Source organism: Hyphococcus sp., assembly GCF_965228385.1.
Lineage (GTDB): Bacteria > Pseudomonadota > Alphaproteobacteria > Caulobacterales > Parvularculaceae > Hyphococcus.
Window position 1 is genome coordinate 3,537,133 of sequence record NZ_OZ245810.1, and the last position, 110,623, is coordinate 3,647,755.

At 56.4% G+C, this 110,623-nt stretch carries 113 protein-coding genes, 1 tRNA gene and 1 riboswitch (2 of these 115 running past the window's edge); of the genes, 77 read left to right on the forward strand and 37 right to left on the reverse strand.

What is annotated here, in order from left to right:
* Together cysS and ACQK2Q_RS16635 are read left to right on the forward strand one after the other, a co-directional pair.
* Positions 1–494, forward strand: the end of a protein-coding gene (gene cysS, locus ACQK2Q_RS16630) for a cysteine--tRNA ligase (RefSeq protein WP_425410866.1). The gene continues 880 nt to the left of window position 1, outside the view; only the last 494 of its 1,374 coding nucleotides appear in the window; the start codon falls outside the window, past its left edge; the stop codon is at positions 492–494.
* Positions 495–501: 7 nt separating this feature from the next.
* Positions 502–1,539, forward strand: a complete 1,038-nt coding sequence (locus ACQK2Q_RS16635; RefSeq protein WP_425410867.1) for a TIGR00341 family protein — start codon at positions 502–504, stop codon at positions 1,537–1,539.
* 64 nt (positions 1,540–1,603) lie between these two features.
* Here ACQK2Q_RS16635 and ACQK2Q_RS16640 read toward each other — a convergent pair whose 3' ends face one another.
* Complete coding sequence (locus ACQK2Q_RS16640) at positions 1,604–2,146, reverse strand: hypothetical protein (RefSeq protein WP_425410868.1); 543 nt, start codon at positions 2,144–2,146, stop codon at positions 1,604–1,606.
* Positions 2,147–2,493: 347 nt separating this feature from the next.
* On the opposite strand from ACQK2Q_RS16640, the gene ACQK2Q_RS16645 reads away from it, so the two are divergent.
* A complete protein-coding gene (locus ACQK2Q_RS16645; protein ID WP_425410869.1) occupies positions 2,494–3,192 on the forward strand; it encodes a pirin family protein in 699 nt (232 codons plus the stop codon).
* A 20-nt stretch (positions 3,193–3,212) separates the two neighbouring features.
* Complete coding sequence (locus ACQK2Q_RS16650) at positions 3,213–3,656, forward strand: iron-sulfur cluster assembly scaffold protein (protein ID WP_425410870.1); 444 nt, start codon at positions 3,213–3,215, stop codon at positions 3,654–3,656.
* A gap of 194 nt (positions 3,657–3,850) precedes the next feature.
* Here the strand turns inward: ACQK2Q_RS16650 and gcvA are convergent, their stop codons facing one another.
* Entirely contained in the window at positions 3,851–4,786 is a 936-nt protein-coding gene (gene gcvA, locus ACQK2Q_RS16655; RefSeq protein ID WP_425410871.1) for a transcriptional regulator GcvA, read from the reverse strand.
* Between the two features lie 269 nt (positions 4,787–5,055).
* Between gcvA and cysG the strand changes: the two genes are divergently transcribed.
* The 5 genes from cysG to ACQK2Q_RS16680 are packed head-to-tail and all read left to right on the forward strand — an operon-like array spanning position 5,056 to position 9,599.
* A complete protein-coding gene (gene cysG / locus ACQK2Q_RS16660) occupies positions 5,056–6,459 on the forward strand; it encodes a siroheme synthase CysG (RefSeq protein WP_425410872.1) in 1,404 nt (467 codons plus the stop codon).
* Positions 6,456–6,746 carry a DUF2849 domain-containing protein gene (locus ACQK2Q_RS16665; RefSeq protein ID WP_425410873.1) on the forward strand — a complete coding sequence of 97 codons (291 nt, stop codon included), beginning with the start codon at positions 6,456–6,458 and terminating at the stop codon, positions 6,744–6,746. Before cysG ends, ACQK2Q_RS16665 begins: the two co-directional genes overlap by 4 nt.
* Entirely contained in the window at positions 6,739–8,394 is a 1,656-nt protein-coding gene (locus ACQK2Q_RS16670; RefSeq protein WP_425410874.1) for a nitrite/sulfite reductase, read from the forward strand. Before ACQK2Q_RS16665 ends, ACQK2Q_RS16670 begins: the two co-directional genes overlap by 8 nt.
* The gene (locus ACQK2Q_RS16675; protein ID WP_425410875.1) at positions 8,381–8,845 is read left to right on the forward strand and encodes a DUF934 domain-containing protein; all 465 of its coding nucleotides are present in this window, start codon (positions 8,381–8,383) and stop codon (positions 8,843–8,845) included. The genes ACQK2Q_RS16670 and ACQK2Q_RS16675 overlap by 14 nt, the downstream gene beginning before the upstream one ends.
* A 58-nt stretch (positions 8,846–8,903) precedes the next feature.
* Positions 8,904–9,599: a phosphoadenylyl-sulfate reductase gene (locus tag ACQK2Q_RS16680; RefSeq protein WP_425411184.1), complete on the forward strand. Its 696-nt coding sequence runs from the start codon at positions 8,904–8,906 to the stop codon at positions 9,597–9,599.
* Positions 9,600–9,611: 12 nt separating this feature from the next.
* On the opposite strand, the gene ACQK2Q_RS16685 is transcribed toward ACQK2Q_RS16680, so the two are convergent.
* Entirely contained in the window at positions 9,612–10,466 is an 855-nt protein-coding gene (locus ACQK2Q_RS16685) for an alpha/beta fold hydrolase (protein ID WP_425410876.1), read from the reverse strand.
* Positions 10,467–11,130: 664 nt separating this feature from the next.
* On the opposite strand from ACQK2Q_RS16685, the gene ACQK2Q_RS16690 reads away from it, so the two are divergent.
* From ACQK2Q_RS16690 to ACQK2Q_RS16700, 3 genes are all read left to right on the forward strand, one after another.
* Positions 11,131–14,178, forward strand: a complete 3,048-nt coding sequence (locus ACQK2Q_RS16690) for a TonB-dependent receptor domain-containing protein (RefSeq protein WP_425410877.1) — start codon at positions 11,131–11,133, stop codon at positions 14,176–14,178.
* A gap of 181 nt (positions 14,179–14,359) precedes the next feature.
* Positions 14,360–14,908, forward strand: a complete 549-nt coding sequence (locus tag ACQK2Q_RS16695) for a hypothetical protein (RefSeq protein WP_425410878.1) — start codon at positions 14,360–14,362, stop codon at positions 14,906–14,908.
* Between the two features lie 176 nt (positions 14,909–15,084).
* Positions 15,085–16,059, forward strand: coding sequence for a class I SAM-dependent methyltransferase (locus tag ACQK2Q_RS16700; RefSeq protein ID WP_425410879.1), 975 nt, complete (start codon positions 15,085–15,087; stop codon positions 16,057–16,059).
* Positions 16,060–16,122: 63 nt separating this feature from the next.
* On the opposite strand, the gene ACQK2Q_RS16705 is transcribed toward ACQK2Q_RS16700, so the two are convergent.
* Both ACQK2Q_RS16705 and ACQK2Q_RS16710 read right to left on the reverse strand, forming a co-directional pair.
* Entirely contained in the window at positions 16,123–16,653 is a 531-nt protein-coding gene (locus ACQK2Q_RS16705; RefSeq protein WP_425410880.1) for a carboxymuconolactone decarboxylase family protein, read from the reverse strand.
* An 89-nt stretch (positions 16,654–16,742) separates the two neighbouring features.
* The gene (locus ACQK2Q_RS16710; RefSeq protein ID WP_425410881.1) at positions 16,743–17,288 is read right to left on the reverse strand and encodes a peroxiredoxin; all 546 of its coding nucleotides are present in this window, start codon (positions 17,286–17,288) and stop codon (positions 16,743–16,745) included.
* Between the two features lie 139 nt (positions 17,289–17,427).
* Between ACQK2Q_RS16710 and ACQK2Q_RS16715 the strand changes: the two genes are divergently transcribed.
* Positions 17,428–18,324, forward strand: a complete 897-nt coding sequence (locus tag ACQK2Q_RS16715) for a hydrogen peroxide-inducible genes activator (protein WP_425410882.1) — start codon at positions 17,428–17,430, stop codon at positions 18,322–18,324.
* Here the strand turns inward: ACQK2Q_RS16715 and ACQK2Q_RS16720 are convergent.
* A complete protein-coding gene (locus ACQK2Q_RS16720; protein WP_425410883.1) occupies positions 18,321–19,511 on the reverse strand; it encodes an AI-2E family transporter in 1,191 nt (396 codons plus the stop codon). The genes ACQK2Q_RS16715 and ACQK2Q_RS16720 overlap by 4 nt on opposite strands.
* A 113-nt stretch (positions 19,512–19,624) precedes the next feature.
* Between ACQK2Q_RS16720 and ACQK2Q_RS16725 the strand changes: the two genes are divergently transcribed.
* On the forward strand, positions 19,625–20,803 hold the full coding sequence (locus tag ACQK2Q_RS16725) for a hypothetical protein (RefSeq protein WP_425410884.1): 1,179 nt from the start codon (positions 19,625–19,627) through the stop codon (positions 20,801–20,803).
* Here the strand turns inward: ACQK2Q_RS16725 and ACQK2Q_RS16730 are convergent.
* Entirely contained in the window at positions 20,800–21,255 is a 456-nt protein-coding gene (locus tag ACQK2Q_RS16730) for a pilus assembly protein N-terminal domain-containing protein (protein ID WP_425410885.1), read from the reverse strand. The two genes, ACQK2Q_RS16725 and ACQK2Q_RS16730, sit on opposite strands and share 4 nt — an antisense overlap.
* A 166-nt stretch (positions 21,256–21,421) precedes the next feature.
* Between ACQK2Q_RS16730 and ACQK2Q_RS16735 the strand changes: the two genes are divergently transcribed.
* The 11 genes from ACQK2Q_RS16735 to ACQK2Q_RS16785 all read left to right on the forward strand — a co-directional run bounded on the left by ACQK2Q_RS16735 (position 21,422) and on the right by ACQK2Q_RS16785 (position 32,268).
* On the forward strand, positions 21,422–22,144 hold the full coding sequence (locus ACQK2Q_RS16735) for a Crp/Fnr family transcriptional regulator (RefSeq protein ID WP_425410886.1): 723 nt from the start codon (positions 21,422–21,424) through the stop codon (positions 22,142–22,144).
* Between the two features lie 147 nt (positions 22,145–22,291).
* On the forward strand, positions 22,292–22,459 hold the full coding sequence (locus tag ACQK2Q_RS16740; RefSeq protein ID WP_425410887.1) for a Flp family type IVb pilin: 168 nt from the start codon (positions 22,292–22,294) through the stop codon (positions 22,457–22,459).
* A 139-nt stretch (positions 22,460–22,598) separates the two neighbouring features.
* On the forward strand, positions 22,599–23,105 hold the full coding sequence (locus ACQK2Q_RS16745; protein WP_425410888.1) for an A24 family peptidase: 507 nt from the start codon (positions 22,599–22,601) through the stop codon (positions 23,103–23,105).
* 90 nt (positions 23,106–23,195) lie between these two features.
* On the forward strand, positions 23,196–23,951 hold the full coding sequence (cpaB, locus tag ACQK2Q_RS16750) for a Flp pilus assembly protein CpaB (RefSeq protein WP_425410889.1): 756 nt from the start codon (positions 23,196–23,198) through the stop codon (positions 23,949–23,951).
* Between the two features lie 25 nt (positions 23,952–23,976).
* Entirely contained in the window at positions 23,977–25,437 is a 1,461-nt protein-coding gene (locus ACQK2Q_RS16755; RefSeq protein ID WP_425410890.1) for a type II and III secretion system protein family protein, read from the forward strand.
* A 13-nt stretch (positions 25,438–25,450) separates the two neighbouring features.
* Positions 25,451–26,131: a CpaD family pilus assembly protein gene (locus ACQK2Q_RS16760; protein ID WP_425410891.1), complete on the forward strand. Its 681-nt coding sequence runs from the start codon at positions 25,451–25,453 to the stop codon at positions 26,129–26,131.
* 40 nt (positions 26,132–26,171) lie between these two features.
* A complete protein-coding gene (locus ACQK2Q_RS16765; protein ID WP_425410892.1) occupies positions 26,172–28,007 on the forward strand; it encodes an AAA family ATPase in 1,836 nt (611 codons plus the stop codon).
* Positions 28,008–28,015: 8 nt separating this feature from the next.
* The gene (locus ACQK2Q_RS16770) at positions 28,016–29,503 is read left to right on the forward strand and encodes a CpaF family protein (RefSeq protein ID WP_425410893.1); all 1,488 of its coding nucleotides are present in this window, start codon (positions 28,016–28,018) and stop codon (positions 29,501–29,503) included.
* A gap of 6 nt (positions 29,504–29,509) precedes the next feature.
* Positions 29,510–30,496, forward strand: coding sequence for a type II secretion system F family protein (locus tag ACQK2Q_RS16775; protein WP_425410894.1), 987 nt, complete (start codon positions 29,510–29,512; stop codon positions 30,494–30,496).
* A gap of 10 nt (positions 30,497–30,506) precedes the next feature.
* A complete protein-coding gene (locus tag ACQK2Q_RS16780) occupies positions 30,507–31,481 on the forward strand; it encodes a type II secretion system F family protein (protein ID WP_425410895.1) in 975 nt (324 codons plus the stop codon).
* 73 nt (positions 31,482–31,554) lie between these two features.
* Positions 31,555–32,268, forward strand: a complete 714-nt coding sequence (locus ACQK2Q_RS16785) for a ZIP family metal transporter (protein ID WP_425410896.1) — start codon at positions 31,555–31,557, stop codon at positions 32,266–32,268.
* 12 nt (positions 32,269–32,280) lie between these two features.
* Here the strand turns inward: ACQK2Q_RS16785 and ACQK2Q_RS16790 are convergent, their stop codons facing one another.
* From ACQK2Q_RS16790 to ACQK2Q_RS16805, 4 genes are all read right to left on the reverse strand, one after another.
* On the reverse strand, positions 32,281–34,356 hold the full coding sequence (locus tag ACQK2Q_RS16790; protein WP_425411185.1) for a prolyl oligopeptidase family serine peptidase: 2,076 nt from the start codon (positions 34,354–34,356) through the stop codon (positions 32,281–32,283).
* 114 nt (positions 34,357–34,470) lie between these two features.
* Positions 34,471–36,222, reverse strand: coding sequence for a lytic transglycosylase domain-containing protein (locus tag ACQK2Q_RS16795; protein WP_425410897.1), 1,752 nt, complete (start codon positions 36,220–36,222; stop codon positions 34,471–34,473).
* A gap of 122 nt (positions 36,223–36,344) precedes the next feature.
* Positions 36,345–37,160 (reverse strand): uracil-DNA glycosylase, encoded by an 816-nt coding sequence (locus ACQK2Q_RS16800; protein WP_425410898.1) that lies wholly within the window; start codon positions 37,158–37,160, stop codon positions 36,345–36,347.
* Positions 37,161–37,170: 10 nt separating this feature from the next.
* Positions 37,171–37,824, reverse strand: coding sequence for a lysoplasmalogenase (locus tag ACQK2Q_RS16805; protein ID WP_425410899.1), 654 nt, complete (start codon positions 37,822–37,824; stop codon positions 37,171–37,173).
* A gap of 129 nt (positions 37,825–37,953) precedes the next feature.
* Here ACQK2Q_RS16805 and ACQK2Q_RS16810 point away from each other — a divergent pair, with 129 nt between their 5' ends.
* Genes ACQK2Q_RS16810 through ACQK2Q_RS16825 form a run of 4 tightly spaced genes read left to right on the forward strand, consistent with a single transcriptional unit; the run spans position 37,954 to position 43,414 of the window.
* Positions 37,954–39,636: an electron transfer flavoprotein-ubiquinone oxidoreductase gene (locus ACQK2Q_RS16810; protein WP_425410900.1), complete on the forward strand. Its 1,683-nt coding sequence runs from the start codon at positions 37,954–37,956 to the stop codon at positions 39,634–39,636.
* A gap of 48 nt (positions 39,637–39,684) precedes the next feature.
* The gene (locus tag ACQK2Q_RS16815) at positions 39,685–41,382 is read left to right on the forward strand and encodes a tetratricopeptide repeat protein (RefSeq protein WP_425410901.1); all 1,698 of its coding nucleotides are present in this window, start codon (positions 39,685–39,687) and stop codon (positions 41,380–41,382) included.
* Positions 41,379–42,245: a 4-(cytidine 5'-diphospho)-2-C-methyl-D-erythritol kinase gene (locus ACQK2Q_RS16820; RefSeq protein WP_425410902.1), complete on the forward strand. Its 867-nt coding sequence runs from the start codon at positions 41,379–41,381 to the stop codon at positions 42,243–42,245. Before ACQK2Q_RS16815 ends, ACQK2Q_RS16820 begins: the two co-directional genes overlap by 4 nt.
* 29 nt (positions 42,246–42,274) lie before the next feature.
* Positions 42,275–43,414, forward strand: coding sequence for a glycosyltransferase family 4 protein (locus ACQK2Q_RS16825; protein WP_425410903.1), 1,140 nt, complete (start codon positions 42,275–42,277; stop codon positions 43,412–43,414).
* A gap of 4 nt (positions 43,415–43,418) precedes the next feature.
* Here the strand turns inward: ACQK2Q_RS16825 and ACQK2Q_RS16830 are convergent, their stop codons facing one another.
* Positions 43,419–44,468 carry a polyprenyl synthetase family protein gene (locus ACQK2Q_RS16830; RefSeq protein ID WP_425411186.1) on the reverse strand — a complete coding sequence of 350 codons (1,050 nt, stop codon included), beginning with the start codon at positions 44,466–44,468 and terminating at the stop codon, positions 43,419–43,421.
* Between the two features lie 172 nt (positions 44,469–44,640).
* On the opposite strand from ACQK2Q_RS16830, the gene ACQK2Q_RS16835 reads away from it, so the two are divergent.
* Entirely contained in the window at positions 44,641–45,528 is an 888-nt protein-coding gene (locus ACQK2Q_RS16835; protein ID WP_425410904.1) for a S49 family peptidase, read from the forward strand.
* A gap of 42 nt (positions 45,529–45,570) precedes the next feature.
* Positions 45,571–45,783 (forward strand): hypothetical protein, encoded by a 213-nt coding sequence (locus ACQK2Q_RS16840; RefSeq protein ID WP_425410905.1) that lies wholly within the window; start codon positions 45,571–45,573, stop codon positions 45,781–45,783.
* On the opposite strand, the gene ACQK2Q_RS16845 is transcribed toward ACQK2Q_RS16840, so the two are convergent.
* Positions 45,780–46,190: a secondary thiamine-phosphate synthase enzyme YjbQ gene (locus tag ACQK2Q_RS16845; protein WP_425410906.1), complete on the reverse strand. Its 411-nt coding sequence runs from the start codon at positions 46,188–46,190 to the stop codon at positions 45,780–45,782. The genes ACQK2Q_RS16840 and ACQK2Q_RS16845 overlap by 4 nt on opposite strands.
* Positions 46,191–46,297: 107 nt before the next feature.
* On the opposite strand from ACQK2Q_RS16845, the gene ACQK2Q_RS16850 reads away from it, so the two are divergent.
* From ACQK2Q_RS16850 to ACQK2Q_RS16865, 4 genes are all read left to right on the forward strand, one after another.
* Positions 46,298–46,789 carry a hypothetical protein gene (locus tag ACQK2Q_RS16850; RefSeq protein ID WP_425410907.1) on the forward strand — a complete coding sequence of 164 codons (492 nt, stop codon included), beginning with the start codon at positions 46,298–46,300 and terminating at the stop codon, positions 46,787–46,789.
* 6 nt (positions 46,790–46,795) lie between these two features.
* Positions 46,796–47,695, forward strand: coding sequence for an alpha/beta hydrolase (locus tag ACQK2Q_RS16855; RefSeq protein WP_425410908.1), 900 nt, complete (start codon positions 46,796–46,798; stop codon positions 47,693–47,695).
* A gap of 141 nt (positions 47,696–47,836) precedes the next feature.
* Positions 47,837–48,631, forward strand: a complete 795-nt coding sequence (locus ACQK2Q_RS16860; RefSeq protein WP_425410909.1) for a SapC family protein — start codon at positions 47,837–47,839, stop codon at positions 48,629–48,631.
* A 146-nt stretch (positions 48,632–48,777) separates the two neighbouring features.
* A complete protein-coding gene (locus ACQK2Q_RS16865) occupies positions 48,778–50,874 on the forward strand; it encodes a protein-disulfide reductase DsbD family protein (RefSeq protein ID WP_425410910.1) in 2,097 nt (698 codons plus the stop codon).
* Here the strand turns inward: ACQK2Q_RS16865 and ACQK2Q_RS16870 are convergent.
* Positions 50,857–51,039 carry a hypothetical protein gene (locus tag ACQK2Q_RS16870; RefSeq protein ID WP_425410911.1) on the reverse strand — a complete coding sequence of 61 codons (183 nt, stop codon included), beginning with the start codon at positions 51,037–51,039 and terminating at the stop codon, positions 50,857–50,859. The genes ACQK2Q_RS16865 and ACQK2Q_RS16870 overlap by 18 nt on opposite strands.
* 104 nt (positions 51,040–51,143) lie before the next feature.
* Here ACQK2Q_RS16870 and pgi point away from each other — a divergent pair, with 104 nt between their 5' ends.
* From pgi to hisS, 4 genes are all read left to right on the forward strand, one after another.
* Positions 51,144–52,823, forward strand: coding sequence for a glucose-6-phosphate isomerase (pgi, locus tag ACQK2Q_RS16875; protein WP_425410912.1), 1,680 nt, complete (start codon positions 51,144–51,146; stop codon positions 52,821–52,823).
* Positions 52,816–52,977: a hypothetical protein gene (locus ACQK2Q_RS16880; RefSeq protein WP_425410913.1), complete on the forward strand. Its 162-nt coding sequence runs from the start codon at positions 52,816–52,818 to the stop codon at positions 52,975–52,977. The genes pgi and ACQK2Q_RS16880 overlap by 8 nt, the downstream gene beginning before the upstream one ends.
* A 1-nt stretch (position 52,978) precedes the next feature.
* Positions 52,979–53,557 (forward strand): peptidylprolyl isomerase, encoded by a 579-nt coding sequence (locus ACQK2Q_RS16885; RefSeq protein ID WP_425410914.1) that lies wholly within the window; start codon positions 52,979–52,981, stop codon positions 53,555–53,557.
* Between the two features lie 113 nt (positions 53,558–53,670).
* Entirely contained in the window at positions 53,671–55,182 is a 1,512-nt protein-coding gene (gene hisS / locus ACQK2Q_RS16890; RefSeq protein WP_425410915.1) for a histidine--tRNA ligase, read from the forward strand.
* On the opposite strand, the gene ACQK2Q_RS16895 is transcribed toward hisS, so the two are convergent.
* The 3 genes from ACQK2Q_RS16895 to ACQK2Q_RS16905 all read right to left on the reverse strand — a co-directional run bounded on the left by ACQK2Q_RS16895 (position 55,123) and on the right by ACQK2Q_RS16905 (position 57,114).
* Positions 55,123–55,611 carry a hypothetical protein gene (locus ACQK2Q_RS16895; protein WP_425410916.1) on the reverse strand — a complete coding sequence of 163 codons (489 nt, stop codon included), beginning with the start codon at positions 55,609–55,611 and terminating at the stop codon, positions 55,123–55,125. The genes hisS and ACQK2Q_RS16895 overlap by 60 nt on opposite strands.
* Positions 55,612–55,625: 14 nt before the next feature.
* Entirely contained in the window at positions 55,626–56,120 is a 495-nt protein-coding gene (locus tag ACQK2Q_RS16900) for a nuclear transport factor 2 family protein (RefSeq protein ID WP_425410917.1), read from the reverse strand.
* Between the two features lie 61 nt (positions 56,121–56,181).
* Complete coding sequence (locus ACQK2Q_RS16905; RefSeq protein ID WP_425410918.1) at positions 56,182–57,114, reverse strand: AEC family transporter; 933 nt, start codon at positions 57,112–57,114, stop codon at positions 56,182–56,184.
* Between the two features lie 312 nt (positions 57,115–57,426).
* Between ACQK2Q_RS16905 and ACQK2Q_RS16910 the strand changes: the two genes are divergently transcribed.
* Positions 57,427–57,768 carry a DUF2794 domain-containing protein gene (locus ACQK2Q_RS16910; RefSeq protein WP_425410919.1) on the forward strand — a complete coding sequence of 114 codons (342 nt, stop codon included), beginning with the start codon at positions 57,427–57,429 and terminating at the stop codon, positions 57,766–57,768.
* A gap of 10 nt (positions 57,769–57,778) precedes the next feature.
* On the opposite strand, the gene ACQK2Q_RS16915 is transcribed toward ACQK2Q_RS16910, so the two are convergent.
* From ACQK2Q_RS16915 to ACQK2Q_RS16925, 3 genes are all read right to left on the reverse strand, one after another.
* Positions 57,779–59,014, reverse strand: a complete 1,236-nt coding sequence (locus tag ACQK2Q_RS16915) for a tetratricopeptide repeat protein (protein WP_425410920.1) — start codon at positions 59,012–59,014, stop codon at positions 57,779–57,781.
* A gap of 198 nt (positions 59,015–59,212) precedes the next feature.
* Positions 59,213–59,938, reverse strand: a complete 726-nt coding sequence (locus ACQK2Q_RS16920) for a Bax inhibitor-1/YccA family protein (protein ID WP_425410921.1) — start codon at positions 59,936–59,938, stop codon at positions 59,213–59,215.
* A 188-nt stretch (positions 59,939–60,126) separates the two neighbouring features.
* Positions 60,127–61,461, reverse strand: a complete 1,335-nt coding sequence (locus ACQK2Q_RS16925) for an RsmB/NOP family class I SAM-dependent RNA methyltransferase (protein ID WP_425410922.1) — start codon at positions 61,459–61,461, stop codon at positions 60,127–60,129.
* A gap of 168 nt (positions 61,462–61,629) precedes the next feature.
* Between ACQK2Q_RS16925 and ACQK2Q_RS16930 the strand changes: the two genes are divergently transcribed.
* The 3 genes from ACQK2Q_RS16930 to ACQK2Q_RS16940 all read left to right on the forward strand — a co-directional run bounded on the left by ACQK2Q_RS16930 (position 61,630) and on the right by ACQK2Q_RS16940 (position 63,695).
* Positions 61,630–62,388: a YbjN domain-containing protein gene (locus ACQK2Q_RS16930; RefSeq protein ID WP_425410923.1), complete on the forward strand. Its 759-nt coding sequence runs from the start codon at positions 61,630–61,632 to the stop codon at positions 62,386–62,388.
* 181 nt (positions 62,389–62,569) lie between these two features.
* Entirely contained in the window at positions 62,570–63,127 is a 558-nt protein-coding gene (locus tag ACQK2Q_RS16935) for a TadE/TadG family type IV pilus assembly protein (RefSeq protein ID WP_425410924.1), read from the forward strand.
* On the forward strand, positions 63,120–63,695 hold the full coding sequence (locus ACQK2Q_RS16940; RefSeq protein WP_425410925.1) for a TadE/TadG family type IV pilus assembly protein: 576 nt from the start codon (positions 63,120–63,122) through the stop codon (positions 63,693–63,695). Before ACQK2Q_RS16935 ends, ACQK2Q_RS16940 begins: the two co-directional genes overlap by 8 nt.
* Before the next feature lie 55 nt (positions 63,696–63,750).
* On the opposite strand, the gene ACQK2Q_RS16945 is transcribed toward ACQK2Q_RS16940, so the two are convergent.
* Complete coding sequence (locus ACQK2Q_RS16945) at positions 63,751–64,338, reverse strand: hypothetical protein (protein ID WP_425410926.1); 588 nt, start codon at positions 64,336–64,338, stop codon at positions 63,751–63,753.
* A 135-nt stretch (positions 64,339–64,473) separates the two neighbouring features.
* Between ACQK2Q_RS16945 and ACQK2Q_RS16950 the strand changes: the two genes are divergently transcribed.
* Positions 64,474–65,799 (forward strand): winged helix-turn-helix domain-containing protein, encoded by a 1,326-nt coding sequence (locus ACQK2Q_RS16950; protein WP_425410927.1) that lies wholly within the window; start codon positions 64,474–64,476, stop codon positions 65,797–65,799.
* Between the two features lie 69 nt (positions 65,800–65,868).
* Here the strand turns inward: ACQK2Q_RS16950 and ACQK2Q_RS16955 are convergent.
* Positions 65,869–65,943 (reverse strand) — tRNA-Val (locus tag ACQK2Q_RS16955).
* Positions 65,944–66,040: 97 nt separating this feature from the next.
* Positions 66,041–66,400 (reverse strand): cell cycle two-component system response regulator CpdR, encoded by a 360-nt coding sequence (cpdR, locus tag ACQK2Q_RS16960; protein WP_425410928.1) that lies wholly within the window; start codon positions 66,398–66,400, stop codon positions 66,041–66,043.
* A gap of 322 nt (positions 66,401–66,722) precedes the next feature.
* On the opposite strand from cpdR, the gene ACQK2Q_RS16965 reads away from it, so the two are divergent.
* The 4 genes from ACQK2Q_RS16965 (at position 66,723) to ACQK2Q_RS16980 (ending at position 70,588) form a co-directional block, all read left to right on the forward strand.
* A complete protein-coding gene (locus tag ACQK2Q_RS16965) occupies positions 66,723–67,643 on the forward strand; it encodes an N-formylglutamate amidohydrolase (protein WP_425410929.1) in 921 nt (306 codons plus the stop codon).
* A 288-nt stretch (positions 67,644–67,931) separates the two neighbouring features.
* Positions 67,932–69,116: a glycosyltransferase family 4 protein gene (locus ACQK2Q_RS16970; protein WP_425410930.1), complete on the forward strand. Its 1,185-nt coding sequence runs from the start codon at positions 67,932–67,934 to the stop codon at positions 69,114–69,116.
* A gap of 201 nt (positions 69,117–69,317) precedes the next feature.
* Entirely contained in the window at positions 69,318–69,716 is a 399-nt protein-coding gene (locus ACQK2Q_RS16975) for a helix-turn-helix domain-containing protein (protein WP_425410931.1), read from the forward strand.
* A gap of 50 nt (positions 69,717–69,766) precedes the next feature.
* On the forward strand, positions 69,767–70,588 hold the full coding sequence (locus tag ACQK2Q_RS16980; protein ID WP_425410932.1) for an inositol monophosphatase family protein: 822 nt from the start codon (positions 69,767–69,769) through the stop codon (positions 70,586–70,588).
* A gap of 14 nt (positions 70,589–70,602) precedes the next feature.
* On the opposite strand, the gene ACQK2Q_RS16985 is transcribed toward ACQK2Q_RS16980, so the two are convergent.
* Genes ACQK2Q_RS16985 through ACQK2Q_RS16995 form a run of 3 tightly spaced genes read right to left on the reverse strand, consistent with a single transcriptional unit; the run spans position 70,603 to position 72,779 of the window.
* The gene (locus tag ACQK2Q_RS16985; protein ID WP_425410933.1) at positions 70,603–71,541 is read right to left on the reverse strand and encodes an alpha/beta hydrolase; all 939 of its coding nucleotides are present in this window, start codon (positions 71,539–71,541) and stop codon (positions 70,603–70,605) included.
* On the reverse strand, positions 71,538–71,852 hold the full coding sequence (locus ACQK2Q_RS16990) for a hypothetical protein (protein WP_425410934.1): 315 nt from the start codon (positions 71,850–71,852) through the stop codon (positions 71,538–71,540). The genes ACQK2Q_RS16985 and ACQK2Q_RS16990 overlap by 4 nt, the downstream gene beginning before the upstream one ends.
* A 3-nt stretch (positions 71,853–71,855) precedes the next feature.
* Positions 71,856–72,779 (reverse strand): class I SAM-dependent methyltransferase, encoded by a 924-nt coding sequence (locus ACQK2Q_RS16995; RefSeq protein WP_425410935.1) that lies wholly within the window; start codon positions 72,777–72,779, stop codon positions 71,856–71,858.
* 228 nt (positions 72,780–73,007) lie between these two features.
* On the opposite strand from ACQK2Q_RS16995, the gene ACQK2Q_RS17000 reads away from it, so the two are divergent.
* From ACQK2Q_RS17000 to ribD, 4 genes are all read left to right on the forward strand, one after another.
* Positions 73,008–73,469, forward strand: a complete 462-nt coding sequence (locus ACQK2Q_RS17000; RefSeq protein ID WP_425410936.1) for an Hsp20 family protein — start codon at positions 73,008–73,010, stop codon at positions 73,467–73,469.
* A 194-nt stretch (positions 73,470–73,663) separates the two neighbouring features.
* Positions 73,664–73,921: a hypothetical protein gene (locus tag ACQK2Q_RS17005; protein ID WP_425410937.1), complete on the forward strand. Its 258-nt coding sequence runs from the start codon at positions 73,664–73,666 to the stop codon at positions 73,919–73,921.
* A gap of 197 nt (positions 73,922–74,118) precedes the next feature.
* The gene (locus tag ACQK2Q_RS17010) at positions 74,119–74,820 is read left to right on the forward strand and encodes a flavodoxin family protein (RefSeq protein WP_425410938.1); all 702 of its coding nucleotides are present in this window, start codon (positions 74,119–74,121) and stop codon (positions 74,818–74,820) included.
* Positions 74,821–74,848: 28 nt separating this feature from the next.
* Positions 74,849–75,973, forward strand: coding sequence for a bifunctional diaminohydroxyphosphoribosylaminopyrimidine deaminase/5-amino-6-(5-phosphoribosylamino)uracil reductase RibD (gene ribD / locus ACQK2Q_RS17015; protein WP_425410939.1), 1,125 nt, complete (start codon positions 74,849–74,851; stop codon positions 75,971–75,973).
* A 3-nt stretch (positions 75,974–75,976) separates the two neighbouring features.
* Here ribD and ACQK2Q_RS17020 read toward each other — a convergent pair whose 3' ends face one another.
* Positions 75,977–76,780: an inositol monophosphatase family protein gene (locus ACQK2Q_RS17020; RefSeq protein WP_425410940.1), complete on the reverse strand. Its 804-nt coding sequence runs from the start codon at positions 76,778–76,780 to the stop codon at positions 75,977–75,979.
* Between the two features lie 130 nt (positions 76,781–76,910).
* Here ACQK2Q_RS17020 and ACQK2Q_RS17025 point away from each other — a divergent pair, with 130 nt between their 5' ends.
* From ACQK2Q_RS17025 to ACQK2Q_RS17080, 12 genes are all read left to right on the forward strand, one after another.
* Positions 76,911–78,419, forward strand: a complete 1,509-nt coding sequence (locus ACQK2Q_RS17025) for a lipopolysaccharide biosynthesis protein (protein ID WP_425410941.1) — start codon at positions 76,911–76,913, stop codon at positions 78,417–78,419.
* Between the two features lie 92 nt (positions 78,420–78,511).
* Positions 78,512–80,233 (forward strand): class I adenylate-forming enzyme family protein, encoded by a 1,722-nt coding sequence (locus tag ACQK2Q_RS17030; protein ID WP_425410942.1) that lies wholly within the window; start codon positions 78,512–78,514, stop codon positions 80,231–80,233.
* Between the two features lie 11 nt (positions 80,234–80,244).
* Positions 80,245–81,453: an acyl-CoA dehydrogenase family protein gene (locus ACQK2Q_RS17035; protein ID WP_425410943.1), complete on the forward strand. Its 1,209-nt coding sequence runs from the start codon at positions 80,245–80,247 to the stop codon at positions 81,451–81,453.
* A gap of 34 nt (positions 81,454–81,487) precedes the next feature.
* A complete protein-coding gene (locus tag ACQK2Q_RS17040; protein WP_425410944.1) occupies positions 81,488–81,877 on the forward strand; it encodes a YybH family protein in 390 nt (129 codons plus the stop codon).
* 15 nt (positions 81,878–81,892) lie between these two features.
* Complete coding sequence (locus tag ACQK2Q_RS17045; RefSeq protein ID WP_425410945.1) at positions 81,893–83,032, forward strand: acyl-CoA dehydrogenase family protein; 1,140 nt, start codon at positions 81,893–81,895, stop codon at positions 83,030–83,032.
* An 11-nt stretch (positions 83,033–83,043) separates the two neighbouring features.
* Positions 83,044–83,499 carry a MaoC family dehydratase gene (locus ACQK2Q_RS17050; RefSeq protein WP_425410946.1) on the forward strand — a complete coding sequence of 152 codons (456 nt, stop codon included), beginning with the start codon at positions 83,044–83,046 and terminating at the stop codon, positions 83,497–83,499.
* A 13-nt stretch (positions 83,500–83,512) separates the two neighbouring features.
* Positions 83,513–83,956 carry an OsmC family protein gene (locus tag ACQK2Q_RS17055; RefSeq protein WP_425410947.1) on the forward strand — a complete coding sequence of 148 codons (444 nt, stop codon included), beginning with the start codon at positions 83,513–83,515 and terminating at the stop codon, positions 83,954–83,956.
* Between the two features lie 16 nt (positions 83,957–83,972).
* Complete coding sequence (locus ACQK2Q_RS17060) at positions 83,973–84,878, forward strand: SDR family NAD(P)-dependent oxidoreductase (RefSeq protein ID WP_425410948.1); 906 nt, start codon at positions 83,973–83,975, stop codon at positions 84,876–84,878.
* Between the two features lie 19 nt (positions 84,879–84,897).
* Entirely contained in the window at positions 84,898–86,094 is a 1,197-nt protein-coding gene (locus ACQK2Q_RS17065; RefSeq protein ID WP_425410949.1) for an acetyl-CoA C-acyltransferase, read from the forward strand.
* Entirely contained in the window at positions 86,094–86,402 is a 309-nt protein-coding gene (locus ACQK2Q_RS17070) for a hypothetical protein (protein ID WP_425410950.1), read from the forward strand. Before ACQK2Q_RS17065 ends, ACQK2Q_RS17070 begins: the two co-directional genes overlap by 1 nt.
* Positions 86,403–86,470: 68 nt before the next feature.
* The gene (locus ACQK2Q_RS17075; protein WP_425410951.1) at positions 86,471–86,908 is read left to right on the forward strand and encodes a hypothetical protein; all 438 of its coding nucleotides are present in this window, start codon (positions 86,471–86,473) and stop codon (positions 86,906–86,908) included.
* Positions 86,909–86,929: 21 nt separating this feature from the next.
* Entirely contained in the window at positions 86,930–87,295 is a 366-nt protein-coding gene (locus ACQK2Q_RS17080) for an MGMT family protein (RefSeq protein WP_425410952.1), read from the forward strand.
* A gap of 358 nt (positions 87,296–87,653) precedes the next feature.
* Here ACQK2Q_RS17080 and ACQK2Q_RS17085 read toward each other — a convergent pair whose 3' ends face one another.
* From ACQK2Q_RS17085 to ACQK2Q_RS17100, 4 genes are all read right to left on the reverse strand, one after another.
* Positions 87,654–88,670, reverse strand: coding sequence for an adenosine deaminase (locus ACQK2Q_RS17085; RefSeq protein ID WP_425410953.1), 1,017 nt, complete (start codon positions 88,668–88,670; stop codon positions 87,654–87,656).
* Positions 88,671–88,677: 7 nt separating this feature from the next.
* Positions 88,678–89,871, reverse strand: a complete 1,194-nt coding sequence (locus tag ACQK2Q_RS17090; protein WP_425410954.1) for a DUF418 domain-containing protein — start codon at positions 89,869–89,871, stop codon at positions 88,678–88,680.
* Between the two features lie 106 nt (positions 89,872–89,977).
* A complete protein-coding gene (locus tag ACQK2Q_RS17095) occupies positions 89,978–90,535 on the reverse strand; it encodes a hypothetical protein (protein WP_425410955.1) in 558 nt (185 codons plus the stop codon).
* A gap of 2 nt (positions 90,536–90,537) precedes the next feature.
* The gene (locus ACQK2Q_RS17100; protein ID WP_425410956.1) at positions 90,538–92,268 is read right to left on the reverse strand and encodes an alkaline phosphatase D family protein; all 1,731 of its coding nucleotides are present in this window, start codon (positions 92,266–92,268) and stop codon (positions 90,538–90,540) included.
* Positions 92,269–92,401: 133 nt separating this feature from the next.
* Here ACQK2Q_RS17100 and ACQK2Q_RS17105 point away from each other — a divergent pair, with 133 nt between their 5' ends.
* Positions 92,402–93,934, forward strand: coding sequence for an amidohydrolase (locus tag ACQK2Q_RS17105; RefSeq protein WP_425410957.1), 1,533 nt, complete (start codon positions 92,402–92,404; stop codon positions 93,932–93,934).
* 8 nt (positions 93,935–93,942) lie between these two features.
* Positions 93,943–95,220 (forward strand): amidohydrolase family protein, encoded by a 1,278-nt coding sequence (locus ACQK2Q_RS17110; protein WP_425410958.1) that lies wholly within the window; start codon positions 93,943–93,945, stop codon positions 95,218–95,220.
* 2 nt (positions 95,221–95,222) lie between these two features.
* On the opposite strand, the gene ACQK2Q_RS17115 is transcribed toward ACQK2Q_RS17110, so the two are convergent.
* Entirely contained in the window at positions 95,223–96,896 is a 1,674-nt protein-coding gene (locus ACQK2Q_RS17115) for an ABC transporter permease (protein WP_425410959.1), read from the reverse strand.
* 102 nt (positions 96,897–96,998) lie between these two features.
* Between ACQK2Q_RS17115 and ACQK2Q_RS17120 the strand changes: the two genes are divergently transcribed.
* From ACQK2Q_RS17120 to ACQK2Q_RS17170, 11 genes are all read left to right on the forward strand, one after another.
* Positions 96,999–98,012, forward strand: a complete 1,014-nt coding sequence (locus tag ACQK2Q_RS17120) for an ABC transporter ATP-binding protein (RefSeq protein ID WP_425410960.1) — start codon at positions 96,999–97,001, stop codon at positions 98,010–98,012.
* 107 nt (positions 98,013–98,119) lie between these two features.
* A complete protein-coding gene (locus tag ACQK2Q_RS17125) occupies positions 98,120–99,196 on the forward strand; it encodes an extracellular solute-binding protein (RefSeq protein ID WP_425410961.1) in 1,077 nt (358 codons plus the stop codon).
* A gap of 146 nt (positions 99,197–99,342) precedes the next feature.
* Entirely contained in the window at positions 99,343–99,789 is a 447-nt protein-coding gene (locus ACQK2Q_RS17130) for a Fur family transcriptional regulator (protein ID WP_425410962.1), read from the forward strand.
* 86 nt (positions 99,790–99,875) lie between these two features.
* Positions 99,876–99,972, forward strand: a riboswitch (glycine riboswitch).
* Positions 99,973–100,113: 141 nt separating this feature from the next.
* On the forward strand, positions 100,114–101,238 hold the full coding sequence (gene gcvT, locus ACQK2Q_RS17135; RefSeq protein ID WP_425410963.1) for a glycine cleavage system aminomethyltransferase GcvT: 1,125 nt from the start codon (positions 100,114–100,116) through the stop codon (positions 101,236–101,238).
* 11 nt (positions 101,239–101,249) lie between these two features.
* Positions 101,250–101,621: a glycine cleavage system protein GcvH gene (gcvH, locus tag ACQK2Q_RS17140; RefSeq protein ID WP_425410964.1), complete on the forward strand. Its 372-nt coding sequence runs from the start codon at positions 101,250–101,252 to the stop codon at positions 101,619–101,621.
* Between the two features lie 122 nt (positions 101,622–101,743).
* Positions 101,744–103,087 carry an aminomethyl-transferring glycine dehydrogenase subunit GcvPA gene (gcvPA, locus tag ACQK2Q_RS17145; protein WP_425410965.1) on the forward strand — a complete coding sequence of 448 codons (1,344 nt, stop codon included), beginning with the start codon at positions 101,744–101,746 and terminating at the stop codon, positions 103,085–103,087.
* Between the two features lie 11 nt (positions 103,088–103,098).
* Positions 103,099–103,602 carry a hypothetical protein gene (locus tag ACQK2Q_RS17150; protein ID WP_425410966.1) on the forward strand — a complete coding sequence of 168 codons (504 nt, stop codon included), beginning with the start codon at positions 103,099–103,101 and terminating at the stop codon, positions 103,600–103,602.
* Complete coding sequence (gene gcvPB, locus ACQK2Q_RS17155; RefSeq protein ID WP_425410967.1) at positions 103,599–105,176, forward strand: aminomethyl-transferring glycine dehydrogenase subunit GcvPB; 1,578 nt, start codon at positions 103,599–103,601, stop codon at positions 105,174–105,176. The genes ACQK2Q_RS17150 and gcvPB overlap by 4 nt, the downstream gene beginning before the upstream one ends.
* 53 nt (positions 105,177–105,229) lie before the next feature.
* A complete protein-coding gene (locus ACQK2Q_RS17160) occupies positions 105,230–105,727 on the forward strand; it encodes a VOC family protein (protein WP_425410968.1) in 498 nt (165 codons plus the stop codon).
* A 109-nt stretch (positions 105,728–105,836) separates the two neighbouring features.
* The gene (locus ACQK2Q_RS17165) at positions 105,837–107,363 is read left to right on the forward strand and encodes an FMN-binding glutamate synthase family protein (RefSeq protein ID WP_425410969.1); all 1,527 of its coding nucleotides are present in this window, start codon (positions 105,837–105,839) and stop codon (positions 107,361–107,363) included.
* A 38-nt stretch (positions 107,364–107,401) separates the two neighbouring features.
* Complete coding sequence (locus ACQK2Q_RS17170) at positions 107,402–107,893, forward strand: flavodoxin family protein (RefSeq protein WP_425410970.1); 492 nt, start codon at positions 107,402–107,404, stop codon at positions 107,891–107,893.
* 222 nt (positions 107,894–108,115) lie between these two features.
* Here ACQK2Q_RS17170 and ACQK2Q_RS17175 read toward each other — a convergent pair whose 3' ends face one another.
* The 5 genes from ACQK2Q_RS17175 to ACQK2Q_RS17195 all read right to left on the reverse strand — a co-directional run.
* A complete protein-coding gene (locus ACQK2Q_RS17175) occupies positions 108,116–108,691 on the reverse strand; it encodes a DUF924 family protein (protein WP_425410971.1) in 576 nt (191 codons plus the stop codon).
* Positions 108,691–109,242 carry a F0F1 ATP synthase subunit B gene (atpF, locus tag ACQK2Q_RS17180; protein ID WP_425410972.1) on the reverse strand — a complete coding sequence of 184 codons (552 nt, stop codon included), beginning with the start codon at positions 109,240–109,242 and terminating at the stop codon, positions 108,691–108,693. Before atpF ends, ACQK2Q_RS17175 begins: the two co-directional genes overlap by 1 nt.
* Before the next feature lie 24 nt (positions 109,243–109,266).
* A complete protein-coding gene (locus tag ACQK2Q_RS17185; RefSeq protein WP_425410973.1) occupies positions 109,267–109,830 on the reverse strand; it encodes a F0F1 ATP synthase subunit B in 564 nt (187 codons plus the stop codon).
* Positions 109,831–109,863: 33 nt separating this feature from the next.
* Entirely contained in the window at positions 109,864–110,091 is a 228-nt protein-coding gene (locus ACQK2Q_RS17190) for a F0F1 ATP synthase subunit C (RefSeq protein ID WP_274494216.1), read from the reverse strand.
* Between the two features lie 97 nt (positions 110,092–110,188).
* Positions 110,189–110,623, reverse strand: the 3' portion of a protein-coding gene (locus tag ACQK2Q_RS17195; protein ID WP_425410974.1) for a F0F1 ATP synthase subunit A. The gene runs 369 nt beyond the window's last position; only the last 435 of its 804 coding nucleotides appear in the window; the start codon falls outside the window, past its right edge; the stop codon is at positions 110,189–110,191.

Sequence of the window (110,623 nt, forward strand, 5' to 3'; positions counted from 1 at the left end):
GGGCGCTATTGTCCGCTCATTATCGCCAGCCGTTGGAGTGGACTGACGCACTGTTACAGCAATCGAAAAAACAGCTTGATCGGTTTTATCGCTTGCTCGATGAAATCGAATTCTCCGACCAGATGGACCCGCCGCCGGACAGCATCGTGCTGGCGCTTTGCGACGACCTTAATACGCCTGAGGCGTATGCAGGGCTGCACGAATTGCGCGATATCGCCGGCCAGATGGAAGGGCGCGCGCGTATCGCTGCCATCGCCAAATTGCGCAACGCTGGCCGGCTCATGGGATTTTTTCACGCAAAGCCATCGCAATGGTTTAGGGGCGCCGATTCTGATGCGATTGATGAAGCGGTAATTGACGCGTTACTGAAAGAGCGCAGTGACGCGCGCAACTCAAAAAACTTCGCGCGCGCCGATGAAATCCGGGATCAATTGGCTGCGCAAGGGATCATTATTGAGGATGGCCCTCAAGGCGCATCCTGGCGGCGGGAGTAATTTTTTCATGCGCTTAATAGAGGCTGTATTTCCCGCCGACAAAGAAGACGCCGCGCGCAAAGCCGTCGAGGAGAGCGACCCAACCCACTATCGTTTCTCTGAAAGAGACGATGGCGACTGCATGGTGTTGCGTGCTTTTTTTATTCGCCATGGCGCACAGGACCTGGTGGATAAACTTCAGGAAATTTGTGAGTCCGGTAAGGATTGGCGCATCCTGGTGCTTCCCGTTGAAGCGACAGCCCCGCAGCCGGAGGACGAAGAAGAAGAACAGGAAGAAGCAAAGCGGCAGGAAAAGCGGGCGTTGCGCGAAGAAATTTATGACGACGTAGCAAAGGGTGCTGGATTAAGTTCTGATTTTTTTGTCCTGACCGCCGCCTCAAGCGTCGTGGCGGCGCTTGGTCTCCATGCTGATAATGTGGCGGCTGTGATCGGTGCGATGGTCATCGCGCCGCTGCTGGGGCCAATATTGGCGATATCCCTGGGCGTGGCGTTGGGGGATTATAAACTCTTATTGCGCGCAAGCCGCAACGCCGCCGCCGGTCTGGCGCTGGGTTTTGCGACCGCAGCGGCTATGGGACTTTTATTGGGCGTAAACACAGATAGTTATGAACTCATGAGCCGTACAGTCGCTGGCCTTGATTCAGTGGTGCTCGCCCTGGCGGCGGGTGTCGCCGCAGCGTTGTCGATTGTTGCAGGAATCTCAGCGGCGCTCGTCGGCGTTATGGTGGCGGTTGCGCTATTGCCGCCAGCGGCCGCCGCAGGAATTTTTCTCGGCGCAGGAGAATTCAGTTACCTTGCACGCGCTCTTTTGCTACTCACCGTTAATGTCGTTTGTATCATGATCGCCGCGCAGGGCGTTTATTTTTACAAGGGCGTTCGTCCGCGCACATGGTTTGAGAAAAAGCAGGCGGGAAGAGCGCAGAAAATAAACGTTGCGGTATTGCTGACGCTTTTAATGATGCTGGTAGGCGTTATCATTTTCGCACCGGTCGGCACTATGCCGGAAGTGGAAGACTTGATCAGCGGTGAATTACCCGCTGAATGAAGTATCTGAAGCAGCCAGCCGATAAGTCACCGGCCGGCAGCAACAAAAACGCATTTCGTTTATTTTATGCGTTCAAGGCAGCGATAAGGTCGCCAAGCGCGTCTTCGAATGCGCTGAGTTCCGCGCGCAAAAAAGATATCACTTCCTGTGTTTCGGAATATTCTTCCGGGCTTATGCTTGACCGCATGCCTGTTAGTTCTTCCTGCGCGCGGTTCAATTCGGCCCGCACTTGCGCGAATGCGCTTTCCGCGGTTTCCGATACAGAATTACCTGCTTCGCTGAGCGCAACCGCGAGAATGCTGCTCGCCTGATCAGATTTTTCCGCCTCGGCGCGGGCGTCCGCGATTTCAGTAATCGCATCGCGGATATCGTCGCGGGCGTCGGCAAACTCTTTGCTCATTTCCGCAATATCGTCCGCATCCATTTCAATCAGAGCTTGCAGAAAATCTTCGTCGCCGAAATCGAGATTGACGCTGTCGACGACGATACTATTTAGGTCGCCGGCCATGGCTGCAGGCGCGGCGGACAAAGCGGCGATGGCGCCGCTGGCGATCAGCGCGACTTTGAGCTTTTTTAACAAGCCGGTTGTATTGTTGTAGATTGTCATTTTGTTCCCTTTTCTTTTTCACTTTTTATCCTCGACAGAAGTCAGTGGTGCGAGGATTTGGGCCGCGGTATGCCTCTATTGTCGGCTTTTCTGTGTTGATGGCGCCGCAACGTTGTGCGGATGAGAGTGTCGCCTGCGTCGCTCGGAAACAAGCGGACTTGCGGCGAAGCGTTTTTCAAAGTCGGTGAATGATCGCGCTTTCGTGAACCGCGCGCTTATCAGGGCGTCCTTTAATGTGCCGGATGCGCGCTTACCTGAAACGCAATCATGTACAATAGAGCGCTCGCTGTGGCGGGCTAAAACGCCCGGGCGGCATCGTGGGGTATCGTCTGGCAAGGAGGATAATAATGATAACAATCCGGAAAAACATTGATCGCGGCCAGGCTAATCATGGCTGGCTGGATGCGCGCCATACATTCTCTTTCGCAAATTATTACCATCCTGACCATATGGGTTTCCGGTCGCTGCGCGTCATGAATGAGGATCGCATTAATCCGGGCGCGGGGTTTCCGACCCATCCGCACGATAATATGGAGATCATCACTTACGTAATTGAGGGATCGCTGGCGCATAAGGATTCTACAGGCGGCGGCGGCGTTATCACGCCCGGCGTGGTTCAATACATGTCCGCCGGTTCGGGCGTTACGCATTCTGAAGTGAATGCGTCGGCAACTGAGCCTTTGCACCTCTATCAGATCTGGATCACGCCGAACGTGCGCGGCGGCGCGCCGCGTTACGAGGAGCGCAAGATCTCCAATGCCGCCGATGGCGAATTGGCGTTGATTGCATCGAGCGACGGGCGTGACGGTTCGTTTCAAATCAGGCAGGATGCGGATCTCTTTGCCGCGCGCGTTAAAGAGGGTGACAATGTACGCCACACATTTGCGCCCGGGCGCGCCGGGTGGCTGCAAATCGCGCGGGGCGGCGTTGAGTTGCCAGAAGGATCGATCATGCAGGCGGGCGACGGCGCCAAAATCGAGAATATGAGCGCAATTTCACTCAAAGCGCTTTCAGACGCGGAAATATTGCTGTTTGATTTAGCCTGAAAAGGCGCCAAATAGCTTTCATGTTAAGTGACTTATATACTGATGGCGTTCTGGACGCGGCGGCGGCGATCCCGCCGGCGCGTCGTCTTGACGCGCCGCAGGCAAGCGCGACAAAAGTCAGCCGTGTATGCGGTTCTGAGGTTACTGTCGATCTTTCGTTGGACGAGGGCGCGGTTAGCGAATTCGCGATGGAAGCGAAAGCCTGCGCCTTGGGCCAAGCTTCAGCCTCTATTCTCGCGCGAAACATTTTCGGCGCACAGGCTGATGACCTGTTCACATTGCGTGATGAGATGCGCGCAATGTTAAAAGATGGCGGAACACCGCCAGGGGGGGAGCGATGGCGCGATCTTGCTATGCTGGCGCCGATACGCGAATTTCCGCAACGTCATGCGTCTACACTGCTCGTATTTGAAGCTGTCTGCGCTTGCCTCAATGAAATTAGAAGCGCTTCGGACAACGCCTGACAATTCGCCGCATCGGCGCGACATCCCACAAACGTAACGCGATTGTCATCTTCTGATGGCTTGAGAAACGCGGTTGGATCGCCATTTTCAAAGGGACGAAGCGGCCCGGTTTCTCTCTCCCCCGCCTCATGGGCCGCTTTCAGCGCCTCGTGCTCTTTCCCCCAGAGTGCGGGGCGCATTTATTGGAGACGCGCTTAAGCCGCTGCTTCCTGTGCGTCTGAGGCGTCGGCGCTTTCGTTAGCTTCGCGCTGAACCCATTCTTTGAAAGCTTTAACAGTCGCAGAAGATGACTTGGAGGGTGGGTGCACTACGTAATAGGAAAACTCCGTAGGCGTCGTAAGGTCGAATGGAATGACGAGCCGCGCCGCCTCCAGGTCGGCCAGCGCCAGCGCGGATTTTGCCAGCGCGACGCCCTTGCCGGCGACCGCGGCTTCGATGACCAGGCTTGACTGGTTGAACTTCAGGCCGCGTTCGCCCTCTTTATGGCAGACGCCGGCCGCCTTCAGCCACATCGGCCAGGTCGGACATCCCGGGTCTTTTTCGGAGCTGGAATCGTGCAAAAGCGTGTGCTGTTTCAAATCGTCCGGTTTTTTCAGTGGATTGTCCCCGGTCAGCAACTGGGGACTGCATACGGGAACAATTTTCTCCGCCATTAAATGCTCGGTTACAAGCCCGCTATAATTCCCAGCCCCATAGCGAATGGCGATGTCTACATCATCAACAGCGAAATCAACGACATTCATGTCCGCTGAGACCCAAACATCGATTTCCGGGTGCAATTCCTGAAACCGATCAAGGCGCGGCACCAGCCATTTCGATGCGAATGAGGGGGCGACGGATACGGTCAAACGTCCGGCGTCGCCTTTTTTCGCGAGAATTTGGCCGGCTTCCGCCAGTTTGTCGAAACCCTCGCGCAGAATGGGCAGGCTGGCCTGGGCTTCATCCGTCAGGAGAAGCGCCCTTTTGTGGCGGCGGAATACCGGCGTTTGCAGGAAATCCTCCAAAGCCTTGATCTGCTGGCTGACGGCGCCGGGCGTCACATGCAATTCATCTGCAGCTTTAGTGAAACTTAAATGCCTTGCAGCGGCTTCAAAGACGCGTAATGCGTTGAGTGGCGGTATTTGCTTCATTTTCTCAAACCAAAATCATCAGCGTGACCTGTATACAGATAGATTTGCTAAATGCGCAAGCGCGCATGGAAATCACCATGACGTGATTAATATGATGAGATCTTCTAAATAATAGAATTTTCGCGGAAATTGCTGCAACGCCAAGAAATACTAATAAATCGCTCAGAAATAATCGATTGAGCTGAAATTCCAGCCTCACTAGGTTCCGATACGTAAAAACCTTTAAGACGCACTAAGCGCATATCTTATTATTGCTTTAGAAAAACTAAATGAAAAGATTTCCAGTACATATCAGCCTGCAACAACGGCGCGTCGTGATTATCGGCGGCGGCGCCGAGGCGCTGGCGAAGGCGCGTCTTATGTTGGCCGCGGAAGCGGACCTTACGCTCATTGCGCCCAAAATTGCACCGGCGACGCGCGCGGCGCTTGAGGGGAGCGTTCGCCTGATTGAACGCGAGCCAGCTTACGGCGACTTTCGCTCAGCGGTGATTGTATTCATCGCGGGTCTAGACCGTGAGGCGGCCCGGCGCTGGGTTGATGCAGCGCGTGCAGCGAGCGCATTGGTCAATGTTGTGGATGAACCCTCCCTGTGCCAGTTCACCACGCCGTCTATTGTCGATCGCGGCCGTGTGACGATCTCGATCTCTACAGATGGCGCTGCGCCAGTACTCGGCAGAAAACTGCGCGCCGACATCGAAGCCCTGGCGCCCCCGAGGCTCGGGGCGCTGGCTGAATTCGCCGACCTTTACCGTCCATCTGTCAAGGCGTGTATTCCGGCTGACCGTCGCCGTACATTCTGGGAGCGATTCTTTGATGGCCCCATCGCGGCCCGCGTGCTTGCTGGCGATGAAACGGGAACGCACGAAGAGATGATCGCTTTGCTCAACCGTCCGCAAACGAATGAAACAAAGGGCGTTGTTCACATTGTTGGTGCTGGGCCAGGTGATCCCGATTTGCTTACAGTCAAGGCATTGCGTCTGCTGCAGCAGGCTGACGTTATTCTTTATGACCGCCTCGTCAGTGAAGAAATTCTGTCGCTCGCTCGCCGTGACGCCGAGCGATTTTATGTTGGCAAAGCGAAATCCAATCACGCTGTGCCGCAGGAGGAAATTGAATCGCGCATGATTGACCATGCGCGTCAGGGAAAAATGGTTGTTCGCCTGAAAGGCGGCGACCCGTTCATATTCGGTCGCGGGGGTGAGGAGCTTGAAGCGCTCCAAAACGCTAACATCCCCGTTTTCGCTACGCCCGGCGTCACCGCTGCGACCGGATGCGCCGCCGCCGCCAATATGGCGCTCACTCATCGCGATTTCGCCCAGGCCGTCACTTTTGTGACCGGTCACGCGAAGGGAGAGGCCGACCCCGCCCTGGATTGGTCGGCGCTGGCGGCGCTCAAAAATACGCTCGTCGTTTATATGGGTGTGACAAAGGCCGGAAAAATTGCCCGAAACCTTATCGCGCATGGGCGAGCGCCCTCTACGCCGGTAGCCGTAATTGAAAATGGCAGCCGCGCAAATCAGAAAATCTTGAAAGGCGCGCTCAGCGAACTTCCGGCGCTGATTGATGCGGGCGGAATTCAAGGACCGGCGCTGCTCGTCATTGGCGAAGTCGCAGCGCTTGCCGATGGCGAAACGCTGCTCTCCATTGCAGACAGAAAAGGACTTGCGGCATGAAAATTGTCACCGCAAACAGGCTTGACGACGGCGCCGTCGTTTATCTCAGCGAAGAAAATATCTGGACAGTTTCACAATCCGGCGCTGCGAAGTTCGCCATTGAGCAGACAGCGGACGCCCTTGCTACGGCGCAGTCTCGCGTCACGGAAATCGCTGACGCGTATCTCGTTTCAGTCGATCCAGCGACTGGCGCTCTGACCGGACGTGAAACATTGCGCGAAACAATTCGCCGCGACGGTCCGACTATCCGGAGGGATCTAAACAGTATTGAGCCCGCACATGTATAGATATGATGAATTCGACGCAACGATGGTCGCCGAACGTGTTGTGCAGTTTCGGGGACAGGTGGCGCGCCGGCTATCCGGAGAGTTGAACGAAGACCAGTTCAAACCGCTGCGCCTCATGAACGGGCTATATCTGCAACTGCACGCTTACATGCTGCGCGTAGCAATTCCGTACGGCACGTTGTCGTCAACACAAATGCGCAAGCTTGCTCATGTGGCGCGCAAATATGACAAAGGTTACGGTCATTTTACGACGCGCCAGAATATTCAGTATAACTGGCCTGCGTTGGTTGATGTGCCGGATATTCTCGACGATCTGGCGGATGCAGAAATGCATGCCATCCAGACGTCTGGCAATTGCATTCGAAACGTTACATCTGACCAATATGCCGGTGCGGCTGCTGATGAGACGGAGGACCCCCGCCCCTATGCGGAAATGATTCGTCAGTGGTCGACATTTCATCCGGAATTTTCATTTCTGCCGCGCAAGTTCAAGATCGCTGTAACAGCGGCGGATAATGACCGCGCCGCGGTGAAAGTGCATGATATTGGTCTGCGATTGTACAAAAATGAAAATGGCGAAACAGGTTTTGAGGTTGTCGTCGGCGGCGGGCTTGGCCGCACGCCCTATGTTGGTCATACAATCCGTAAATTTCTGCCGAAATCATATCTGCTGTCATATCTTGAAGCGATATTGCGGGTTTATAACCTGCAAGGGCGCAGGGATAATCTTTATAAGGCGCGCATTAAAATTCTCGTCAATTCCGAAGGGGTCGAAAACTTTGCGCGCCTCGTTGAAGATGAATGGGCGCAGATTAAAGACAGCGAGATTGATCTTCCCGGCGAGGAAATGAAACGCATATACGCATATTTTTCGCCGCCCGCTTTTGAAAAGCTGCCGGCGGAAAGCCAGGTGTTGGAACGCCGGAAAAAAGAAGATCCTGATTTTGCAAGGTGGGTGCGCATCAATGTCGCGCCCCACAAGACGCCAGGATATGCGATCGTCAATATTTCACTGAAGCCCATCGGCGGCGTACCCGGTGACATCACCGATGCGCAGATGGAAGCGGTCGCCGACATCGCCGATGAATTTTCTTTCGATGAAATTCGCGCCACGCATGAACAAAACCTTGTTCTGCCGCATGTAAAACAGGACGATCTGTTCGCCGTATGGCGAGCCTTAAACGAAGCCAATCTCGGTACCGCCAATATCGGACTGGTAAGCGACATTATAGCTTGCCCGGGACTCGATTACTGCGCGCTCGCCAATACGCGCTCGATCCCGATCGCGCAACGGATCGCGGAGCGCTTTTCCGACATCGATAGCCAGGAAGAGCTGGGCGAGTTAAAAATCAAGATTTCCGGCTGCATCAACGCCTGCGGTCACCATCATGTGGGCCATATCGGCATTCTTGGCGTCGATAAGAAAGGCGAAGAGTTTTACCAGGTGACGCTTGGCGGCTCCGGCGCAGAAGACGCATCGCTCGGCGAAATCGCGGGGCGGGGTCTTTCATCCGACGAAGTCGTCGACGCCGTTGAAAAACTCATCGGCGTTTATCGAAATAAACGTCAGGACAATGAACGATTTCTCGATACCTATCGCCGCCTTGGCGCGGAACCTTTTAAGGAGGCTCTTTATGACGCTGCTTAAACTCAATCGCGACCGGTTGACGCCGTCTCTTGAAGAGCCGCTGGTTGAAGTCTCGCTTGAGGACTGGCGTGATAATCCGCAAATTCATGCGGATGCGACAGCCTTGATTATCGGCAACGATGCGCCGCTCAGCGACATAAAGTGTGATCTGAACGGCTTCGGCGTGATCATTCTCAATTTTCCGGGGTTCAAAGACGGGCGCGCCTACACACAAGCGCGACTGTTGCGGGAGCGTTACAAATATACAGGCGAAATCCGCGCGCGCGGTGAAATTCTGCGCGATCAACTTTTATTCATGGTTCGCTGCGGCGTAAACGCGTTTGAATTTGCAAGCGAAGATGTCGCTGGCGCTAACGGCGCCTTACGCGAATTGTCTTTCGCCTACCAGCCTGCGGCGGATAACGCTGCGCCGGTCTGGCGCAGACGGCTGGCGCGCGCGGCGGCTGCGTAAGGAGAATGTCGTGAGCATCTCCGCTGCAGCCAGCAAACATGCAACGACGCCGCAATCGATCGCCAATGACGATCGGGAATTGCGGGCGCGGCGGCTTGCCATGAAACATTCCGGCGAGGACGCGCTGGAAATCTTGCGGATCGCAATCAAGGATGAGTTTCTCGGCCGTATCGCGCTCGTCTCATCATTCGGCGCGGAGTCGGCGGCGCTGCTGCATCTTGTGGCCGCGATAGATAAATCAACGCCCGTGATTTTTCTGGAAACCGGCAAGCACTTTGCGCAGACGCTGAGTTATCGCAAGAAGTTGGCCGAGCGGCTTGGACTGAGCGATGTGCGCGACATCCGGCCTGACGAGACTTCGCTAAACGCGCGCGATCCCTCGGGCGATCTGTGGAAACGCGATGCCGACGCCTGCTGCACAATGCGCAAAGTAGAACCTTTAATGTCGGCGCTTGGCGGTTTCGACGCCTGGATAACGGGCCGCAAACAATTTCACGGCGGCGGACGTATTAACTTGCCTGCATTCGAAGCGGCGCCGGCGCATATCAAAGTGAATCCGCTCATTCGCTGGACAAAATCGGATATAGAGTCGTTTTACGCGGAGCACGATCTGCCGGCGCATCCGTTGACGGCGCAAGGATACCCCTCAATCGGCTGCTGGCCTTGTACCCACCCGGCCGCATCGGGCGATGATATTCGCGCGGGGCGCTGGCGCGGCGCGGCTAAAACCGAATGCGGCATACATGGGCGGTAGCATCATCGGTCTTTAGGCGGCCTTTTGCAGAAATTTCTGAATCGCACGCCACGCAGCCGGTTCCGTCAGCATCGGCGCGTGGCCGACATTCGGTACTTCCGTATATTCAAACGACGGGTGGACGGCGCGCATTTTCTCGATGATTTCAGGCGATAAGAGATCACTGATCTCACCGCGAACAACCAGCGTGGGTGTGCCGTTCAGGCTTTCCCATGCCGGCCAAAGATCCGGCGCCGGGCCGACTTCCGTCAGCGCCCTGCCGATGTTCGGGTCGTAATCCAGCACCCAACGCCCATCGTCTTTTTTGCGGTAAGTGCGTTTGGCGAACGCGATCCAGAATGCGTCATCCATGCCTGGAAAGGCGACTTCATTGATTTCTTTTATGCGCGCGGCCGCTTCCTCGAGAGTTGCCGCAGGGCGATTGTCGCCGCCTACATATCCGCCTATGCGCGATAACCCTTCCGGCGCTAATTCAGGACCTACATCATTAATCACGGCGGCGCTTACGCGCGCTTGAGCGATGGCGTTCACAAGCATGGTCACGATCCCGCCCAGCGATGTGCCGAGAAATATGGCCTGTTCCAGGTTAATCGTATCGAGAACATGCAATATGTCGTCGCGATAGGTAAGCGGGTGATAATTGAGATAATCCGCATCATAGTCGGAATCAGCGCGTCCGCGTAAGGTGACGGCGATAACATCGCGGCCTGTTTTTGCGATCTTCGGCGCCAGATCTTCAAAATCGCGCGCGTTCCGGGTCAGGCCTGGTATACAAAGCACGGGTGTTTTCGAACCGCCGGCGTAGCGCCGGGCCCGCAAGACGATTTTGTCCGGCGCTGAAGTCTCAATTAAATCGAACGAGGTCATTTACAAAATTCGGTCAGGTGTTCGGGGATAACTTCAATAGACGGCTGGCTGACATTTGGCGAGCGGGTCTGCGGCGCCGACCCGCCGATGAAAGCGGCATTGACGCTGGTTTTTCAGCCTACAAGAAGATGGGGACTGCGTCTTTCGAAATGGTCACACTAGCTCACCCATGTTGCGGATTGCTAAGTCTGATGGGAATTGAAATAAACTTCTATTGGTGTGGTTTGCTAAACTTTCGTATTTTTCCACGACTTTCTGCTAATTATGTAAATAATTTAGCATAAAATAGTCAAACCCTATTGGGCAAATTACTCGCGACGCAAGCTTTTATCGGAATGTCGGAGATAGAGGGCGCGATACGAACGCGCACCCTATAGCGCGGGTCGACCCAACCAACACCCGCCACCATCCTTTGTAAACGCAATATTTACCAGTCTTAACAAAGAGTAAACTAAGCAAATTCAGCATGTTGCTAATATGCTACGCTCCCGAAACCAAAATACTTCGCAGTGTCTTCCTTTATTGACCATAAACCAAGCCGGAAGATAAGAAACCGGTAATGCAAGGCGTAAAATTGCGCCTTCAGGCCGCCCTAGCAGGGCGGGACTGCGCGCCCGAAAAAAAAGGGGGGGCGTCGTCGTTAGTTTAAAAACCGGAGGGTTAGATGCATAAAAAAATACGTTCTCGCGCCATGATGGGCGCAGCTGCGGTGGCGATAGCCCCCGCCGCCTTTTTGGCGACGGCGGCTCCCGCAGCAGCTCAAGATGACGCCGCCGATGACGTGGTTATCGTTACCGGTACGCGTCTTATGACAAATCCGAACTTGTCTTCGGCGCAACCGGTTCTCAGCGTCACGGACGAGGAAGTTGATATCCGCGGCGCCGTCCGAATTGAGGATTTCATCAACGTTCTGCCGCAATTGTCGGCTGGGCAAACAACAGAGGTTTCGAACGGCGCATCGGGTACGGCGCAACTTGACCTTCGCGGCATCGGTCCGATCCGTACGCTGGTGCTGATCGACGGACGCCGGCTGCCATACGGCGACTCTGCGACTTCAGCGCCAAACGTCGACCTTATCCCAACGCAATTGGTTGAGCGTGTCGACATTCTGACCGGCGGCGCGTCGGCTGTTTACGGCTCAGACGCTGTTGCTGGTGTTGCGAACTTCATCCTGAAAAGAGACTTTGAAGGTATTGAGCTCGATGTTCTTGGCGGTATCAATCAGGCTGGCAATGGCATTGAGTTCCTTGACAACATTGCTTTGGCTGGCGGCCAGCCTGTTGCGCCTGGCAGCTGGGACGGCGAATCGCTGAACCTTGCCCTGACGATGGGTGCGAATACGTCTGATGGTCGCGGCAACGTCACCCTTTTCACCTCCTATGAGACTGTTGAAGCGATTACGCAGGACAACCGTTCGGTTTCCGCATGTGCAATGGGCACAGGCACGGGCGCAGGAACGTTCTCGGGCTTTGGTTGCGTTGGTTCCGGCAACTTCCGTCTCTTTGGCGGCACTGGCGGCGACGCTTTTCAGCAGGAAGACGGTACAATTACGACCTACCAGGGCGGCCCGGCCGAAACCTACAACTTCGGTCCGCTGAATTACTTCCAGCGTCCTTCCGAGCGCTTCCAGGTTTATGCACGCGGCCATTACGAGCTGGCTGACAATCTCGAGGCTTTCGCCGATTTCGGCTACGTTCAGAACAACTCTGACGCGCAGATTGCGCCATCCGCGACTTTCGGCGGCTGGTCGATCAATTGCGACAATCCCTTGCTGCAAACGCCGGGACTTAATCTCGCAACAGATATTTACGAATGTTCGGCGGCGGATATCGCCAACGGCACCATTATCGGCGATTTGATGGACGAGATGGGCAACTTCGACGGAGACGACGCGCCTGTCACAGCGTCTCACCGGAACGTTGAAGGCGGACCGCGTAATTCCGAACTGGACAATGACGCATTGCGGATTGTCACCGGTCTTCGCGGCGATCTTGGCGGCTGGGCTTGGGAAGCTTTCTTCCAGTATTCCAAGACCTCAGATGTTGATATTTCAACTAACGACTTCCTTATTGACCAGGCGCAAAACGCACTCTTGGTTGAATCGGACGGTATGGGCGGCGTTCAGTGTATCAGCGCAGCGGCGCGGGCTAACGGATGCGTTCCCTACAACATCTGGCAGCGCGGCCCGAATGGCGAAAGCCTCGTTAGCCAAGCGGCGTTGAATTACATTCAGGGTGTCGGCATTACTACGGGTGAAACGCAGCAAATCGTCACCGGCGGTAACATACAGACCGACCTTGGCGAATATGGCTGGACTATGCCCTGGACGGATGCTGGCGTTGGCTTCCTGGCGGGTATCGAATGGCGCAAAGATAGCTTGAACGCACAGCCGGACCAGATCAGCCAGCGTGCAGATGGCGGCTTCACCGGCGTTGGGGGCCCAACCTTGCCGGTCGCAGGCTCGCTTGAAGCGCTTGAACTCTATACCGAGTTGCAGGTACCGCTTATCACCGAGCGGCCGCTTTTCGAAGAGTTGACCTTCAGCGGCCAGTACCGTTTCTCGGATTACAAGGCCGCCGGGAATAACACGACGAACAGCTTCAACACACATGCTTTCGGTCTCATGCTGAACTGGGTGCCTGTTGAAGACATCAGGCTTCGCGGCCAGTTCCAGCGCGCCGTGCGTGCGCCGAACGTCATCGAGTTGTACACCGGCATCGCAACCGGGCTGCCGGATCTCGATCCTGCTGGCACGAACACGAACGGCATTCAGTTGTTTGACCCGTGCTCTTCCGATGCGCCGATTCGCAGCCTCGCTGATTGTATGAACACAGGCGTGACGTCTGGGCAATACGGATCGATTTCCGACGTGCTGGCGGGTCAGACCCAGTCCATCACGGGCGGCAATACAGCTCTTAGCCCGGAAACATCAGACACGTGGACTGGCGGCGTGCTCTTTACGCCAAGCACCGTTCCGGGTCTTTCGGTCAGTATCGACTACTTCAACATTTCTGTTGACGATTACATCAGCCCAGGTATTGCAGCCCAGACTATTCTGAATAACTGTCTGGATTCTGGCGATCCGACCTTCTGTGATCTGATCATGCGCGGTCCTGGCGGCACGTTGCGTGCTGGTATCGTTACGACTTCTGGTTTTGACGCACGTAACCTCAACATTGCGTCGCTAAAAACCTCAGGCGTTGACTTCCAGGCCCGTTACTCAATGGATCTTGCTGATGTGGGCGTTGGCGAGATGGGCTCTCTCGGCTTTGATTACGCTTCGACATATCTCATTTCGAAGGATTTCACGCCGTTCCCTGGCGGTAATCCGATTGAGTGTGCGGGAAATGTCGGCAACGACTGTAAGGGCACTACCGTTGCTGTTAATCCGACATACAGCCATCGTCTCCTGACTACATGGAGAACGCCGGCGAACATCGATCTGAGCGTGACCTGGCGCTATATGACGTCCGTAGATAATACGGCCGCTTCAGCTGTTGAGCCTGGCTTCGCCTCTTATAGCTATATCGACCTTGCAGCGAATATGCAGGTGACGGAGAGCGTCAATCTCCGCGCTGGCGTGAACAACGTTCTGGATAGTGATCCTCCGCTGTTTACAGCTGCTGGTACGGGCACAGGTAACGGCAACACCTTCCCTGGCACGTATGATATCGGCCGCTTCCTTTTCCTTGGCGCGAACTTCCGCTTCTAAGCAGAACGCCATTAAGGAAAGTATTAGCTGCGGGCCCTTCGGGGCCCGCAGTTTTTTTTAAATATTATCGTGCGTCAGCCTTCATGATTTTCGGAACGCTTCGAGATAGGCGTTTACGCTATTTGACAATTATTGTTGAATAGGGCTCGGTAGGTTTCGAAGTCATATTGGGATAAACGCGATGGGCGTGAAGATAATAACGGCGCTGATTGGGCTGGCGTGGGCGACGAGCGTGTTTGGCGTAAGTGATAGCGCGCAAGCTCAAAATCTGAACGAAATTCTTGAGTGCCGCTCGATCCCTATGGAATCGGAGCGATTGAGTTGTTTTGATAAAACAACAGATGCAGCGGCCCAAGCAATCGCATCTTCTGCGGCGGAAAACGATGGCGGGAGTCAAGCGCCCGCGCGCATGGCCTCTAATGGTGCGCTGACACCTGAAAAGTCGTTCGGCGCCGAGGATATGGTTCAGCAGCGTGCGGAAGAGGAGCAAACGCCCAAATCGCTGCGCGCGCGGCTTGTCGGGCTGGGGTTTACGCAAGCCGGCCGATACATCATCACATTGGATAACGGACAGGTTTGGCGGCAGATCGCAGGTGATACGGATAATCTTCGCCTTCCAAACGCTACCGGCGACGGCGTTCCGATCATAATCAGGAAGGGCATGTTTGGTTCGCATCTGCTGCGGCCGGCATCGTCTAAAAGAACAATCCGGGTAGAGCGGATAAAGTAGCCCTGAATTTTACGTAGACTTGTTTGTCCATCCGCAATGGTGTGATGGAGTTGCTGTACTGTGGCGTTCAGCTCCAAAGCAACTGTGAATCCAGAATTTCATAGAGAGCCTGTTAAGATTCGCCGTTATTGATTTCGCCTTGCTGGGGGTTTGGCGGATCGATAACGTGATAAGCAATGGTCGATAAAATAACTAGAAATGATGCGGAAAGCTGGAGTGCTTATTGGGCCGGCGCTGAAGCCGCGAATCAGTCTCTGTCTGGCGGCGTCAGGGGCGAGGCTCTCGATCGTTTCTGGGCGTCGTTTTTCACCAACCGCCTGAAAGACGGGCCTCGTACAATGATTGAGCTCGCCTGCGGGGCTGCGCCGGTCTCGGCAAACGCCTTGAAAATAACTAAAGCTTCAGGCTTTGCGCTCACTATTCATTGTACTGACTACTCGCCGGCGGCAGTTCGCGGCGTGAGCGTCATTGCAAATATTTCAGGGTTTGTCGCTGACGCTTGCACTCTCCCTCTGCCTTCTGAGGTCTATGACTTCGCCGTCACTCAATTTGGCCTGGAATACGCCGGCTTCGCTGCATTTGACGAAGTCGCCCGGATTTTACGGCCAGAAGGCGTATTTGCAGCTGTCATTCATTTAAAAGGCGGCGGCATTGAGGACGAATGCGCCGCCAATCTCAATATTATTTTGAAAACGCAGAAGATCGGCTTGTTGCCTCGCGCGAGAGAGGTTTTTAAGACTGGTTTTGCCGTGTTAGCCGGTCGCGCGCCGCGGGAAAAGCTATTGGAAGCTGATAAAGCCTTTGCGCCAACCGTCCAAGCAGCAAAATCCCTTATTGCTGAAAGCCCCGCCAGTAGCGCACGCGCCTTTCTGCTACGGCTCTATTCCGATCTTGGTCATATGTATCGGCGCATAGGGGCATACGCGCCAGACGATATCGAGGCGTGGATCGGGAGCGGTGAGTTTGAATTAAAAGCCTACGAACACCGCATGTCGTCCATGATATCGGCAGCCCAGTCAGAAGACGATATGAAGGCGCTTATCGATCGTTTGCGCGCCGCGGGCCTGAACGTGACCGCACCGGAAATTCTGCATCTTGGCGTGCCTTTAAAACCTGCAGCATGGGCTTTAATTGCGGAAAAGCCAGCTTAAGGCGTAAAAATGAGTCGCGCTAAAATCGCTCTAATGCGTCAACCGGCGCGAAGAAGAGAAGCGCTAGTTTAGCGCCTCTTCACCTGTTAATACGGCCGCCGCGGCATGAACAGTTGCTGCAATGCGTAGCGCCGATTGCACCTGTTCGGCGGATAGCCCGCCTTTGCGCACGACTTTTTCATGGGCATCAAGGCACATGCCGCATCCGTTAATAGCAGAAACGGCAAGAGACCAGAGTTCAAAATCGACCTTATCGACCCCGGGGTTGCCAATGACGTTCATGCGCAACTTGGCCGGCATGGAGGCGTAATCTTTTGCGGACATCAAATGCGTAGAGCGATAATAAACGTTGTTCATGCCCATGATGGCGGCGGCGGCCTTGGCCGCTGTGACAGCTTCAGGCGAAAGCTTTCCGTCTATTTCAGCTGCCATGGCTTTGATTACGGCTGCGTTGCCGGAAGCGAGCGCGGACGCTAAAAACGCGCCCCATTTTTGCTGATCGCTGAGGCTGGTTTCAGAAGCCAGCGTGCCAAGGTTCAGCCGTATGTCTTTGGCGTAGTCGGGAATTTGATCACGAAGCGCGTCAATACTCATAATTAGCTCCTTTCATCAATTTATATAGGGATAAAAAAAGAGCGCGACGATTCTATCATGACCGCGCGCGCTCTCCATCATAGATTGCCTTACAGCGTGTCGCCGCCAACCGGACGGTTGCAAGGGCATAGTTCATCCGTTTGCAGACCGTCAAGAATGCGCAGGGTTTCCTGCGGATTGCGGCCGACATTCAATCCATTTACAGCCACATGTTGTATAACGCCATGCGGATCAACAAGGTAGGTTGCGCGCAAAGCAACGCCTTCCGGCGCACGTATGCCAAGCCCGTCAATTAACGAGCCTGTCGTATCAGCGAACTGCCAGGCGGGGTGCTTGTCAAGATCGGGATGATCGCGACGCCACGCCAGTTTACAGAACTCATTGTCCGAGCTGCCGCCCAACACGATAGCATCACGATCTTCGAATTCCTTGGCGAGACGGCCAAACTCAGCAATTTCTGTAGGGCAAACGAAGGTAAAATCCTTCGGATAAAAATAGATGACTTTCCATTTGCCGGAAAAACTGTCTTGCGTGATTTCCTCGAAAGCAGATTCGCCACTTTCCTCATGGGCGTTGAAGCCGGGTTTGACGCCTACAACGGAAAATTCGGGAAGTTTATCACCGACGCCTAACATGCATTTTCTCCTTTAAATCTATATGTGCGTTTGTCTAACCCATCGGGTGTGACGCATACATAGCGCTCTTGGAAAATTAATCAAATAGATTATATTTCTAAAAAATATCGAATATTTCGATCTTAAAAGGTGGTTAAATATGACGCCCTTGCCGACTTTGCGCCAGCTACAGTTCTTTATGGCCCTTGTGCGCCGGGAATCTTTCTCAAAGGCGGCCGAGGACTGCTTGGTGTCGCAATCGACGCTGTCCTCAGCAATAAAGGAAATGGAAGGGCTGATGGATCAGCAGCTTGTTGATCGCTCCACCCGGGCGTTTGCACTGACGCCGGCGGGGGAGGAGGTCGCATCGCGCGCGCCGGCCCTGCTTGCCGGCGCAGAAGACCTTGTACGCGCCGCCAGTTGCAGAAACCTGCTGGAGGGCGCTTTTACCCTCGGGGTTATTCCAACAATTGCGCCTTTCATGTTGCCCCGGATTGCAAAGGCGCTAAACAAGGCTTTTCCCAAACTGCGGTTATATTTGCGTGAAGACCTTACTGCGACACTTGCGGAAAGGCTGGCCGCAGGTTTGATAGACGCCGCTATTCTCGCCTTTCCTTATGATCTGCCGGGCATTGATTCCATCGAAATCGGTGACGATCAGTTCTGGTTTGCTTGCGCCGCCAGTCATCCGCTCGCGCACAAGAAGAGTTTAAAGCGCGGTGATATCAGGGGGTGTGAATTGCTGTTGCTTGAAGATGGGCATTGTCTGCGTGAACACGCCATTGATGCTTGCGAATTGCGCGACCGGGATGCAACGGCCTCCTTTGGCGGCACAAGTCTGTTTACATTGGCGGAGATGACGAAATCGGGTCTGGGGGCAACCCTGCTGCCAGATATGGCGGTAAAGGCCGGCTTGGCGACGCGAGCGGGGTTGAAAGTAATACCCTTCGCAAAGCCAGTCCCTTCACGCAAGATTGGCGTCGCATGGCGCAGAGGCTCGGGGCGCCGGGAAGAGGCGATCTCGCTTGCTGAAACGATCAAAAGCGCGGTCTATTAACGCGTTTCTACTGTCGTTTGGTGTGAATCTGACGCTTTGTCGGCGTTCTTGATGGCGGCAATTTCGCCATTATCAGACATCATGATTGCGATAGGGCGGGTTGTGCGGAATTGCGACAATACAATCATTACCGAAACTGTGATCGGAACACTCAGCAACAGGCCGGCAAAACCCCATAGCGATCCCCAAACTCCAAGTGAAAACAAAACAACCAGCGGGCTCAAATTTAATGTGCGGCCCACAATGCGGGGCTCAACACCGTTTGACATTATCTGTTCAGCGCCGATCAGGCTGACAGCGGCGATGGCGGCCATTCTGACGCCCCCGCCGTCTGGTTGCACCAGGCTAAGCAGGACCGGAAGGGTTATCGCTGACGCGGCCCCAAAAATAGGAATGTAGTTTAAGACGAAAATCAGCAATGCCCAGAAGCCGGCGAACTGAACCCCGATAATCAGCATAATGATGTAACTGATGCTTGCCGTGACGAGGTTGGACATGGTTTTCACGGTAATATATTGGCGGACCATAACGCCAATATCGTTTATCGTTTCATTGATAGCGGCCCGTTGACCAGCATCTGAGCCAAGAAGGCTTATCTTTTTAAAGATGCGGCTGCGCTCGATCAGCATGAATATCAAATATAGAAAAACGGTGATAAAAGTTAGAAAGTTAGAGGTGATTGAGCGCAAACTGCCCGCTGCCTGGGACAAGAGCGGACGGATCAGGTCCAGCGCAGATTGTTGGATCTGATTAACGCCGCCGAGTAGTTCTGGCGGCACAAAATCAATTGTTCTGAAAAATGAAATCGCATCATTAGCGAGTCCGCGCAGGCGTTGCTCATAGCTCGGCCATGCCTCAAGTAAGGTTTCAACATTTGACCGTATGATCTCAACGAAAAGAACGAGCCCGGCGCCAATTAACAGAAATGCGAACAGGTAGCCTAGCCAGTCCGGCATATATCGGCCGACAACCGGTATTCGCCGGACATTTTCCTTGAGGGTAAAAATCAGAAAACATAAAAAAACCGCGACGATAAAAGGAATTAGTACGCCGCGGCCGATATAAGCGATGAAGCCAATGAGCACGGCAACGGCGAGACCGTAGAATGTCTTGGCCATACCGTGCCTTTCCGCCCTTGTCATCGGTTTCTCCTTTAAACCTTCGCATAGGCCGATTTGCGATTTCACGCCAGCGCTGGAAAAACCGCCGCCGTAAAGTTTTATCCGATTTGCGTACTGCTTTCGCCATGCAATCGCTCTATATGTGTATCTTTCGCATGAGTGGATAAGCGGGTCAGGTAGTGAAATCCTTTTCGTTCACCGGAGAGCAAATTGCGCGCATCATCGGCGCTGCGGCGGCGGATGAGCTTTCTGTTCGATTTAATCGGCATATTGATTTCCTGACGGCCGCCAGCTGGGTGTGGGGCAAGCCGTTGGGCCGGGACGGCATGGCGTTGAATGAGGAGGAAAGGCGGGCCTGCGCTCGTCGCGCCGCATCACTTTTCGGGTTGCCTGATGATTTTCTGAATAACGCGCCTGCAGGAGGGCTCGATGACTGGGCGCGAGCGATTGAGAGCGGAATTTCGGAAAAACTGACACATCTTTCTTTCAAACCCGCCACGCGTAAAAAAGACGACGCGCTTTCTCACAATGCGGATTTGATTTTTCAGGATGCGGCGGCAGCGGCTAATATCCTTTACGGGCGCCGCCGTCTCCTTTCTTTTGTCGCCCCGCATAGCTTGCTTGGATTGGAGCTGTCGGTGCTGGCCCCCAATCTTTTATCGCTCGATGCGGTGGATGCGCGCGGCATGACCCCGGATGCGCTGTCCAAAAACCTCCTGTTTGGCGATGTCCTGATCGCGACGCCCACCTTGTGGCGGTATATGATGCAGGAAAAACTGACCGCGCCTGACAATACAATGGCGGTCACGTTTGGAGAGCCGATGTCGCGGGAATTGGCGGCGGAAATGCGCAACAGCGGATTTGGCGTATTGAGAGAGTTTTACGGTTCGACTGAAACCGGCTTGATCGCTTGGCGGGATTCACCCGGCGAGCCTTTTGCGCTGTTCGATCACTGGAGGCGGGAGGGTGATAATCTGATGCGTATTCGGCCGGACAGCTCAACGCTGAATGTCGAACCGATGGATGGTCTGGATTGGAAAAACGACCGCAGTTTTATGCTGTCAGGACGAAAAGACGGCGCCATCCAGATCGGCGCCGTCAACGTATTTCCTGATGCGATAGCCGAGGCGATGCAGGGCCATGAACATATAGATAGTTGTGAAATTGTTGTCGGTCGCCGGAGCGACGGCGCCAGCCGGCTTGTGGCGCACATTGTGTTGAAGAACAGCACGTTGCCAAATGAGAAAACGGCGCGCGCAATAGACGGCTGGTGCCGTGCAAACCTTCGGCAGCAGGAACGTCCGCATATTTATAATTTTGAAATTAAAAGGGCGGCGCGCAGCGCCGCCTCTGATTAATTTTCGCCGTCGCTCTGTGCGAGGCTTGAAGCCTGACTGAATTTGTTCTGGACTTGCGCTGCAACGCTGCTGAATGAAGTATCGTCGTCGCCTACCGTTACCGTGGCTTCACAATTCGTAGTGCAATTATACGTCGTACGGGCTGAGCCGCGATGCACGGTCAGCATGTCGGCGCTAGGCGTGCGAACGCGGATCGTCAGGTTTTTTACGGCTTCGCCCGCCTCATTAAAGACGAAAATGTTGGTAAGCCCGGGCGCTTTACCAAATAACAAGACATTTGAATTGTCCTGAACAGTCACATCGGCAATGGCCGGGTTGCCGACAACAATGCTTTGCGCTGGATTCTCAAGCTTATATGGGCGAACTTGATCCATTGTCAGCCAGATCTGTTCGGCGGCGGCGACTTGCGTCGTCCCGATAAAGAGAGCAGCGGTTAGAAAAATCCTGCGCATGGGGGCATCCTTGCTGAGTTCGAATTTTCTTTACCTTATGCGGCAGGTGTCAAAGAAAGCTTAAGGGAACGCAGCGTATTTCCGCTAACATTATTATTTGTGCCGTGAAATTTTACCGTGCCTTAAATCCACGCTGTTACTAAGGCTGTTACTGGTGGAGTGCGCAATGTCTGCTGTCCCTGTCGAAACTGAATCTACAGAAATAAACGAATTGCAGCTACTCGGGTCTATAGCGCCGTTTAGGGGCTTGCCTGACGCAGTTCTGTCGCTGCTCTACGAGCATAGCGAGCGGCGCGCCTATAGCGCAGGCCAAACGGTCTTTTCGCTAGGTCAATATGATGGCGCAGAATTTGTCGTTGTGCTGGATGGGGCGCTGCGCATTTCCATTGCTGACGGCGGCTCCGGCGCCATGACGATTGATGACGTCAACGCCGGTCAGGCATTCGGGCTGGAATTTGCAATGGCTGAACCTGATCCTGCCGGATTTCAGCAATTGGGGGCCACGGCGGCGGTGGATTGCGATCTGATTTTCATAGATGCGGCGGAATTCAAATCTCTGGCTGGCGGGCGTCCGTCATTAATGCGCAATATCGCCATTTATCTCGCAGGGCAACTTTCCGAGAGCAAGATGCGCACGGACGCTGCGCAAGCCGCACCGATGCAGCGAGTTTACGTCGCTCTTCTGAAAAGTATTGAGCGGGATGCGCTAACAGGGCAGTGGAAAATTAACCGTATGCCCAAGCATCGGGAGCTTGCCGACCAGGCCGGCGTCGACGAATCAATAGCCGCCGGCGCGGTCGCCTCGCTTATACAGGACGGCGTTGCGCAACGCGAATACCCCGGTCTCATCATCAATGATATGGGGCAGCTAAACCGTCTGGCGAGCTAGAGTTAACCGCTGTTAACCATAATACGTATACAGATAAAAAATATACTTCGTTCAAGCTTTTTTTACATATCAAGGCGATGATGCCCCCAGTCTGAAGAATTTACTATTCTTCGGCGGTGCAAGTGAAGAGTAAGCAGGAGTCGACAAATGAAAACTCTTATCAAGCGTTTTAAAGACGATGAAAGCGGTGCAACGGCTATTGAATATGGCCTGATCGCCGCTCTTATCGCGGTTGCGATTATCGCTGCCGTGAAAACTCTCGGCGGCACCTTGAACGATACGTTCACGGAAATCGACGACGAGTTGAACAGCTAATCGCCTCACGGCGTAACTGCGCCGCTGAAGCTATATGCTACGGAAAAGGAGGCCTTTCGGTCTCCTTTTTTGTTTATGTCTAACGAAACATTAAGACCGTAAGCCTTAAGTTCATCCCGTGTTTCCCGGAGATCACGGCGTGATTGCATATTTATTGTTGTCTGTATTCCCAGCCGCCCTTTTGATAGCGGCGGCGAACGACATTTACGAATTCAAGATTCCTAACTGGATTTCGCTGGTGTTGGTGGGCGTCTATCCGGCGGCCGGCCTCGCTGTCGGCGCTGGCGCTGACATCCTCATGGAAGGGGCTTTGATCGGCGCCGCCGCCCTAGCAATCGGATTTGGACTGTTTGCTGCGAAAATTATTGGCGGCGGGGATGCGAAACTGCTGGCCGCCACAACCCCGTGGCTTGGCCTCGGAAGTCTGGGCGTCTTTTTGTTCAATACCGCCCTCGCGGGTTTGGTGCTGGCGCTCGCCATGCGGATGTTTCGAAAGCTTCCCATTTTGCCGGTTTATGCGCATGCGCCGTGGTTAATTCGCCTGCATGAGCGGAAAAAAGACCTGCCTTACGCAGTCGCTATTGCAGCCGGCGGACTCATTAGTTTTTCGCAAACGCCTTACTTCCAATTGGTCATTGGCGGTTAACAAAGGCGGTTAACACAGTTTTGAGGAGTTTCGCTCACCATAAGAACCACAATGTGCTGAGTGAAAGCGTAATAGACAGGCAGGATGATCATGAACGTAAGTCGAATTGCAATTCTCGGTGTTGCGCTCGTCGCCGGCGCTGCGGCGTTTTTCCTGATGCTGGGCAACAAGCCTGAGATATCGCCTGTTCAGATCGTTGAGCCTGTGCGCGAGGAAACTGTTCGCGTACTTATTTCAACGAAAGATATTCAGCGCGGCCAGCGATTGACGCTGGAAGACACTAATTGGGTTGCATGGCCCAAAAAAGCTGTGCAGCCGACATTTATTACGGATGAGAACTCTGGCGCGCGTGAAGAATTGGAAAGCGCCGTTGCGCGTTCGCTGATTGTTACTGGCGAACCAATCGTCAATGCAAAAGTCGTGCGGGCGGGGTCTTCCGGGTTGATGGCGGCGATATTGGCGCCTGGAATGCGGGCGGTTACGCTGCGCGTATCGCCCGAAACATCCTCAGGCGGATTTATATTACCTGGTGACCAGGTTGATATATTATTTGCTGCTGGCGGACGCGGAAACAGAGGCGGCGGAAACGGCGCGCGGACGATTTTTGAAAATGTTCGCGTTCTCGCGGTGAATACAATTTACTCCGAAAACACAGAGACAGCGCATATCGACGGCGCCAACGTCACGCTCGAATTGTCGCCGCTTGATGCGGAAGCATTTGTTACAGCGCGTGACGGCGGAACGTTGAGTTTGGTTCTGCGCAGCATTTTCAAACCAGAGAATGAATTGCAGGCGAGTGAGCGGCGTTCATCAAATGTAAGTGTGATCAGATATGGACGTTCGTAGAAACAAGATTGGGCAGGGGCTTGTCATGTCATTCCTCGATATAGTGAAAAAATCCATCCGGCCGATTGTGGTCGCCGTTGCGGGTGTTTCTGCGGTTTCGTTGAGTACGCCTTCCATGGCGCAGACAGGCGCGTATCCTGTTAAAATCGATGTCGGCGGCGAAAGCGAAGTTTCAAGAAGCATCATTCTTCCTTTAAACAAGGCGGCGATCGTTGAACTACCGAGAGACGCTGCCGATGTGCTTGTCTCACAGCCGACTGTTGTCGATGCGGTCGTGCGTTCGCCGCGTCGGGTCTATTTGCTTGGCCTTACGACCGGACACACCAACGCCTATTTCTTTGATGGGCGCGGCCGTCAAATCCTCAACCTCGAAATTCAGGTTGAGCGAGATATGGATGCGCTGAGTGAACTTTTTGAACGCATCATGCCTGATGCGCGCATTGAAGTTGAATCGGTCAACGACAATGTCGTATTGCGCGGCCTTGCACAATCTGCGAGCGAGGCGGCGAACGCTTCGGATCTTGCCGGGCGTTTTGTAGGAAATCCTGAGCAAGTTATCAATCTGATTTCCATCCGCGACCCTGATCAGGTTATGCTGAAAGTGCGTGTCGTGGAAATGCAACGGCAATTGCTGAAGCAGCTTGGCGTTTCTGTCAGCGGTTCGGTGCCGATTTCAAATTCCGCGTTCACGTTCGCTGCTGCAAATAGCGTTGCGACCAACGGCGGTATTGGCCTTGGCGGCTCGCGTCCTAATCCAGGCGGTACGCTGCAGGATCTTCAGGCGTCATTTCAGGCGTTTGAGTCTAACGGTCTTGTGAGAGTCTTGGCTGAGCCAAACCTGACAGCGATCTCTGGCGAGTCTGCGCGGTTTCTGGCGGGCGGCGAGTTTCCGGTTCCCGTTGGTCAGGATGACGGCGTTATTTCTATCGAGTTTAAAGAGTTCGGCGTCGGCTTAGGGTTTACGCCGCTGGTGCTGAGTAAAGGCCGGATTAATCTCAAAGTGTCCACCGAAGTCAGTGAAATCACGACGGAGAATGCTTTCTTCGTGCCTGGCGTTACTACGGTCGACGACAGCGGCAATCTTATAACGACAGCCGGCCTATCTATTCCGGGCCTTTCTGTGCGCCGTGCAAATACGGTTGTAGAGCTTCCATCTGGCGGCAGCCTCGTCATGGCCGGTATGTTACAGGAAGACATGCGCTCCACTGTAGAAGGCGTCCCGGGTGTGAAAGATGTGCCCGTTCTCGGTCAGCTCTTCCGTAGTCGGAATTATACGAATAACGAGACTGAACTTGTGATTATCGTAACGCCGTATCTCGTGACGCCTACACATGAATCGAACTTGCTTGATCCATCTGAAGGATTTGTCGCGGCGAGTGACGCGCAAACCATCTTATTCGGCAAAATCGTTTCGACTTACGGCCTTGCGGGCGCCGGCGTGAAAGAATCGTCGCTACAGGGCCCAATGGGTTTCATTCTAGATTGATAGGAAAGACGTTATGACTGTTAATTTTTACAAGGCTGCGCTTCTTTCCGCTGTATCTTTAGCGGCGTCGGCCTGCTCCGGCGGCTTGTTCAATGGTCCAGAGCAAGCGCTTTCGGTCGGCGAACAGCATCCTATTTCGGTTGATAACCAGGTAGTGACGCTGACAATCGCCACTGACGCAACGACAAGCGATTTATCGAATGTAGACCGGGCGCGTTTGCGGGCGTTTGCGGATTCATACCTGAATAACGGTCATGGCCCGCTTACCGTGACGGGCCCATCGGGCGCAGGAAACGACAGTGACGGTCATGAGGCGTCGGCGGATATTCGTCAGGCGCTCAATGATTCCGGTGTTCCATGGTCGGCCATACACGGCGCTACATACCGGACAGGCGATGCGGCTAATGAAATAATTTTGTCGTTTACGCGCTATGTTGCAACGGCGAGTCCTTGCGGTATCTGGAAGGGTGTTCGCGAAAGCCAATACAGAAACGTCCGTACACCAAATATGGGGTGTGCGACGATGAATAACTACGCGGCTATGATCGCCGATCCGCATGATCTGATTGCGCCGGCGGATAGTGATCCGCGTGACGCAGAGATGGCGGTTCGTGGGATCACACTCTATCGTGAAGGTCAGATTACAGCCTCTGAGATTGACGGAAACATCAACGCGGAAGCGTCTAGTCAATAATTTGGCGTGCTTTCCTGCGGGAGGCTCGAGGGAGAAGAAGATGAAAAACGCTGCTGAAACGACTTATCAGCCGGCCGAAGATGAAGAAGGCGTCGCTGACGGCGCCGCCAGTCTCGGCGCTGATGGAGGTCCGGTTGCAAATGTGCAAAAACCGGCCACTGACGATTTTGGCGATGAGGCATTCTCGGAAGAAGACGAAGCCTGGCTGAACGAAGAGCTTTCGGACGAAGAATTAGCCGCTCTCGGGGAAGAGGATTTCGGCGATGAATTTTTTGACGACGAAGCTTTCGCTGACGAGGCTACAGGCTTGGAAGAGAGTGAATCGTTAGATGAGGCTGCGTCGGACGATGAAGGATTTGACGCGTCTGAATTTTCTGCGGCTGATCTTGAAGAGATCGAAGCGGCGTTCAACGAAACGGGCGCAAGCTCGGTTAGCGCCGATGATGAACTTGGCGTAGCAGAAGCATTTGATGACGCCGCGCTGGAAAATGACAAGGCTCCGGAAGCGAGCGGGCCTGCAGTAGAAGGCGTCGCAGGTGGCGCAGCAGACAACGCTGGCGAACACGCGGAAGCTCTTTCCCAGGGCGCATTAGTCGCTGCGGCTTCCAGCGGGGCGGGCGCGCTTGAAGAACATGATTATGGCGGCGCAGTTTCAGACATAAGAGACGAAGACATCGATCATCGTCCGGTGCCGCGGATTTCCATCCATGCCTTCTGCGAAACACCTGAAACAACCGGGTTGCTGGAAAAAGCGTCCGTAGACCGGCGTTTGTCAAAGGCCCACCTGACCATTCATATGGGCGGCGTTGCAAAAGCCATTGATCATTTCCAGACAGCGGGCACGCCCAACCTGATTATTCTGGAAACGCTTGCCGGCGGAGCCGAAATTTTCGCCAAGCTCGGCGAGTTGGCGGAGGTTTGCGACCCTTCAACAAAAGTTGTGATCATCGGCAAGGTCAATGATATTATTCTTTACCGGGAGTTGATCAAGCAGGGTGTCAGCGAATACATCGTTCGGCCGAATTCGCCGTTACAGATTATAAAGACTGTTGCGGATCTGTATGTAGACCCGTCAGCGCCGCCGATCGGTAAAACCATGGCGTTTGTCGGCGCACGCGGAGGCGTCGGATCGTCAACCGTGGCGCACAATGTGGGTTGGTGCACAGCCGAAGAGTTTAAAAGCGATACTGTTATTCTCGACCTTGATCTGCCGTTTGGAACGACTAGCCTCGATTTCGATCAGGAGGCGTCAGCCGGACTGGTTGAAGCGCTTAGCTCTCCGGAGCGGCTGGATGACGTTCTGCTGGACCGTCTTTTACAAAAGCACACCGACCGTTTGAGTCTGTTTACAGCGCCCTCAATGCTGGATCGTGACTTCGATCTTGACGACCAGGCGTTTGAAACTGTGCTGGATGTTGTGCGTGGCGCGGCGCCGACAATTGTCGTTGATGTGCCGCATATGTGGACGACGTGGTCAAAACGCATCCTGATGACGGCGGATGAAATCGTGATCACGGCGACGCCTGATCTTGCCTCATTCCGGAATACGAAAAACCTGATCGATATTCTCGGCGCTGCGAGACCGAACGACGCTTCACCGACGCTGATTATCAATCAGTTCGATGCGAAAACATCGGCGGTCCAGCCGGATCAGTTTGCCGAACATGTGGGGCTAAAGCCTTCGCAGGTTCTTCAATGGGACCCGCAGCTCTTTGGCACGGCGGCGACAAATGCTTCACCGATCTTAGAAGTCGGCGGCAAAACAAAAACAGCACAAGCGTTGCGCGAACTTTCCAGTCAACTGCTTGGCCGCGCGGAGCCCAATATTGCCCGGCCCAAGTTTAGCCTGGCTGGTATGTTTAAAAAGAAACGGTAAGGTGATTAATGTTCGGACGCAGAACGGCTCCACTTGAAGCGCCGGCGGCTAAATCTGCAGCAGTCGCCAAAAAACCGGCGCCAGCGGCTAGTAAGCCTGCGCCCAAACCAGCGCCGAAGCCAAGCAAACCGGAATCCAAAGCGTCCAGCCCGCCGCCGGCCCCGCCGCGGGTTGCAACGCCGTCTGCCAAAGCGCCCGATAAGGTGGAAATCGGCGGACGCTCCGATGAATATTTCCAGACCAAGACGACGATATTCAACGCGCTGATCGACACGATCGATCTGTCGCAGCTTGCGCAGCTCGATACTGAAGCCGCGGCGGAAGAAATTCGCGACATTGTCAACGAAATTATCTCTATCAAGAATGTACAGATGTCCATTGCGGAGCAGGAAGCGCTTTTGCAGGACATTTGTAATGACGTTCTGGGGTATGGGCCTCTGGAGCCGTTGCTGGCGCGCGACGATATCGCCGACATCATGGTCAACGGCGCATCGCGGGTCTTTATCGAAGTCGGTGGTAAGATTCAGCTCACTAATGTGCGGTTTCGCGACAATGCGCAGTTGATGAATATCTGCCAGCGTATCGTAAGTCAGGTCGGCCGCCGTGTTGATGAAGCCAGCCCGATTTGCGACGCGCGTTTGCCCGATGGTTCGCGTGTCAACGTGATCGCGCCGCCTCTGTCCATTGACGGCGCCGCGCTCACCATCCGTAAATTTAAAAAAGACAAGCTGCGCATTCAGGACCTTGTCAACTTCGGCTCGATTTCACCCGAAGGCGCCAAGGTTCTGGAAATCATCGGTCATTGCCGAATTAACACCTTGATTTCGGGCGGTACAGGTTCTGGTAAAACAACCTTGTTGAACTGTCTGACCGGGTTCATTGAGCATGATGAGCGCGTCATCACTTGCGAGGATGCGGCCGAGCTACAACTACAGCAGCCGCACGTCGTTCGCCTTGAAACGCGTCCGCCCAATCTTGAAGGGCAGGGTGAAGTAACGATGCGCGACCTCGTCAAGAACTGTCTTCGTATGCGTCCGGAACGGATTATCGTCGGCGAGGTTCGCGGCCCGGAAGCGTTCGATTTGCTTCAGGCCATGAACACTGGTCATGACGGATCCATGGGAACGCTTCACGCGAACAGTCCGCGCGAGGCTTTGCAGCGTATTGAATCCATGATCACGATGGGCGGCTATAATCTGCCTTCTAAAACGATCAAGGAAATGATTGTCGGATCTATCGACGTTATTGTTCAAGCGGCGCGTCTGCGCGACGGCTCACGCCGTATCACGCACGTAACAGAAGTTCTTGGCACTGAAGGCGACACGATCATCACACAAGATCTTTTCATCTACGACATGGAAGGTGAAGATGTCGATGGCAATATCGTCGGCAAACACAAATCAACGGGAATCGCGCGTCCCGCCTTTTGGGATCGCGCCCGATATTACGGAAAAGAAGCAGAACTGGCGGGCGCTCTAGACGCGGCCTCGGAGTAAACGGTCATGGATCAGCAGATCCTCATTGTTAGCGTTTTGGGACTGGTTGCATTTGGCGCGCTGGCGTTTGTGTTTTTGCAGCCGACCGAAAAGGATAAAGCCAACAAGCGCGTTTCATCTTTGAATACGGCGAAGGCTGTAAAGCGCGGCGGCGGGAACACCGAAGCGCAGAGCAAGGAACGGCGCAAGAAGCTGGCGGAATCGCTTGCCGCGCTCGACGATAAAACTAAAAATCTAAAAAAGAAACGCCGCCTGACGATGGAGCAAACGCTTGATCAGGCCGGCCTGCCGATTAAACCGAAACACTATTACATGGCCTCGGTCATCGCTGCATTGTTCTTTGGTTTTATTGGACTTATTTCCGGTCAAAAGCTCTGGATTACCGGCCTTTTGTTCCTCATTGGAGGGCTTGGTTTCCCGCGCTGGGTGATCAACTTCATGCGAACGCGCCGGCAAAAGAAGTTCGTACATGAATTCTCAAATGCGATTGACGTTATTGTGCGCGGTGTAAAATCCGGTTTGCCTGTCAATGAATGTTTGAAAATTATTGCTCGCGAAGCGCCGCGGCCGGTGTGCGACGAATTCCATATGCTCACCGAAGGTATTCGCGTCGGCTTGTCCATGGAGCAGGCGCTGGAGCGGATGTATGAGCGCATGCCGCTGCAGGAAGTTAATTTCTTCGGCATTGTGCTGATGATCCAGCAAAAAACCGGCGGTAACCTCGCTGAAGCGCTTGGCAACCTTTCAACAGTTTTGCGGTCGCGAAAGTTGATGGAAGGCAAGATTAAGGCGCTATCTGCGGAAGCGAAAGCGTCGGCCTATATTATCGGGTCTTTGCCATTTCTGGTCATGGGCTCGGTTCAGCTGTCATCGCCTGATTATCTGGACCCGTTGTTTTCAACCCGCATGGGTAATTTTATCCTGATTGGCGCCGGCATATGGATGTTGACCGGCATACTCGTCATGAAAAAAATGACGAAGATCAAAGTGTAGAGCGCAAACGATGGACGCTATTGTAAACGCCGTAACGGACCGCAATTTTCAAATTGCGCTGCTTGTGTCACTCGCATCGATTGCGACCCTGTATACCGTGCTTGAGCCGCTTCTGGTCAAGGATAAGCTCACGGAACGGATGAAGTCCGTCGGGAATTATCGTGACAATTTGCGTAAGCAACAGCGGGACGCGCTGGCTAAGAAGAAAAGTGTTAGCCTTAGAACAACCTCTCCCCAGGGCGCGTTAAAAGAGCTGGTTGAAAGCCTTAAACTTCTTGAAATTTTCGATGCAGATTCAGCGCGCAAAAAATTGATGATGGCTGGGTATCGCGGTCAGGGGCCGGTTTTTACGTTCATGGCGGCGCGACTGGGCCTTCCTTTCGTGATGGCGATCCTGGTCGGTGTCTATGTCTATCTGCTTGACGGTTTCGAGTTGGACAGTTTCGGCCGACTTCTGGCGACCATGGGCGGATTTTTTGGCGGATTCTATGTGCCCAATATCTACATTTCAAACGCGGTTTCCAAGCGCCAGCAGAAAATACAGGAAGCCTGGCCGGACGCGCTTGACCTTCTGCTGATCTGCGTTGAATCAGGAATGTCTATTGAAGCCGCGTTTCAGAAGGTTGGAGACGAAGTCGGCCCAAACTGCCCTGAGCTGGCTGAAGAACTGGGGCTGACAACCGCTGAGCTTTCGTATCTTCAAGAAAGAAAACAGGCCTATGTCAATCTCGCCACACGTACGGGGTTAGACTCAGTCAAGGGCGTTGTAACGGCGCTTGTCCAATCAGAAAAATACGGAACACCTCTCGGGCAGTCCTTGCGCGTTATGGCGAAAGAAAGTCGTGACATGCGCATGCAGGAAGCCGAGAAAAAGGCTGCGGCGTTGCCCCCGAAGCTCACCGTGCCCATGATCGGCTTTTTCCTGCCGGTGCTGTTCGCGGTAATTCTCGGCCCAGCGATCATGAGCGTTATGGGTATGGAATAAAGCTATTAAATTCATTTGAGCGAGTACAAAGCGGCGTTGTCATTCAGCGCCGTTTTTTGTCTAGTGGCGATCGATGATGATCGAGTTGCTGATTTTGCTGCTTGCGGCCGCTGCCGCCGCAATATTAGGCGGCGGACTTGGCGCGCTGGAGCGTGTGCATCCGCAGTGGATGCAAACCGAACTCCGGCACGCCATTATAGCCTTTGGCGGCGGTGCTCTGTTCTCCGCCGTCGCGCTCGTCTTGGTGCCAAAGGGCATGGCGCAGCAGCCGTCCTGGACGGCGCTGCTAAGTTTTGCTCTTGGCGCAATCGTTTTCATGAGTTGCGACCGATATTTCACGAACAAGGGAACGCCGCTCTCTCAATTGCTCGCCATGCTGCTGGATTTTGTGCCCGAGGCGATTGTTGTCGGTGCGGTAATCACGAGCAATTATTCCGAAGCGGTATTCCTTACAGTCGTTATCGCCGCCCAGAATTTTCCCGAAGCGTTTAACGCTTATCGTGAAATTACTCACGCTGGAAAAGGCGGCTTCATGCGTAAGCATGGCTTGCTGGTCATAACCATTGCCGCGCTATCAGGCGTTGGCTGGGGATTGTTCGGGCTTTTCGCTTTCGAAGCGGACAGTGCGTCATTGGGAACGCTGATGACGTTTTGCGCAGGCGGCATAGTCTATCTGATTTTTCGCGATGTGGCGCCGCAGGCGACGCTTGAGCGCCACTGGTATCCGTCTTTAGGCGCTGTGGCGGGGTTCATGGTGGGTATGGCCGGCCATGCGGTCGTTGGATAATCAGGGGCTGGTTTATTCTTCAGCCGAACTCGCGTTTTGGGGTGAATAACGCTCAAACCAGCCGAGAATATGTTCGACCTTCCCAATAAGCCGTGATGGGCGTCCGGCGATGCCATGGCTTGAGCCGGGAACACGAACGAGCGCCGTATCAACGCCGCGCAGCTTCAAGGCTTGGTAAAACTGCTCGGATTCAGAAATCGGCGTGCGGTAATCCTCTTCGCCGGTCAGCAACATTGTCGGCGTTGAAACGTTTCCCACAAGCGAAAGCGGCGAGCGTTCCCAATAATGTTCAAATTCCTCCCACGGCGCGCCAGGAAATTGATGCGTAATCTGATAGACATAAATATCGCCCGTGAGCACCTTGCTGGTCCAGTTGATGATCGGTTTTGCCGCGACGGCGGCCCGAAACCGGTCCGTCAGTCCCACGAGATATGCGGTTGATACGCCGCCGGCGGAGCCGCCCGTTACATAAAGTTCGTTTTCGGCGATGAAGCCTTTGGCGATCATGGCGTCGACGCCGGACATATGATCGGCGAAATCGTCCCGGCTAGGATATTTGTGCTGCAGGAGTAGACCGAATTCTTCACCATAAGAAGAACTGCCGCGATGGTTATCGTAAAAAACAACATAACCCTCGGCGGCGTAGCGCTGCACTTCGAGAGAGAAGTTTGGCCCATATGCAGCATGCGGGCCGCCGTGAATTTCGAGGATGAGCGGATATTTTTTCGCGGGATCGAAGTCCGGCGGCGTTACGTACCAGCCTTGGATTTCGACGCCGTCCAGTGAGGATTCATAAATGATCTCGTGAACCGCGCCGAGATCCGTGTCGCCAAGCGCATCCTCATTGAGTGTAGTCAATTGCCGCACGTTTCCGCGCGCTTTTAAGGCAACGTCCGCCGGCCTGTCAGGCGCGCCTTTCGTATAAGCGATGACGCCATTGCCGGAAACGGAAAAGTCGCCGCTGACATAAGGCCGGCCAAGCGTTGCGCCGCCAAGATTTTCAGCAACTGTCTGGTTTTGGCCGTTCAGTCTGGCGTATCCGACCTTGCGCTCGCCGCGATCATCATACAGATAATATACGCCGCGTCCCGCGGCGTCCCAGACAGGGCTTTCAACAGATCTGTCGAGATTGGGCGTAAGCGATCGCACCTCGCCGCCATCGCTATCCATTACAAACAGCCTGGCCGTGCGAAATGCGAGGCCATTATTGTCCGCGCCGACATAAGCGATCTGATTCCCGGACGGAGAAACCGCCGGCTCGCTCTCGGCGCCGGGTTTGGAGGTTATCCGGTTCAGCGCACCTTCAAGAGAGACGCTGTAAATATCGGCTTCAACCGTCTGCAGCTCCCATTCCGGATTGCGATTTGCAGAGAACACGATGGACTTTGAATCCGGCGTCCAGGAAAGCGGGCCTTGATGGTTGAAATCGCCATTCGTCAATCGTTTTGCTGAGCCGCCGTCGGCGGGAACAACAAAAATATGCGCATATGCCGGGTCCAGATATCCTTCGCCGTCAAACCTGTATCGCATCTCCTCGATATAGTTGAACGGTTCCGCCCAATCAGCGCCTTCGGGCTTTTTAGGAATCTTCGCAAAGGGTTTTTTGTCTTTTTTGTCGTTCATGACAAACGCGATCAGGCGCCCATCCGGCGACCACGCCAAATCGCTCGGCGCTTCGGTAAGGTTGGTGATGAGCGCGGAATCACCCGATGACATCCATTTCACGTAAAGTTGCGGTGATCCCTCTACTGATGAAATATATGCAATGCGCTCGCCGTCTGGCGACCATCGGGGGAGCGTATAATCGGCGCGACCGGACAGAAGCGGGCGATGATCGTCGCCATCGGCATCCACGAGCCAGATGTTGGACCGCGTTTTGTCGGTCATAATGTCGTTTGATCGGCGTGCATAAGCGACAGTGTCGCCGTCGGGGGAGATCTGCACGTCGCTGGCGTACTCTATATTGAAAACGTCAGCAGGCTGCAAAAAACGATTACCTAGCTGCGCGTCATCCGCAGGCTGGACTTGCGCATGAGCCGAAAGGCTCAGCAAAAGTGTCGAACAACAGAAAAGCCCTGACAGCCGCATCCCCATAATCCCGCTCCATTATCATGCGCATTTATTCACACGATATTATGTGAAAACTGGATTGGCGACCCGCATGCGTGATTTTTTACGCTGAGGGTTTTATGAAAAGGTGAATTATTCAGCGGCGATCTGGTCGAGCGCTTCATAAAGCGGCAACAGGCCTGCGGCGACCTTTTCACGGCTTGGCGCCGGCTGACCGAGGCGAGCGCGGTAAACCCAGAAATTTGTCAGGACTTTCTCGACAAAATCCCGGCTTTCGCGGTTGGGAATGCTCTCGATAAACAGAAGCGGATCTTCAATTTCGACATCGCGCTTCCAGCGGCGAAGATTTCCCGGTCCGCCATTATAGGCGGCGGCAAGGTGAAAAAGATCGCCGTCGACCGCCTTCGTAATAAGGTGGTCAACATAATTCTGGCCTAGCTCCATATTGAAGGCCGGATCATAAAGCCGTTCTTGCCCTGAACTGTAGCGTAGCGTGCGGTCGCCCGCGATATAGCTGGCTGTGCGCGGCATAAGCTGCATAAGACCGCGCGCGCCCACGCGGCTTGTTGCATCCGTTTTGAATTTAGATTCCTGACGCATTAATGCGTACAATAAAGCGCGATCTATCTTAAAGCCGCTTTGCGGCGCGAAGTCCGGCACGGGGAAAAGGCCTGCTTCGAATTCGCGGCCTTCGCTTGCAAGGGCGATATCTATTTGTGCCGCCGGCAAATTCAGCGCCGTGGCGATCGCAAGCAAATCCGCCGCACTCTCGTTGTCGATAGAGCCATTGGCCCAGCGCAATTCAACATCGGCCAGGGAGTGCTGTCCGGCTTCCACAAGCGCAACAGCGCGTTTGACACGCGGCTCATTCTCCACGAGATCGTCAAAATTATCTTGAGAGAGTGACGGGACCGTCCAGTTATAGTCGTGATCACGGCCAAGCTGCGCGAGCGAGAGCTGGCCATAAAATGTAAATGGGAAGGCGGCGGCAATTTCAAGATTCGGCGTGACCTCGGCCGGATGGCCGCCGGAAAGAGCCGTACGCGCCGCCCAGAATGCGGCTGCGGAGCGCAAAGAATCTTCCTGATACGGAACAGCCGCCATGGATGAAAAGTGATCGTAAGCGGCCGCGATATTCCCGTTGCGAAACTCAATCAGCCCGTTGATCCAAAGCGCCAGAACAGCGCTTTCACCATTACGCGCCGCAGAAGCTTTTGCCAGTTCTTCGGCGGTATCGACATATCCTTGGTAATATAGGCTCGCCGCGATCCACGAGCGCATGCGGTCGAACTGGCGTTCGGTAATTGCGCCGCGTTTGTGATGACTTTCAATTTCCCGCAGCGCTTCCACGGCGCGGGATTTATTCGATAGATACCGCACCCGGCCTTCAATCCGGCGCAATCGCGACCGGCCTGTCCGCTCATAATCTGCAATCAAATCAGGATGCAATTCTTTTTCTGGCGTTGACTTCCACTTCCGCGAGATTGGGCGTATTGGATTTGATTGGCCGGACGGACGGCGTTTGCGCGCCAGCGAGTAGATTTTATCCGCTTCCGGATGATCGGCGTAGTAGGACATCCAGCGTTTCAGTTCGCTGAATTGCGAACGGTATGCTGTCGGGTGCATGTAACGCTGATATTGCACATAACCGAGCAGTATGTCGTCATCCAGCGTTGCAATCTTCCGGTCAGCTTCGGCCCAATGTCCATTTTCCTGCAAGGCGAAAATTTCACGGTACAAGGATGCGTCGGATGCGCTCAGCACCTGAATGCGCGTTGCTTTTGGAATTTCGCTTTCTGTTGCGGCGGCGGGAGCTTGAACGCTCTGCGCATGCGCTGAAGACGCAACCAGCGCCGCCAATGCGAAAATAATCCGAAACGCCATATTCACACCTTCATTTGCCGTTCAGGGTCTATAGAGGCGCTTTTGCGCCGCTGCTGACAATATTTGGATTGGGATGAACCCCAACGCCCCGCACTTTACATCTAAGAATATTGTAATGTCGGTTAACGCTCCTTTAACCTCCGGGCGAGGTTTTGCAGGTCAGCCCAGGCGAGGCGCTTATTGGCCGGCTGGCGAAGCAGAAATGCCGGGTGAAAAACCGGAAGCGCCGGAATGCGCGCACCGCCTGCAGTTTCGATGTCGCGCCAGACGCCGCGCGCGCGCATGATGCCGGTGACGCCCAGTAATGCTTGCAGCGGCGCGCCGCCGGCGATCATCACTGCTTTCGGTTCGGTGATTTCGATGAGGCGGTCAACAAATGGTCGGCAGAGCGCCGTTTCCATGGCGGCGGGCGTCCGGTTGGCCGGTGGTCTCCAGAAAATCACGTTTGATATCAAAGTGTTGGCATCTCTTGACCGGTCAATCGCGGCCAGCATTTTGTCCAGTAGTTGTCCGGCGCGCCCGACAAATGGCTTGCCGGCCCGGTCTTCATCGCGGCCCGGCGCTTCGCCGATGACGAGCAGATCTGCTCCTGGAACACCGTCCGTGAAGACAGTATTTTTTGCTCCTGCTTTCAGCGGACAACCGTCAAAACTCCGAACTGCCTCGTTGAGCGCTTCAAATGTATCGCAGGCGGCGGCCAGTCTTTCGGCTGTTTTTATCGCTTCGTCGGTAGAGACCGTAGTTGAAGACGGCGCCGGCGGCTGGCGTCCCGGCGGCTCTTTTGTCTTGACGGTTTGCAATTTTGGCGCTGTGACGGCGGCTACGCCGGTCCAGGAATAAAAATCAGAAGGGCTGGGCGCCACAGCTTCGTCAACGCCCATTTCAGCGTACCAGCGCAACACTGCATGCGCGGCGTCCTGCTCATTGATCTCATCCATATATCGCCTATTAAACAGCACCCGGGCCGTAAACAGAAGTGGCGAGGAGGAGTTGGGCACCGTAATAAAGCGGCAATCCCCATAGCTTGTTGAAAAAATTCCGCGCCACAAACTGATCGCGCGCCACAGCGAGGTCGGACACCGCAAATCCAACGGCGCCCGCAACAACCATTGCAACGGCGCGATTGTCCGGTGGTGAAGCCAGGACGCTCGTCGCCGTCATGACGGCGATAATAGTGGAATATGCAGTCACCGGCCAGCGAAACCTCCCCAGATGCGGCCATAACCAGCCCAAAGCGAGCACAACGAAAACCGCCATTGCTATAGCGGCGGCGAAAAACAAAAAACCGGGCGATGCGCCGCCAGACAAGAATCCGGCGATATAGGCGGCGTGGCCGAGCGCGAACGCGCCCATGCCAGCGAGAAATGTTTTTTCACCGTCCGGTATCAGCAGGATATCGCCAGCGGCGCAAAGGAGGAGCGCCGCCAGCACCCATTGTCCGAAAACGCTGTCAGGCGCGCCGCTTGCGACCGCCACAAAAATGAAAGCGAGGGAAGCTGCGGGTTTGGCCCGCCAGCGCAATCGGGCATTGCCGCGATATTCCGCCCATATGAGTGCGCCGGTAAACACGAGGCAGGCCAGAATGAAACCGATTGTCGGCATATGCGTTGGTTTTCCTCGGTTTCGCCTGCGCTGCGGCGAGTGGCCCTGCCCAATATCATGGCTTTTTATCGCGATATTTGCCAGAAACGCGGCTGATATGAACACCAGCAACCGCCGAGAGGATTTTCAATGACGAACGACGCACCGGAACGCGAGGCAATGGAAATTGACGTGGTGATCGTCGGCGCCGGTCCCGCCGGGTTATCCGCAGCGATCCGCCTAAAACAGGTGGCTGCGGAAAAGGGAAGCGATCTGAATGTCGTCATCGTTGAAAAAGGCTCCGAAGTCGGCGCGCATATTCTGTCCGGGGCGGTGCTTGACCCTTCAGGTCTCGATGCGCTGTTGCCGGACTGGCGCGATATGCCGGGCGCGCCGGTTGAGACGCCTGTAACGTCTGAAAGCTTTCGGGTGCTGGGGCCCAGCGGCTCTGTTGGTTTGCCTGTATTCGCCATGCCGGGCATGGTCAAAAATCATGGCTGCTACATTGTTTCCATGGGCAACGTCTGCCGTTGGCTGGCGGAACATGCGGAAAGCCTCGGCGTTGAGATTTACCCCGGCATGGCGGCGTCGCAGTTACTCTATCGACAGGACGGTTCCGTGCGCGGCGTTGTCGTCGGTGAAATGGGTATCGGCAAGGATGGCGAGAAAAAAGATTCTTATGAACCCGGCATGGAGCTTGTCGGAAAATACGTTCTTTTCGCAGAGGGCGTGCGCGGCTCGCTTTCAAAACAACTAATTGAAAAATTCAGCTTGTCGGAGGAGCGCGATCCGCAAAAATACGGGATCGGCCTGAAAGAACTCTGGGAAGTTGCGCCGGAAAAAAGACGGCCCGGCCATGTTCAGCACACATTTGGCTGGCCGCTGAAAGACGACACCGGCGGCGGTTCCTTCTGTTATCATTACCATGACGGGACGGTGGCGCTCGGGTTTGTCGTCCACCTCAATTATAAAAATCCATATCTTTATCCGTATGGAGAGTTTCAGAAATTAAAAACGCATCCGGAAATCGCCTCGCTGCTGGAGGGTGGAAAACGCATCGCTTATGGCAGCCGCGCAATCACCGAAGGCGGTTATCAGTCCGTGCCAAAACTATCTTTTCCGGGCGGCGCCTTGATCGGCTGTGCGGCCGGCTTCGTCAATGTGCCGCGCATCAAAGGCAATCACAATGCGATGCTGACCGGCGTGATGGCGGCCGAGGCGGCGTATGATGCGATAAGCGAAGGCCGTGAGGGCGACGAGCTTGAGGCGTATCAGGAGGCGTATGACGCCTCTCCGGTCAAAGCCGAGCTTTTCAAAGCGCGTAACGTCAAGCCGCTCTGGACCAAGTTCGGCACGCGTCTTGGCGCGATTGGTCTTGCCGGTCTCGATCTATGGACCAATTCAATTTTGCCGGGCCTTTCCTTCTTCGGCACGCTGCACCACACGAAAACCGACGCAGCGGCGACGGAACCTGCGGACAAGCACAAGCCGATTGATTATCCTCGCGCTGACGGCGATTTGACCTTCGACCGGCTGACGAATGTAGCGTTTTCTGCAACAAATCACGAAGAAGACCAGCCGTCACATTTGAAACTTAAGGATCCGTCAATCCCCATCGATGTTAATCTGCCCCGATATGCCGAGCCGGCGCAGCGTTATTGTCCCGCCGCGGTGTATGAGGTGGTGACGGAGGAAGGCGGCGGCGATCCAAAGTTCCAGATCAATGCGCAAAACTGCGTTCATTGCAAAACCTGCGATATCAAGGACCCTTCTCAGAATATTGTATGGACTGTGCCGGAAGGCGGCGGCGGACCCAATTATCCGAATATGTAAGGAACAGTAGTTTTCGTGTTGCGCTCATCCCTATCCAGAAGCTTTGCCGTGTCGTCGCTGATCATGGCTGCGGCCTGCGCCAGCGCCCCGCCTGAAGAGTCCGTCGTGGGCGATTATTTGACAGGCCGGTTTGCGGCGCGCACGAATGAAGTCGGCGCCGCAGCATCCGCATTCGAGAATGCGCAGGAAGAGTTTGACGGCACAGCCGAAGTGCTGCGCAGTGCATTTCTGTACCAGCTCGCCGCCGGTGAGATTAATGCTGCTGCGGCGCTCGCCAGTAAGTTGTTGGAGAATGAAGAGGCGCAGGACGATGATCTGGCGCGGCTGGCGCTCGCCGCCCAGGCGATTGGCGATGCCGATTATGAACTAGCGAATTCGGTGCTGTCGGCGAATGCAAAAGAAACCTATCTCGCCGCCCCTATGGCGATTCTCAACGCCTGGGTGGCGGCTGGGGATAAGGGACCGGAAGCTGGTTTGAAAATTCTGGCGCAGCGTGAAGGCGAAACGTTCCGCGGGTTTCATCCGCTGCATCAGGCGCTTCTGTTTGAAAAAGCCGGATTGAACAGCGAAGCCGATACTGCCCACCAACTCTCTCTGGCGACCTTTGGCGGGCTCGTAGGGGTCAATGCTTATGGTGCGTTTCTGGAAAGGACCGGCGACGACGGGGCAGCCGAAGAATTCTACAATCGCGTTATTGGAAACGGCGGGGTGGCGCGCATTATGGCGCTACAAGGGTTGAAACGCGTAGACAGAGACAAAGCGAGCCGTAAATTTGCGAACGTCTCCCCGGCGCAAGGTTCTGCGATTGCGCTGCATTCGTTTGCGCAAGCCATACTGGAGCAAATCGAAGAGCAGCGGAATGCTGCGGAAAAGGCCGGATTTCGTATTGGCGATCCGAACTACGACATGCCGCTGGCGCTGATCCAGATGTCGCTATATCTGTATCCTGAGTTCGATCATGCACAATGGCTGGCGGGACGCATACTGAATATTTACGGCGACAGCGACAGCGCCATAGACATGATGAAGCGTATACCCTCATCATCGCCTTTTTTCGAACAAGCGCAAATTGATATCGCCTCAGGTTTGTTGGGCCTCGAGCGCACCGAAGAGGCGCTGAAAGTCTTGCGCGACGCATCGCGCCGTCCCGGCGCCGTCGACGAAGCGCGGTTTCAGTATGCGAATCTGCTGATTGCTGAACAACGCTTTGATGACGCCATCAAGGTTTTCGACGAACTGATTGAGGAGCTGCCCGCAGATCCGCCGGAAAACGCCTGGCGTTTTTTCATTGCACGCGCCGCCGCGTATATTGACAACGATCAGTGGGAAAATGCGGAAAAAGATTTGATCCGAGCGGTGGATATCGCCCCGAAACAAGCCGTCGCGCTCAACTATCTTGGGTATTCCTGGGCGGAACGCGGTGAGAATCTCGAAAGAGCGTTTGAGCTGATTGAGCAGGCTGTAGCGCTGGAGCCGAATTCCGGCGCGTACATCGATAGCCTTGGCTGGGCTTATTATCAGCAGGGAGACTATCAAAACGCTGTCGGGCATCTGGAGCATGCGGCTTCTTTAGAGCCGTCTGACCCCACGATTACGGACCATCTCGGCGATGTTTACTGGCGGCTTGGCCGCGAGATAGAGGCGCAATATCAATGGCGCCATGTCCTGCTGCTGGAGCCAAGTGAAAAATTACGTGCTTCCATTGAAAAGAAGCTGCAAAACGGATTGCCGGAAATCTCCGAATGATTGCCGAAACCGCGCCCGCCAAAATTAATCTCTACTTGCATGTGGGCCCGCTTCGTTCCGACGGTTTGCACGAACTGGCCAGTCTATTTGTGTTTACCGAAGACGGCGACCGTGTTTGGGCGTCGCAAAGCGACGCACTGACCCTGCGCGTCACCGGTCCGTTCGGCGGCCAGATCAAGACTGTGAAAAATGAAGACAATCTCGTCTGGCGCGCAGCGGAACTCCTGCGAAATGAAACTGGCGTTTCGCACGGCGCGGCGATAACGCTTGAAAAAAACCTGCCGGTCGCCGCCGGCGTGGGCGGCGGTTCTTCTGATGCGGCGGCTGCTTTACGCGCACTGATAAAACTGTGGAGCATTGAGATTTCTGATGCGGTTTTGTCACGGCTTGCGTTCTCGCTCGGCGCTGATGTGCCGGCGTGTCTGCGCCGGGCTCCAGTAAATGTTTCCGGCGCTGGCGAGCATCTGGAGAAAGGCCCGCATTTGCCGCCCTTATGGTGTTGCCTTATGAACCCGGGTGTCGCCATGCCGACCGGGCCTGTGTTTCGCGCCTTCGATACCGCGCATTCCTCGCCGCCGCCGCCGCAAACCATGCGGCTTCACAATCCGGATTATGCCTCTCTGGTCAGCGCGCTTGAAAAAACGAGAAATGATCTCGAACCCTTTGCGCTTGAATATGCGCCGATTATCCATGAGGTAATATCAATCTTGCGGCGTACGCCGGGCGCATTGGCGGCCAGGATGTCCGGCAGCGGCGCGACGTGCTTTGCGCTTTTCAGCTCCGCCGCCGCATCAATTCGCGCCCAGGCAAATGCACGGGCGCGCGGTTGGTGGGCCATGGCGTCCAGACTGCATGTGCGCTAACTAGGCGGCGACGCGAACAGCCGGACCCCATGCATACAACTCTGATCGAACCATTTGTTCTTTCCGCCGCTGCGGCCATCACCATCGCCGTAGCGTATACAAGCAGTCTGATGGCGGCGCAGTCGCGGCATTTTCTTGACCACCCGAATGAGCGTTCCAGTCACACGCAGGCGACGCCGCGTATTGGCGGGCTCGCCATTATGGGAGGCTGGGTTGCGGGAATGTTTATCTTGGGCGCATTTGCATCAAATCCGGAGCACGCGCGCACGGCGGCTATAGTTGTCGCGCTTGCGATTTCGGCGTTTTGCCTGGGCTTGATGGACGACTGGTTTGGTCTCGCGGCTTTTTGGAAATTTGCAGGACAGATTGCCATTGCATCGGTTTTTGTCGGACTTTTTGGTCCGGTGCAGGCGGCGCCCGCGCCTTTTTTCGGCGAGGCGGCGCTGACGCCGTTATGGGGTGCGGCTTTATCAATTTTCTGGATCGTGGCCTTCATGAACGCCTTTAATTTCATGGACGGCGCGAACGGACTGGCTGCTGGAGCGGCTGCCGTAGGCCTAGCGTGGCTGTCAGTGATTGCGGCGGCTTCCGGCGCGCCGCTGCTCTTTGTGATGGCGTTTTTGCTGGCGCTCGCCGCCACAGGATTTCTGCCGCACAACCTCAACCGTGGAAAAATCTTCATGGGCGACAATGGCAGTCAGGCGCTTGGGTTTTTAATCGCTGCTTTTGGTGTTCTCGGCGTGAACTGGACGGACGGGCGTTTGAGTGCGCTGATCGCACCCCTGATTTTTCTGCCGCTGATTTTTGATGTCGCCTGGACGCTTGTCTCCCGCCTCATCCGCCGTCGGAACATTTTAAAAGCGCACAATGAACATTTATACCAGTTGATGATCCGCACTGGCGCATCTCATTCAGCAGTCGCCATCATTTATATGGGGCTCGTCGCCATTTGCGCGTCCGCTGCGTTGCTGATGCTCACACTGCCCTATTCACTGCAATGGCTCGCGCCGGCGGCTATGGCGGCGATATTTGGCGTTGGCGCAACGACCTTGTACCGCCGTGCTTATCGCAAAGGTCTTTTTCGCGATACTTCTGAAAATCATAAGACGGAAAATGGGGCCGCTGATGTGCGGCCTCAGGCGGATGCGCCGCTGAGGTCTGCCGGATAAAAGCTCAGGAAGCGCGGGCTGTAGACGTTTCTACGAGCGCGCCGAGCGCTTGTGAATATTTGTTTTCCGGCAGCGTATTGAGCGCGTCCATCGCTTTTGCCGCATAATCGCGGGCGCAAGACAACGTATCGTCAATGGCGTCGTCGCGCTGCATCAAGGTGCAGGCGTTTTCAAAATCGCCATCGCGGATGTTTCCGTCAGAAACTGTACGCCTCCAGAATGAAAGCTCGTCCGGCCGGGCTCTGGCGACTGCAAACACAACTGGGGCGGTCATTTTTCCTTCGCGAAAATCGTCACCCACCGTTTTCCCGAGTGTCGATTGATACCCTGCATAGTCGAGCGCATCATCGATCAGTTGATAAGCGATGCCGAAATTCAAGCCGAAATCCCGGATAGCGACTTCTTCATGGCCTGCCCGCTCTGCAATGAGGCCGCCCACTTCCGTCGCCGCAGCAAACAGCGCCGCTGTTTTCGCTTCAACGACGTTGATATATGTTTCAAAAGTCGCGCTCAAATTCTTTTGGGTGGTCAGTTGCAAAACTTCACCTTCCGCGATCACGCCGGAGGCGTGTGATAAAGCTTTCAGCACCCGCAGGTTTTTCGCCTCGACCATAAGTTCAAAAGCGCGCGCAAAAATAAAGTCGCCGACAAGTACGCTTTCTTTATTACCCCATATGATATTCGCGGTGCTTGCGCCCCGGCGCAGCGCGGACTGGTCAACCACATCATCATGCAACAGTGTGGCGCCGTGAATAAGTTCTACAGCCGCCGCGAGACGAACATGATCGACGCCCTCGTATCCAAAAAGCTTCGCCGCGGCGAGGGTCAGCATCGGCCGTAATCGCTTGCCGCCAGCATTGATAAGGTGTCCCGCCAATTCAGGAATCATCGGGACCGTCGATTCCATGCGCCCCAATATTTCGTGGTTAACCGCTTCAAGATCTTTTTTTGTGAGCGTCTGCAGCGCAGTTACGGCGGCGAGAAAATCTGCGTTCCCGGCGACGGCGCCGCTGGTCGATTTATCAGCGATGGTTTCGTTAATGGTTGCCGCCAAACCCACAAGCCGACCCTTTCTGAACGCTGTCTGAGAATAGATTGGGGGTTGGCGTCAATGCGGTCAAGCGGGCGGCGGAAACGGCGTCAGCGGCGAATCAGCGCTGTAGAACCGCGCCGGATGATCGCCTTTTTGGATTGAAAACCAGCCGCTTTTCACCTAACTGCCGTCGATGGCTAAATTTACAAATCCCCTGGCGGCGCTCTGGCGGGCCCTGCCTTTCACCGGGCCCGGCGCGCCTTTGGTTACGGTAATTGATCTGGCGGGCGTTATCGGCGAAGCGGGCGGCCCTGGACGCAAGGCGCTGAGTCTCAAAAAGGTCGAAAAAACGCTGGATGAGGCCTTTAAGCCCGGAAAGCTTGCTGCGGTGGCGCTGGCGATCAATTCTCCGGGCGGATCTCCTGTGCAGTCGCGCCTCATCATGAGCGCCATTCGCCGTCACGCCGCTGAAAAAGATGTGCCGGTACTTGCTTTTATCGAGGATGTGGGCGCGTCGGGCGGATACATTTTGGCGCTTGCAGGCGACGAAATATACGCCGATGAAAGCTCGATTGTCGGCTCTATCGGCGTGATCGCCGGCGGCTTCGGGTTTCATGATGCAATCGGCCGGCTTGGCGTTGAAAGGCGCGTGCATACCGCCGGCGAAAATAAATCCATGCTGGATCCGTTTCAGCCCGAAGATCCCGAAGACGTAAAACGTCTGGAGATCATACTTGACGAGTTACATGCGCAATTCAAAGCGCTGGTGCGCGAGCGGCGCACCGGCAAGCTGGCTGATGACGAAGAGCTGTTCTCCGGCGCAGTCTGGACCGGCCCGGCGGCGAAACAACGTGGTTTGATCGACGAAATCGCTCAACTCGACGATTTTTTGCGCGACCGCTTCGGTAAAGATGTTAAAGTGAAACGGATTTCGCCTGACAGCGGTTCGCTTTTGAAAAAGCTGTTGTCCGGAGGCGATGCACGCGCCGTAGCGTTTGAACAACCGTTGTCCCTGGTTGATACGGATGATTTCATCGCAGCGGCTGAACGTCGGGCCCTTTGGGCGCGCTATGGCTTATAGGCAAAGGCCGGGGCTAAGAGCCCGGGAACAGGAGACGGGCATATGAGCGCTGTGACGACATTGGCTGTAACGGTCGTCGCCGCTGTCGGCGCCGTTACCCTTTACCGTTTTGCCGAAAGACGTTCGCGCCCGCTGAGAGAGAAGATATCCGGATTGCATAAAACGCCAAAACGCGGACAAGGCGGCGCAGTAATTGATTACGAGCGCGATCCCGAAAGCGGGGTTTATAGGCCCAGAGACCAGGCGCGCCGCTAACCGCTCGACAAGAGCGTGACGACAATGCGTCTCTGATGCGGGGCCTGTCTATGCTCAATAAGATAAACGCCCTGCCACGTTCCCATCAATAATTTTCCTTTCGCGAAAGGAATCGATAATGACGTCGACGTGATCGCCGCTTTAATATGAGCAGGCATATCGTCCGGGCCCTCAGCCGTGTGAAGATAATTCCCATCTTCGGGCGCCATGCGATCAAGCCAGTTGAGCAGGTCGCGTTGCACGTCCGGATCTGCATTTTCCTGGACGGTGAGCGAGGCGGACGTATGTTGTATGAATATATGCGCCACGCCCGATGATGCATCGGCGCTCTCCAGCACGGCTTCAATGTTGCGCGTCATATCTAAAAAGCCGCGCCCGGGCGTGTCGATGGTGAGAATTTCCTGCATTTTTAATTAATCTCTATTTTCAGCCACATTTATTTTGCCCCCCTGTAAGGAACAAGCCATAATCTGCGCCATTTTGCGAATTTAATGCTGACGATGGTGAAGACGGTTTGTCGGATATTGCATTTATCGATCTTGAAGCTTCGGGGCTTGGCGCGAAATCGTGGCCGATCGAAGCTGGCTGGTGCTTTCAGGCCGGGACTCCCGTCTCTATGCTGATTAAACCTGATGAAACCTGGCCAACCGATCAATGGGACGAAAATGCGCACGCTTTGCACGGCATTTCACTTCAGGCGCTCAACAAAACCGGCATAGAAGTGCAAAAAGTCTGCACTGCGCTTAATACGGCGCTTGAAGGAAAGACTGTTTATTCCGACGCGCCTGATTGGGACGGTTTCTGGCTCTACCGACTTTATCAGGCGGCGCGCATACGTCAGAAATTTACGTTACGAGATTTTTACGACGTGTTCAGAACTGTCGCGGCGGACGATCTGGATAAATTCATCGATCGCGCCAACAAGATTGCGCCCCGCGCGCACCGGGCCGTACCAGATGTTCTCCATATGCGCGCGCTTTTTGAAAGCGCCGCACCGCATAATTGAGCTTTCGTGAATTTGACGAACACACAATCCATGTCTCCTCCGGTAAATATCCAGCCCGAACGGTTCTCTATAAAAATACCCGAAGGCGTCATGGCCGGCTGGCGCTGGCGCAATGATCAAAAACCGCCGCTGATGTTTTGTCATGCGACCGGTTTCTGCGCTTCGGCCTATAAACAGATGCTGGGGCGGTTGAGTGCGTCTTTTGATATTTACGCGCTGGATATGCGCGGTCACGGCCGCACTGATTTGCCTGCAAATCCGCGCAAGTTAAAATCGTGGCGCATTTACGCACGTGATATCGCCAGCTTTCTCGATCAGCAGAACCGGGAACAATGGACGCTGGCGGGACACTCCATGGGCGCTGTAACCGCGACAATGGCTGCACGAGGGCGCGACGATATAGCCGCCGTGAAACTGATTGAGCCAGTTGCGATGCCCCAATTATTGAATTTCGTTGCGGCGACGCCGGTTTGGCCGCTGATCAGCTCGCGCCTCTCGCTGGTGCAAAAGGCCGCCAGCCGGCGCGCGCATTGGAGCGCCCGCTCGGATGTCGTCGCTTCTTACAGCAAAAAAGCGCTTTTTCGCGAATGGTCTGCGGGCGCGCTCTCTGATTATCTGGAAGACGGTCTCAGCGAAACCGATGACGGCGTCGTCCTCTCCTGCACGCCGGAATGGGAGGCGGCGACATTTGCAGCTCATGCGAATAATTTCTGGGGCGCCGTTGCGCATTCCCCTGCGCCAATCGCCGTGTTCGCGGCCAACAGTACGACATCGACGGTGATAGAAATCGCCAGAACACGGTTTTTGAAAACCGGCGCTGCGCTGAAGACCGTGGACGGCGTTTCCCATCTTGCGCCGATGGAAAAACCGGGATTGGCCGCGGATTTTGTGGCTTCCAGCACATGACCCGGTCGAAATTGACGTTCATCGTTCCTTTAGGCTTGGCGCTATTCCGGGTTTTTGCTAAGCGTGCGCGCCAGCAGGACCGTTTGGCCTGACGTCAGCGCCGTATCGCGCTGAAACATTTAGAATAAAGAAGGATAAGACATGAGCGAGGCGCAGGCCAGCCCGGAAATCACCGGCAAAATGTATCTTTATGAAAAGCCGGAACTTTTGATGAAAGAACAGCATGGCGATCTCGCCATGAAGCCGGCGAAACAACCCTTTGCTTTCGTTTCGAAAGCGCGTGCGGTGCCCATCACCTTGAGTGAAATCCCCGCCGCCATGAAAGACTACCCGCTGGTGTTCATGTCTGTAGAGCAGCCGCAATTGCTGGCGATTACGGGCCTGTTCGACGACATCAACCTTTTCGTGAATGAAGAGGGCGGCTGGGAGGATTCGCGTTATATTCCCGGTTATGTCCGACGCTATCCTTTCGGCCTCGCGGCAGAGACCAACGGCGAGCGCATGGCAATTGTTATTGATCGCGCCTTTGAAGGGATTGCGCCTGACGGCGAAGTCGCTTTGTTCAAGGACGGTGAGCCGACGGAAGAAACCAAGGCGGCGATTGAATATTGCAAAAGCTACGAGCGCGACCGCCAAATGACGGATCAATTTGCGCAGGCGTTAAAGGCGCTCGATCTTATCCAGCCGCAAACAGCGCAATATACGCCGCAGGGCGCGAGCGAACCGGTCAATTTTGCTCAATATTGCAGCGTTGATGAGAAAAAGCTCGGCGAACTCTCCGATGACAAGGTTCTCGAACTCTATAAAAACGGCACACTGCCATTGGTTTACGCGCTGCTGATGTCCATGAGCAACTGGCGTCATTTGCTCCAGCGGCGGGCGCGGCGTTTTAACCTGTCCGAAGAAGATATCTTCAAGCCGCAAACGGTCAACTGATTTTCCGTGACCAGCTGAGCGTTAAAGGGCCGGGTTCGCACTCCCGGCCCTTTTCTTTTCAGGGTCTGATCACGATTACTCGAAATCAGCTTTGAAACGTTAAATTGCTGTTGGATTGAAACCGGTGTCTGAGTACCAAGACAGCTATGAGCACCAATTCCCACATCCTGGCGTTCGTAACCGCGGCAAGCGCGCTGATCGGCTCCGCTTGCGCGCAGGTATCGGTCGAGACGGACTATTCGACCACGGACATAACACCAGAAACCAATGGTTTCGCCGCAGGGGAAACAACCTGGTTCGCCGTGCGTCAGGACTTGCGCGAAGGCTGGCACGTTTTCTGGGTCAATCCGGGAGACGCCGGTCTGCCGCTGGAACTCGAATGGGGTTTGCCCGAAGGCTATACCGCCGGCGACATTGATCATCCAGCGCCCGAATATATACCGATCGGGCCGCTCGCGAGTTACGCGCATGAAGGATCGCCGGTTTTCCTTGTACCGGTCACTGCGCCGTCTGACGCAGAGCCCGGTGAGATCATCGATATCTCAATCGGCGCCCGGTGGCAGATATGCGAAGAAATCTGCGTACCTGAGGAGGCGCTGTTCTCCTTTTCGCTACCGGTGGTGGAAACGCCTTCGCGCCGACAGGCTGCCGCGCCGCTCTTTGCACGCGCGCGCGCGTCACAGCCGGCAAACTTTGAGTCGGAAGCTACTTTTGCTGTGGAGGACGATGGCTATGTCTTGCGCACAACCGCGCCCGACGATTTCCATGCAAGAGATGCGTTCTTTTTTGTCGAGCCTGAAGGTTTGGTCGAGCCGTCAGCGCCGCAAAAAATTTCCACGAGGAACAATACTGTCATTATTGAAATGACGCCGGGATGGCGCGACGGATTTGAAGGCGAGAACCTGAGAGGCGTGTTGCAATATGAAACGCCGGACGCGCAACGCCGCCATTATTATGTGAACGCCTCGGTCAGCGGCGCCATTGAAAAACCGCTTGAGAGCGGCTCGGTTCGTCAACGCGCATTAAATATTCCGCTTCTGTTGGCGCTCGCATTTTTCGGCGGCGTGATCTTGAATATAATGCCGTGCGTTTTCCCAGTCGTATTTATCAAAGCGGCGTCTTTTATGAACAGCGCGCGTCTTCGGCCAGGCGAGGTCCGGCGCGACGGCGTTTATTATACGCTCGGCGTTCTCGCCACATTTCTCTTTATCGGCGGCGCTCTCTTGTTCTTGCGGGCTGGCGGCGAACAACTCGGCTGGGGCTTCCACCTGCAATCCCCCGCTGTGGTGGCGTTGTCCGCCTATATTCTGTTGCTGGTCGGCCTTAATTTATCCGGCGTTTTCAGCATCGGCGGAAGTCTTGCCGGCGCTGGCGAAGGCTTGACGGCGAAGGGCGGGCGCGCGGGAGCGTTTTTTACCGGCGCACTGGCTGTCATCGTCGCAGCGCCCTGTATCGGTCCGCTGTTATCTGCGCCCATGGGCGCTGCGTTGATGCTGCCGCCGCTGACAGGTCTTGGCATATTTGCCGTGCTGGGGCTCGGCCTGGCGGCGCCGTATCTGGTTTTGTCTCTCGCGCCCGGCCTTGGCCGGCTGCTGCCGGCGCCAGGGCCATGGATGGCCGTTTTCAAACAATTGCTGGCGTTTCCGGTATTCGCCGCAGCCGTATATTTCATATGGGTTCTGTCGTTTCAGACAACGAGCGCCAGTTTCGGGGCCGTACTTGGCGGGGCTGTGTTTTTCGGCTTCGCCGCATGGGCGTTTGAACAGAGCAAAGGCGATGGGCGCGCCGCCGTTGCATTGCGGATCGTCTCCGCCATAGCGGTTCTGGCCGCGCTGGCGCCGCTGTTTCGTCTTGAGGCGGCGACGCAGACCGCGCGGGTCGGTGAAAAATACGCCGCCATGTCGGCTGAGCCTTTCGATCCAGAAATGCTTGCAAACCACCTCGCCGGCGGCGCGCCCGTATTTCTCGATTTTACCGCCGCCTGGTGCGTCACCTGTCAGTTCGACAAGGCGACGATTTTTTCCGACGCTGCGTTGGCGCGGGATTTTACAGAAAACGGGGTTGTTTTCATGGTGGCGGACTGGACTGTGCGCGATCCGGAAATCACGACCATGCTGGAATCATTCGGGGCCAGCGGCGTGCCGCTTTACGTATTTTATCCGCCGGGCGGCGAACCTGTGGTTTTTGATATTCCATTAACCAAGAAAGCTGTGCGCGAAACAGTATTACGAACCGGCCGATAGCCGCGCCGCGGCGATTTTTTCGGCCTTTTCGGCTTTTGCGGCCAGCGCGCGTTGCTCCAGTTCAAAGGCCTTGACGCCGAATATCGCCGTTACGGCGACAATTGCGGCGAGGCTGGATAAAACGCGCTTAATGGCGAAGGGATGAGACGCAACAGGAGATTTCATGAAATTGCATTTACCGCATTATTGTTAAAACGCGTTGAGCGAGACGGTTAAAATCCCTATCAATTGTCTGAAGACCGCAAGACGGGCGCCGAAAAGAGATTTTTATGACCGCCATCGCCGATACGCCGGAATGGAAAGCCCTCGCCAGCGATGCGCAAGCCCTGCAAGCGCACAGTATGCGTACAATGTTTGAGACTGATCCAACCCGCTTTCAGCGATATTCGATTGAGGCGGCGGGGCTGTTTCTGGATTACTCGAAAAACAAGATAAATGACGATGTCGCGGATCACCTTATCGCGCTCGCAAGACGCCGCGATGTAGAGGGCGCACGCAAACGCATGCTTGAAGGCGAGAGTGTAAACATCACGGAAAATCGCGCCGTGATGCACCCCGCGTTGCGTGATTTCGCAATGCGCGACTATCATGTGGCGGGCGAGAAGATCTCTCCGCAAATTCGCGCCGTGCGCGAGCAGATGAAAACATTCGCCGGGGCCGTTCATAGCGGCGCGCATAAGGGGTATGCTGGCGACCCGCTCGACACCGTCGTGAATATCGGCATCGGCGGCTCCGATCTTGGTCCGCAGATGGTTGTCGATGCGTTGAGGCCATACTGGATTGAGGGCCGGCGAACGTTTTTCGTTTCGAACGTCGATGGGCAGCACCTCGCCGACACATTGCGCCTATGCGATCCCGAACGAACACTCTTCGTTATCGCGTCCAAAACATTTACGACACAGGAAACCATGACCAACGCTGCGAGCGCCAAGGCATGGTTTCTCGAAAATGGAGGAAATGAAGCGGCGGTCGCCAGCCATTTTATTGCTCTATCCACGAACGCCAGCGCGGTCGAGGCTTTCGGCGTCGACCGGGACAACATGTTTGTCTTTTGGGACTGGGTCGGGGGGCGCTATTCATTGTGGTCGGCGATCGGGCTTTCTATCGCGCTACAGGTTGGGTTTGAAAATTTCGAGCGCCTCCTGAAGGGCGCGCACGCCATGGACGAGCATTTCCGCACCGCGCCTCTGCGGCGGAATATGCCGGTGATGCTGGCGCTCACTGGCGTATGGAACCGGAATTTTCTGGGCGCTGCTGCGCACGCAATATTGCCTTACGATCAACATTTGCAGCGCCTGCCGGCGTATTTGCAACAAGCGGATATGGAATCTAACGGAAAACGAACCGGTCAGGACGGTAAGTCAGTATCGACAGTGACAGGCCCGGTTATTTTCGGCGAGCCCGGCACGAACGGTCAGCATGCGTTTTATCAGCTATTGCATCAAGGTACGGATTTGATTTCGGCTGATTTTATCGCGCCGGCGATCAGCCAGTCGGAAATTGCGCCGCATCACGAAATTTTGCTATCGAACTTTCTCGCGCAGACGGAAGCGCTCATGCGCGGAAAAACGGAAAAAGAAGCGCGCGACGAGTTGACGGCGGCGGGGTTAGCCAAGCCCGATATTGACGCGCTGGCGCCGCATAAGACGTTCCCCGGCGACCGCCCGACGAATACAATCCTCATGGAGCGCCTCACGCCCGAAACGTTGGGCGCGCTCATCGCGCTCTATGAGCACAAGATTTTCGTTCAGGGCGTCATATGGGGCGTCAATTCTTTCGACCAATGGGGCGTTGAACTTGGCAAGACGATGGCAAAGGCGATTTTACCTGAAATTGCGGCAAGGGGAGAAGAAAAGCCCGCCGCAACCAGTCATGATTCTTCGACGAACGGCCTGATTGATCGTATTAATGGTTATCGCAGCCAATTGGAGGAGACGCACAATGAGTGACAAAACACCAGTTGAAGGCGGCTGTCATTGCGGCGTTCTGCCTGCCGGCAGAAAAAACGGGCCGGACGGTTTCGAAATGGCGGCGGTCAACATACGATATATCGACGAAGTTGAGTGCGTTTCAACCTACGCCCGTAAATGGAAAAAGTTTTGATATGATCATGCGGTTTGTGTTTTCCCTTGTTTCAACATTAGTCATGTTGACTTGCGCACAGGCGCAGCAGGCCGGGACACAGGCGGTCATTCATACATCCGTGGGCGAGATTGTTATTGAGCTGTACCCGGACAAGGCGCCGGCTACAGTTGAAAACTTTCTGCAATACGCAAAGACCGGTCATTATGATCGTACGATTATTCATCGCGTTGTTTCCGGTTACGTCATACAAGGCGGCGGCTATTCGCGCTATTTTAACGAGCGGCCCACAAGAGAGCCGATCGCCTACGAAGGAGGCAATGGCCTTAAAAACCGGCGCGGCGCGATCGCCATGGCGCGCGGCGATGATCCGGATAGCGCACAGGCGCAATGGTTCATCAACATTCAGGACAATGACGATCTGGATCACAAGACGGTCGAAGGCATGCCGCTTTACGGTTATGTGGTTTTCGGCCGCGTCATTGAGGGCATGAATGTTGTCGACGCCATCGGCGCTGTCGAAACAGGTCCGGGCGGTCCTTTTGAAGCTGAAGTTCCGGTAGAGCAAATTCTGGTCGAACGCGTGGATCCGCTCGAATAATATTTTTTTGATGCAACTGTCTGCGGCTCGTCCGGCGCCGCTGCGTATGCGCGCCGCGATGAGATTGCCCCGCAAGACGGCATCGGCTATCCCCGCCGGAACAGGATAGAACCATGGCTCAGAAGAAAGACAAAAAACAGAAAACCTTCCGCCCGAAAGCGCGCGTTCCGCGTGGATTTCGCGACCGGCTGGGTCCTGAAATCGCCGCCGAGCGCGAGATGCTGGCGCGGATCGGCGCAGTTTACGAGGCCCATGGCTTTGATCCGCTGGAAACTCCGGCGTTTGAATACACCGATGCGCTTGGAAAGTTTCTGCCGGATGTGGACCGGCCGAACCAGGGCGTATTCTCCATTCAGGATGACGACGAGCAATGGATGAGCCTGCGCTATGATTTAACGGCGCCGCTCGCGCGTTTTGTCGCTGAGAATTACGACGGCCTGCCCAAACCCTTCCGGCGTTACCAGATCGGACCGGTCTGGCGAAACGAAAAACCGGGACCTGGCCGGTTCCGGCAGTTCACGCAATGCGACGCCGATACGGTCGGCGCGCCGGCGCCTTATGCAGACGCTGAAATTTGCGCGCTCTTCGCTGACGTTATTGCGGCTGCTGGCATCGAGAGAGGCGATTTTTTCATTCGTGTTTCGAACCGCAAGATTGTCGACGGTCTGTTTGAAAAAATCGACCTTGCAGACGAAGCCGATTTACAAACACGTCTCACCGTAATGCGCTCCATGGACAAATTCGACAAGTTCGGCGCCAAAGGCGTCGCGCTGCTGCTCGGGCCGGGTCGCAAGGATGAGTCAGGCGACTTTACCGAAGGCGCAGGGCTTGATGACAATAAAATTGATACGGTGCTGGCGTTTTTGCAGTCGGGTCCTGAAGGCGCCAACAACGATCCGTTGAGCGCAATCGCAAACATACTTGGCGAGACCGCGAGCGGCGCAGCGGGGCTTGAAGAGTTGCACGGCGTCAAGGCGTCGATCCCTGATTTCGAGACGCGCGGCATTGTTTTCGATTGCTCGGTGATCCGCGGGCTTGATTACTACACTGGCCCGGTGTTCGAGGCGGAATTCACATCGACCCTGAGCGACGCCAAGGGCCGGCCAGTGCAGATGGGGTCCATTGGCGGCGGCGGGCGCTATGACGGTCTTGTCAAGCGTTTCAAGGGCGTGGAAGTTCCCGCCGTAGGCGTTTCTGTCGGCGTCTCAAGGTTGCTTGCGGCGCTGGAGCTCAAAAAAAGCGCAGGCGAAACGCCGCAAGGCCCCGTCGTCATCCTGTCGCTCGAAAAACATCAGATGGCGGAGTATCAGAAGATGGCGGCGGAACTGCGCGCGGCCGACGTGCGCGCGGAAGTGTATCTCGGCGGCTCAAACTTCGCCAAACAGCTCAAATACGCCGATAAGCGCGCGGCGCCTGTCGCTATCATTCAAGGGGAAGATGAGCGTCAAAACGGTGAAATCACCATCAAGGACCTCGTCAAAGGCGCAGAGCTTTCAAAACAGATCGAAGACAACAGGGAATGGCGCGAGGAACAACCGGCGCAGTTTTCTGTGAAACGAAGTGAGCTAGTAGAAACTGTAAAAAAAGTTCTGGGGCGGCAAAATGACTTGTCCGTACATCCATAGACCCCAGGCCCAATAGCTCAAAATCAAAAGCACTATTACGGATAGGATTATCCGCAATGACGGGTTGAAACCCCCTATTTTTGTTTTTGGAACAAATGGAATTCCCGACCAGATAGCAACAGGCAACCATAGCCAGTCTTTTCTGACTCCGTTTTGTGTCGATGTCGGTCCAATCCGCTCGTTGTTGGCGGGGGACCCAACTTCTGGTGCTTCGGAACCAATTTCTGCAAGAAGCTCTCTTGCGTCTAAGGCGTGAGTCGCCATTACCTGGACACCATATCCACTCAATGCAATACGCAGCCACGGCGCCATAGTCAGGTAATAATCATTTTGGATGTACGAATCGATGCCGTTAGAAAGTAGAAAGCTTTTTACGCAATAGGCTTCTTCCGGATCATAAAAGCGCGCGATTTCAACAAGGTTTCCCATGAACTGCGATCGTCTCAGCAAACGCCGCGTTCGACCGCTATGGAGGCGCATGGGGTCATGGAGCGGGACAATGCGCGCCAGCCGTCGCCGGTCCGCACATAGGTCGCCATGAACTTCATTGGCGGAAACGCGCCCAAAGGCTGCATAGTGCCGTCAATATCAATTTTCCCGACCAGCACCGCCGTGTCACCGTAAAAAATCACCTGTTCCTGCGAAAACTCGACGCCATTCACATCGAGACTATCGACGCCGGCGATGGCCTGGCTTCGGTTTTCGACGCGCCCGCCCGGCGCGATAACCAGATAATTATCCAGTGTGATCTGTTCTGTTGGCGCTGTGTTTTTATCGAGTAACAGCGCTTCTTGTTGGTCCCGGTTAAGTTGTATGATCGTTTGGGCGTCGCGCTGTTCGTCCGCGCCGCCTTGGCTTGAGGTTTCTTCGACCGGTGCGCACGCGCTCATGGCCAGTGCGGCGACAACATATACAATTGTGAAATAGACATTTGGCATTGTTTTCCCTCCCTCAAAAGCAGACCCTTTCTTTATACTGCAGCAAACAGCCGATGAGAATCTACCCGAACGCCACCAGCACGCCGGAGATGGTAAGGACAGAAATAAACGTCGCGGCGCTGACGGCCGCGGCGGTTTCGGTCTGATAAACGCCCGCCTGGCTCGCCATGATAAACGAGCCGACGCCGGACGGCGTAAACACGAACAGCGCCAGCGCCCCCAGATAATGCGGATCGCTGACGCCAAAGAGCGCAGCCGCGCCAAGCGCCATGGCGGGCAGCACAGCCATTTTCATCGCCGCGATGGCGCCGACACGCCCGCCTACCTGTCTCAGCGGCGGGGGCGGCTGCGTCGCCAGAAACAGTCCGAGCGAGAAAAGCGCCGTCGGTCCCGCCGCGCGTCCGAGAAGAGAAAAGAATGTTTCGGCGGGTCCGGAAAACGGTAATCCGAATGCGGAATATAAAAACCCTGCGGCCATGCCGATCACAAGCGGATTTTTGAACGGCCCGATGATATACCCGCTCATTCGGTTCAAAAACGAAGCGCCCTCTTTGCGCGGCGCCAGCAGCGCGCTGCCGATAGCGATAATCGCCACGCCTTCGATCAGCATCAGCGTTACAAAAGGCCGCGCCCAACCCTCCATGGTGAGTGCGATGGGAAGCCCGAGGAAAACCGCGTTGCCGAGCGTTGAGGAAAGCGCGTGCGCGCCAGCCTCCGGCCCGGTCAGTTTGAACAGCGGTTGCGACAGGAAGTAGGCGCCAAAAATCGCAGCGAGGCCTGCGGCGCCGTAAGACAATGCGATGGCGAGATCTTCCGCGCCTGGCGGTTGTGTCCCGGCGGTCAGTCCGAAAAGCGCCGCTGGCATCGCAATGCGAAAGACGAATTTGTTGAGCGCCGCGCTGTCGGCGATGCTCATCAGATTCAGCCGGCCGGCGGTAAGGCCGGCGGCGATAATCGCGAAGACGGGCAGGGCGACGGTGATGACGGCGGACATGGGCGGTGAGATTTCAGGGTTGCGGGGACCGGTGAAGGGTCTCGCCGCGCCTGGGCGTCCGCGTCAAGGCTGTAATGTCTCAGGGGAAAAGAAAATATGCCGGGCGGAGAGACGAGGCCAAATCTCCCGGGGGCTGGGGGCGATGGTTAAAAACCGGAAACTCCGGCCAGACCGCCCGCCCGGCTTGATCCAACATGGCGTGCGATTGGGGCGGGGAAAGGGGCCAATTAAGGCCATTTTAAGGATGATTTTCCCTGTTTTGGCACCTCCCGGGGCTTGCAGGGCAGGCGCGGGCGGGCGAAACTTCATGCGATGCGAAATCAGGCCCTCACCCAGCATTCCCGAAAACAAGTCGAACCTGTTGCGTTTTCTAGAAGCGAACTGACCCGCATTCTGGCTGTTTACGGGTTCTTTGTCGCCGCCGGCGATTGGCGCGATTACGCTATCGACCTGACGAAAGACGCGGCGATTTTTTCCATATTCCGGCGCGCATCGGAGCTGCCGCTATACCGGATCGAGAAGCGCCCGGCGCTGGCCCGCAAACAGGGCGCGTGGGTTGTTATTTCCATGACCGGCGCCGTCGTCAAACGCGGACATGATCTGGCGCAGGTGCTGAAAGTGTTTGACCGCCAGAAGCTGAAACTGGCGACATAGCATTGGCGTCTCAGTATGCGGACTGTTTGCCGCGTGCTCCATCCGTGCACGCCTCCAGCGTTTCAACAAATATATGCCGCTGGGCGTGACTGCCGCCAATGCGATGCAGGTTCTTCAGCAAGGGAGCTAATCGGTCTGCGGCGGCTGCCTTGTCGCCGCTTGCAAAAGAGATCAGGGCTTCCGCCGCCGGCGCGCATAATTCGCCCCAGACATAAGCGGCGTCGCCAGAAACATGTTGGGCTTTCGCATTCAGCGATACTAAAAACGCGGCCGCTTCGCCTTCATTACCGGCGCGCGCCAGCGCGTAGAGGTAATGCAGATCGTGAAACGGATATATGTGTTCGCCTGCGCGTTTGCGTGCTTCGGCGACTACAGGCGCCCACCTGTCGCTCACATCAACGCCGCGCAGCTCCAGCCGCCACAACATGGAAACGGCGCCGATTTGCTCTTGCGGAAATTCCGGCCAGGCGCCCCAGAGGCGTTCGTCATATATCTGTAGCGCTAAATCTTCCCGGCCTAGCGATAATTGAAACAATGCGGCGTGCCACCAGTTGTGATCACGAATGAAAACGCCCTTTCGCTCCCAGGTGTGAGCGCAATGTTCAAGCCACTTTGCGCCCTCTCTGGCGCGGCCTTGCGTTTCATAAACGTGCGCCACCGCGTGATGGGCCCAGGCGTCGTCAATAGCGATTTCGGCGGCGCGCAAACCCTCTTCCTCGGCTTCGCGCAGGCGGTGGTTTTGTTCCAGCGCGAACGCCGTCATGCCGTGGGCGTAGGGCGTAGCTTCATGTACGATGCCGACGCGCTGGCCCAGACGCAGCAATGCTTGGCCGTCTCCAAGGTTAAAGGCGTGATACTGGCCCCATTTCAGAGCACACAAGTCCGCCGGCCAGCGCACGGTGAGTTCGTCGAGCCGACCAAGCGCAGCATTAAAGTCATACGCCGACCAGGCGTCCACAGCGGCGCAAAAGAGCCGCTCGCGCTCGCTGGCGGTATTTGCGTGTTCGCGCATACGGCTGATGTAGGGAGCCGCCGCAGCCCAGCCTTCAGCGCCTTCGAAGGCGAGATGCAAAGCCGCAGCGTGCGCATTGATTAGCGGCGCGCGAGGCGTGTTGTCAGCGATGGCGAAAAGCGCGCGAATATCCGCGCCATAGCGCAAGAATTCCGAAACATACGCGTCATAGCCGCTGACGGCTTCCGGATAGGCGCCGGTAACAGGCAACTCAAAACAATCTCGTACTGACATAGGGCAGGACCTTAGGCGCGCGCGCATGCGCCGGCAAATCGCAATTTTATGACGCTAGGTCACGCATCGGTCAGGACATTTTGCGTTAACGGCGGCTGGAGACCTCATCCTGAGCGCTTTTGCTTTCAGTCACATGTTTATTCAGCACAAAAAAACCCCGCCGTGTAGGCGGGGTTTTTAGTGGATTCGATGTTTGCGCTACTCGCGCATGATGCCGAGGATATTCAGGATGTGCACGAACAGCGTCACGAATGAGCCGTAAAGCATGAAAGCGCCAAAAATAGACGCCCGTTCATTCATGGCGCTGCCTTCTCTATACCATGATTTGATCGCTTGCGTTTCCCAGGCCGTGATCGCTGAAAATACCAGCACAACGCCGCATGAGGTGATAAGGCTCATCATGGTGCTTTGGAATATCAGCGCATTGACTACGATCGCGATCAACAGGCCGATTGTCGCCATGACCAAAAAGCTCGCCCAGCCGGAGAGATCTTTCTTGGTCGTGTAGCCCCACAAACTCATGGAGCCGAAGACGGCGGATGTAATGAAGAACGCGCGATAAATATCCTGCGCGGCGCCCGCTTGCTGGAAAGCGTAAAGCATTGGCGCAATCATGATGCCCCAAAGTGCGGCATAGAGCCAGAACAGGCCGTGCGCCATGGTTTTAGAGCCATTCATCATGACGCGCGGGGCGAACCAGCCGATGGCGAGAATACCGATGAAACCGACCCATTTCAGAGGCGTCGCGGCGATCTGATACATCAGCGCTTCATTGCTCGCCATGAACATCGAGAACAGGCCCGTACCGGCGACGGCGAGGGCCATGTAGTTGTAAACGCCAAGCATGTACTGGCGCAGGCCCTGATCAATCGCGACAGAGCCGGTCTGCGCGACAGAGCCGAATTGTCCGCGGGGTTCGTTCATAAGACGTCGTCCTTTCGTTTCGCCCTTTTTACAGCGCGCAAGATACGCGCTTTTCAATTCCAAAGGCCAATATCGGGGGCCGCGCGCCGCCAATCAAGAGATTTCGGTGAGGCGGGCGCCGATTTTTCAACGGCTAGGCGCGCGTTAACCTGTTAATTTTAACCGTATTTTACGAAGCGCGGCCAGGATTAACCGGAAAACCGGAAACAGACGGCGAAAAATCCGTCCATACCGCCCTTGTCAGCCAGCATTATGGGTAAAGTGCGCAAATCCCCTTCGCGGGTCACAGCCTCGTCAAGACCTCCGATAAGGCCGGGCGTGATGGCTTGGCGCTCCAGCCCGTCGTGGCGCGCTAACGCCGCTTTCGCTTGGGCCTCGCCCTCCTCTCGCTGGAGCGAGCATACGCAATAAACCAGCATGCCGCCTGGTTTTAGCAGCGTCAGGGCGTGATCGATCATTTTTTCTTGCAGTTCGGCGAGGGCGGCCAGCGTCGTCTCTCCCTTCGACCAGGGAATGTCCGGATGGCGCCGGATTGTACCGGTCGCCGTGCATGGCGCATCCAAAAGGATCGCGTCGGCTTTTTCCGCCGGGCGGAAACGCAACGCGTCTTCCTCGATAATGTCCGCGCTCAATTTCGTACGCTCGAGATTTTGTTTTACCCGCTCCAGCCGTGCGCCGGATTTGTCCACCGCGACGACGCTTGCGCCCGCCGCCGCCAGTTGCAGCGTCTTGCCGCCGGGCGCCGCGCAAAGATCGAATACGCGCAAGCCCGCAACGTCGCCGAACAATCTGACAGGCAGGTGCGCCGCAGTGTCCTGCACCCACCATGCGCCCTCATCGAAACCGTCAAGCGCGGTCACGTCGCTCGTTTTTCCAAGCCGCAAAGATCCTGTGGGCAATACTTCAGCGCCAAGTCGTTCAGCCCATGCCTGCGCGTCTTCGCCCGGCTTCAACGTGATATCGAGCGGCGCGGGGGAGCGGTGCGCTTCCGCGATGGCGCGGGTTTTGACCGGGCCATAGGCGCGTTCCCAGGATCGCCACAGCCAGGCGGGGGTGTCGGTGCGCGCCGGTAATTTAGAAAGGGCTTCCGGCCCGTTTTTGGCGATCTTGCGGGCCAGCGCATTGACGAGCTTTGCGTATCCCGCTGTCTCGCGGCGCTCGCTGGCAAGATCGACGGAGGTGGACACGGCGGCGTGCGCCGGCGTTTGCAGCAGCAAAAGCTGTGTCGCGGCAAGGCGTAGAATGTCCATGACGCGCGCGGACTTTTTCGGTAGCGGCCGATCCAGATACGCCCCGATAATATGATCAAGCGAGCCGCGCCGGCGCAGCGTTTCACTGGCGAGCGCCCGTGCGAATCCGCGATCCGGGCCTTCCAGACGGTCAAAAGGCCGCGTGCGGGCAATGGCGTCTTCAAGCGCTGCGCCTTCCGCGACCCGGTCGAGGATTTCAAGGGCGGCCCGGCGCGCGTCGAGAATATCCGGCTCGTCCGGCGCTTCCCCGGTCTTATTCTGATGATCATTCATGGCGCAGGGCTAAACCACGCCTTTGCGCTCATGTCACTCAGAATCCACGATAATCCGGCAAACTTTCTCCGCGCGGCCCCTCTGAAAATTGACCTTTGACCTTTCCTGAACGCCAAGGCTAAGCTGGCGCCAGTGGATCACGGGGAGAAGTGAGGGGTTATGAATAAAATGAAATCAGTATTTGGCGGCGCGGCTGCTATCGTGTTCGGCGCGTTGTCGTCGGTGACGGGGGGCGCGCAGGCGCAAAACCAGATGGGCTCGTCAAGCTCCGGTTTGTCGAACCCCACCAATGTCGTACAGAATTTCAGCGTTCAGACGGTTGGCCCCGTGTTGAACGAGCTTGGCATGCCATGGCAGGTTCAGCAGCTGGACGACAATGGCGCGCAATATATTCTCGCCGCCGGCGGTTCGGTGCAGTTCATTATTTTCTTCGCCGCCTGTCAGGATGAAGCGGGCGCGCGCTGCGTCGGAATGCACACGGTGACGTTCTTTCAGGGTATGGAAGCGAACCCACAAACCGTGCAGGCGTTCAATGCAAATATTCCATTCATCACCGCGGGCGTCAGCCAGGACAACGTCGCTTATGTCAGCCGGTATGACATCGCTGATTTTGGCATCCCGCGCGGCAACATTGCGTCTTCGCTTGTCAATTTCCTCGCCGTGGCGCAGAATTTCGCCGACGAACTCGCCGCCGGACATCAAACAGTCAGCCTTGATGGCTATGCGAGCGATCTTTCCGCTTCGCGCCTGAATCGTCAGACTGCTGAAAAAGTCCTCGGCGGCTCCGTCTCGTCAGCGCCCGCAGGCGGTTACATGCTGCACCAGACCGGTCTTGAAGAAGGCGCTGAAATGATCCAGCTCATGCTGAAAGACGACAGCGTGCGCCGCAACACCATCAAGCAAAAAGTTCAGAACGAACGCGACTGATCTTTTTCGCGGAAATAACCGATAAAAGGGCGCTTTTTGAGCGTCCTTTTTGTTTGATTAACGATGTTTTGAGACAAAGCGTTAACCGGTTTTGGCGTAATCCATTCACCAATAGTGAACGGGCCTCTGTTTAGCGGCCTTTAAATTGGGGAACGGGAAATCCCGGCAAGGGCGGCGCTGCATGCGACGGGCGAAAATCGGTTCTTTTTGTAGAAACGCCCAAGGGTCGACCGCGGTGGAATTCGCCATCGTCGCCCCGGTGTTTCTGGCGCTGGTATTCTCCGTCATCGAAGCCGGCTGGTATTATTTCGTCACGACGTCCGTGCAGCAGGCGACCGCAACCGCCGCCCGGCTCATCCGCACCGGTCAGGCGCAATCAGGGGATCTCTCCCGTGAAGCGTTTTATGATGAGATTTGCGGCGTCATCGATACGTTCGGCGCATGCGACGATAAACTAACCATCGATATATCGAACTACTCGTCCTTCAGCCAGCTTGCCGGCGACCTTTCGAACCCTGTCTGCCGCGACAAAAGCGATCCCACGATCGAAGGCGCGCAATTCGACAAAAACGATTACGGGGGGCAGCGCGATATCATCCGTGTACGCGTTTGCTTTTTATACAAACCGGTCAATCCCGGCATCGGGCTCAATCTGAAAAAAACAGAGAGCGGCGAACGCAAAATAGTCTCCGTGAATATTTTTCGAAATGAGCCATTTTCAGGGGCGCAAGATGGCTGACAAAGCGCCGTGGCGAACGGTCATAAAAAAATACGCCATTTGCGGCAGCGGCGTCGCGGCGATGGAGTTCGCATTGATCGCGCCAATTCTAATTGCGCTGTTCTTTGGCGTTATTGAAAGTTCGGACGCGATGGCGCGCAGCCGGCAGGTCACGCTTGCGGTGAACACGCTTGTCGATCTCGCTGCACAGGAGACGCAAATCGAAACGGCGGAGCTTGATGACCTGTTCGACGGCGTCGAGCAGATTATGGAAACGGGCGGCGCGCCCGCGATCATACGCCTTGTGAGCGTCGGCGTGGATGCCGATGGAGATCCGGTCGTGCAGTGGAGCCGCGATAATGCGGGCGACGCCCCCTATGCGGCGGGCGCGCCTTATGAAGGGTTGCCCGCCTCAACGCTGATTGACGCCGGCGCGACTATCCTCATCAGCGAAGTCAATTATACGTATACGTCAAAATTGACGCATTTTGTTATTCCATCAATTTCGTTTGAGCGCAGCGCGACGCGCTGGCCGAGAAGGTCGCTGCGGATCCGTCTGTGTTCCAGCCTCTCCGGCGTCTGCAGTTAGCCTATCATACGCGTCCGCCAATAACCCGATTGTTATATAATTATTTCGGATTTGGTTATTCCTGTTCCTGGCTGGATTTCCTGGTCCAGACCCAGTCGCGCATTTTCACCCATTCACCGCTTTCATTTTTTTCGTAAACGTCGGCGCTATGCGACTCGCCGCTTTCGTCCATCACGAATAAATGCCGGACTTCCTTGGCGCTGCCGTCAACGCCAAAAAATGTTTGATCCATGACGAGGCGCCCCGTATCGTCCAGATACATGTCGCCATCAGCGAATGAACCGGTCCAGTTGACCTGCAGAGCCGAGCCCATTTTCGTCACCGGATTATAAAACGCGTAAAGCGTCCAGTACTGGACTTCTCTGGTTTCGCCGCCGGACGAGTCATCAGAAGGCAGGAAAACACCGAACAATTCGCCGGTCACATGCTGTTTATAAGGCCCCCAGCGATAGCGAACCCCCCAATCCTTCGGTTGCTGACCCCCGGGTTCATAATCAGGATTTGGCGTCAGCCATTCTTCGCCGCGCACGAGATCTCCCATAAGCGCATTGATTGGCGAGTTTTCTTCCTCGGCGCTTGCAGTGTTGAGCAATACAAAAGCAAGCGCCGTGACCAAGAATGCTACAGTAGCGCGAATTGACATACGGCCTCCCTCAAAATGACCGCCCAGGCGACGGTTGTTTTTAGTCAGTCATAAAAATCGCGCTGAAAGCCACCTAAATTTGACTAAATCGAATAGTGTTGCGTCTGGCGCTTCGCATTTAGTAAGATTTCGGCGATGAGCGACTATCGATTTGGCCCCTTCATACTGTCTTCAGAGCCGCATTGTTTGAAACGCAGAGGCGAGAAGGTCGATCTGCGCGCGCAGGCGTTGCGGTTATTGGTGCTTCTTGTGGAGAACCGCGGGCGTGTTGTCGGTCATGAAGAAATTCGCAGTGCAATCTGGGGGGAGAGGCAAGCGGATACAGCAAAAGCGATACCGCTCCTGATCCGGGAGATACGCGAGGCGCTGGGCGAGTCTGCGAGCGACCCGGCGCTTGTCGAGACTGTTCCGCGCGAGGGATACCGCTTTGTCGGCGTGCTGAAAAATAACAAAACGCCCGTTTTGCGCCGGAAGCAGGCGGCAGCCGTCGCGGCTGGCCTGGCGGTCATGGTGTTGGCCGGGGTCTTTCTTTCTTCGAAAAATGCAGGCGCTTACTCGAAAGCTGACGCGTATTATCAAAAGGGCGCCCATCTTGTGCAGAACGGCGCGTCCGGTCAGTGGGACGACGCGCGCGATTATTTCCAAAAAGCCCTCAAGGAAAATCAAAACCATGGTCTGTCGCTTGCCGGACTGGCGGAGATCGCTGTCAAGGAAGGCGATTTTGTAACTGCGGAATCCCTGGCCGGCGCCGCGATCGAGAGGAGCGATGAGGCGCGCGGACATCTCGTCATGGCGCAAATCAGCGCCATGCGAGACTGGAATTGGGAAAAGGCTTTTTTTCACAATGAACGCGCCCTGAAACGAAACAGCAAACTTGCTGAAGCGTGGGCGATGAAGGCAATGCTGCTGACGCTGAGCGGAGATAACTTAGGCGCCATCGCAGCTTCGGAAACGGCCTACAAACTGGAGCCGGTCTCGGCGCTCATCCGCATCGATCATGGCTGGTTTCATTATTATGCGCGCGATTATGAAAACGCCATGCGATTGTGCAGCGAAGCGTTGAAGCTCGACCCTGAATTCACGGCAGCGGCCTATTGCCGACTGAAAGCGGCGCTCTATCTTCATGACACTGAACAGTCACTTGAGGCGGCGCAATTCATATCCGCGTTGTGGTTAAAAGATTCTGCGGACGGTAACGAGTTCAAGTCGATGCAGGACTTTTTTCACTGGCATCGCGATGTCCTGAAAAAAGAACTTGCGAACGGGGCGCCTTATTGGGAGGCCTTGGCTGCGGCGCAATTGCAACTTGGCGAATATGAGGAAGCCATGTCGCTGTTGCGCGTCGCGATGCGTCATAAATCGCAACACCTTCCGCTTGCGCTGCTGGATCCGGTTTTTGATCCGCTACGCGATAGGACTGATTTCACCGACCTGGTCAGACAAGCGCTGTCATCTGCGTGACCAATGCCGCTGACGCCCTGGGCACCGCGATTTTGCAAACTGATATTATCGAATTGGCTGATCTGAAAATGGTGGGCGCGACAAGGATTGAACTTGTGACCCCTACGATGTCAACGTAGTGCTCTCCCACTGAGCTACGCGCCCTTCGCCTGACGGCCGACCCAAAGAAACGGCCCTCAAAGGAAGGGCCGGTCTCTAGCGTCAAATAAAGAGAGAGGCAAGCCCGCTGGCGTAAGGCGAGCTATGCTGCGACGACGCGCTCCACTTCGTAAACGAGATCTTTCAAATGGAAAGGCTTTGAAAGGACCTTGGCGTCTTCCGGCGCCTGATTGGCGGCGTTCAGCGCCACGGCGGCAAATCCGGTGATAAACATGATCTTCATTTCGGGATCGATCTCAGCCGCCCTGCGGGCGAGTTCAATACCGTCCATTACGGGCATGACGATGTCGGTTAACAATAGGTCGAATTCCCGCAATTGCAGTTCTGTGAGCGCTTCATCGCCCTGCGCCGCGTCAATGACCGAATGGCCGGCGCGCTCCAGGGCTTTTTTGAGAAACCGACGCATGGAATCATCGTCTTCCGCCAATAAAATCGCCGCCATATACGCTGACCTTTTTGTTACGCTTTCAATACTTTAAGGCGATTTGCACGTGCGCGTCGCCTGATTTTATGTCCTGTAAAGGGAATTGGGACGTGCGCCCTGATCCCTGCTGTAGGCTCCTGCAAAATTCGCTCCGCCCGTCCCGCGGGACGCTGAACATAGTTTCAATACATGGTTCATACGCCAGGCCAAGAAATGTCTGCGCGATTTCCGGCGAAATTTTGCCGGGTGTTGCCTTGGGCCCTTAACGAACGCCGCAACTTCACGTTAACATGCCTCAGGTCATTTTATTTTCAAGTCCCGCGAAAGTGACGCTGAACCAGTGCCGAATTCGACAGAGAACCTGAATATTACCCCTTTCGGCGAAGAAACGCCGCGCCGCGCTGTTAACGTGCTCGAGCCGCATGATGTCGCATCGCCGCTCATCTTCGCGTCTCCTCATTCCGGTCGCGATTACCCGGGCGAGCTTTTGAAGAATTCCCGCCTGGACCGGCATGCGCTGCGTCAGTCTGAGGACTGCTATGTGGATTTGCTGTTTGACGAGGCGCCCCGCTTCGGCGCGCCGTTGCTGCGCGCCTTGTTTCCGCGCGCCTATGTGGACGTCAACAGGGCGCGCGATGAGCTTGATCCGCGCATGTTCGCTGACGACATACCCAAAAAGGCCGATACGCGTTCCAGCCGCGTAATCGCGGGGCTTGGCGTTATTCCGCGCATCGTCGCCGACGGCCAGGATATTTATGCGCGCAAATTGTATTATATCGACGCCAAAAGGCGTCTGGCCGCCTGTTACGAGCCTTATCACGAGGCGCTGCGTCGCCTGATAGACGAGGCGCGGTCGCGTTTCGGGGTCGCCATCGTTATAGATTGCCACTCCATGCCGTCAGCGGGCGGCGCTCCGTTCAGACCCGGCGAGCCGCGCATTGATTTTGTTCTTGGCGACCGCTTCGGATCTTCGTGCGATCCCGGCATAGTTGAGGAAACAGAACTGGCTCTACGCGGCTTTGGTTACCAGGTGGCGCGAAATGCGCCTTACGCCGGCGGTTATGTGGCCTCGTCATACGGCCGTCCGCGCGAGGGCGTGCATGTGCTGCAAATTGAAATCAACCGGGCGCTCTATCTCGATGAACGCCGGATCGCCCGAAGCGGGGGGTTTGACCCCTTGCGCCGGAACATGACGGCGTTGATCGAGCACCTTTCCGCCACACGCCGCGATCAGTTGCGCCCCCCGCAAGCTGCAGAATAATGATAAAAAAGGCCGCGGACGAACCGCGGCCTATAGTTGTTAGGGAGGAAACGCCCAGAAACTGGGCAGCAACGCCTAAGCGCTGCATGTTTTATATAGCCGAAAAACATATTGCATTGCAACAAATATTTTGCGTTGCAATATGAATTTTTCGCACTTGCACATATTGACAGGTTGAGAATTTCCGCTCGCTACGTGATTTTTCGCAGGCGCGGGAGCGCGTCGATTGTCAAACCGAGACAGTCGGACTACCTACGCGCGTCTCAAATCATTCAGCGGCAGGCCGGCATGACAGAAGAAAAAGCGCAACCATCCGAAAAGATGGAAAAGAAAAAGAGCGCTCTGAGGCGTCTCGGCTCAGGCGTAGGGCGCCTCACACGGGTGAAAAAGCGCTTTGAAATGCCGAAAGGCGAAAGCGGGCTGAAAATTGTAATCGCCACTGACGCATGGAAGCCGCAACTGAACGGCGTTGTCAGAACGCTTGATACGCTCGGGAAAATTCTCACAGATTTCGGCAATGAAGTTCTCTACATCACGCCGAACGAATTCCGCTCGGTGCCGTTGCCGTCTTATCCTGAAATCCGCCTGTCGCTATTGCCGAACAGAAAAGTCGCAAAGATGATTAACGACTTTCAGCCGGATGCGATTCATATTGCAACTGAAGGGCCGATAGGACGCGCTACGCGGCGTTTCTGCAAACGGCGCGGTCATCCTTTCACGACCAGCTTTCACACCCGTTTCGCCGAATACGCCAATGAACGCTGGAAACTGCCGACGCGATGGGGGTATTCGGTGCTCAAAGATTTTCATAAGGACGGCGAAACGATGATGGTCGCAACGCCAGGCCTCGTCGAGGAATTGAGCGAACGCGGCTTTTCAAAAATGAAGCTGTGGGCGCGGGGCGTCGATCTTGAGCAGTTTCAGCCCGGCGACAGGTCGTTTCTCGATGAGCATGCGCGGCCAATTTTTCTATATGTGGGCCGGCTTGCGGTGGAAAAAAGCATTGAAGATTTTCTCGAAGCGGATCTGCCGGGTACGAAAGTCATCGTCGGCGACGGGCCGCAGCGCGAAGAACTTGAAGCAAAATACAAAGACGCTGTCTTTACCGGACCAAAATATGGCGATGAGTTGACGAGATATTATCAGGCGTCTGATGTTTTTGTTTTTCCGTCACGCACCGACACTTTCGGGCTTGTGAATGTAGAGGCGCTCGCCTGCGGCGTGCCCGTCGCCGCCTATCCGGTGCGCGGACCGCTTGAAATTCTGGATGGCGCGCCGGCCGGATGCGGCGCGATGGACGAAGACTTAACCAAAGCGTGTCTTGCAGCTTACGAAAACCGCGACCCGAAAGAATGCCGCGCCTGGGCGGAAAATTTTTCATGGGAAGCAGCCTCGCGGCAGTTTATCGTTAATTTGGAAACGCCGGGCTTCGATGATCAGTTCTGGCTGCGCTCAGCCAAGATGATCGACTGACCAGCCGTTTCATATTGATACAAAATAAAGCCGTTGCACTTGAACGCAACGTGGCTGGTACATCCCAAAGGCGACAAAGTCGCGTAATAGGCGAGCCTATTTCGGGCGTTTCACCATTCCGGCATGGTGCTTGCGTTTTCACCTCCACGAGAAATCAAACGGTCGCGCGGACGGCGTGCGATGATATGTGGAGTATGGGTAATGGCGCATCCGATTGACGTACATGTGGGCCGGCGGCTGAGGCAGCGGCGCAGACTGTTGGGGCTGACGCAGGAAAAGCTCGCGAATGCAGTCGATATTCGCTTTCAGCAGATTCAGAAATATGAAAGCGGGTCGAATCGGATTTCAGCTTCCCGCCTGTGGTCGCTTGCGAAAGCGCTCGATGTGTCGATTTCCTATTTTTTCGACGGCATGAACGGCGCAGAACCGAAGCTCGACTACGATTTACGCGAGGATTACGGTTTTGCCGAAGCGCCTGCCGAAGGTTTGCTCGACGAAAAGGAAACGATGGACCTCGTGCGGTATTATTATCGACTTGAAGAAGAGCCCCGCCGCCGTCTGCTCGATCTTGCACGAGCGCTTTCAAGCGATAATCATTAAACGACAGGTTGGCTTGCACAACAGCGCGGCGGTCGTCATGATCGCCGCGCATGTCTTTTTTACCTGACGAACTCGCCGATCTGGGGACTTTTGCGCACAAGCTTGCTGACGCCGCGCGCGCCGAAACGCTGACGCGTTTTCGTCAGGGCGTTTCCATCGTCAACAAACTGGAACAATCCGCCAGTAATGAATTCGATCCTGTCACCGACGCCGACCGTGAGGGCGAGCGCGTGGTGAGGGCGCTGATCGAAACGGTCTTTCCCGACCACGGCGTACTCGGTGAGGAATTTGAAGAACGAAAAGGCGCAAGCCCCTGGCGCTGGGTGCTGGACCCGGTGGACGGCACCCGCGCCTTCATGTGCGGAACGCCTACATGGACGACATTGATCGGTCTTGAATACGAAGACGAGCCCGTTCTCGGACTGATCGATCAGCCGTTTACGGATGAAAGATGGATTGGCTTCGGGGGCGGCGTCGAATACCGCCGCGCAGGAGAAACCAGGCCGGCGCAGACCAGCGGCCTTGGTGACTTGTCGCAAGCCCGAATCTCGACCACCGATCCGCTGGAAGCCGGTTATTTCACGCAAGACGAAGCGGCCGCCTATGCCCGCATCGCAGCGGCGTCCTGTGTGGCGCGGTTCAGTATGGACGCTTATGCCTATGCGCTATTGGCGCTCGGTGAAATCGATATTGTCCTTGAAACATGTTTGAAACATCACGATTACGCCGCGTTAATTCCGATTGTCGAGGGCGCGGGGGGCGTTGTTACAAATTGGCGGGGCGAAAAGCCGGGCGCCGACGATCGCGGCGAGATTATCGCAGCGGCAACGCCGAAGTTGCACGAAGCGGCCCTCGCGCTCATTGCCGGCTAGTTACAATCAACAACTCAGGATCGAGAATTCAACGCCGGCTCGATAAACGCATCGAATGCTGAAAAGTATTGCGCGCGTATCTCGTTGCGCTCCATCAGGATTTCATGCAGCGCCCCATCAATAATTTCCTGCCTGATATTGGGGTTTGCCGCAGCGATGTTCGCATGATCGCCACCGTCGATCTGTTGTTCGGCGCCCGCGCTGATAATCAGCACCGGTGTCTGAACGCCGTCCAGCGCGCCTGGCGCATGGATGGCGGCGCTTGCTTTCATGGCGGCGCTGACCCAGCCATAGGTGGGAGCGTCATTAGCCGATTCGCCAAGCGCCAGCCGCAAATCCCGGAAAATCGCATGGCGTCCCGGATCGCTTGTGAAAATATTTCCCTCAAAGACGTCGGCGTGATCAGTTCCACGGGTTACGGGCTTGCGCGCCATTCCGAAGTTGCTGGCGAGTGAGGCCGCCAAAGCGGTGATGCGGTTCCGCGGTTCGGGAAAAAGCCGCGTCATTGGCGCACACAGAACAGCGCATTCAAAAGCCGGATAGCCCGAGGCCAACAGCATCAAGGCCGGCATGCCGCCCATGGAATGGGTCATGAGAATATAGGGGCCGGGGAAGCGCGCCTTCACGTGGGATTCGATGAAGAGCCGCAAATCATCCGTTATCTGATTGAAGTAGCCGCTCCACTTTGTCCGTTCGGCGCTTGACCGGTCGGAAAGCCCCTGGCCGCGCCAGTCCATCATGGCGACGTTCAGTTTGCGCGCATGAAGATCGGTAACGGTCTCGAAGTATTTTTCGATAAACTCCGACCAACCTGTTACAAGAACCGCTGTGCCGCGTGCGTTTTCGACCGGGAAGAACGCCCCGCGCAGTTTCGCCCCGTCATTGGCGGCGAACTCTATAGCCTGCGCGCGCGGCGGTACCGGATTGCCGTCAATTTCGATAAAACGGCTCACGCTTTAGGCCCCAGTTCGAGCCGCGCCAGCACGCTCATGTCGTCGGCGGCGGTCACGCGGCCTGAAACAAAAGAACTCTCAAAAGCGCGATTGCTGGCCAGCGCGCGCGCCAGCGATTCGGGCCGCCCCCGCAAAATACAATCTAATTTCGCATTTTGCGGGGCTTTCATGGATATTGCGGGAGGTTGTACGCGCCCGTCGACCCACAACGGCGCCGCGTCCTCCGGCTCCAGCATCAACACGGCGCCGAACGGCGTTGCGAAAGTCTTTTCAGAGACCTCCGTCAGTTTTTTGTCAGGTTCGACGCTCATGAGTTATTCAAGGAGCGCGCCGTCGGCCGCGATAGGCTTGCGAAACTTCAAAGTCATCCGGTCGCTTTCGCCAATCGCGTCATAGGGCGCACGGTTGAAGTCCGGATCATCCTGTCCGCGAATGGCAGATGAACGTTTTACCGGCGGCAAGGTCCAGACGCCAAAGGGGTGGTCTTTCGTATCAGCAGGATTGGCGTTAATTTCCGACGCCATATCGAGATCAAAACCGGCGTTTGTCGCAAGTTCAATGACATCGTCCGTATAGACATAACCGGTGGAGCCGTCATCGGCGATTTCCGCGCCATCGGCGCGATGCTCCACAACGCCCAGAACCCCGCCGGGTTTCAGCGCGCGGTAAAATTCGGCGAAGGCGTCCGCCGCCTGTCCGCGCGACTGCCAGTTATGCACATTGCGGAATGTCAGCACCATATCCGCCGCGCCTTCAGGCGCTACGTGATGTCCCTCGCCAAAATAAGTCAATTCAACGTCGCCGTAGATTTCGGGCTGTTCAACATAAGTCTGGGTGAATGTCTTGTTTGCGGCGAGCGCGCGCTCGCTGGCGCCGTCTGGCGGAAACCCTGTGGCGTAAAGTTTGCCGCCGCCGGTTTTCAGATAGGGTGCAATCACTTGCGTATACCAGCCGCCGCCGGGCGCGATTTCGACGACCGTCATCTCAGGCTCAAGGCCGAAAAAGAGCAGCGTTTCCTTGGGGTGGCGCCATTCATCCCGGGCGCGCTCCTCGCTGGTGCGGTGATCGCCGGCGAGCACCGCGTCAAGGCGGGCGCCGTTATCGGCCGGCGCCGCTGTTTGCTCCGGCTCAGTTTCGGCTCCGGTTTGCTCGCCGCCGCCGCCGTCGCCACACGCGCCGAGCGCCAGGGTCAGGCTGACCGCTGTTGCGCTGAGAATCCGTTTGTCGAAAAAATGCATGAATGTCGCTCCCGTCCGGTTGAGGCTTATCTGTTTACCATGGATTTCGCGCAGGTTCTAAACTGCGTTTTGTGAATTGAAAGCCCCTTGAACGCTGGGTTTGAACGCCTATTTCTCACGCATGACGGAGGCCGAAAGGGTCCATCATATTCATGTTGGGGACGCTCTCCCGGCCAAACTGGCGGGTAAAAGCGTCTCAAACCTCGCTTACGCTAAGGAGGATTACATATGCGTACGTTTGATCTAACCCCGCTTTACCGTTCGACTGTCGGTTTTGACCGCGTATTCGATTTGCTCGACACAATGGGCAAAGCCGATACCAGCGGCTATCCGCCCTATAATATCGAACGGATCGACGAAAATGATTACCGCATCACGCTCGCCGTGGCCGGTTTTGGTGAAGATGAGCTTGATATGGAGCTTCACGAGAACACGCTGACGGTTACCGGTAATCGCAGCGAACCGGACGATAACCGCACTTTCCTGCATCAGGGAATCGCCGGGCGCTCTTTCCAGCGCCGCTTCCAGCTTGCCGAGCATGTGGAAGTCGCCGGCGCTTCGCTGGTGAATGGACTGTTGAACATTGATCTGCGCCGGGAAATCCCGGAATCGGCCAAACCCCGCAAGATTTCGATCTCTGGCGGCGAGGCTCGCAATGTCAAAGTCCTGAAAGATGCTGACGCAGCCTAAAATCAGGCTCACCTTTTAAGCGAAAAACGGGGCCGGCCGTCCCTTTCCGATTGCGCCGGCCCTGACTACGCTTGTCTGCGCATGGCGCCGGGGATTTTCAGAACCCTCTCCTCCGGCGCTCTTTTTAAATCCCTCATGGCTTGTTAGCATGCGCCCATTCCGCCCGTATGGCGTGAAGGGGAAGGCAAGAGGGTATGGTTCAGTATTCAAGAGTAATGATCGCCGCTTTTTGCGCTGTCGGGATAGCTGGTTGCGTCAGCGATACCGGACCGCGGTACGGTGAACAGCTTTCCATCTCAATTCCTTATGACCCGTACGATTTCAGTCCGGATGACTTGCAGGCCGAGGCGGACACACATTGCCGCGCTTATAACCGGCGCGCCGTTTACGACGGGGAGACAATCAACCCGGACGAAGTGCGCTGGCGGTATCGGCACTTTTTGTGCGTATAGTATTTTTGGTGCTGTAGAATAATGGCGCTGCCGCTCTAGACGGAGATGGGCGGCTTTCATTCTCTAAAACGAGCGTCAAGCCTGATCGGCGTAGTCACCCCTGTGTGAACGGCGGGACTTTTATCCGATAAGCGGTGTTTGGCTCCAAAGATGCGTAATTTTCGCAACGCGCAGATAGTAGCGGGAGATTGCCAGACATGGCCGACAATGACCTGACCGCGCTGTTCATAAATTGCAGCCTGAAAAAATCAAATTCTGAATCCCATACGCAAAAGCTGATGAACAACGCAATTGCGATTATGGAAAAAAATAATGTGACCGTCTCAACAGTACACGCCGTCGAGCACGAGATACCGCCCGGCGTCTTTCCCGACATGACCGAACATGGCTGGGAGAAGGACGACTGGCCCGCCATTCAGAAAAAAGTGATGGCCGCCGATATTCTGGTGCTTGGCACGCCCATCTGGCTTGGTGAAAAATCATCCGTTTGTACGCGTGTTGTTGAACGCCTTTACGGCTATTCCGGCGAGCTGAACGACAAAGGTCAGTATGCCTATTATGGCCGCGTCGGGGGATGCGTCATTACCGGCAATGAGGACGGCGTTAAACATTGCTCGATGAATATTCTCTATTCGCTGTCGCATCTCGGTTATGTTATTCCCCCGCAGGCCGACACCGGCTGGATCGGCGAAGCTGGCCCCGGCCCCTCTTACGGAGACGATGGCAAGACTGGACTCGATAATGAATTCACGAAACGCACAACGACATTCATGGCGTGGAACCTGATGCACCTCGCGTGTATGTTGAAAGAAGCCGGCGGTATTCCGAAAGAGGGTAATCAAAAAACGGCGTGGGACGACGGCGCGCGGTTCGATCACCCAAATCCGGAATACCGGTGAAGGCTTTCCTGCGCGAAGGCCGGCATCAATGAGCGGCGCTTTCCGCGAAGATGCGAAATACATGAACCGCGCCCTTGAGCTCGCCCGGCGCGGCGAGGGGCGCGTTTCGCCGAACCCCATGGTGGGCTGCGTCATTGTCAAAAACGGTAAAATTATCGGCGAGGGCTGGCACGAAGGCGCAGGCCATCCGCATGCGGAGATAAATGCACTGAATCAGGCAGGCTGCGATATAGCGGGCGCAGATGTTTACGTCACGCTTGAGCCTTGCGCGCATCAGGGAAAGACGGGCCCGTGCGCCGACGCTTTGATTGAGGCGCGCGTACAGTCCGTTGCTTACGCTGTGGGCGATCCCGACAAAAAGGCCGCTGGCGGCGGCGCGCGGTTGAAAGCGGCCGGTATTCGCGTGCGCGCCGGTCTTTGCGAGGCGCAAGCGCGCCGTCTCAACGAGGCCTGGTTTCACTTTATCGAAACAGGCCGCCCGTTCATTACGGGAAAGACGGCGTCCAGTCTCGACGGCAGAATCGCCACGCAAACCGGCGAGAGCCAGTGGATCACGAGCGCTCAGTCACGCACAAAAGCGCAGGCTTTCAGGAAGCGCGCCGACGCGATCATTGTCGGCGCCAATACCGTCGCAACGGACAACCCGTCTCTCACCGCGCGCGATGAAGAAGACCGGCCGTTCGAAAATATTTACCAGCCGTTGCGCGTTGTCCTCGACAGCGCGGGACGCACCGACCCGGCGGCCAGCATTTTTTCAATGCAGGGGCGGGGCGCATTGCTGGCCGCGACGTCGAAACTGTCAACGGCAAGGCGTGCAGCATTTGAAAAAGCAGGCGCCGAGGTTGCAATCTTGCCGGCGTCGCCGGATGGCCGTGTTGACCTCCCGGCGCTTGCCGAAACCCTCGCCGCGCGCGGATGTTGCGCAGCGATGGTGGAGGGCGGAGGCGAAACGCTGGGCGCGTTCTTGAAGGCGGGCTTGATTGACCGGCTTTATGCATTTGTCGCTGTCGGGATGATTATAGGCGCTGACGGCAAGCCGTCCGTATCGGGTCTGAATGTCAGCGCGCTGTCAGAGGCTGTGTCATTGCGCAATATATTAATTGAACCATTGGGGAACGATTTGCTGATCTCGGGTGCGCCAGCGCGCCGTTAAAAGTCAGCCGGCCTGCGGCGGTTCTTTCAGCAAGGCTTTCGCCTGTTCGTAGATTTCCGTATTTGCAGCAAGGATCGATCCGTCGGTCAGGAATTTCTTGCCGCCGTCGATCTCGCTGACCATACCGCCCGCTTCGCGCACAATGCATGCGCCGGCGGCGACATCCCAGATATTCAAATCGCGCTCCCAGAAAGCGTCGAAACGTCCCGCCGCGACAAAAGCGAGATCCAGCGCCGCTGCGCCAAAGCGCCGAACGCCGGCGGTGTTTTCCAGAACGCGTTCTGTTTCCTGAAGCGCTCGTTCACGCCCCGGCCGGCCGGCGAAGGGAAGCCCGCAGGCGAAAAGGCAGGCGCTGAGGTCGGCGCGGCCAGAGACGCGAATGCGCCGGTCGTTCAGATACGCGCCTTCGCCTTTTTCCGCCCAGAACAACTCATCTGTCGCCGGATTGAAAACGACGCCCGCGTAAGGCTGGCGGTCTCGCTCCAGCGCTATGGATATGGCGAATTGCGGCAGGCCGTGCAGAAAATTCGTGGTGCCGTCGAGGGGGTCGATAATCCACCGGTTCGAATTGTCCGCCCCTTCTATTTCACCCTTTTCCTCCATGACGAAACCGTATTTCGGCCGCGCTTTGGACAGTTCCTCGTAAATTTCCTCTTCTGCACGCAGATCTGCGCGGGAGACGAAATCAGCCACGCCCTTGCGCGAGACCTGCAAGGCTTGCGCCTCGCCGAAATCGCGAATGAGCCCGCGCGCCGCCTTGCGCGCAGCGTTAATCATGACGGTCATCAGGGCGGACGTATGAGGCATTCTTTCACCGGTCGGTTGGAGCGGGCGCACCTTAGTGACGGGGGGCGTCGGCGCAAGCCCGATTTTTTTCAAATATCGCCTTCGCCTTCAAACCGGGCTAAGCGCAGGGACGTGATGAAACCGTTTTACCATGTCTGAGCCGACGCTTCCGCCCGAGCCGCGCCCGCTCTTTACACGCGTCGCGCATGGCGCGGCCTGGATCATGGGCGCGGGGCTCTTTGCCCGCCTCATTGGCGCGGTGAACACCATCATCATTGCGCGTCTTTTGGTGCCGGAAGATATCGGCATTGTCGCCATTGCGACGATCACGATGCAATTGCTGCAGGGCGTATCCGATATCGGGGTCAGTCAGGCGGTGGTGAAATTTCGCGATGCGGACCGCGACGACCTCAACACGCTTTTTACATTCTCGCTGGCGCGCGGCGTTCTGATCGGGGTGATATTATTCGCCGCGGCGCCGTTGGCCGCGCAGTTTTACGACGACGAGCGGCTGTTCTGGGCCTTTGCGGGCATATCCGTTTTTCCGGTATTGCTCGGGCTGATCAATCCGAAATTTTATGAATTCGAGCGCGAACTGAAATTCTCACGGGAATTTTTGGTGACCGTCGCGAACAGATTACTCGGCGTTGCGGTCTCGCTGACTATCGCCATTCTATTTCGTACTTATTGGGCGATCATTCTCGGTATGCTGGCGAGTGTTTTCGTCCAGCTCGTTCTTTCATACATGCTTCGTCCCTATTTGCCGGCGGTGTCGGTAAAGTCCTTCCGCCGGCTTGTGGGGTTTTCCGGCTGGCTTGGCGGGGTCAGTTTCATGGCGGCGCTGAACAACAAGCTCGACGTCCCGATCCTCGGCCGTTTCATCGGCCAGGGCGGCGCCGGCGTTTATTTTATCGGGTTCCAATTGTCGGAGATGGTCGCCGGGCAAGTGGCGATGCCGCTGACGCGCGCCATCTTTCCCGGTCTGGCTGAAATGCAAGGCGATCCTGCGCGGATGCGCCGTGCGTTTTTAAGAGGCGTGGAGGCGCTTGGCGCCTTCGCCATGCCGGCGGCCTTCGGTATGGCGTTCGTGGCGAGCGATTTCACCTATGTCGTCCTGTCCGAAAAATGGTCCGCCGCCGTACCCGCAATAGCCTTGCTGGCGCCGGTGGTCGGTCTGCAATCGTTGTTTTTCGCCACTCAATCCTACGCCGTCGCCTTGGGACTGACGCGGCTGGTGTTTTTGCGCGAGCTGGTTTTCTTTATAACGCGCATGCCGGTTTTTATCTGGGCGGCGTGGGCGCATGGGCTGCACGGGGCGATTGTCGCTGCGGCTGTCATGGGTCTTTTCCATGTGGCGCTGAATCTCGCGCTTTATGGTCGCGCGAGCGGGGCTCCGTTCTGGGAGCCGCTCGCCGCTGCGCGGCGCCCGCTCGGGGCCGTTGCAGCGATGGCCTCCTGGTTTGTTCTTGTCCGCCCGCATTTTATGGCGATCGGGGACCTGACGCCGGCGATGCGCCTCTTCATCGATGCGGGAATGGGCGCCGTAATTTACGCCGCCGCACTTTATCTGTTGTGGCGCCTTGCGGGCCGCCCGGCCGGTATCGAGGTTAATATTAAAGACACGCTGTTAACGGTGCGCGAGAAAATCGCCGGGAAATAACGCCGGCAACTGCAAAGGATTGTTTCGTCAGGGCTCATGCTCGGCTAGGAATATTCGTAAGAATAAAACAGCAAAAAGAGTTTGTATCAGGGATGAGCGACACGATGGCCGAAGCGCCGCCTTTGAATCTGGAAACGCTGCTCGCCGCCGCCATGAAGCTGATCGGGACCGATCCGCAATATGCCATCGGCGAGGCGGATATACGCGGAAACAAGTACCGGATATTCCAGAATGCGCCGGCGCATTTGCCAGCGCTTTTCGCCGAAAGCGCAAAGCACGGCGAAAAGGATTTCATCATTTTTGAAGGCGAACGCCTCAGTTTCGCAGAAACGCAAAAGCGAGTCTGCCGCTTTGCGCATGCGTTGCAAAAGGAGCTCGGCGTCGGCAAGGGCGATTATGTCGCCATCGCCATGCGCAACTATCCGGAATGGTGTGTCGCTTACATGGCGATCATTTCGCTTGGCGCTGTTGTCGTGCCGCTGAACGCCTGGTGGAAAGCAGACGAGCTTGAATACGGTTTGCAAGACAGCGGCGCGAAGATTGTGCTCGTGGATGCAAAACGGCTCGATTACTTAAAACCCATCAGAGAAAAGATGGGCCTGACGCTCATCCTCGTGCGAGAGGCGGGCGAGGGGGCGGACTACGCGTATGACAGCCTGCTGGCGGGATCGAAGGATGAAACGACGCCGCAGGTCGATATCGGCCCCGACGATGATTTTTCCATCGTCTATACGTCAGGTTCGACCGGACAGCCCAAGGGCGTTGTGTTGACGCACCGCGGCGCCGTTGCGACGCTATGGTCTTGGTGGTTTGTCTTGAACGTACTCACCGAAGCGCGCGGCGGGATCAGTCCTATCGGGGACGATCCCGGGATTTTGCTGGCCGTACCGTTGTTTCATGTTACCGGATCGCACTCGATCTTCATGCTTTCCCTGATTATCGGACGGCGCATGGCGATGATTTATCGCTGGGACCCGGTCGATGCGGCGCGGATCATCAACGAGGAAAAGCTGACAAATTTTGTCGGCGTACCGAGCCAGTCCTATGAATTACTGGAAAACGCCGGGCCTGACGACATGCCGACACTGATTGACATCGGCTCGGGCGGCGCGAAACGCCCGCCGGATCATGTAAAAAAACTGAAAGCGAAATTCGCGCACGCCAATCCTTCGTCTGGCTACGGATTATCTGAAACCAACGCCGCCGGCTGCGTCATCTCGCAGGAGATGTATCAAGAGCGCCCTGACTCAACGGGCCGGCCGCTCCCGCCCCTGACCGATATCAAGATCGTCAAGGACGGCGCGGATGTTGCGAAAGGCGATGTTGGCGAAATCTGGATCAGATCGCCGGCGAATTTCCGGTGCTATCATAATCTGCCGGATGAAACGGCGAAGGCCCTCACGGCGGACGGTTGGTTCCGTACCGGCGATCTGGGACGCATGGACGAAGAGGACTTCGTCTATGTTGTCGATCGTATCAAGGATATGATCATTCGCGGCGGCGAAAACGTTTCCTGTATAGAAGTTGAAAATCGCGCCTATGAGCACGCGGCCGTCGCTGAGGCGGCGGTGTTCTCCGTGCCTGATGACAAGCTTGGCGAACGCGTCGGGCTTGTCGTCTACGCAAAGAAAGGCGCGGGCGTCGATCCGGAAGAGTTGCGTGCTTTTATGAGCCGCGAGCTTGCCAATTTTAAAGTCCCGGAGCGCATATGGGTGTCGCCATCTGCGCTGCCGAGGCTTGGCACTGCGAAATTCGATAAAATCACTATCCGTAAAATCGCGCTGGAGCATCCCCCGGCGTTGTCGGTTTCCTAAGGAGAAGCGATGTGAGCGAGCTTGACACATTCCGCAAAGATGTCCGGGCCTGGCTGGAAGAAAACTGTCCCAAGGAAATGCGTGACGCCGGCGCAGGCGGCGAGGATTCCATCTGCTGGGGCGGCAAAAGCTGGACCTTTGAATCCGACGCACAGAAAGCCTGGCTGGAGCGCATGGCGGAAAAGGGCTGGACCGTTCCCGCCTGGCCTAAGGAATATGGCGGCGGCGGTCTTTCCAAAGAGGAAGTTAAAATCCTGAAAGCGGAGATGCGCAAGATCAACGCCCGCTCTCCGCTGGAAAGTTTCGGCATCTGGATGCTGGGCCCGGCGCTGTTGAAATACGGTACGCATGAGCAAAAGGCGCATTTCCTTCCTCCCATCGCACGCGGTGAAATACGCTGGTGTCAGGGCTATTCCGAACCTAACGCCGGCTCGGATCTCGCTTCGCTGCAATGCAAATGCGAGGACAAGGGCGACCATTGGCTGATCAACGGCCAGAAAATCTGGACCTCCTATGCCGATGAATCCGACTGGATTTTCGTCCTTGTACGCACCGATCCGAAAGCGACGAAGCATACCGGCATCAGCTTCATTCTCGTCGATATGGATCAGGAAGGCGTTTCGACAAAACCGATCAAGCTGATTTCCGGCAAGTCGCCTTTCTGCGAGACGTTTTTCGACGACGCCACGGCGCCGAAAGAGCACGCGCCCGGCGTTTCCGCCATTGTCGGCGAGATGAACAAGGGCTGGGACGTCGCGAAATATCTGCTGACGCATGAGCGCGAAATGATCGGCGGCGGCGGCGGCGGCTTGCTCGGCGGGCGCAGCCCCGGCGAACTCGCCGCGCAGAAAGCCGGCCTCAATGAGAGTGGGCGGCTAGACGATTCTCTTTTGCGCGCACGCATCGCGCAGGCCGATGTGGACGGCTGGGCGTTTTTGCTGACGCTTGAGCGCATGAAGGATGAGGCCAAGGCCGGGCAAGGCGTCGGCGCAAATTCTTCCATGCTGAAATATTACGGCACGGAATTGAACAAACGGCGTTATGAGCTGATGATGGATGCAGGCGGTTCGGACGAACTTGAATGGGAGGGCGAGCGCACGAAAGACGGCAAGCTGGCGCGCGGCTGGCTACGCACCAAAGCCAATTCCATCGAAGGCGGCACGTCGGAAGTGCAGCTCAACATTATCGCGAAACGCATTCTCGAACTGCCGGGGACGTGAATATGAGATTAGAGAAACTTCCGGAGATAGTTTCATGACGGTGCGCCGTGACGAAACCCAAATTCGGGAGTTGCATGAGGCGTGGATTGCTGCGGAAATGAATGGCGACGAAGAACGGCTTGCGGCCATGATCGCAGACGATTTTCTGCTCGCCCCTCCTGACACAGCGCCTATCATCGGCCGGGATGCTTTCATGGAAATGATTCGCCGCGAGGATGCTCCAGTTACGCTTCAGGCCGTGATCACGAAACTCCATATCGACAAGAGTGATGCTTTAAAGCTCGCAGAATTTAGCGGAACGTCCAAAGACGGAACGGCATTTGGCGGCGCGCATGTCTGGCGGTTGCGTAAACAAGGCGTTTGGCGCGTCACATTGGCGACGTGGATCGTTTCGGCGGAAGACGAAGCATACACTCAGAATTGATAACAGGAAACGGAAATGCCTCTAGTCCTCACAGAAGAACAGGAAATGTTGCGCGATTCGGCGCAAGGGTTCCTCCAAGAAAAAGCGCCGGTCGCCGCCCTCAGAAAGCTTCGCGATACGAACGACCCGGACGGCTTTTCCCGCGACCTGTGGAAAGAGATGGCCGAAATGGGCTGGGCCGGCATTATTGTCGATGAAGACTATGGCGGCTCGGGTTTCGGCTTCGTCGGCGCGGGAGTTCTGGCGGAGGAAATGGGACGCACCCTGACAGCCTCGCCCTATCTTTCCACGTCCATCCTTGCAGCGACGGCGCTGAAAAAACTGGGCAGCGACGCGCAGCGCCAGGAAGGCTTGTCGAAAATCGCTGCGGGCGAGTTGCTCTATGCGCTCGCTGTGGACGAAGGCGCCAAACACGGGCCCGCCAAAACCGCCATGGCGGCTGAAAAGCACGGTAATGGCTTTAAACTGTCGGGCGATAAAACTTTTGTCGCCGATGGGCATGTCGCGGACAAGATCATTGTCGCCGCGCGCACCGCAGGCGCCGCTGGGGAAGAAAAAGGCCTGACGCTGTTTCTCGTCGATTCTAAATCGAAAGGCGTCGATGTTGATCGCACGCAAATGGTCGACAGCCGCAACGCGGCGCGTATCCGTTTCGACGGTGTCGAGGCGACAGGCGACGACGTCCTCGGCGACGTGGACGGCGGCTATGCGGGACTTGAGGGCGTCCTGAACGCAGGCCGGGCGGGCCTCGCCGCCGAAATGTCAGGCGCTGCGCAGGCCGCGTTTAAAATGACCGTCGATTATCTGAAAGAACGCAAACAGTTCGGAATGGAAATCGGCGCGTTCCAGGCGCTCCAGCATCGCGCCGCGCATCTGTATTCGGAAATAGAACTTGCCAAATCCGTTACGCTGAAAGCCTTGCAGGAGCTTGATGAAAATTACGGCGTCGCCGGCGCGATTTGTTCGCTGGCCAAAGCGAAGGTCGGCGAGGTCGCAAAGCTCGCCAGTCAGGAAGCCGTGCAGATGCATGGCGGCATCGGCATGACGGATGAATACGATATCGGCTTTTACATGAAACGTATTCGCGTGGCGCAGGAAATGTTCGGCGATCAGGCGTTTCACGGCGACCGCATAGCGCGTTTGCGCGGTTATTAGGGAAGGTAGGAATGCCCGTCATATCGCCTGAAAACATTAGCGATCATATTGGCAAGGAAGTCGGCGTATCGGAGTGGCTCATGATTGATCAGGCGCGCATCGACCGGTTCGCGGATGTCACCGAAGACCATCAATTCATTCATGTGGATCCGGAAGCCGCGAAAGCATCGCCGTTTGGAACGACGGTGGCGCACGGGTTTTTAACCTTGTCGATGCTCTCGCGCCTTGCCGCTGAAACAATCCTTATCCTCGACGGCGTCAAGATGGGCGTCAATTACGGTTTCGAAAAAGTGAGGTTTGTCACGCCCGTCAAATCCGGCAAACGCATTCGCGGCCGCTTTTCATTAATGTCGGCTGATCAGAAAATCCCCGGCCAGTGGTCCTTGAAATATGCGGCCAAGGTTGAAATCGAAGGAGAGACAAAACCTGCGCTGGTGGCGGAATGGCTGACCATGCAAATGACTTGATCAGGAACAGTTTATGTCAGACCACCTGGCGGGAATAAGCTGGAGGCGCGAGACGGAGAGTTTCGCTTATCAGGAATATAATCGCACGCATGTCTGGCGCTTTGATAATGGCGCGGAAGTCAAAGCCGCCGCCGCGCCCGCCTATCTAGGCGATCCTGCTTGCATTGATCCGGAAGAGGCGTTCGTGGCGTCTGTCGCAAGTTGTCACATGCTGACATTTCTGGCTATCGCCGCCCGCAAGCGTCTGACGGTTGATGCATACGATGATAACGCCATCGGTCACATGGAAAAAGACGAAAACGGTCGCCTCGCCATTACGCGGATAGAGCTTCATCCGGTTATTACATTTGCAAAAAGTGTGGACGTTGACGCTGAAACCCTCGGTAAAATACATCATTTATCGCATCAGGAATGCTTCATTGCGAACTCAATAAAGACGGAAATTCTTGTCCGCTAGAAATCGGAGAAATTCAGTGGCCTTAAAATTTGACGGAAAAGTCGCCATTGTTACCGGCGCCGGCAACGGGCTTGGAAAATCGCACGCCTATGCGCTCGCCGAACGCGGGGCCAAAGTCGTGGTCAACGACCTTGGCGGCGCCATGGACGGCACGGGCGGATCGGTCTCGCCGGCGCCGGATGTTGCGGCGCATATCAATGCATCCGGGGGCGAGGCCATCGCCGACGGCGCCAATGTGACAAAGCCGGAAGAGGTTGGCGCCATGGTCGCCGCCGCAATGGAAAAATGGGGCCGCGTCGATATTCTGGTGAATAATGCCGGCATCCTTCGCGACAAAACGTTTCACAAAATGTCGCTGGAGGATTTCCGCGCCGTCATCGACGTGCATCTTTTCGGTTCGGCGGTTTGCACCCACGCGGTCTGGCCAATCATGCGCGAGCAAAACTATGGCCGCGTGATATTTACGTCCTCGCCGTCCGGACTTCACGGTATTTTCGGTCAGGCAAATTACGGCGCGGCAAAGGCCGGCATGATCGGCATGATGAATGCGCTGCATCTGGAAGGCGCGAAATACAATATTAAAGTCAATGCGCTCTCGCCGTCCGCCAAAACGCGGATGACGGAAGACCTCGGGTTTCCCGAAGACATTCTGAACCAGTTGACGCCCGAGGCGATTACCGCCGCGTTGATCTATCTTGTCAGCGACGACGCGCCTTCGCGCGCGATTGTGAGTTGCGCCGGCGGCGGTTATGCAAGAGCCTATATGGTGGAAACCGACGGCGTTTATTTGTCGCCCGACAAACAAACGCCCGAAGACATCGCCAGCGACTGGGAGAAAATTTCTTCGACGGACCAGGTGCATTATTACGAGAATTCATCGGGTCCGATCGCCAATTTCATGGCGAAAGCGCAACAGCGCTGATCAGACAAAGGAGCGCCGCATGAGAGAAGCCGTTATCGTATCGACCGCCAGAACCCCCATCGGAAAGGCTTATCGCGGGGCATTCAATAACACGACCAGCCAGGCGCTGGGCGCACACGCGATCAAACACGCCATTGAGCGCGCGAAAATCGACGGCGGCGAGGTCGAGGACGTCGTCTTCGGCGCGGCGCTGCAGCAGGGTACGGCGTTTCAGAATGTGGCGCGCCAGGCGCTGTTGCGCGCCGGCGTTCCGCACACTGTGCCGGGCCAGTCCATAGATCGTCAGTGTGCGTCCGGCATGATGGCGATCGCGACGGCGGCGAAACAGGTCGTCGTCGATAACATGGCGGTCGCCGTCGGCGGCGGCGTTGAATCGATTTCCATGAACCAGACGAACGACATGTTCGTGCGGCCTGACCCGTGGTTATTGGAAAACCTGCCCGCGACCTACATGCAGATGATCGAGACGGCGGAAATCGTCGCCGAGCGTTATGGCGTCTCCCGCGACGCCCAGGATGAATACGCGCTGCAATCGCAACAGCGAACGTACGAAGCGCAGCAGGCTGGCAGGTTCGATGACGAGATCGTTCCCATGGACGCCGTGATGAAATTCAAGAACAAGGAAACCGGCGAGGTTGCCGACGTCGAGGTATCGCTCGAAAAGGATGAGGGCAATCGGCCGGAAACGACGCTGGAGGGCCTTAACGGTCTGAAGCCCGTGTTCAAGGGCGGTCAGAAAGTCACGGAAGGTAAATACATCACCGCCGGCAACGCCTCGCAATTGTCGGACGGCGCCAGCGCTGCGGTCGTCATGGAGCGCAAGGAAGCCGAAAAGCGCGGCCTCTCGCCGCTCGGGATTTATCGCGGCATGGCCGTCGCCGGGACGCACCCGGATGAAATGGGCATCGGCCCGGTTTTCGCTGTCCCCAAACTGCTCGAAAAGTTCAACCTCAAGATGGATGACATCGGGCTGTGGGAATTGAACGAGGCTTTTGCTGTGCAGGTGCTTTACTGCCGCGACACGCTCGGCATTCCGAATGAATTGTTAAACGTCAATGGCGGCGCAATTTCTGTCGGCCACCCCTACGGCATGTCCGGCGCGCGCATGGTCGGCCACGCGCTGATCGAGGGCAAACGCCGGGCTGCGAAATATGTCGTTTGCACCATGTGCGTCGGCGGCGGCATGGGGGCCGCCGGTCTGTTTGAGGTCGCGTAATGCCGTGGTTTCAATGTTTGATTCGCGGTGAGAACTTCATACTGAAGGATGATATTGAGCTAAAGAATTTTGGTTTTTATACTACACGATATGTTGAAGCGGAGGATGCAGTAGCTGCTGAAAAGAAGGTTTTAGAAATTCTCAAGGCTGATGAATTTCTTAGCGACATGCCCGAGGATCAAAAAAATCCGAATGCAAGAGTTTATTTCGAAAAAATAGAGGAATTGCCTTATCGGCGCGAAGGAGCAGCTGACTCAGGCTTTACATGGTTTCTTATGGAAAAGCCTGAAACGGACCCAGTTGGATAAATGATCGGGCAGACTTGGCTGTTTTATGTGACTCCTGTTATCTGGAATACGAAACGGGAGTGACACCGATGACTGAATACGAAGCCGCTGATTTATTTTTTACAATTCATCAAAGTGCGGTCGCCACGCTTTCAATCTATATCACGGTTATCTTTGCGATGCTGGTGGCGGGGTATCTGGTTGCACACCGTTTAGACAGGATAACGGCAGGAGTGTTAGTCGGCGTGTTTGCCGCTTTTTCGTTAGGCATGATTAATGAAGTAAGAGGAGTTTATAGCGATTTGGCAGGCGTTGCGCAGCTCATCAATGAAAAAGCAATCGCGCCAAATTCTGAATTAAACTGGCATGGCGCGGCGGGCAACCCAGACTTCTTCGCTACAGTGCCGAAAATTCTTTCCTCGATTACGATTCTGGTATTTATTGGTACGCTTGTTTTCTTTTTTCGTTTGCGTTGGGCGCGCCTTAAAAAACAAGGAAATATTCGGCCAAGTATAGGCGATATTTGATAATGATCTCCTGCGAATAATATGACGGTTGATTACGATGCCATCCACACCCTCATCCGCGAAGTGCCGAAAGGCGAAGTTGCAAGCTACGGCATGATCGCGAGCCTTATCCCCGGCGCCGGACCTCGCCAGACGGCGACCGCCCTTCGTTCGGCGCCGGAAGGCCTGCCGTGGTTCCGCATCGTCACGGCGTCAGGCCACATGGCTGATCATTCAGGGGCTGAAAAACAGCGGCGGCTGTTAAAATCCGAAGACGTCGCTTTTAAAAAGAACGGCGCCGTCGACTGGTTCGCTCATCGCTGGCGCGGGCCGTCGAAAGGCTGGGTTGAACAGTCCGGCCTCGACATCGAAACGGTGATGGAAACAATCGCCGGCTGGGGACGTTAGAGTATTTTGAACTTATAGCGGCTGCGTCTTTTGTCATTCGAGCTGGCCGCATCGGGGGCGCTACACACGGAAACCCATCCCAACGGGATGTTTGCGCGCCCGGATTTAATCTGATTTTTTGGCGGCGGATCGCTGGGCGATCTCCGACCCGCCGCTAAATAATACGCCAAAAATCAAACCTAAGGCCAAATTATCGAATACCAGCCAGACGAAGAAAAAAGCGATCAGGAAGGCGGCTAGGTTGAAAGGAGTATGAGACCTGTCAGCGCCCTCAGTCTCTTCCGTTTCATGATTGTTGTTCATCCCATTCCCTGCTCAAAGAAATACTAATTTTGGTTCATGCATATGAAAACGGCGACTATATTTTCGCCGCCATATCCACCGCCGCCATCTGCGCACGTTTTTCGCCGTCGGACAGAAACGATCCGACGAAGGAATTTTTCGCCAGTGTCTTGATGTCGTCGCGGGTTAAATCCAGCGCCTCGATCACAGCCTTGAAATTTTCCTGCATGTAGCCGCCGAAATAGGATGGGTCATCGGAGTTGACCGTCGCGCGCAAGCCAAGGTCGAGCATCTTTTTCAGCGGATGGTTTTGCATCTCATCGACAACGCAGAGTTTGAGGTTGGAAAGCGGACAGACCGTCAGCGTGATCTGTTCCTTTTCCAGACGCTTCACGAGCATGTCGTCTTCCAGCGCGCGATTGCCGTGATCGATCCGGTCAACGCCCAGAATGTTCAACGCCTCATGAACGTAATCAGGCGGACCTTCCTCGCCGGCATGGGCGACAAGTTTCAGACCGCGTTCCCGCGCGGCCTTGAAAACCCGCTCGAATTTCGACGGCGGATGCCCAGCCTCCGATGAGTCTAGGCCCACCGCCGTAATCCGGTCAAGCCAGCCTTCCGCCTGTTTCAGTGTTTCGAACGCGTCTTCTTCAGGCAGATGCCTCAGGAAACACATGATCAGTTTCGCCGTCATGCCAAATTCGCTCTTGGCGAGATGCAGCGCGGTCAGAATGCCGCCGATCGCGACGTCGAACGGCACGCCGCGTTCCGTATGCCCCTGCGGGTCGAAGAAAATTTCCGCATGCCGAACATTGTCCGCGCGGGCGCGATTGAGATAGGCCATGGTGAGGTCGAAGAAATCTTCTTCCGTCCTCAAAACGCTCATGCCCTGATAATAGATATCCAGGAAGTCCTGAAGATTGGAAAAGCGATAAGCGGCGCGCACGTCGTCAACGGAACCAAAAGGGATATCGATTTTGTTACGCGCCGCCAGCTTGAACAGCATCTCCGGTTCAAGGCTGCCCTCGATATGCAGATGCAGTTCCGCCTTTGGCAACGCGGCGGCGTAAGCAATCAATTCCTTTTTCGTCATGCTGTTCCTATTTTTTCAGCGGTTGCGCCCGCCAATAGGTAAGGGATCGCCACACCCATTCAAAGGGGCCCAACCGGAAGAGCGATAGCCAGAGCGGCGACCAGATAAGGATCGCAATCCATACGGCGATAACCGTCTTGGCCATATCCGGATAGCTTGCCGCGCCGATAAGGCCAAGACCGGGCGAGCCGTAAAACAATCCTGCGCCTATAATCGAACAGGCGAGATAATTGGTCAGCGCCATGCGGCCCGCCGCCGCAAACGGCGCGCGCAAAAGTTTCGCAAATGGAATCTTGCAACCCGCCAAAATCAGCGCGGCGTAGCCAAAGGCGTGGGGCAAACTGCCCCAGTAAAGCGCCGTTTGTCCGTTGAAGAGCGCGAACATTTCAAAATTGTGCCGGAAATAATCGCCCGTAGCATATGCCGACGACGCCACACCCGCCGCTGTCGCGGCCGCGCCGAAAACAATATAGCGCAGCATCGGCCAGCCGCCGGTGAAAAAGCCGGTCTTATAAAGCGCCATGCCGAACATCATAACGCCGATATTGCGCGGACCGATCAGCACGGTTTGCACCAGTTGAAACAGAATTGCGTTGGGCGCGGTATGGGGCAATCGCTCCCACAGGGCGGCGCGGTATTGCGTGATTTCCTGCTGCAGAAGTTCCGCCGGCGGCGCCCACATTGCATCAATAATATCCTGGCGGGCGTCTTCAGGCGCCAGATACATGCTCATTTGCAAGAGGTAGCTGAGGGCGACCAGCAACACGCCGGCGATAAGAAGCGTTCTCGGGCGCCATCGCCGCGCCAGCACCACGATCATGCCGGCGACCGCATAAGGCGTCAGGATGTCGCCGAACCAGATGAGAAATGCGTGGATCAGGCCGAACAAAAGCAGCCACGCCATGCGCCGATAATGCAAACCGATTTTGTCCGACGGTTTCTCGACGCCGACCATGAGGATGATCCCGGCGCCGAACAGGGCGGAAAAAATCGTGATGAATTTAAACTGGATGAACGTCGCAACGAACGACCAGAGCGCTTCGCCTTTTGCGTCGAAAAATTCCGTATTCAGGGACGGATTGGCGAACATGGCCGCGGGCAGCGCCATCGCCTGGATATTGACGGCGAAGATGGCGAGCACGGCGACGCCCCGCAAGACGTCGAGGCTTTCAAACCGTTCCTGTCGCGGCGCAGCTAACATGTATCGGCTCCCCTTTGCGGTTTATGATTAGCAGGCGGGCGGAGATTGCAATTGTTTTTTGCTGTTTGCAGGCCGTTGGATTGGGTTCGCGGTAATTTTGTAACGCTTATTTCCGTACAAGTCGCATTCCGGCAGCGATCGCGGCGACAACGAGTCCCAGCACAGCCAGCATGCCGCCCATCATGGAGGATGCAAATTTCAGCGTGGTCGCCGCCTGTTGCGCCAGCACAAGCGGTTCCGAGAGCGGCGAAATTTCCGCGGCGAACGCTGCGAGCAGCGCATTTTCAATCAGCTCGCAGACCACATAAAGCGCCGGAAGCAATAGCGCGAACCGTAAAATGCCCGTCTCCAGACGAACGGCTTTCAGGCCAAGCCCCATTGCAGAAGAAATCACCATAAAATTCATAACCGCATAGGGGACATCCAAGATCTGCCACAGCAAATAGCTCCCTGTGTTCTCGCCCATGGCTTGAAGTGAGCGAACCGGTTCGATGGCGGGTATGCCCGGCTGCATTTCCGGCAGCGCGCCGCCCGCCGCCGCGAGTGCGCGCGTCCACGGACTGTCCATTGTAAACGCCCAGAATGAAAACAATACAAGGACGCCAATCCAGACCAGCAATCCGATCCAGTTCGCTTTTCCGATACGTGCTTTGATCCAGCCCATCTTTAAAACAAAAACCCTTCCTTGAAGCCAAGCCCGTCTGCGTCGGAGAACACAGCCGCGCCGTCTTTCTTTGCGATCTCGAATGCGGCCTTGGTGAAACCGTTATATGCGCCGGTTTCAATTGAATCGACCGCGCGGAATTCGGCGCGCGCAGCGTCGCGGGTCAGGGTCAAATGAATGAAGCCGTGATTTTCGCCGGATAGGTAACGCACGTCTTCATTGTCGCGATTGGTGAGTAGCGCATATTCCGCGCCCTTGCCGCCGAGAAATTCCTTCCGGTAGGGAGATGGCGAGGTCACAGAATGCGTCCCAAGCTCTACGCCCATCTGCGCGCCGTTGCGATCCTTCAAATCGTTCGCCCACCAGGTGTGAGTATCGCCGGTAACAACGATCATGCCGCTGTCGCCAGCATTTCTGGCGAGATCGTAAAACCGCTCCCGCGCCGCGGGGTAACCGTCCCAGGCGTCGAGATTTGTCGGCAGTCCGAGGGCGGAGGATTTGATAAAGGCGCGGGCCTGGTTCCATTGCTGTTCCAGCGCGACTATATCGTCTTCCGTGACGTGGGGATTAAGGTCGGGCGCGGTTACTTTCGCCATGATGATCTGGTTCGCGATGAGTCGCCATGGCTGGCCGCCTGCGCCGGCGTTGCGGAATGTACGGTCAAGATAGTCCATCTGTGCGTCGCCGAGCATTTCGCGGGTCTGGTCCCAGAGAATATCGCGCTTGAAGCGTTCAATGTCTTCGGGTGTTTTCAGCGCCGGGATGATTTCTGAATATTCAAACTGGCGCGCCCGCGACATCAGGCGTGTTTCAATCGCCGCGATGGTGAGAAGATCGCCATAGGAAAAGGAGCGAAAGAAGGCTTCTGGCGCCATTTCCGGTTCGCGCACGGGCATCCATTCATAATACGCCTGCAGCGCGGCGCGGCGGCGCGCGTTCCAGTCCCCTTCCGTTTCCGGTTCATGGTTTTCCGCGCCGTCCTTCCATGAGTTGTTTGACGTTTCATGATCGTCCCAGATCGGAATGATCGGGTGGCGCGCATGCATAGCCTGGGATGACGGGTCTTGTTTGTATTGCGCGTGGCGCTGGCGGTAATCGGCGAGGGTGATGATTTCATGCGCCGGCTGATGGTTGCGGCCAAGCGCGGCGCCGGCCTCGCCGCCATAACCGTCCGTACTGTACTCGTAAATGTAATCGCCAAGATGGATAACGGCGTCGAGATCGTCTTCGCGCGAGATCAAATCATAGACGTTAAAGAAGCCGAACGGATAGTTCGAGCATGATACAACTGCGAACCGCGCCGCCTCGACGGCGCCGGCGGGCAGCGTTCGCGTGCGCCCGACGCGCGAGTAAGCGTCGCCGTAACGGAACCGGTAATAATATGTCGATCCCGGTTGAAGGCCCTGAAGCAGGACCTTGACTGTCCAGCCGCGCGACGGGCCGGTTTCCGCCTCGCCTTTCGCCAGCAAAGTCGTAAAGGCCTCATCGCTGGCGGTCTCCCAGACGATTTGTGCGGGCGCAGCTATGCGTGCGCCGACCGGCGGAGAAACATGGGTCCAGATGATCACGCTATCGGGTCCGGGATCGCCGGATGCGACTCCATAGGCGAAAATACCCTCCGCCCCTTCGCTTACAGCAGTATATGGCGTCATTTTCGGCGCTGATGCGCAGGAACTTGCGCCAACGGCGAGGCCTGATAGCAACGCGCCGCGTCTCGTGATGGTGTTGGTCATATGGCCCCTCCCGCCCAAATGATACGAAACGAAATAAGCAGCGACAGCAGGGTGGCTGCGCCGGAAATTTACGCTAGTCTTATGACACTTCTTAGGGCGTGTCGAAGCGCGTCCGCAGCAATTTGAGGGACCTATGCGACAATGGAGATGGACGGCGGCGCTCGCCGTTCTGATGATCGGGGCGTGCTCGCAGCAAGATTCAGCCGAGAACGCCAGCGACGCCGAAGCGGCGGATGAAACGCCGTCCGAAACAGCGGAAACGCGTACGGCGCAGCCGGACAACGGCGATATGGATAGCGATGGGCCAACAAAGCCGCCGCTTGATCCTTATCCGTCAACCTATGAGCCCTATCCGGGCGAAACCGTGCTGATCACTGGGGCCACCGTGCTGACGGGCGCAGGCGAGCGTATCGACAACGGGTCCGTGCTCATACAGGACGGCAAGATCGCTGCGGTCGGCGCCGGCGACGCGGTAACCGCGCCGGAAGACGCCACAACAATCGACGCCGGCGGCAAATGGGTGACGCCGGGCGTGATCGACATCCATTCCCACCTCGGGGATTATCCCTCGCCCTCCACAAGCTCTACTTCTGACGGCAATGAAATCGTTTCGCCCAATACCGCGCATGTCTGGGCGGAACATTCAGTCTGGCCCCAGGACGCCGGGTTCACCCGCGCGCTCGCTGGCGGCATTACATCGTTGCAAGTGCTGCCCGGCTCGGCGAATCTCTTTGGCGGTCGCTCAACGATCCTGAAAAACGTTCCCTCACGGACGGTGCAGGGCATGAAATTTCCTGATGCGCCCTATGGGCTGAAAATGGCCTGCGGTGAAAATCCGAAGCGGGTTTACGGCGAACGCGGCGGTCCCGGCACGCGCATGGGCAACATGGCGGGGTATCGCTCTGCGTGGATTGAAGCCGAGGCCTACAGGAAAAAATGGGACGATTACTGGGCTGACCATAATGACTGGGTTGATAATGACGACGACGACAAGGGCGACGCGCCGGACGCGCCCGCCCGCGATCTGAAACTGGAAACACTCGCCGGCGTCCTGCGCGGCGATATTCGCGTGAACATGCATTGTTACCGTGCGGATGAAATGGTGCAGGTGCTCGATATGGCCGAGGAGTTCGGTTACAACGTCACCACCTTCCACCACGCCATTGAAGCCTACAAAATCGCCGATTATCTGGCTGAAAACGAGGTTTGCGCCGCTGTCTGGGCGGACTGGTGGGGCTTCAAGCTTGAAGCCTACGACACGGTCGGTGAAAACGCCGCGCTCGTGCATGCGCAGCCGGGCGGATGCGCCATCATCCATTCCGACAGCGCCATCGGCATCCAGCGGCTCAATCAGGAAGCGGCGAAAGCCATGGCCGATGGACGCAGGATTGGCGTCGATATCACGCCGGAGGTCGCAATCTCGTGGATCACGTCAAATCCGGCGAAAGCCATGGGCGTGCTCGACCAGACCGGCACGCTGGAGGCAGGCAAAATGGCTGACGTCGTTGTCTGGAACCAGAACCCGTTTTCCGTCTACGCCAAGGCGGAGAAAGTCTATATTGACGGCGCATTGATGTATGACCGTTCGGATCCTTCGCTGTCGCCGCGAATGGATTTTGAAATCGGCCAGCGCGATAACGCCTTTACCGGAGGCTCGGGACAATGAACCGTATCATGATAAAAACACTTTCAACCATCGCTGCCGCGGGCGCCGTGCTTGCGGCCGCCGCAACCGCGCAAACCGTCGCCATTATGAACGGGACCGTGCATCCGGTTTCAGGCGACATCATTGAGGAAGGCGACATTATTATCCGCGACGGCCGCATTGCGCAGGTCGGTGCGGATCTTTCCGCGCCCTCCGGCGCGACGGTCATAGACGCAACCGGCAAAATCGTAACGCCGGGCCTCGTCGCGCCTTATACAAGCCTTGGCCTTGTGGAAATCAGCCTTGACGACGAGGCGAATGACGCGAGTCCGCGCGAAGGTTTTCCGCTTGGCGCAGCGTTGAACGCCGTCGATGCATTCAACCCGCAATCGACGCTCATTCCCGTGAATCGCGCCGCCGGCCTTACGCGGGCGCTGTCCGCGCCATCCGCCGGCGACACGCTTTTTGCGGGCAAGGCGGCGGTGGTCGATCTTTCGGGCCGGGTCAATTCCATCACCCGCGCCGATGCGGCGCAGGTCGCGGTGATGGGCTATGGCGGCGCCGCGCGTTCGGGCGACACGCGGATGGGCGCCTGGGCGGTGCTGCGCGAATATCTGGACGAGGCGCGCGCCTATCAGGCCAATCCGAATGAGTATACGCGCCGGCCGCATTCAAGCCGGTTCGCCCTTTCTGACCTGAAAGCGCTGGGGCCCGTCGTCAGCGGCGAGCAACCGCTGATCGTCGAGGTCAACGGCGCCAATGACATCCGCACGCTGATCAGGTTGAAAAACACCTATCGCCTGCGCGTGATTATTGTCGGCGCATCCGAGGGCTGGCGCGTTGCGCGCGAGCTCGCCTCCGCCAACATTCCCGTCATCGTTTCCGGGATGGACAACCTTCCCCGGCAGTTCGAGGATTTAAGCTCAACGCTTAAAAACGCGGCTCGTCTGCATGCCGCCGGCGTTCAGATTGCGTTTCTGGACGGCACCCACAACGCCCGCTTGATCCGCCAGCATGCCGGCAACGCCGTTGCGGAAGGCTTGCCGCATGCCGCGGCGATTGCGGCGCTCACCCGCAATCCCGCCGAGATGCTGGGGATGGGCGATCAGTTTGGAACGCTTGCGCCCGGCATGGCCGGCGATGTTGTCATCTGGGACGGCGATCCGCTGGAGGTGACCTCCCGTCCGGAAGAAGTTTTCATCGACGGGCGGCGCCAGGATCTGAACAACCGTCAGAAAATGCTGATGCAACGTTACAGCGATCTGGAGCGGGGCGATCTGCCGCTCGCCTATCGTGGCGGCGAATAAAGTCAGGCCGTGATGTTGGCTTTGGCGCCCGCAAAAGTCTGACGGCTTTTGCGGGCGCTTTTTCTTGTCCTGTTGTTTTTATCAGCGATTACGCTGAGCGCGAGAGCGGGAATCAGGCCGAGTAAAATCAGAATAAGCGCTGCCGGCGCCGCATCAGCGAGACGTTCGTCGGACGCCAACCTGTAAATCCTTGTGCTGAGCGTTTCAAAATTAAACGGGCGTAACAACAGCGTCGCAGGCAATTCCTTGGCGATGTCGATGGCGACGATCGCCGCACCCGAGAGAATGGACAATCGCGCCAGCGGCCAGTGAACGCCCGCCACAATGCGGGACGGTCCGGCGCCGAGGCTGCGCGCAGCGGCGTCCATTTGCGGGTTGATTTGCGCGAGACCGCCCGCCGCCGCGTTATAGCCGGCGGTCAGAAACCTGGCGACATAGGCGTACAGCAAAACGCTGAGCCCCCCGGCCATGGCGACCCCTGTTATGCGCGCGGCAAAAGCGGAGAGCGCCAGAACGCCTATCGCCATGACCGCGCCGGGCACGGCGTAGCCAAGCGTTGCAACGCGCAGTAGCGCCTTCATGACGTTGCCTTTTGCGCGCCGCGACGCATAGGCGAGGACAAGCGCGAGCGCCATGGCCGCCGCAGCCCCGATGATGGCGACAAAGGCGGTGTTCAGGCCCGCCGACGCCAGATCGCGCCCGGCGCCAAGCGATAAATCGGGATCGAATTTAGCGATCAGTACAAAAGCCGGTGCGGCGAAACCGAACAGCACTGGCGCCGCGCATATCAGGATCGCGAGGGCGGCGTGCGGCGCAGAGAGCTTCAGGCGCTTGCTTGAGCGATGCGCGCGGGCGTCTTCCGCTGTATGGCCCCGGCGCCCGGCGCTTTCCATGATGGTGAGGATCAGCGCTACCAGAAATAGCCCCGCTGCAATTTGTGTCGCGGCGGCGAGATCGCCAAGGCCGTACCATGTCCGGAAAATGCCGACGCTCAGCGTTTGCACGCCGAAATAATCGGCAACGCCGTAATCTGCGGCGATTTCCATCAGCGCCAGCGCCAGCCCCCCGATGAAAGCCGGACGGCTCGCCGCCAGGAGCAGGCCCATGCCGGCGCGGCGCGGCGCGGCTCCCAGTGAACGCGCCGCTTCCATCAGCGCCGCCGACCGCGAAGACAAAGCTGCATTCATCGCGAGATAGACGTAAGGATAAGTCGTCAGCATGAGGATAAAAGCGGCGCCGGGAAGCGACCGGATTTCCGGCAGGACGGCTGGCCCGAATAAGGATGCAAGCGCGCCGAACGGGCCGAAGAGGTCGCCATAGGCGTATGCCGCCACATAGGCGGGGATGGCGAATGGCAAGGCAAGCGCGATGGCCAGCGCCCGGCGCCCGGGAAACTGCGTCAGGGAAATAAGAAGGGCGCAAGCCCCGCCGATCACGCTCGCGCCGAGGCCGGCGACAAGGCACAGCAGCAATGTCGAGGCGATGTAGCGCGCGCCATTGACGCCGAGGAGATGCGACAAGCCGCCCCCCTCTTGAAAAGAGCTTTCGACCGCCAGCGCGCCCCACAGCATGGCGGCCACGGGCGCGGCTGCGAATACAGCCACGGCTATAATCGCCGGGCTGCGCCAGCCAGCGCCCGCATCGCGCGCCGCAATCGTTCGTCTGGTCTGATTCATGCCCGCCATTGTTCTTGATTATCGTTATTAACTGGTGACATCTATGCGAAAGTCAGGCATTTCCCAACACCCTGTCGCAAAAAGTCGGACGGCGTATCGCTCATGAGCCTTGATCTGAAAGATATCTCGCATCGTTTTGGCGAGACCGAGGCGCTGAAAAATGCCAGCGTTTCAGTATCGCCGGGCGAGCTTGTGTGTTTATTCGGGCCGTCTGGATGCGGAAAGACAACGCTTTTGCGTATTGCGGCGGGGCTGGAGCCGTTACAGGCGGGAACGGTGGCGCTGGAGGGGGCGATGCTGGCCCAGCCGGGACGCGAAACGCCGCCGGAGAAGCGTCCTGTCGGCCTCGTTTTTCAGGATTACGTTTTGTTCCCCCACTTGACGGTGGAAAAGAATATCGCGTTCGGGCTCGCAGGCGCATCCAAAGTCAGGCAGCGGGTGAGCGATCAGTTGCATGCGTTTGGCATCGCCGCGCTCGCGCAGCGTTATCCGCACGAGCTTTCCGGCGGGCAACAGCAACGTGTGGCGCTGGCGCGCGCTATGGCGCGCAAGCCCAAAGCGCTTCTCCTCGATGAGCCGTTCGCCAGCATTGACGTCACGCTCCGGCGGCGCCTTCGAAATGAATTGCGCCGTACCCTGAAGGAACAGGGTGCGGCGGTCTTGCTGGTGACGCACGATCCCGAAGAAGCGCTGGCGCTTGGCGACCGGATCGCTCTGATGCGCGGCGGTGAAATTATCGAGGCCGCAAGCCCGGAGAATTTATATCGCGCTCCTGCGACGCCGGAAGGGGCGAAAATTTTCCCCGGCGGTCAGATCGTAAAAGGCGATATACGCAGCGGTTTCTTTCATTCCATGCTTGGGCCGGCGCCAGTCTCGGGCCTGCCGGACGGGCCGGGACTTGCGGTCTTGCGGGCGGGGGCGATTAGCTGCGCGCCGGACATGGCTGGAAAATTCGCCGTCGCCGAAGTGCGTTTCACCGGCCCCGATTGGGCCGTATGGCTGGAAACAGAAGGCGGCGATGAGGGGATAACGGTCATGCAAACGTCTCCGCCGGAAAGGGCGGCCCGCATGAACGTCAACATAGACTGGTCAAAAGGCTTTATCTTCGCCGTTTGAAGCGGCCTTTCTCCGATCGGCTGGCGTCTCAAGGGCTTGAAGCCAGCGCCTGTTTCCGATAAACGCTAATAAGAATTATTCGCAAAAACACTGGAGAGACGATTTTCATGGCGCGCAATAAACAAGCATTGGGACTGGGGTTGGCGGCGGCGGCTGGCGCTGTGTTTTTGACCGCCTGCGGCGGACAGGAGGGCGCATCAGACGGCGAGGCAAACGGCGCGCTTCCTAGCGCGGGCGAAGTCAACGTCTATTCAGGCCGCCATTATGATTCCGATCTCGTACTTTACGATCAGTTTACGGAAGAAACCGGCATTAAGGTCAATTATATCGAAGCGGGCGGCGATGCGCTTATTGAACGCATCACCCAGGAAGCGGACGCAAGCCCGGCTGATATTTTTATAACGGCCGACGCCGGCATTCTCTGGCGCGCCGACCAGCGTGATGTTTTTCGCACGATTGATAATGAAACGCTGGAGGCGCGGGTGCCCTCGCAGTTCAGACATCCCGACGGTAAATGGTTTGGCCTTTCCAAACGCGCCCGGATTATCATCTACAACAAGGAAATGGGCTTGCCTGACGGGTTGGTAACCTATGCGGATCTGGCAAATCCTGAATACCGCAATATGATTTGCGTGCGTTCGTCTTCCAATATTTACAACCAGTCCCTGCTGGCTTCGCGCATTGCGCATTGGGGTGCGGCGCGCGCCGAAGAATGGGCTGCAGGAGTCGTTGCGAATTTTGCGCGCAAGCCGCAGGGGAACGACACCTCCCAGATTGAAGCGGTGGCGGCGGGCATCTGCAGGCTGGGGATCGTCAACAGTTATTATACAGCGCGCTTCAAGGGCGTAGACGATCCGGACGCGGCCGCCATCGGCGACAGGTTCGAGCTGTTTTTCCCCGACCAGCAAGGCGCAGGCGCGCATGTAAACATCTCTGGCGCGGGCGTCACCAGAAACGCGCCCAACGCAGAGAATGCGGAACGGCTCCTGGAATTTTTGCTCCGGGAAGAAACGCAAGGGACTTTCGCCAGCGGCAACAATGAATATCCCGTGGTCGAGGGCATTGACGCGCAAGGGCCCATCGCCGCCTATGACGACTTCAAGGCTGACGCCTTGCCGGTGGCGGCGCTGGGCGAGAACCAGGCCGAGGCGGTGCGCATTTTCGATCGCGTCGGCTGGCCCTGAACCGCCGGCGCCTTCCGCGCGCAAGCGTCTGGGCGCGATCTGAGGGGTAATAGAATGCGAAAAGACGCGCACTATCAACGCTGGCGCGGGGTTGCGGATTGATATAACATAGATATAACAAAATTCGTAGCCTAGGGAGCGCAATTGTGGCGGAGAGTGTAGCCAAAGCGGGGAACAGAGCCGCAAACGACGATGCTGAACGCAAACGGCCGGCCGGCCTTTTGAAAAATGAAAAGATGGTCTGGGACATTCTGGCGGCGAGCAAAGACCCGCTGAAAGCCTATGAAATCCTCGACAAGCTGAAAGAGCGCGGCGTACGCGCGCCGATGACGGTTTATCGCGCGCTGCAAGGTCTGGAAGCCAAGGGGCATATTCACAAACTCGACGGGCTGAACGCATTTGTGCTCTGCACGCATGAAGGCCCGCATATGGTTCAGACCTTTCTGGTTTGCGATTCCTGCCAGAATGTCGAAGAGCTGGAAGTTGTCGCGGTCGAGGCGGACATTGCGCCGGCGGTGCGCGCAGCGTCCTTCGACATGCACACGGCGCGTCTTGAAATAAAGGGACACTGCATTTCCTGCGCTGCGGCGTAACTGCCTTACCGCCCCGCCGTCACAGAATCATTGACTCGATAGATTGCTCGCCTATGGTCTAATCGCGTCGGCGCGGGTGCGCCGGCAAGCCAGATGCGGGAGAGATTGCGCTTGCCGTTCAAGCGCGGCGCCGAAGGAGCAACCGCCCCGGAAACTCTCAGGCAAAAGGACCGCAGTGGCGTTTACAGGCTGGAAAGCGGGCGAGGATAATGTCGCCCCGCCGAAGGAGTAGGCAGCAATTCGGTTATTGCTGTGAAATCTCTCAGGCGCCCATGACAGCCGGGGTCGCCGCAATTTGCGGCGATTTGATCATGGGACGGATGAATGCCGCAAAACACCGAATTAAAGAAAACGCCATTGAACGGCCTGCATCGCTCGCTGGATGCGCGCATGGTGGAATTCGCCGGTTACGATATGCCGGTGCAATTTCCCATGGGCGTGATGAAGGAACACCTGCACACGCGAGAAAAGGCTGGGTTGTTTGACGTATCCCATATGGGGCAGGCTTCCGTTGTCGGGCCGGATCATGAAACCGTCGCGCGCGCGCTGGAATCCGTTGCGCCGGGGGAGTTCATAAAACTGGGCAAGGGACGGCAGCGATTGTCCGTTCTGCTGAATGAAGCGGGCGGCATTCTCGATGATCTCATGGTCGCGCGCCCCGACGAAGACGGACGTTTGAACATTGTCGTCAATGGCGCGTGCAAGGAAGCGGACTACAAATATCTTGAGGAAAAACTGCCGGATGACGTCGCGCTTGAACGCCATGACGACCGCGCGCTGCTGGCGCTGCAGGGACCCAAAGCATCGGACGTCCTGGCGAAACATTGCCCCGCCGCCGCCGATCTCAAATTCATGAGCTTCGCGCCCCTTTCCATCGCCGGTATCGAGGCTGTCGTGACCCGCGGCGGATATACAGGCGAAGACGGTTTTGAAATCTCGGTGCGGGGCGCCGACGCGGAAAAACTGGCGAAGCTGTTGCTTGACGAGCCGGATGTGGCGCCGATCGGGCTTGGCGCGCGCGACTCGCTGCGTCTCGAAGCGGGCATGTGCCTTTACGGGCATGATCTGACGCCCGAAATTTCGCCGGTTGAGGGCAACCTTTCTTTCACAATCGGTAAGCGCCGTCGCGAAGAGGGCGGTTTTCCGGGCGCCGCGCGCATTCAAAAAGAGTTACAGGATGGGCCTGCGCGTTTGCGTGTCGGCATCAAGCCGGAAGGAAGGGCGCCGGCGCGGGAAGGCGCGGAAATTCAGTCTGCTGACGGAAAAACTATCGGCGTTGTCACGTCCGGCGGTTTTGGCCCCAGCGTAGGGGCGCCGGTCGCCATGGGATATGTCGAAACGGATTACGCCGAAACCGGCACGCCGCTGCAATTGATTGTGCGCGGCAAGGCCCTGCCGGCTGTCGTCGCCGACATGCCGTTCACGCCAAATCGCTATTATAGAGGTTAGGGAGATTATTGATGAGCGTTAAATATTCAAAAGACCATGAATGGGTGAAAGCGGACGGTGACGTTTACATCGTCGGCATCAGCGCACACGCCGCCGAACAGCTTGGCGATGTTGTGTTTGTCGAATTGCCGGAAAAGGGAAAAACCTATTCCAAAGGCGATGAAATGGCGGTGGTGGAATCCGTCAAGGCGGCGTCGGACGTATATGCGCCGATCTCCGGCGAAGTGATCGAAGTAAACGACGCCATCGTCGACGAACCCGCGAAGGTGAACGAGGACCCCGCGGGCGCGGCCTGGTTCGTGAAACTGAAAGCCAGCAACGCCGGCGAACTCGACGAATTAATGGACGAGGCGGCGTACAAGGATTTTGCGGAAAACTCATGAACGACCGCAATTCAAAAGCCGGCGCGGGTATGGCGGTAGGCATTGGACCGGGCGCCGCCATTGGCGCGGCGATAGGCGCTTCAAACTCTCGTAACGGCGACGAATAGAAACAGGATATACCGATGCGTTACCTTCCTTTGGACAATGCCGACCGCGAAGCGATGCTGAAGGTGATCGGCGCTGACAAAATCGACGATCTGTTCGCCGACGTGCCGGAAGACGCGCTGAACGCAAAATTCGATCTGCCCGATCATCAGGGCGAGATGGAGGTGGAGCGCGCGCTTTCCGCCATGGCGGCGAAGAACCGCGCAGCGGGCGCGGGGCCGTTTTTCATCGGCTGCGGCGCTTACAAGCATCATATTCCCGCCACGGTCGATCATATTATTCAGCGTTCGGAATTTTTGACCGCATACACGCCCTATCAGCCGGAAATTGCACAAGGCACGCTGCAATATCTATTCGAATTCCAGACGCAGGTTGCGGCCTTGACCGGCATGGAGGTCGCCAACGCCTCCATGTATGACGGCTCAACGGGCTGCGGCGAGGCGGCGCTGATGGCGCGCCGCGTGACGAAACGCGACAAGATTTTGCTGTCGGGCGGGCTTCATCCGCAATACGGCGCCGTGACGCGCACCAATCTTGAACTGGTGAACGCAACCGTCGTGCAGGCGCCGATGGATGTGGACGCGTCGGAAGATATCGCCTCGCAGATTGATGACGAAACCGCTTGCGTCATCGTTCAGACGCCGGATGTGTTCGGCAATGTGCGCGATTTGGCGCCCATCGCCGAGGCCGCGCACAAACACGGCGCCCTGCTGGTTGCGGTGGTGACGGAAGTGGTCTCGCTCGGTGCGCTTAAAAGCCCTGGCGAGATGGGCGCCGACATCGTCGTGGGCGAGGGGCAATCCATCGGTAATGGTCTCAATTTCGGCGGGCCTTATGTGGGCCTCTTCGCCACGCGGCAGAAATATATGCGGCAAATGCCGGGTCGGCTCTGCGGCGAGACGGTGGACGCTGAGGGCAAGCGCGGTTTCGTGTTGACGCTTTCAACGCGCGAACAGCACATCCGCCGCGACAAGGCGACATCGAACATCTGCACAAACTCGGGCCTCTGCACGCTTGCGTTCACCGCGCATATGACGCTGCTGGGCGAGGCGGGCTTGCGCAAACTGGCGATGCTGAACCACGAAGCGGCGTGCAAAACCGCCGATGCGCTTGGCGCCATCGACGGCGTCGAGGTCGTGAACAAGAACTACTTCAACGAATTCACGCTGCGCTTGCCGAAAAACGCCGAGGAAGTCGTCGAGCAACTTGCAAACGAAGGCGTTCTCGCGGGCGTGCCCGGCGGACGCCTTTGGCCGCACGAGACGCAAGCCGACAATCTGCTCATTGTTGCAGCGACGGAATGCGTGACGGATGAAGACATTGCGACTTTGAAAAAACACATCAAGAGCGCTATTTCATAGTAGTAGATGTCATGAATGACATATTTCAAAATACTGATGACAATTTTGTTTTGCCAAAGCTCAACGAAGTGTTTGGTATATCAATCGCAAGCGCGATGACTCCTGCTTTGATGATATTAAGTTTTGTGATGTTGTCTGAGTTTGCCGCCTTGTATGATCTAGGGGAACGCTTGACGCCGTACCGCCCTTTTTCATTTCAGGTCTTTTGGGAGTTTTTTCAAATCATTCCGATCGCCTACCTTTTTCTTTTCTGGATGATACCGATTGCCGTTCTGTGCCATTTGGCATTGCGCATAAAAATCTTTTCGCATCAATTCTCGGCTGCACTGTTTTTGGGTTCATTCGTTGCGCTGATTTTGGGGCTTTCTTTCATTGGTGAAACCGCACAATCCGAATTTGGTTATGCGCGGAGTACGATGTTGGGCATTTTCATAGTCGGCGGTGGCCTTACCGGAGCTGTGAATTTATTTGTTTATAGGCTGATCGCTCGAAATTATGGAGCAAAAAAGGTATGACCATGAATAATCAAGGCCGCCCGACACGCGCAGAAGGTTCCGCCATGACTGATGCTCCAACGTTCACCGGCAACAAGGCGCTGCAGATCGAAGAGGCGCTGTCGTTCGAGATCGGTTCCTACGATCAGACCGGGGTCGACCTGCCCGAACCGTCAGGAAAAACCGATCGTCTCGGCGGTCTGAACCGCGACTGTGAAATCGGCCTGCCGGGCCTGTCCGAGCCTGAGACCATGCGTCATTTCGTGCGCCTCTCGCAAAAGAACTACGCCATCGACATGGGGCCGTTCCCGCTTGGCTCCTGCACCATGAAACATAATCCGCGCCTTAACGAAAAAATCGCGCGGCTGCCTGGTTTCGGCGATTTGCACCCCCTGGCGCCCGAAAGCGCCGTACAGGGAGCATTGGAGCTGATCGACCAGCTTGCCTTCTGGCTGAAAGAACTGACGGCCATGCCGGCGGTCGCCATGTCGCCAAAGGCCGGCGCCCATGGCGAGCTTTGCGGCATGATGGCGATCAAGGCCGCGCTCGAAGCGCGCGGCGAAGCGGACAAGCGCACGCGCGTGCTGGCGCCCGAAAGCGCCCACGGCACCAACCCGGCGACGGCGGTGCAGTGCGGGTTTACGGTGGAGGCCATTCCGGGCGATGAAACAGGCCGCGTCGATCTGGCGGCGCTGAAAGAAAAACTGGGCGAGGACGTCGCCGGGATCATGGTGACCAACCCGAACACCTGTGGCCTCTTTGAGCGCGATATCCGCGCCATCGCCGACGCCGTTCATGAAGCAGGCGGTTATTTCTATTGCGACGGCGCCAATTTTAACGCCATCGCGGGCAAGGTGCGGCCGGGCGATCTCGGCGTCGACGCCATGCATATCAATCTGCACAAGACGTTTTCAACGCCGCATGGCGGCGGCGGGCCGGGCTCCGGCCCGACCGTGTTGTCGGAAGCGCTCGCGCCCTTCGCGCCTGTGCCTTACGTGACGTTTGAAGATGACAAATACAGCCTCGTTGAAACACGCCGCGCGGCGAAAGCCGATGATGACGGCAAAAGCATGGGACGGTTGACGGCTTTTCATGGGCAAATGGGCATGTTCACGCGCGCGCTCGCCTACATGCTGTCTCACGGCAAGGACGGCGTCAAACAAGCGGCCGAAGACGCAGTTCTGAACGCCAATTATGTGCTCGCGCGGCTGAAAAAGGAAATGACTCCGGCGTTTGAAGGCTACTGCATGCATGAGGCGCTGTTCGACGACCGGTTCCTGAAAGACACCGGTGTTGAAACCATAGACTTCGCCAAGGCGATGATTGATGAAGGCTATCATCCCATGACCATGTATTTTCCATTGGTCGTTCACGGCGCCATGCTGATCGAACCGACGGAATCGGAATCCAAACGCGAGCTTGATCTATTCTGTGACGCGCTGTTGAGCCTTGCCAAACGTGCGAAAGCGGGCGAGGCTGAAGCGTTCAAGGCGGCGCCCGTTCATGCGCCGCGCCGCCGTCTCAATGAGACTGCCGCTGCGCGCAAACCCGTTTTGCGCTGGACGCCTGCAGCGCCGGCGGAAGCTGCCGAGTAAAAAGGAGCGCCGGCGGAAGCGGCTCAGGGAAAAAAGAGAAGGGGAACAGCTTGATGACTTTCGCAACACTCGCGGCCTCTGTCGCCGCTGTATTCAAGCTCGCCGCCGCCGCCTCTTCGCAAGCGGATATATGCGCGCCCGATGGCCGTTACGCTTTTGCAGGGGCTGCGGTCTATGATTCAGAAGGTCTGGCTGCGTGGTATAAAGATGTATTCGGTTTTCATCAGGAGGCGGAGCTTGAAAACGAGGGCCGCCCTTCAACTTACATCATGCGCTGCGCCAATCTGAAGCTGGAAATTCTGCCGCATCGTGATTTTACGACGGCGGAGACAGCGAGCGAGCGGTTACAGTCGCAAGGCTTTCCCTATGGGCCGTTCAAATTCGGATTGCAGGTCGCCGAGCTGGCCCCCGTGCTGGCAAGGCTCGAAGAGAACGACATCGCCATTATGGTTGGACCGATCGCTATGGATCACGGTCAGTCTTTTGTCTTGATCCGCGATCCGGCCGGCAATGTCGTGCAATTTTTCGGCGCGCACGAAGCGGACGATTAATCCATATCTCACGGAACATCACGTTTGCGCTGCTGTTCTTTCAGTATGTCATCTTTATCTGTAAAGGGGTGGCGGCGAAGCGTTTTGCGCGGAAATAAAGGCGGCTGACATGAATTTCCTTGCGAATTTCACCATGACCGGGCTTGAGATCCTGACCACGATTTTCATTTTTGTTGTGGGGCTGACGGTTCTCGCCGTTATAGTCATGTTTATTGCGGATTCCTCCCAGTCACGGGATGCAATCCGTCACAACTACCCCGTGGTCGGGCGATTCCGGGAACTGTTCACGCGGCTTGGTGAATTCTTCAGACAATATTTTTTCGCGCTTGATCGTGAGGAAATGCCGTTCAACCGCGCCGAACGGGACTGGGTTTATAAATCGGCGAAAGGAAAGAACAATACGCATCCTTTCGGCTCCACCCGTAATCTCAATCTTGTCGGCTGCCCGATTTTCGTCAATTGCGCCTTTCCGCGCCTTGATGAAGAAGCCACAGATCCGCCGCCTGTTGAGTTTGGTCCGCATACGCCCAATCCCTATCGCATTGAATCGATCATCAATATTTCCGCCATGAGTTACGGTTCCCTGTCGAAACCGGCTATCAGGGCGCTCTCGCACGGGGCGGCGCGTGCAGGCTGTTACCTCAATACCGGAGAAGGGGGCCTTGCGCCCTATCATCTTGAAGGCGGCTGCGATGTTGTTTTTCAGATGGGTACGGCGAAATATGGCTGCCGCAATGAAGACGCCACACTCAACGAAAAAAATCTCGCTGAAATCGCCGCCCGCCCGGAAGTCAAAATGATCGAAGTGAAGCTGGCGCAGGGCGCCAAGCCCGGCAAAGGCGGGATTTTGCCGGCCGCAAAAGTCACACGCGAGATCGCAAAAATCCGCGGCATCCCTGCGGGCAAAGCGTCAATCTCACCGAACCGCCATCCGGAAATCGACAATATGGGCGAGCTTCTGGATTTTATCGAGCGTGTGCGCCGCGTTTCTAAATTGCCCACAGGTTTCAAGACCGTGATGGGCGCCTATGGCTGGGTCGATGATTTATGCGATGAAATCGAAAAACGCGGGATCGAATCGGCGCCGGATTTCATTACGCTGGATGGCGGCGATGGCGGCACCGGCGCGGCGCCCATGTCGCTGATGGACAATGTCGGCCTGCCGCTCAAACAGGCGCTCCCGATCCTGACGGATATTCTCGAACGCCGCGGCCTGCGCGACCGCATCAAGATTATCGCTTCCGGCAAGCTGGTGACGCCGGCGGAGGTCGCCTGGGCCTATTGCGCCGGCGCGGATGTGGTGAATACGGCGCGTGGTTTCATGTTTTCCATCGGCTGCATTCAGGCGATGCGCTGTCACACCAATAATTGCCCGACCGGCGTGACGACGCACAAAAAATCCCTGCAAGGCGGGCTCGACCCGAAAGTCAAAGGTCCGCGCGTCGCCAATTATGTGGACAAGATGCGCAGAGACGTCGCCATGATCGCCCATTCCTGCGGCGCCCCTCATGCGCGCGCGCTCAAGCGTTTTCATGTGCGCATACAGCAGGATGACGGCACATCCGTGCCGCTTGATCAGTTGCTGGCGCGTTCAAGACCGCTGGCGCCGCATGAATATGCGAAGGAAAATTCCTGAAGCTCGAATCACACGCCAAACGCCTGTAGTATGGCGTGATGGAAAAGCTGCTGATCGTCTACCATTCCAGAACCGGCGGAACGCAGGCAATGGCCGAAGCCGCGGCTGAGGCGGCGCGCGCAGAAGGCGGCGTGGAAACAATTTTAAAACGCGCCGATGAAGCAGAACCTGACGACCTGTTGGCTTCGGATGGATATATATTCGCCGCGCCGGAAAATCTCGCCGCCATCGCCGGGGTCATGAAAGCATTCTACGACCGCTGTTATTATGCGGTGCTGGGAAAAATCGAAGGGCGCCCGTACGCGCAGATGGTGTGCGCAGGCTCCGACGGCGAAAATGCGGTGAAACAAACCGCGCGCATCGCGAAAGGCTGGCGGTTAAAAATCGCGCAGGAGCCGATCATTATCTGCACGCATGCGCAGACAAAAGAAGAGATTCTCGCTGAAAAAACCATTCCCGAAGAAGAGTTGAAGCGTTGCCGCGAGCTTGGCGCGGCGATGGCCGCGGGGCTGGCCATGGGTGTGTTTTGAAAGTCCTTTGGGCTATTACCCTAAACCTTCACCTTGGATGTCGGGCCATAATACAAAAACCCTCATCATGAGGCGCCAACGCAGCGCGTTTGCCTCAAAGGATGTGACGTTAATTGTGCGTCCGCCGCACATCCTTCGAGGCTTTTGCGATACAAAAGGGTCTCAGGATGAGGTTTTTTGGATTTACGCGCCAGACAAGAAGGGGCAAAAATTTCTTCGCGGCTAAGGATTAAACCCGCCGGCTTTGAGAAACGTAATTTCATCCGGCGTCGATTTGCGTCCCAGAATTTTGTTCCGGTGCGGAAAGCGCCCAAAGCGATCAATGATATCGCGGTGCTCAATAGCGAAAGGCAAATTCATCGTGCCCGGCAATTGCGCCTTGAACAGCGCGACGCATTCTTCCTGTACGCGTAAATTTTCCGAATGCATGAACGGCATGTAAAAGAACGCGCGTTCCTTGGGCCCATACAGTTGATCGAAGCGGCGGCGAAGCGCTTCGCGCGCCACATCAAGCGCCTGTTCGTCTTGTGCAAATGCGCGTGGATCATCGCGATAGATGTTCCGTGAAAACTGATCCAGCAGAATGATGAGCGCGAGGCAGTGCTGCGGATGCGTGCGCCAGGCGTCGAGCTTTCCTGCTTTCGCCGCGTCATGCAGCGCGCCGAAACGGCGCCGGATTTCATCGTCAAACGCAGTGTCGCGCCGGAACCATTGGTATGGCTTCGATTCCTCAAACCAGAATGAGAGGATACTTTCAGCCGCGGCTGCGGTGGGGCGCGCTTTCAACGGCGCTTCCATTAATTCAGCTTGTCGCGCAGTCCCGCGATCTCGCGATCGATAAAGGCGTTTTGCGCGCCGCCGTCCATGCGCTCGGCAATGATAATGCGCGCTGCTTCTATGGCGAGATCGGCGGTTTGTCCGCGCACTTCTGAAATCGCTTGCGCTTCGGCGCGTGCGATCTTGTCCTCAGCAGCGCGCGCACGGCGCTCGGTCTGCTCGGCGATTTTTTCCTTTGCTTCGCGCGCGAGGCGCTTGGCGTCTTTTTTGGCGGCGTCGATGATCGCAGCGGCTTCTTCCTCCGCTTCACGCTGGCGGCGCTGGTAGGAGGCGAGAAGCTCTTGCGCCTCTTCGCGCATTTTGCGCGCCTCGTTGATCTCGTCGGCGATTTTCTGCGCCCGCTTGTCGAGCCCGCCGACAATCATTTTATGCACGCCCGCCCGCGCGAAAACGCCGATAACGATTATAAACGCGATCAGGACATAAAAGGACGTATCCTGAAAGAGACCGACCGATTCGTGACCGGCGGCTTGGTTTACTGCGGCGGCGGCGAGTGTGGCGAGTGAGATCATCTGCGGCTTCCTCCTGGCGCTGGCTTATGCGCTCGCGGCGTTGTCGATAGCGCGTTTGATGGCGTCATCCGTCGGCGCCTCGTCGATCAATGCTTCAACAACGGCGCGCGTCGTGTCGCGCGCCGCCTCGCGGACTTTCTCTGCGGCGTCCGTTTTCATCTTGGCGATACGCGCTTCTGCGGCGTCAAGCTGGTTATCGAGCGCTTCGTCGGTTTCGGCCTGAAGCGCGGCGATTTCCTTGTCAACATCGGCGCGCGTGTCCGCCGCGATGCTCTGGGCCTTGGCGCGGGCGTCGGCGAGCGCCTTGTTATAGGCTGCTTCGGCCTCGTCCGCCTGACGTTTGAACTCGGACGCCTGATCGAGATCGTCGGCGATCCGGTCGCGTCGTTCCTCAATGGCGCCGCCGAGCGAAGGCAGGAAGCGCCCGGCCATCAGCCAGTAAAGCACGCCGAACGTCACCACCAGCCAGAACAACTGGCTTGGCCACCAGGCCGGATCAAGCTGCGGCAGGCCCGCGGATGACGCTTCGCCATGAGCGTCCGCCGGAGCCGCCGCGGCGGCGGTTAACAAAGAAGCAAGAACGGACAATTGTCCCTCCTTAAATTGTAAACGTTCGCCTGATTAGAACGTGTAAAGAATGATCATCGCGATCGCGAAGCCGAGAAGACCGGTGAATTCGGTCAGCGCGAAGGCGAGAAGCATGGTCGGCTGGTTCTGGGCGGCGGCCGACGGGTTGCGAAACGCGCCGGAAAGAAAGTTGCCGAAGATGAGGCCAAGGCCGACGCCAGCGCCCGCAAGCGGGATTGAGGCGAGACCGGCGCCGATGAGTTTTGCTGCTTCTGCTTCCATTTTATCACTCCTGGAGTTTTTTCGTTGAGCCGTTTGATCCCAATGCCGCGGTTGGCTCTTCGCGCCGGGCGGGAAACTTTATTTTCTTGTGTCCGTCCTAATGGTCCGATGCATGGGCCGCGTCGCTGAGATAAATGCAAGTCAGCACTGCGAAGACATATGCCTGTAGCGCGGCCACCAGAAATTCGAGCGCCGTCACCGCGATCGCGCCAAGGAAAGGCGCAATGCCGAACGCCATGACCGCGCCGCCGGCGCCGAGCAGCGATACGACGAAACCGGCGAACAGTTTCAGGATCACGTGACCGGCGAACATGTTGGCGAACAGACGTATGGCAAGGCTCAATGGCCGCGACAGGAACGAGATGACCTCGACCGGCACCAGAATGGGCATCAGCCACAAAGGCACGCCGGAAGGGGCGAACAGTTTGAAGAATTTGAGGCCGTTTTTCAAAAAGCCATAAACAATAACGATGGTGATGGTCAGCATGGCGAGCGCCAGCGTCACGATCAGGTGGCTTGTGGGCGTAAAGGT

Excerpts from the sequence above, each read along its gene's own strand:
- ACQK2Q_RS16635 (WP_425410867.1), top strand. The coding sequence starts at position 502 with ATGCGCTTAATAGAGGCTGTATTTCCCGCCGACAAAGAAGACGCCGCG.
- ACQK2Q_RS16640 (WP_425410868.1), bottom strand. The coding sequence starts at position 2,146 with ATGACAATCTACAACAATACAACCGGCTTGTTAAAAAAGCTCAAAGTC.
- ACQK2Q_RS16645 (WP_425410869.1), top strand. The coding sequence starts at position 2,494 with ATGATAACAATCCGGAAAAACATTGATCGCGGCCAGGCTAATCATGGC.
- ACQK2Q_RS16650 (WP_425410870.1), top strand. The coding sequence starts at position 3,213 with ATGTTAAGTGACTTATATACTGATGGCGTTCTGGACGCGGCGGCGGCG.
- gcvA (WP_425410871.1), bottom strand. The coding sequence starts at position 4,786 with ATGAAGCAAATACCGCCACTCAACGCATTACGCGTCTTTGAAGCCGCT.
- cysG (WP_425410872.1), top strand. The coding sequence starts at position 5,056 with ATGAAAAGATTTCCAGTACATATCAGCCTGCAACAACGGCGCGTCGTG.
- ACQK2Q_RS16665 (WP_425410873.1), top strand. The coding sequence starts at position 6,456 with ATGAAAATTGTCACCGCAAACAGGCTTGACGACGGCGCCGTCGTTTAT.
- ACQK2Q_RS16670 (WP_425410874.1), top strand. The coding sequence starts at position 6,739 with ATGTATAGATATGATGAATTCGACGCAACGATGGTCGCCGAACGTGTT.
- ACQK2Q_RS16675 (WP_425410875.1), top strand. The coding sequence starts at position 8,381 with ATGACGCTGCTTAAACTCAATCGCGACCGGTTGACGCCGTCTCTTGAA.
- ACQK2Q_RS16685 (WP_425410876.1), bottom strand. The coding sequence starts at position 10,466 with ATGACCTCGTTCGATTTAATTGAGACTTCAGCGCCGGACAAAATCGTC.
- ACQK2Q_RS16690 (WP_425410877.1), top strand. The coding sequence starts at position 11,131 with ATGCATAAAAAAATACGTTCTCGCGCCATGATGGGCGCAGCTGCGGTG.
- ACQK2Q_RS16695 (WP_425410878.1), top strand. The coding sequence starts at position 14,360 with ATGGGCGTGAAGATAATAACGGCGCTGATTGGGCTGGCGTGGGCGACG.
- ACQK2Q_RS16700 (WP_425410879.1), top strand. The coding sequence starts at position 15,085 with ATGGTCGATAAAATAACTAGAAATGATGCGGAAAGCTGGAGTGCTTAT.
- ACQK2Q_RS16705 (WP_425410880.1), bottom strand. The coding sequence starts at position 16,653 with ATGAGTATTGACGCGCTTCGTGATCAAATTCCCGACTACGCCAAAGAC.
- ACQK2Q_RS16710 (WP_425410881.1), bottom strand. The coding sequence starts at position 17,288 with ATGTTAGGCGTCGGTGATAAACTTCCCGAATTTTCCGTTGTAGGCGTC.
- ACQK2Q_RS16715 (WP_425410882.1), top strand. The coding sequence starts at position 17,428 with ATGACGCCCTTGCCGACTTTGCGCCAGCTACAGTTCTTTATGGCCCTT.
- ACQK2Q_RS16730 (WP_425410885.1), bottom strand. The coding sequence starts at position 21,255 with ATGCGCAGGATTTTTCTAACCGCTGCTCTCTTTATCGGGACGACGCAA.
- ACQK2Q_RS16735 (WP_425410886.1), top strand. The coding sequence starts at position 21,422 with ATGTCTGCTGTCCCTGTCGAAACTGAATCTACAGAAATAAACGAATTG.
- ACQK2Q_RS16740 (WP_425410887.1), top strand. The coding sequence starts at position 22,292 with ATGAAAACTCTTATCAAGCGTTTTAAAGACGATGAAAGCGGTGCAACG.
- cpaB (WP_425410889.1), top strand. The coding sequence starts at position 23,196 with ATGAACGTAAGTCGAATTGCAATTCTCGGTGTTGCGCTCGTCGCCGGC.
- ACQK2Q_RS16755 (WP_425410890.1), top strand. The coding sequence starts at position 23,977 with ATGTCATTCCTCGATATAGTGAAAAAATCCATCCGGCCGATTGTGGTC.
- ACQK2Q_RS16760 (WP_425410891.1), top strand. The coding sequence starts at position 25,451 with ATGACTGTTAATTTTTACAAGGCTGCGCTTCTTTCCGCTGTATCTTTA.
- ACQK2Q_RS16765 (WP_425410892.1), top strand. The coding sequence starts at position 26,172 with ATGAAAAACGCTGCTGAAACGACTTATCAGCCGGCCGAAGATGAAGAA.
- ACQK2Q_RS16770 (WP_425410893.1), top strand. The coding sequence starts at position 28,016 with ATGTTCGGACGCAGAACGGCTCCACTTGAAGCGCCGGCGGCTAAATCT.
- ACQK2Q_RS16775 (WP_425410894.1), top strand. The coding sequence starts at position 29,510 with ATGGATCAGCAGATCCTCATTGTTAGCGTTTTGGGACTGGTTGCATTT.
- ACQK2Q_RS16780 (WP_425410895.1), top strand. The coding sequence starts at position 30,507 with ATGGACGCTATTGTAAACGCCGTAACGGACCGCAATTTTCAAATTGCG.
- ACQK2Q_RS16785 (WP_425410896.1), top strand. The coding sequence starts at position 31,555 with ATGATGATCGAGTTGCTGATTTTGCTGCTTGCGGCCGCTGCCGCCGCA.
- ACQK2Q_RS16790 (WP_425411185.1), bottom strand. The coding sequence starts at position 34,356 with ATGCGGCTGTCAGGGCTTTTCTGTTGTTCGACACTTTTGCTGAGCCTT.
- ACQK2Q_RS16795 (WP_425410897.1), bottom strand. The coding sequence starts at position 36,222 with ATGGCGTTTCGGATTATTTTCGCATTGGCGGCGCTGGTTGCGTCTTCA.
- ACQK2Q_RS16800 (WP_425410898.1), bottom strand. The coding sequence starts at position 37,160 with ATGGATGAGATCAATGAGCAGGACGCCGCGCATGCAGTGTTGCGCTGG.
- ACQK2Q_RS16805 (WP_425410899.1), bottom strand. The coding sequence starts at position 37,824 with ATGCCGACAATCGGTTTCATTCTGGCCTGCCTCGTGTTTACCGGCGCA.
- ACQK2Q_RS16810 (WP_425410900.1), top strand. The coding sequence starts at position 37,954 with ATGACGAACGACGCACCGGAACGCGAGGCAATGGAAATTGACGTGGTG.
- ACQK2Q_RS16820 (WP_425410902.1), top strand. The coding sequence starts at position 41,379 with ATGATTGCCGAAACCGCGCCCGCCAAAATTAATCTCTACTTGCATGTG.
- ACQK2Q_RS16825 (WP_425410903.1), top strand. The coding sequence starts at position 42,275 with ATGCATACAACTCTGATCGAACCATTTGTTCTTTCCGCCGCTGCGGCC.
- ACQK2Q_RS16835 (WP_425410904.1), top strand. The coding sequence starts at position 44,641 with ATGGCTAAATTTACAAATCCCCTGGCGGCGCTCTGGCGGGCCCTGCCT.
- ACQK2Q_RS16840 (WP_425410905.1), top strand. The coding sequence starts at position 45,571 with ATGAGCGCTGTGACGACATTGGCTGTAACGGTCGTCGCCGCTGTCGGC.
- ACQK2Q_RS16845 (WP_425410906.1), bottom strand. The coding sequence starts at position 46,190 with ATGCAGGAAATTCTCACCATCGACACGCCCGGGCGCGGCTTTTTAGAT.
- ACQK2Q_RS16860 (WP_425410909.1), top strand. The coding sequence starts at position 47,837 with ATGAGCGAGGCGCAGGCCAGCCCGGAAATCACCGGCAAAATGTATCTT.
- ACQK2Q_RS16865 (WP_425410910.1), top strand. The coding sequence starts at position 48,778 with ATGAGCACCAATTCCCACATCCTGGCGTTCGTAACCGCGGCAAGCGCG.
- ACQK2Q_RS16870 (WP_425410911.1), bottom strand. The coding sequence starts at position 51,039 with ATGAAATCTCCTGTTGCGTCTCATCCCTTCGCCATTAAGCGCGTTTTA.
- pgi (WP_425410912.1), top strand. The coding sequence starts at position 51,144 with ATGACCGCCATCGCCGATACGCCGGAATGGAAAGCCCTCGCCAGCGAT.
- ACQK2Q_RS16880 (WP_425410913.1), top strand. The coding sequence starts at position 52,816 with ATGAGTGACAAAACACCAGTTGAAGGCGGCTGTCATTGCGGCGTTCTG.
- ACQK2Q_RS16885 (WP_425410914.1), top strand. The coding sequence starts at position 52,979 with ATGATCATGCGGTTTGTGTTTTCCCTTGTTTCAACATTAGTCATGTTG.
- hisS (WP_425410915.1), top strand. The coding sequence starts at position 53,671 with ATGGCTCAGAAGAAAGACAAAAAACAGAAAACCTTCCGCCCGAAAGCG.
- ACQK2Q_RS16895 (WP_425410916.1), bottom strand. The coding sequence starts at position 55,611 with ATGGGAAACCTTGTTGAAATCGCGCGCTTTTATGATCCGGAAGAAGCC.
- ACQK2Q_RS16900 (WP_425410917.1), bottom strand. The coding sequence starts at position 56,120 with ATGCCAAATGTCTATTTCACAATTGTATATGTTGTCGCCGCACTGGCC.
- ACQK2Q_RS16905 (WP_425410918.1), bottom strand. The coding sequence starts at position 57,114 with ATGTCCGCCGTCATCACCGTCGCCCTGCCCGTCTTCGCGATTATCGCC.
- ACQK2Q_RS16910 (WP_425410919.1), top strand. The coding sequence starts at position 57,427 with ATGCGAAATCAGGCCCTCACCCAGCATTCCCGAAAACAAGTCGAACCT.
- ACQK2Q_RS16915 (WP_425410920.1), bottom strand. The coding sequence starts at position 59,014 with ATGTCAGTACGAGATTGTTTTGAGTTGCCTGTTACCGGCGCCTATCCG.
- ACQK2Q_RS16920 (WP_425410921.1), bottom strand. The coding sequence starts at position 59,938 with ATGAACGAACCCCGCGGACAATTCGGCTCTGTCGCGCAGACCGGCTCT.
- ACQK2Q_RS16925 (WP_425410922.1), bottom strand. The coding sequence starts at position 61,461 with ATGAATGATCATCAGAATAAGACCGGGGAAGCGCCGGACGAGCCGGAT.
- ACQK2Q_RS16930 (WP_425410923.1), top strand. The coding sequence starts at position 61,630 with ATGAAATCAGTATTTGGCGGCGCGGCTGCTATCGTGTTCGGCGCGTTG.
- ACQK2Q_RS16935 (WP_425410924.1), top strand. The coding sequence starts at position 62,570 with ATGCGACGGGCGAAAATCGGTTCTTTTTGTAGAAACGCCCAAGGGTCG.
- ACQK2Q_RS16940 (WP_425410925.1), top strand. The coding sequence starts at position 63,120 with ATGGCTGACAAAGCGCCGTGGCGAACGGTCATAAAAAAATACGCCATT.
- ACQK2Q_RS16945 (WP_425410926.1), bottom strand. The coding sequence starts at position 64,338 with ATGTCAATTCGCGCTACTGTAGCATTCTTGGTCACGGCGCTTGCTTTT.
- ACQK2Q_RS16950 (WP_425410927.1), top strand. The coding sequence starts at position 64,474 with ATGAGCGACTATCGATTTGGCCCCTTCATACTGTCTTCAGAGCCGCAT.
- cpdR (WP_425410928.1), bottom strand. The coding sequence starts at position 66,400 with ATGGCGGCGATTTTATTGGCGGAAGACGATGATTCCATGCGTCGGTTT.
- ACQK2Q_RS16970 (WP_425410930.1), top strand. The coding sequence starts at position 67,932 with ATGACAGAAGAAAAAGCGCAACCATCCGAAAAGATGGAAAAGAAAAAG.
- ACQK2Q_RS16975 (WP_425410931.1), top strand. The coding sequence starts at position 69,318 with ATGGCGCATCCGATTGACGTACATGTGGGCCGGCGGCTGAGGCAGCGG.
- ACQK2Q_RS16980 (WP_425410932.1), top strand. The coding sequence starts at position 69,767 with ATGTCTTTTTTACCTGACGAACTCGCCGATCTGGGGACTTTTGCGCAC.
- ACQK2Q_RS16990 (WP_425410934.1), bottom strand. The coding sequence starts at position 71,852 with ATGAGCGTCGAACCTGACAAAAAACTGACGGAGGTCTCTGAAAAGACT.
- ACQK2Q_RS16995 (WP_425410935.1), bottom strand. The coding sequence starts at position 72,779 with ATGCATTTTTTCGACAAACGGATTCTCAGCGCAACAGCGGTCAGCCTG.
- ACQK2Q_RS17000 (WP_425410936.1), top strand. The coding sequence starts at position 73,008 with ATGCGTACGTTTGATCTAACCCCGCTTTACCGTTCGACTGTCGGTTTT.
- ACQK2Q_RS17005 (WP_425410937.1), top strand. The coding sequence starts at position 73,664 with ATGGTTCAGTATTCAAGAGTAATGATCGCCGCTTTTTGCGCTGTCGGG.
- ACQK2Q_RS17010 (WP_425410938.1), top strand. The coding sequence starts at position 74,119 with ATGGCCGACAATGACCTGACCGCGCTGTTCATAAATTGCAGCCTGAAA.
- ribD (WP_425410939.1), top strand. The coding sequence starts at position 74,849 with ATGAGCGGCGCTTTCCGCGAAGATGCGAAATACATGAACCGCGCCCTT.
- ACQK2Q_RS17020 (WP_425410940.1), bottom strand. The coding sequence starts at position 76,780 with ATGCCTCATACGTCCGCCCTGATGACCGTCATGATTAACGCTGCGCGC.
- ACQK2Q_RS17025 (WP_425410941.1), top strand. The coding sequence starts at position 76,911 with ATGTCTGAGCCGACGCTTCCGCCCGAGCCGCGCCCGCTCTTTACACGC.
- ACQK2Q_RS17030 (WP_425410942.1), top strand. The coding sequence starts at position 78,512 with ATGAGCGACACGATGGCCGAAGCGCCGCCTTTGAATCTGGAAACGCTG.
- ACQK2Q_RS17040 (WP_425410944.1), top strand. The coding sequence starts at position 81,488 with ATGACGGTGCGCCGTGACGAAACCCAAATTCGGGAGTTGCATGAGGCG.
- ACQK2Q_RS17045 (WP_425410945.1), top strand. The coding sequence starts at position 81,893 with ATGCCTCTAGTCCTCACAGAAGAACAGGAAATGTTGCGCGATTCGGCG.
- ACQK2Q_RS17050 (WP_425410946.1), top strand. The coding sequence starts at position 83,044 with ATGCCCGTCATATCGCCTGAAAACATTAGCGATCATATTGGCAAGGAA.
- ACQK2Q_RS17055 (WP_425410947.1), top strand. The coding sequence starts at position 83,513 with ATGTCAGACCACCTGGCGGGAATAAGCTGGAGGCGCGAGACGGAGAGT.
- ACQK2Q_RS17065 (WP_425410949.1), top strand. The coding sequence starts at position 84,898 with ATGAGAGAAGCCGTTATCGTATCGACCGCCAGAACCCCCATCGGAAAG.
- ACQK2Q_RS17070 (WP_425410950.1), top strand. The coding sequence starts at position 86,094 with ATGCCGTGGTTTCAATGTTTGATTCGCGGTGAGAACTTCATACTGAAG.
- ACQK2Q_RS17075 (WP_425410951.1), top strand. The coding sequence starts at position 86,471 with ATGACTGAATACGAAGCCGCTGATTTATTTTTTACAATTCATCAAAGT.
- ACQK2Q_RS17080 (WP_425410952.1), top strand. The coding sequence starts at position 86,930 with ATGACGGTTGATTACGATGCCATCCACACCCTCATCCGCGAAGTGCCG.
- ACQK2Q_RS17085 (WP_425410953.1), bottom strand. The coding sequence starts at position 88,670 with ATGACGAAAAAGGAATTGATTGCTTACGCCGCCGCGTTGCCAAAGGCG.
- ACQK2Q_RS17090 (WP_425410954.1), bottom strand. The coding sequence starts at position 89,871 with ATGTTAGCTGCGCCGCGACAGGAACGGTTTGAAAGCCTCGACGTCTTG.
- ACQK2Q_RS17095 (WP_425410955.1), bottom strand. The coding sequence starts at position 90,535 with ATGGGCTGGATCAAAGCACGTATCGGAAAAGCGAACTGGATCGGATTG.
- ACQK2Q_RS17100 (WP_425410956.1), bottom strand. The coding sequence starts at position 92,268 with ATGACCAACACCATCACGAGACGCGGCGCGTTGCTATCAGGCCTCGCC.
- ACQK2Q_RS17105 (WP_425410957.1), top strand. The coding sequence starts at position 92,402 with ATGCGACAATGGAGATGGACGGCGGCGCTCGCCGTTCTGATGATCGGG.
- ACQK2Q_RS17110 (WP_425410958.1), top strand. The coding sequence starts at position 93,943 with ATGATAAAAACACTTTCAACCATCGCTGCCGCGGGCGCCGTGCTTGCG.
- ACQK2Q_RS17115 (WP_425410959.1), bottom strand. The coding sequence starts at position 96,896 with ATGAATCAGACCAGACGAACGATTGCGGCGCGCGATGCGGGCGCTGGC.
- ACQK2Q_RS17120 (WP_425410960.1), top strand. The coding sequence starts at position 96,999 with ATGAGCCTTGATCTGAAAGATATCTCGCATCGTTTTGGCGAGACCGAG.
- ACQK2Q_RS17125 (WP_425410961.1), top strand. The coding sequence starts at position 98,120 with ATGGCGCGCAATAAACAAGCATTGGGACTGGGGTTGGCGGCGGCGGCT.
- gcvT (WP_425410963.1), top strand. The coding sequence starts at position 100,114 with ATGCCGCAAAACACCGAATTAAAGAAAACGCCATTGAACGGCCTGCAT.
- gcvH (WP_425410964.1), top strand. The coding sequence starts at position 101,250 with ATGAGCGTTAAATATTCAAAAGACCATGAATGGGTGAAAGCGGACGGT.
- gcvPA (WP_425410965.1), top strand. The coding sequence starts at position 101,744 with ATGCGTTACCTTCCTTTGGACAATGCCGACCGCGAAGCGATGCTGAAG.
- ACQK2Q_RS17150 (WP_425410966.1), top strand. The coding sequence starts at position 103,099 with ATGAATGACATATTTCAAAATACTGATGACAATTTTGTTTTGCCAAAG.
- gcvPB (WP_425410967.1), top strand. The coding sequence starts at position 103,599 with ATGACCATGAATAATCAAGGCCGCCCGACACGCGCAGAAGGTTCCGCC.
- ACQK2Q_RS17160 (WP_425410968.1), top strand. The coding sequence starts at position 105,230 with ATGACTTTCGCAACACTCGCGGCCTCTGTCGCCGCTGTATTCAAGCTC.
- ACQK2Q_RS17165 (WP_425410969.1), top strand. The coding sequence starts at position 105,837 with ATGAATTTCCTTGCGAATTTCACCATGACCGGGCTTGAGATCCTGACC.
- ACQK2Q_RS17170 (WP_425410970.1), top strand. The coding sequence starts at position 107,402 with ATGGAAAAGCTGCTGATCGTCTACCATTCCAGAACCGGCGGAACGCAG.
- ACQK2Q_RS17175 (WP_425410971.1), bottom strand. The coding sequence starts at position 108,691 with ATGGAAGCGCCGTTGAAAGCGCGCCCCACCGCAGCCGCGGCTGAAAGT.
- atpF (WP_425410972.1), bottom strand. The coding sequence starts at position 109,242 with ATGATCTCACTCGCCACACTCGCCGCCGCCGCAGTAAACCAAGCCGCC.
- ACQK2Q_RS17190 (WP_274494216.1), bottom strand. The coding sequence starts at position 110,091 with ATGGAAGCAGAAGCAGCAAAACTCATCGGCGCCGGTCTCGCCTCAATC.